This is a genomic window from Paraburkholderia graminis C4D1M (genome assembly GCF_000172415.1).
Lineage (GTDB): Bacteria > Pseudomonadota > Gammaproteobacteria > Burkholderiales > Burkholderiaceae > Paraburkholderia > Paraburkholderia graminis.
Map to the genome: position 1 here is coordinate 1 of NZ_ABLD01000018.1, position 113,417 is coordinate 113,417.

The following is a 113,417-nucleotide window of genomic DNA, read 5'->3' on the forward strand; positions in this document are numbered from 1 at the left end:
GCTTGGTTTGCGTTCTCATGGCTTTTCTATCCTTCAACGACGATCCCATCCCGCCGCTGTCAGGTCGCGCGGCAAAGGAGCGGCGCGCACGCAGCGCGATGGATCTCAAGTTCGTTCGGCATACCAGCGGACGCCCATCACGTAGCTCGCGATAGAGTACCGCCGGTGTCGATAGAAAGATGGTGAGCCCGGCTCTCGTTTTATTGGTTTTGCTTTATGCGAAGAGCCGGGCAGGAGAAAGTGCTGAGTTATCCACGCAGCTGACGCGGCTCTGTGTGCGCTTGAAGGTATTGGTTTTCCAATGCCCGTGAGTACGCTCCTTCGATTGTGCAGGAGTGCAAAACAAGGAGAGGCGAGAACGCGGGTTGGAAAACACGACTGTACCTCGAAGCAGTGGCCCAGCTAATAATCAACAATTGGCAGTCGTCCTATTAGAGCGCATATGTAAGCTTTTTGCAAGGCATCTAGGTGCTATCACCGTGCGGCATGGGGACGCAAACGCACTTCCTGTTATATCAAGCGAAACTCGGGCTGCTCAAGGAGGTGGCGCCGCAAATCGCCGCGGCGCGAGGTGGTCGAAGCTCTTTTCTCGGGCGGACGGTCCAGTTGCCGGGCTGACAGCAGCGACTGCGTGGCCGGCGCGGATGTGAAGTCGCGGGCGAGTCAGCCGGGTTTTTGCCGTCAGTTGGCTGTCCCGGGGCCTGCCACGGGCAGGCCTTCATCGGCGGCAGGACTTCAGTTCAAGCTACCTGATAATTGCGGAAGGGCGTCACAAGTCGCGTGCGTAAGTCCGCCGGTACGTCGCTGAGGCCCGCTTCGTCAAACGTGTCAGCACTCATTTTGAAGAATGCGCGCTCAACGCTGCGCAATGAAGCGATGGCGTCCGGGTGGAGCTTGATGAGTCGTTCTACAGCGCTAACGTTAAGATTCGAGAAATCAGGACACCTATGGGACTTTACATAAGTAAAGATTGGTTTTTTTTGTTGTAGTAGCTTTATAGTCGGAATGGTCGCCTCCCGCCTTAACGGTCTTCTGAACGCTACTGTCTGACGCAGATACGGCCCGGTGCCGGCACTGTGCCAGAGTGTGGTTTGCGCATGCACACGCGGTAACGAGAATCCAGATGGAACCCACGACCATCGCCATCGACCTGGCCAACGCGTCTTCCAGGTTCATTTCATCGAACCGGATACCGGCACGATTCACCGCAAGGTGCTGAAGCGCGCCCAGCTCAAACCGTTCTTCGCCAATCGTGCCCGATGCCGGGTTGTCATGGAAGCCTGCGGAAGCGCCCATTACTGGGCCCGACGGCCCGCAGCTCGCGCCTCATTGGCGAGCCGGGTCAGGTAGTCCATCAGGAGATCGACGCGATTCCGGTCCGATACGAATCGCTTTGATTGCAACGACGCTTGCCTAAACAACGGCAGGCACGGCGAACGCCGCAGGATGCCCGAAGGGTGCTGTCGTCGGCGGGGTCACCGGACACTACGCATGGCCACCATGCCGTCGTCGGTGCAGTCGGGGGTTGCATGGTCTGCAGGCACCTCGCCAAGCAGCACGCTCAAGAGCGGCTCAACAGCAAGCCGCACACCCTCAGGCAGCACAGGCGCAATAAAAGTCGCCGGCTTGATGTCCCCGGTGGAATCAGGAAATCGCTGGTCCACCGGGCACCTGACAACTACGATTAGGTCGTCAACTCGGCGCCTGACTCCACTGTGGCCATTGGAGCGGCTGCGGTCACGCTCTTCTGCGGTGCCGCTTTCGCCGAAGCTTTCTTGACCTGCGGTTCCTTTGCCGACACCTTTGCGCTCGCCGGCTTCTTGGCAACAGTTCTCTTCGCCGCCGGAGCCTTCTTGCCAGCAACTTTGGTGACGACCGGTCTTTTGCCGGCCGCGATCGGGCCATCGATTAGAAACTTGCTGCGGTCCTTTGCGTTAGCAATCCAAGCCGGCGGCCGTGCACGCCCACTCCAGGTCGCGCCGGTCTTGGGGTCACGATAGAGGGCCGGCTGCGGGCCTCTAACGTAGTTTCCCGCCTTCGCTGATTTTCTGGCAGCAGGAGCGGAAGACACGGCGTTACCTTTAACCAAAAACTTCGAGCGGTCCTTAGCGCTGGCAATCCAGCCCGGCGCCCGGCCATGACCCGACCATGTCGCGCCTGTCTTCGGGTCACGGTACTTTGCGGCGGAAGCAGACGGCTTGGCAACGGCCTTAGTGCCCGGCTTGGGTCCGCGCTTCTTGCCGCCAACATGCGCGTCAATGTCAGCAGTCGTTAGACCGTGCTCTGCCATCAAGCTCTTAATCTTCTCGATAACAGCACTCGACTTTTTCGCGCGGAGCGCATCGGCTTGCGCCTGCAGTCTCGCGATTTTCGCTTGCAATGATTCCAATGTCGCCATTTGTCGCTTCTCCCATTGAACTGCCAGCACTATGCCATGCGGATGAGCGCGTTCGCTAGTTAGACACGAGGCCGGGCAGGAAGAGTCGGCTGGTCCGCGTCGCTCTTAAAGTACTCAGACTCATCGGGCACCAGACCGTCACGATACCGGATGTCCTTCCACAGCAGACGCCAATGCACTGGCTCACACCAAAGCCAGTGTTTCGCGCCACTGCTGTAAGCCACAGGGTTCGGCGCCTTGGTCTTGCTCACCAAATAATTGAAACAACCGCCGTTGTGCAACTTCCTCTTGCTCACGGGAAAAAGAAAAAAACGCGTCGTTTTGCTCTACAGCTACGGGCTCCCATATTCCATGGGCCTGAACGGTTTGCCCTGACCGGATAGTCCGATGGCAGCCCGGCGGCACCAGTTCCAGGCTCGCAGGAAAGACGGGGTATTGCGACGTGTAGAAATCGTGCTTGTGGGCGTCTGGATTAGGCAACGTTTCCAGGCCCTTCCAGTGAGCCTTTCGCTATACCGGGCAACTCCTCGACATGCATCTGCTCCGGCTGCTCCTTTGGCCACATATTGACCGCGTGCTCATATGCATTGGCAAAGGCTCGCCACGCATCCCGCTTTCTGTTCCCAAGCGCATAGCTGGCCAACCAGGTTGACCTTAACGAACTTGAAGGTAAGCGCACGCAGGCTGGACTCACTCCCTTGATGTACGACCGAAGTTGGCGGTGCGGATTTGGGCCATGTCAGTCCGCGAAGTAGCTCACGTTTCAGTGCTGTGTGTCACCTAACAATGCAACTAACCGTCTGGCGCGGGCTCCTGGCCGACAAACTTCGAACACCGTCTATAAAGAACGTGGGCTGCCGATCCCATCAGGAGTAGGCGGATTGGCGTGCAATCCATCGTCGGGCGAGACCCGGTGGTGGGTGCAAAGGTGCTCAGGAGAGCGAAGAGGCGGGGAGGGGACGAGTGTTTCCTCGCGACCAGTGCGGACGCTCTCGGCCGCACAGTCTGGCGGCCACAACCTGTTCCCGCAACGTCGGCATCTGTGTCTTCTGCGCCAACCGAATCGGGAGTCCCCGTTGCCAGAACCCGTCGACCAAGATGTCCGAGTTGCGGATGAATCGCGCGTCGGCAAGCGAACAGTTCCTCGCGAACCACCTTGCGCTGGTTGCGTGCCGCCGCGGTCATGCAAACGCACAACTCATTGGGCTGGTTCCTGCAGCGTGCCATTTACGGCGCTTGTCCCGGAGAGTATTCGGGATTGTCGAATACGTTGCTGAAGCGACGCAGGCACATGCTGTCGAAAGTAGGGATTTGCAACAACCGGACTACTCGTCACGCGGTGGCATATCCTCGTTCCCGAAAAAGCTCACCATAGAAAAGAATGTTGGCTTCCTGTGTGCAACTCCGTCTGCACCCGTTACCGCGTCGCAAAGCCCAACGCCGCCTGAAACGCGCGGGGGGCTTCGAAAGTTAGCCAAACGAACGTTGCCGCTCAGCTTAGCGATCGGGGTAACGGTTAGGCTGCACGGTCGCGAAATAGCCGATCGCGCTGCTTTCAACTTCTGGTAGATTGATTGCTGAGCGGCGCTGTACAAATGAAAAGACCGCGAATTATATAGTCGAGGTACGTCATGGAAGTTCTAGATCGGGCGCCCGCCGTCTCGCCGGACGGACGCGCCGTGGTTTTCATGCTGTCGATTCGCGGCCGCGAGGTCGAAGGCGCAATTGCGCGTGATGCACTCGAAGATTATTTCTGGTTACCGCATAGCGCTGACCCGGTGCGTACCCTCAAAGCATTTGAAAACGGTCGCAACCGCATCGTCGCAGTTGCAGAAAGAAAATTACTGGCGCGACCTGACGAGCCGCTGTGGCTGACCGCGAACGACTTTGTGGCCAGGTAACCGACGGTTGCCCGGCGGTTGATCGAGGGGAGGGGGCGCTGAAAGATCCTAGGTGCCTGAGTCAGGAAGATCGGGCCGTAATTCCGCCTCAATCTGGTCAATGGTCGGCAAATCCGTCTCCAGTGATTCGGGCACTTCGCGCATAAACTGGTACTCGGCGACGCCCATCGGCTTGGCTACGCCGCGCAACGCATATTCCGCCACAAGCCGGTTCTTTTCCTTGCACAGCAGCAGACCGATGGTCGGCTGGTCCTCCTTTGCCTTCACCTGCGCGTCGATCGCCGAAAGATAGAAGTTCAACTGGCCGGCGTACTCCGGTTTGAACGGCGTCGTTTTCAGTTCGACAACGACGTAGCAACGCAGCTTGAGGTGGTAGAAAAGTAGATCGATAAAAAACTCGTCACCACCTACCTGGCCGCGCGGCGAGAGGTACTTCGCTAGTCTGCTTGCAAGTAATCGTCCATCCATGCGATGAACTGCATCTGCGCACCGCTCGCATGTTATCAGAGACCGCCAGTAAGATCGGCTTTCACGCCGCGCCAGCCTCGCTCTCGTTCGGCGCCAGCAACTGGCTGTCGGGCAGGCGAAAGGGCACGAGACTGTCGGCGTTATTCGCTTCCACCAGCCGGATCATTTGCAGCATGAACACATCGCGTTCGACGGGCGACAGGTGCTCGATGGTGCGATCGTGCGCGCGCTGCACGGCTTTTGCCATCTTCCTGACAAGGCGCTTGCCGGCGGGCGTCAGCTTGACGAGCCGCAAACGCTTGTCGTGTTCCGCCTGCGTACGGCTCACCAGTCCGCGCGCGTTAAGGCGTGGAATCACTTCCGCGACGCTGGAACGCTCCAGCCCCACTTCGATCGCGAGCGAGTTCTGATCGATTTCGCCAAGCGTCTCCAGCGTGGTGAGCAGGCTGTATTGCACCGGCGTAATGTTGAACTCGCTGGTTTCCTGCGCGAACAGGGAAGTATGGATCTGATGCATGCGGCGAATCAGAAATCCTGGGCGCGAGAACAGCGGCGAGCGCGCCTGCCGTTCGGCGAGCTCTGCACGCACGCTTTGGATGTCGAGGTGGTCGGTGGTCGTGGATCGCATGAGAGGCATTGGATGGAGAGGGGCACGCACGAGGCGCTCTGTCGCGCATTCTAGGCTGAAACCGGCATGCGTCGCAAATCGGGGGTACACCAACGGATCACCATAAAAAGGCATTGCGCATGCGCATGGTGCGCACCCACGCCGGGGCCGTCCGAGTTGGTGCGAAGCTTGTGCGCGCAGATCCGTGGTACGGCACGGATAACACAGGAGGCGATTTTGTTAAGTCGTTGTCGTGCAAGGAGAAATCCGATGCTGAAGTTCACCGTTGCCAACCGGCATGCAACTTGCGGTACACCACGCATCTCTTCACTCGGCTATCGCACCGCACATGTCACAAGTCCTGCTCAAAGGGGGCCGCGTCATCGACCCCGCCCAGAACATCGACGCCACGCTGGACGTCCTGGTGGACAACGGCGTTATTGCCGCCATCGGCACCGACCTCGCGCGCGAGGCGCCGCTGGCGGAGGCGGTCGATTGCAGCGGCAAGCTGGTGCTGCCTGGTCTCATCGATACGCACGGCCACGTCTTTCAGTATGTCACCGGCCGCTTCGGGCTCAACGCCGATCAGTGTGGCGTGCAGTCGGGCGTGACGACGATCGTGGACCAGGGCGGACCAAGCTGCATCACGATTCCCGGTTTCCGGCATTACGTGGCGGAGCGCTCGTCCACGCGCGTGCTGGCATTTATCTCCGCCTATCTGGTCGGCGGCCTCGAAGGCCATTATTACCCGGACCTCTATCGACCCGATTGTCTCGATGCCGATGCGACCATCAAGTCCATTCGCGCGAATCCCGATCTTGTGAAGGGTATCAAGGCTCATGCGGAAATCGGCGGCTTCGCGCGCTGGGGTCTTGATGTAATGAAGATCGCCGCGAAGATCGGCCGCGGCGCGCAACTGCCCTTATACATCCACTTCGGGCAGCTTTGGCCGAAGCCCGATAGCGGCGGCTTGCCCGTGCAGCCGAATTCGATCTTCAATCAGGTTGTCGAAACGTTAAAGCCGGGTGACATCCTCGCGCATCCGTTCAGCCGTCATCCGGGCGGTTTTGTCGAAGAAAACGGGCGACTGCATCCGCTCGTGCATGAGGCCGTCGCACGCGGGCTCAAGATCGACGTGGGCCACGGCTCGCATTTCAGCTTCAAGACCGCGCGCATCGTGCTGGACGAGGGCGTCGTTCCCGACACGCTCGGCGCCGACATGCACGGCTACAACACCCACGTGCCCGCGCCCGCCGGCACGCCTGACAGCCATCCCGACGAGGAGCATTCGTTCCTTGGCCGCACGCAGTTCAGCCTCGTGAGCGCGATGACCAGCATGCTCGCGCTCGGGCTGCCGCTGCAACATGTTGTGGCCATGGCCACCTGCAATGCCGCGAGGATGATCGGAATGGAAGACGTGATCGGCTCGCTGCAGGTGGGGCGCGGCGCGGACATCAGCGTGCTCGACGATCGTCGCGGCCGCTGGGTGCTCGAGGACAACGAGGGCACCCAGGTCATCACCGAACGCATGCTGTCGCCGCTCTTTTGCCTGCGCGACGGCGAGCGTCACGATGCCGTCTCGCCGACCCTGCCGCTCGCGCGCGCTGCCTGACCACGCAAGGCTTATTCATGATCAAACGTTCGCAACCACGTGCCGGCGATCAGCGCCCGCAAGGCATCGGCGCATCGCTCGCACGCAAGGAAGACGACCGCTTCATGCACGGACGCGGCGAATACGTGCCCAACATCCGCATGGTCGGCATGGTCGACGTCGCGTTCGTGCGCAGCCCGATCGCACACGGCCATATCGTCGGCATCGAAAAGCCGCAGGCGTTCACACAGGCCGTCTATACGCTCGCCGACCTGGACGGCGTGAAGCCGATCGTCGCTGATTCGGGGTTGCCGGGATTCAAAAGCTCGCGGCAGCACGTGCTCGCAAGCGGCAAGGTGCGTCAGGTCGGCGAACCCATTGCCATGTGCGTGGCCGCGAGCCGCGCGCAAGCCGAGGATATCGCCGCGCAGGTCTTCGTCGATTTCGAGGAACTGCCTGCCGTGGTCGACATGCTTGACGCTTGCCGGGAAGGCTCGCCGCTCGTGCATGAACATTGGGGCGACAACGTCTTTCTGGAGACTTTCGTCGACGCGAAGCCGGATGTCGATCTCGAAGCGATCCGCCGCGACGCGCCGATTCGCGTTCATCGCACGCTACGCACTGCGCGTCAGAGCATGGCGCCCATGGAGGGGCGCGGCGTCGTCGCGCATTGGGATCGCCGCCTCTCGCAGTTGATCGTGCATACGTCCGCGCAGATGCCGCACATCACGCGTACCGGGCTCGCCGAATGTCTCGGGCTCGACGAAGGGCAAGTGCGCGTAATCGCGCCGGATGTCGGCGGCGGCTTCGGCTACAAGGGCATTCTGTTGCCGGAGGAAGTCTGCTGCGGCTGGCTCGCGATGCAACTGGACCGACCCGTGCGCTGGATCGAGGACCGTCGCGAGCAACTTACGGCCAACGCGAACTGCCGCGAGCACCACTACGATATCACCGGTTACGCGGATCGCGACGGCCGCCTGCTTGCACTCGAATGCGATGCCCACGTGGATTCGGGCGCGTATTCATCGTATCCGTTCTCCGCGTGCCTGGAAGCGGCGCAGGTTGGCAGCATCCTGCCCGGCCCATACAAGATGGAGCGCTTTCGCTGCCGCACCTGGTCGGTGGCGACCAACAAGCCGCCGATCCTGCCGTATCGCGGCGTCGCGCGCACGGGCGTGTGTTACGCGATCGAAACCGTCATGGATGCGATCGCGCTCGAAGCGGGCATCGAGCCTTACGAGGTACGGCTGCGCAATCTCGTCGAGGCGCACGAAATGCCGTACGACAACATCACCGGCAAGCATTTCGATAGCGGCGATTATCCCGAGGCGGTGCGCCGCGCGGTGGCGGCCATAAATCTGGGCGCAGTGCGCGCGCGGCAACGGCGCGGCGAACCGGACGGCAGGCGCATTGGCGTGGGCATCTCGGTGTTTTGCGAGCAGGGCGCGCACGGCACGTCGGTGTATCACGGCTGGGGCATTCCAATGGTGCCGGGCCACGAGCCCGCGGTGATTCGCCTGACGCCCGACGGCGTGCTGGAAGTGCGCGCCGGCGTGCATTCGCACGGGCAGAGCATGGAGACCACGCTCGCGCAGATCGCTCACGAGGTGCTGGGCATCGATACGGACCGCGTGCGCATCGTGCTCGGCGATACCGGCGTCACGCCGTATTCCACCGGCACCTGGGGCTCGCGTTCGATCGTGATGGCGGGCGGCGCGGTCGGCCGTGCGTCTAAGGAACTCAAGGAACGCCTGATGAAAATCGGCGCGCATCTGCTTGGCGAGCCATTGGGCGATTTGCGCTGGGAAAGCGGATCGGTAGTCGGCAAGCATGGCTCGCGCAGTTTGCGGGAACTGGCCCGCACCTGGTATCTCGCACCGCAACTTCTGCCGCCGGATGTCGATCCGCGCGGCCTCGAAGTGTCAACCTCGTATCAGGCGAAGCGCGATTCGGGCACGTTCAGCTACGCATGTCATGCGGTGGTGGTCGCAGTGGACCCGGCGCTCGGCAAGACCGAGATTCTCGATTATGCGATCGTGGAGGACGGCGGCGTGCTGATCAACCCGATGGTGGTCGACGGACAAGTGTACGGCGGCGCGGCCCAGGGTATCGGCACCGCGCTCTATGAGGCGATGCCCTATAGCGAAGACGGGCAGCCGCTCGCCTCGACGCTCGCTGACTACATTCTGCCGGGCGCGACAGAGGTGCCTGCGATTCGCATCGAACACATGGAAACGCCCGCCCCGTACACGGAGTTCGGGCAGAAGGGCATTGGCGAAAGCGGGGCGATCGGGCCGCCCGCCGCGCTCGCGAACGCCGTCAACGATGCACTGCGCGGCCTCGGTGTGCGCATCGACCAGTTGCCGATCACGCCACGCCTGATCGTCGAAGCGCTCGCAAGACAGCGCAAACAGCAGGCCAACGCGCCGAAGGAAATGCCCGCATGAAAGCCGCAGCCTACGACTACGCCCGTCCGCTCGCCTGCGACGAGGCCATCGCGCTCGTCGCGCCGACCGGCGGAATGGGCAAGTTCGTCTCCGGCAGTCAGTCGCTCGGACCAATGATGAACCTGCGCCTCGCGCAGCCGGAAATGCTCGTCGATCTGCGCGGCATCGCTGCCTTGCGTGCCTGCCGAACAGAAGGTGAAGCCGTCGAGCTAGGCGCGTGCATCACGCATGCGGAGATCGAAGACGGCAAGCTAGAAACCGGCACGCGCGGTCTGATGGAGTATGTCGCTCAAGGCATCGCCTATCGCGCGGTGCGCAATCGCGGCACGCTCGGCGGCAGTCTCGCGCATGCCGATCCCGCCGCCGACTGGATCAACACCATGTGCGCGCTGAATGCGCAATACCTGGTCAGGGGACCGACCGGCGCGCGGGTGATCGAAAGCGGTGAGTGGATGGCCGGCGCGTTCACGACCGCGCTCGAACCCGATGAAATTCTCACTGGCGTGCGCTTCACCCGTCTGTCACCGACAGCCCGCTGGAGCTATTACAAGTTCAACCGCAAGCCGGGCGAGTTCGCGGAAGCCATCGCCGTTTTTATCGACGACGCGGCTCGCGGCGTGTGCCGTGCAGTCATCGGCGCGATCGACGCGCCGCCTTACGCAATCGACGATGCCCGCGGCTTGCTGCACGACGCCGATCCGCGGACTTCGTGCTTCGATGCTCATCTCGAAGCGGCGGGCATCGAGGCGGGAAGCTATGAACATGAGGTGCATCGCGTCGCGCTCGTGCGCGCGGCGGGGATCATCCGCAATCAGAACGGGAACGCACCATGAGCGACGCATTCATCAGGACGATCGAACTGGTCGTCAATCAGGCGACGGTCGCGGAGCGCGTCGAACCGCGCACGAGTCTCGCGGATTTTCTGCGCGAACAGCGGATGTTGTGCGGCACGAACATCGGTTGCGAACAGGGTGTATGCGGCGCATGCACGATCGAGGTGGACGGCGTGCCGACGCGCTCGTGCATCACGCCGGCAATCAGTTGTGCTGGCAGCGCGGTGCGCACTATCGAAGGCTTCGACGACGACGCCACCATGAACGAGCTGCGCGCGGCCTTCACCGCCGAGCACGCGCTGCAATGCGGCTACTGCACGCCGGGCATGCTGATGACCGCCCGCGACATCGTCACGCGCCTGCCCAATGCCGACGACGCGCGCGTGCGCGTCGAACTCTCCGGCAATCTGTGCCGCTGCACCGGCTACGTCGGCATCGTCCGCGCGATCCGTCGCGTGCTCGATGCGCGCCGTGCGCGCGCGGCCGTGCCGCTAGCGGCGGACGCGGCAACGGCCTGAACCATCGGATACGGACTGATACGCAATGGAAATCGAACAAAGTTTTACCGTGCCGTATCCACGCGAACTCGTGTGGGCACGCTTTCACGATACGCCCGGCATCGTCGGGTGCCTGCCGGGGGCGTCGCTCGCCGCGCCCGTCGAGAACGGCATGCTCAAGCTCACGATGACCGTCAAGCTCGGGCCGATCGTCGCCTCGTTCGCAGGCGACGGCGAGATCGCTTTCGACGACGCGCATTACACCGGCAGCATCACCGGAGCGGGCGTGGACCGCAAGAGTTCGTCGCGCGTGAAGGGTGTGGCTTCGTTCGCGCTCGAAGAGGCGGGGGCCGGCGAGACACGCGTCGACGTGAAGGTCGATTACACGATAGGCGGCACTCTCGCGCAGTTCTCGCGCGGCGGCATCGTAAAGGAACTGGCGACGCGCATGACTGAAGCGTTTGCGTCCAACCTGAAGGCGAAGCTCGATCAGGCGGGAGCATCGGCGAGCGTCGACGATACGGCAGAGGCGACGCATACGGCGCGGGAGGCACGGGAGGCACGGGAGGCGCAGATCGTGCAGCAGGCTGCTGTAGCGCAAGCGTCGATGCCCGAAGCGCAGGCATCCGCGCGCGAAGCGCGAGCCCACGTGCCAGCGGACAAGCAACCGAAAGCGCAACCGGAAGCGCAAGCCCGGCCCCAAAACCCGCCGCGTGCCGTCGTGCGCCCCCAGCCGGCGAACGCGCCGCTCGATGTCGGCAATCTGTTCTGGAAGATGCTGTGGTCGCGCTTGCGCAGCCTCTTTAGCTTCGCGGGCCGCTGATCATGCTCAGCGACGATGCCAACTCGCTCGCCCTGGGCCGTGTCCATGCGGTACGGCCGCACTGGCGCAATGTGGTCGCCGCGCGCGACGCCGTGGGACTGCCGGACTTTACGATGCTGCATGCTGGGCCGCCGTTCGACGATGCCCGTGCGCCTTCCGCACCCGTGGCCTCGTCGGCGGTCTTGTGCTGTCTGTACGAGGGCTGGGCGCAGGACGAGGCGCACGCTGAGCGGCTGATCGCGCAAGGCGAAGTGCGCCTGGAATGCGCGCAGTCGTACGGGGTGGTAACGCCGCTCGCGGCGGTCGTCTCGCCGCGCACGATGCTGGTCGAAGTCACGGACGCCAACGATCCCGCCGCGTGCGCGTGGTCGTTGCTGGGCAGCGGCGCAGGTCCGCAGATTCGCTTCGGCAGCCGCGACCGGCGCGTCCTCGACCGCATGAAATGGCGCGACGAAGTGCTCGCGCCCGCGCTTGGAGAGGTGCTCGTATCGGGCTCGCTCGATCTTTTCCCGCTGGCGCAGGCCGGCATCGAGAGCGGCGACGATCTGCATGCCCGCGCGACGGGAGCGACGGCCGCGCTGCGCGCGCTGCTTGCTCCGCGTATCGAAGATACCGGCATCGATACGATGCTCGCGCAAACACCGCTCTTTTTCCTCACGCTATGGATGGCCGCGTGCGCCCTGATGCTGTCGGCGGCGGGCGCGGATCGGTCCGGGTCGACGCTTGTCGTGGCGCTGGCTGGCAACGGCGAGCGGGTGGGCATCCGTCTCGCTGGCGCGCCTGAGCGCTGGATCACAGCGCAGGCAGGCGCGCCCGAAGGTCCGCGTATCGATCCGCAGCAGCAGGCCGTCGCGGCGCCGCTTACCGGCGACAGCGGCGTGATCGACGCCGCCGGCTTCGGCGCGCAGGCGCTTCTTTTCGCGCCCGAATCGGCGCACGCGTTCGAAGCCTTTTTGCCCACCGGCTGGCGCGGGCGGCAGGCGCGCATCCATACGGCTGCCCATCCCGCATTCGGGCGGTTGCCCGGCGTGCTCGATGCCGCGCGCGTGGTTCGCGAAGGCATTGTGCCGCTTGCCGCCATCGCGATGATCGGCGCCGACGGACGCGCGGGCCTGCTAGGACGCGGGCTGTATACGGCGCCGCTCGAACTCTTCGCGCGGGCCTTGTCCGATCTGCCGGATCTGCACGCATGAGCGCCCAGCCGATCGACGATCCCGCGACTCTCTCAGCCGTGAATGCTGCGTTCGACGAATACGAGCGCGCGCTCACGACCAACGACGTTGCCGTTCTCGATGCGCTCTTCTGGCAGAGCCCGCACACACTGCGCTATGGCGCGACGGAAAACCTGCAAGGTTACGACGCGATCCGCGCTTTCCGCGCCGCGCGTCCGGGCAAGGGGCTGATGCGCACCGTGATCGATCGCTCGATAACGACTTTTGGCGAGGACTTCGCCGTCGCCAATATCACGTTCTCGCGCGCAGGCGAGCCGCGCATCGGACGGCAATCGCAGACGTGGGCCCGCTTCGACGGGCAATGGCGTGTCGTCGCGGCCCATGTCAGCTGGATGGACCCTGCATGATGCAGAACGATTTGCTGCAAGCGGGCCTGCATGGCTCGTTCGTCGCCGATGGCTTCGACTCGCTGCCCGCCGCCGCCTTGCCGCTTCGCACCGGCGGCAAGCTGGTGGGCGAGCGGCTGGCAGTAAAAGACGTGTTCGATGTCGCCGGGCTTCGCACGGGTAGCGGCAATCTGGCGTGGCGCGACGAACAGCCTGTCGCCACGCGGACCGCGCTCGCCGTTCGCGCGCTGCTCGAAGAGGGCGCGCAATGGCTCGGCAAGACCGTCACCGATGAGCTGACCTACAGTCTCGCCGGCGTCAACGCGCACTACGGCACGCCCGTGAATCCCTCGGACCCGGCGCGCATTCCGGGCGGTTCGTCGTCGGGGTCCGTCGTCGCGGTGGCGGCGGGCCACGCCGATATCGCGCTCGGCACCGATTGCGGCGGTTCGGTGCGCCTGCCTGCGAGCTACTGCGGCGTATGGGGCATGCGGCCCACGCATGGCCGCATTGCGGCAGACGGCTGCCTCACGCTCGCGCACAGCTTCGATACGGTCGGCTGGTTCGCGCGCGACGCGCGCCTGCTCGCGGACACGTTTGAAGTGCTGGCGCGCAGCCTCGTCCCAGCGGATCAGGCGGCGTTCGCGCTGCACGTGCCGCGCAACCTGCTTGCCTGCGTGGATCCGGACGTCGCGGCACGCTTCGAGGCGTCGCTGCCGGCGCTCGGCGAACGCGCGAGGTTCGTCGCGCCTGAAGCATCGCTTGCCGATTGGGCGCAGGCTTTCCGCGTGTTGCAGGCCGCGGAGATTGCGCAACGCTACGGGCAATGGGCGCGTGAACATGCCGCGAGCTTCGGTGCCGATGTGGGCGCGCGCTTCGCCATGAGCCTCGGCATTACGCGCGAACAGATCGCCGATGCACAGCGTATTCGCGCGGAAGCAATTCGTGCGATGGCCCACGCGCTGCCCGAACGCACATATTGGCTGGTGCCGACTGTGCCGGGCGTCGCGCCTCGCGCGGACGCATCGGCGCAAACGCTCGACCACGTGCGCGCGCGGTCGCAACAGATGCTGTGCGCGGCGGGCCTGGCGGGTCTGCCGCAGGTGAGCATGCCTTGGACTCGCTTTGACGGCGTGCCCGTGGGCCTTTCGGTCATCGGCGCGCGCGGCGCTGACGAGGGCGTGCTGGCCGCCGCGCGCGCGGTGCACGACGTGATGCGGGATGCCGGCGTCTAGCCTTATGCCAGGACGGCGCCTCGCGTTTTTGATGAGCAGTAAGCGTCTTTCCCATCGAAGCACACTCAAAGGAGCGTCCATGACAAAGCACTTGACCGAAGCGCAGGTCGAGCATTTCAGGCAGCACGGCTACGTGTATCCCATGCGCGCGCTCGACGCGCAGCAAGCGGCGGACTATCGTCGCATCATCGAACAGTACGAGGCGATGACCGGCGAGGACGTCAACAGGACCCTGAAAATCAAGGGTCATCTGGCCTTGCCGGCGATCGTCGAACTCGGACGTCACCCCGCTATCCTCGACGCGGTGGAGGATATCATCGGGCCTGACATCATGCTTTTCGGCGCGTCGATCTTCGCGAAGAATGGCCGCGATCCGCGCTATGTGTCGTGGCATCAGGACTCCACTTACTTCGGCCTCACGCCGCACGAGGAGGTGACCGTCTGGGTCGCGCTCACGCCCGCGAACTCGCTCAACGGTGTTCTGCGCGTGTTGCCGGGCTCGCACCGCGGCCCCGACCTGAAGCATGTCGAAACCTATGCAAAAGACAACATGCTTGCAAAGGGGCAGACGCTCGTCGGCATCGACGAAAACCTTGCTGTCGAAATGCCGCTTCAGCCCGGTGAGTTCTCGATGCATCACGAACGCACCGCGCACAGTTCGCTCCCCAACCGCTCGGATGACAGGCGCATCGGCTTCGCATTCTTCTATGTGCCGGCGCACGTGCGCTCGGCTACGGGCCGCCGTCGCGCGACGCTGGTGCGCGGCGCCGACCGCTTCGGTCACTGGGATGCCGACACGCTGCCGGAGTACGATTGCGATCCGCGCTCGATGAGCGAGCTTGCGCAAACCTGGGGCAAGTACAAGGATGGGGAAGTCAGGCAGGCCGCCGACATGATCGCCCCGCAGTAAATGGCGAAGCACCCGTCGCGGCATGCACAATGCCGCGACGGGTGCTGCGCTTACAGGAGTTTCGGAGCGTCGCCAGCGGTGTCGTCGAAAGGCTGATGCGGAGAACGGAAACGCGCGAGGAACTGCCGCGCGCGCGGCGTCTGCGGCGCGCCGAAGAACTGTTCGGGCGGCGCGCTTTCGATCACCTGGCCTGCGTCCATGAAGACAATGCGGCTGGCGACTTGCCGCGCGAATTCCATCTCGTGCGTGACGATTACCATGGTCGCGCCTTCCTGCGCGAGCGAGTGCATCACGTTCAGGACTTCGCCGACGAGCATCGGATCGAGCGCGCTGGTCGGCTCGTCGAACAGCAGAATGTCGGGCTTCATGGCAAGCGCGCGCGCGATGCCGACGCGCTGCTTCTGTCCCCCCGAGAGGCGCGACGGAAATGCCTCCATTTTGCCCGCAAGGCCGACGCGTTCGAGCAGGCGTTCCGCATCCGCGCGTGCTTCGTCGCGTGGGCGGCCGAGCACGTGCAGCGGCGCTTCCATCACGTTTTGCAGCACGGTCAGATGCGGCCAGAGCGCGAAGTGCTGGAAGACCATGCCGATGCGTGCGCGTGAACGCGCGAGCTCGGCATCGCTCATTTTGATGGACGAGCCTTCGCGCACACCCATTCGCCGGTTCGACACATGGACCGTGCCCGCGTCGGGAATTTCCAGCCAGTTCACGCAGCGCAACAGCGTGGACTTGCCGCAACCGGAGGGCCCCAGCAGGCAGACCGTTTCTCCCTTGTGGACGGTCAGCGAGACATCGCGCAGCACATGGTTTTCGCCGAAGGACTTGGAAATACCGTTGAGGTGCAGGACGGTATCCGTCGCCGGACGGGCAGTGTTGCCGGATGCCGCGGCTGCCGCGGACGGCGCGGATGCAGTCCCGTCTGCGGCGACCTCGCGCAGCATCGTGAGCGCGGCGTCGTTGGAAGTGTTCATGCTCTGCGTTCCTCGGCGAATCTGGACAATAACCCGCTGCCGCCTTCGATCACGAGACAGATGGCCCAGTACAGCACCACCGCCGTGATGAAGGCCGCGAACGGAATGAAGTAAGTAGCCTGAATGCCGTTCATCTGATGCGTTAGTTCGCCTACGGCGATCACCGTGAGAAACGCGCTGTCCTTGACGATCTGCACAAGCTGGTTGCCGATCATCGGCAAGGAAACCGTGAAGACCTGCGGCAGAATGATGCGGCGAACCAGGCTGAAGCCGTGGAAGCCATATGCGCGCGCGGCTTCGATCATCGGCGCGGGCAGACCGGCCCAGGCGCCTCGCAGCAGTTCGGCCATGTAGGCCGTGTTGTAGAGAATCAGCGCGATCGCGCCCGCCCACCAGTTCGACAACCGGATTCCGGCCGTCGGCAGGCCGAAATAGATCAGATAGACGAACAGCAGAAAAGGCGCGCAGCGCATTGCGTCGACATAAAGCGTCGCGAGCCGCGCGATGGCCGCACGCCTCGACATCAGCGCGGACGTCAGCAGTGCGCCGAGCACGAGCGAGGCGAGGGACGCGACCGCAAGCAGACCGAGTGTGTCGAGCAGACCCGACAGCACATCCGCGCGCTGCTGCCAGACGATCAGGAAGTGCTCCATCATGCGCGGGCCTCGACGGGTTGACGGCGCTCGATCACGCGCTGCGCCCTGATGAGGACGAACACGATCAGACCGTATAGCACGAGCGCAAAAACGAAGGGAGGCAGCGGCTCATAGGTGCGCGCGCCGACCCGCAATGCCGCGCGCGTGATCTCGACGATGCCGATGACGGCGACCGCGGGCGTCGACTTGATCTGCAACGTCATTTCGCTGACTAGACCCGGCAAAGCCGCACGCCAGATCTGCGGCATCACGATGCGGCGAAACCGCAGCCTTCGCGGCATGGCGAAGGCGAGGGCGGCGTCGTACTGATCGCGTGGAAAGTTGATCAGGGCAGCGCGCCAGATTTCGCAGTTGAACGCGGCGGTGCTGAGCGTGAGCGCGAGGATCGCAGCGGGCGTCGGATCGAGCGAGATGCCGAACTGCGGCAGCGCGAAGAAGATGAGCAATGTGAGCGTCACGGCGGGACACGAGCGGATCAGACTCACGTAAGCCACGACGATGCGGTGGAAAAAGGGCACGCGCGCCCAGCGGATCAGCGCGAGGCCCAGACCCAACGGTATGCCGAGGGCGATGCTCGCGACCGAGAGAACCACGGTCGCGAGCGCGCCCTGCACGATACTCCAGTAATCGAAGGCGTTCATCGATGCGGGATCATAGAGTCTGACAGACGGTATGGCGTCAATTGACGGACTGCGGCATGTCCTTGTAGCTCGCGCCTAGCCACTTCTGCTGAAGCTGATACATCTCACCGCTCTTGCGCAATTCAAGCAGCGCGGCATCGACCATCTTCAGCACGTCGGTGTTGCCCTTCTTCACGGCCCACGCAATGTAGGTGGGCTTGCCGATCGGCTGGCCGATCAGAAACGTATCGGGACGCGTCTTGACGAGCGAGTTCAGGCTGATCTGCGTATTCGCCACCGCGTCGACGCGTCCCAAGGCCAGGTCCTGATAGGCTTCCGGATACGACTGGTATTCGACGATCTGCTTGATTCCGCTGCCGCCGTGCTTCTTCTTCAGCTCCTCGTTGAAGAGCTTCAGGTCCGTGAGCATCGCGCTGCCGGTTTCCGCGCCGACCACCTTGCCGACGAGATCGTCCGGCCCCTTGATCGATGAGCCCTTTTTGGTCGCATAGAATGTGATGGCCTCGCAGGTCGGCGACGCGAAGTCGAAGGTCTTGCGGCGTTCGTCGGTGACGAGCACGGCGCTCAGCGCCATGTCGTACTTGCCCGTCGTCACGCCGGGCAGGATGCCGGACCAGGGCATCACCTGCTGCTTCACTTCGACGCCGATCTTCTTGCGCATCAGCGCGAGAAGGTCGTTGTCGTAGCCCGTGTTCTTGCCGTCGGCGACGAACTCGAACGGAGTGTAGTCATCTTCTGTTGCGACGGTGATATAGCCCCGTGCCTTGATTTCCTCGGCGCTCGCGGCGTGCGCCGCATGACTGATGCCGAACGTGGCGATGAGCGCGAGGGCGCACGTGCGAAAGAGTGTGACGGCCGTGCGCTGTTTCGAGTGAACCGGATCGCGGCGGATAATGCGAACTGACATGGAGAGGCCCCTTTGGTGGCGGCGAGCGCATACAACGCTTGAGCGAGCATGCGCTCACCGGATGATGACCGGCAAAGCGATCATTCGTGTGGGTACGGACGAATCGCTGAGCATCAATGCAAGTGGTATGCCAACGATCTGTTTTCGGTTGCCTGCCCGTTGCTCGCGGGATCGGCGCCCGATCAGCACTCACGAATTGCGGTCGCCGCAATCCGTGGTGCACCACGGAAGTCTTTTGGCCTTGTGTTCGTGCATTTGCGCACCGACTTGCAACATGCGGCGCGCGCACTGGCGCCCGCCCAGTTGCGCCAGCCGCGTTGTGTGCTGCAAAGTGGCCGCAAGCCAGTTTCTTTCCGTCGTTTCCGCTTTCGGGGACGAGGCGAGGATGCGATGGATAAAAATATGGCCGTTGATGCGCTCACGGTTTCTTCAATTCGATGATAGTGAGCGTGCCGTTGACTTACTCGGCCACGAAGTCGATCTGGTCGCCGGCCTTGACTTGCGAAAGCATCTCCGGGCCTTGACCTTGAACACCATCGTCATCGCGTCCATACCGAGGTTTTCGAGCGCGCCATGCTTGATGGTCAGCTTGCCGGCGGCGAAATCGACTTTCTTCACTTCGCCATGCGACATACCGTACTTTGCCTCGGTGCCCGGCGCGGGATCGCCGCTTGTCTCCATGCTGCCCATGTCGGCGGCGGCATATGACATAGCCGGGAAGGCAACGGCGCAGCCCATCGCAATCGAGATCAGTGTTTGTTTCATCTGCTTTTTCCATAGTCATGTTGGTGAAACCGGTGGCCGGGTCACAGCCGACGCTCGCGTACTCAGCTATCCGGCGAGTCCCCGGTGCATTCGATCGCCACGGTCCCTTTCGGGTGCCTGAACCAGCCTGGATCGCGGTAGTCGTTGCGCCCGAGTCCTTCCCGAACCTTCACGACGGTGAACATGCCGCCTATCTCCAGCGCGCCGAACGGACCGTTGCCGGTCATCATCGGCAAAGTGTTTTCCGGGAGCGGCATTTCCATCGCGCCCATCGAGCCTCCGGTGCTGCCCATTGCCGTGTAGTCAGGAACCAGCTTGTTGATGCGCTTCGCGAGGTCTTTCTGCGGTACGCCGATCAGATTCGGCACCTGATGGCCCATCGCATTCATCGTGTGGTGCGACTTGTGGCAGTGAAACGCCCAGTCGCCGGGACGGTTCGCGGTGAACTCGATGGCGCGCATCTGACCGGCAGCGACGTCTACCGTCACCTCGGGCCAGCGCGCTGAAGAGGGTATCCATCCGCCGTCGGTGCCGGCTACCTCGAAGCTGTAACCGTGCAGATAAATCGGGCGATTCGTCATAGTCAGGTTACCGAAACGAATACGAACCCGATCCCCGGCGCGCAGAGGGAGCGGGTCGATGCCGGGGAACACACGCGCATTCCACGTCCACATGTTGAAGTCCATCATTTCGTTGACGCGCGGTGTGAAGCTGCCAGGGTCGATGTCGTAGGCCGCTTCCAACGCTTTGTCTCTCCGCGAAATAGCTCATCTTTCAGTGCTTGTGTCACCTAAAAACGCAACTAACCGTCCGGCGCGGCCTACTCGCCGCCAACTTCGAGCACCGTCAATAAACAAGTGGGCTGCCAATCCCGCTCAGGAGTAGGCAGACTGGCCTGCAATCCATCGTCGGGCGAAATCTGGTGGCTGGATTAAAGATGCTCAGGAGAGCGAAGAGGCTGGGAGGGTGCAAGTGTTTCCTCGCGACGGGAGCCCACGCTCTCCGCCACATAGTCTGGCTGGCCACAATCTGTTCCCGCAACGTCGGCATCTGTGTCTTCTGGACCAACCCATTCGGGACTCCCCGTCGCCAGAACCCGCCGACCAAGACGCGCCAGTTGCCGATGAATCGGGCGTCGGCAAGCGAACGGTACTTCAAATCACGTTGCACCAGTTGTTGACGTTCACAATTGCCACTAGCCATGTTCACAGGAATGTTAGCGGCCAAAACGCCGGGATGGCTTGCTGCGCATTGCGTTGCGTGCGATCAGCGCCATTTGACGCCTGTTGCGACGGTACAACATTCGTGATGATGCCTGTTCAGTAACTCTGCTAGCGTCGCGTCGGTGCTGGATATCAAGTCTCACGGACGATGCGATCCAAAAGACACTTTTCATGGGTGGAGTTCAGGATCGTTATCGGCCGCATTCAATCAAAAAGCGCTTTTTAATTTTCTGATTTGGTTTAAGGGACGGTAGCTTTAGCTCTTGTGCAAAGAGCTATTTTGATTGGCACGTATGGTAGTGTTCGACGGCGGCCATATTCCGCGAGACGCTTCCTCCGCGAAGAGCGGTGCTGTGTCTGCAAGTTTAAGCGCCATGCTCGAATGATTCATCAGCATATGCAAGGCACGCTAGCATAGTTAATGGACATGCTAGCGGTGCTATGAACGCCGGCTAGCACCAATTCGCTCCAACATCGGCAACGAAGAAGTCGGCATGACGACCGCCTCACCCTCCAATACGACGCGGCCATTCACTTCGCAGATGGTGGCCAGCGTCGCGCGGCCGCGATCCGCATGTATCGCTTTTACCGTCACCGTCGCACGAACTGTTTCGCCGATTTTCACCGGACGCCGAAACATCAAGGTCTGCGATATGTAGATTGAACCCGGTCCTGGAAGACGCATGGCGATCGCAGCGGAGATGATCGAGGCGGAGAGCATTCCGTGCGCAATGCGTTCGCCGAACTGCGTTTGCCTGGCGTATTCTTCGTCGAGGTGGACCGGGTTGTGGTCACCGGAAGCGCTCGCGAATTGAAGAACGTCGCGCTCGGAAAGCGTTTTCATGAATTGCGCGCTTAGACCGACCGTCAGGTCTTCAAGATGGTATCCACCCGTCTCGTTCATCGTTTATCTCCTGGTTGATCCGTACCGTTGGCTGAGAAGCCGTCATGCTGCGGAGCGCAATAAGCGGCATGCGCTGCGTGCGTGAAAAGACCGTTCCCTCTTCCAGGCGAGCGCTCACAGTCATTAGCGTCCTCAACGCGGACACGCGGCGCCGTCCGGTGGGCGTAGCAAAGAGTGAACGTCGACAACTTCCTTCACTACCCGGTTCACCACGAGCAAGCCCGATTGAACCGACAGCAGACCAGCATGCGGCAACGCCCTCATCATCGCGTCTGCGATTTCGCGCTCAGATACGCCGAGCGTAAGAGCTCGTCTCACGTGCATGGACAGAATCTCAGTATCGGTACTGCGCGAAAGACAGGTCAGGCAGGCGATGTCCGTCAAGCACTGCCGTCTGGCCCGTTCAGGCGGCTCCACCTGTGCCTTTGGCGCGCCGATATCGGCAAGATACCGACCAACCAGCGGCGACATGTCCGCGACGTACTCGGGCACTGCAAACACAGACAGTTCCGGCGATTCTCCGGGCATATGCCGGCCGACTGACTCGATCAGGGACGACTCACAGGAAGAATCGTCTTCTGTCGGCTGCGCAAACACATCCAATGCGATTCGCGTGAGAGGAAGGACGAGAGGCCAGCCAATGTAGCCGGTGAGTTGAATGAGAACTTCGGTCAACTCCTTACGCGTCCAGCCAAGGCGCCTGCAGACCTTCAGGTGCTGTCTGACCGCCGGATGCTGGTTTGGCAGAGCCATGACGATAGCCAATGTCGCAAGCTCGCGGTCCCTGACAGTCAGCGCAGATTCGCTCAAGGCCGTGCCATATGCGACGTCGGCGATCAACGCCTGCATCTCTTCCGGCAATGATTCAAGGTACTGGTGTTCCCGAAGAAGCAGCCGCGAGACATCGGTCCGCGAGCCACTGGCGACGCGGTCGGCATATGCAACCGTGATGCCCCGCTCGGCGAAGAGCTCAAGGGCAACTCCAATGCCTGCTATTGCGACGGGTACCCCGCCATAGAGCAGGGTTTGCCACATCGTACCGAGCAATGCTTCGGGCGACCAGCCCGTGTTGAGCATGCCGCCCGCATGATATTTGAGCGCGGACTTCGCATTGCCCATGGTGGTCAAAACTGCAACCGTGACCAGTTCGCGACGTTTAAGCGAAAGGTTGGGCCGACCGATGATTTCTGCATACGCGCCTTCCACGAGCAGGCGCTTGAAGTCCGGGTCCAGACTGTCCAGGGCAGAAGAGAGGCTGTCGAAGCCCTCATTCCCAATTTCGCTGATGACTGCCATTCCCAGTTCGTGCAGTGAGCTTCGTTGTTCATGCATACGGTGTGGGTCCAGAACGAACATCGATTGAGGTTTCGATCGCATGATATTTCGCGCCGGATGCGCCGAATCTGAACTTTTGTGAACTTCGATCGACGGCGTTATTTCGCGCAATAGAATCCACTGCGACGCACGTCCGCGTTGAATCTTTCTTGACGCACTAGCTTCGACGCTCGTTTCGAACAACGCAACCGGGAGAGTAATTTGCGCAAGCTACAGGAGAAGACGGCACTGGTGACAGGCGGAAGTTCAGGTATCGGTCGGACCACCGCACTGCTTTTTGCAAAAGAAGGCGCACAAGTCGCCATTGCTTCCCGGCGCCAGCAAGAAGGCATGGACGTCGTGGAAGAGATTCGCCAGGCAGGCGGAGAAGCCATCTTCGTGAAAACGGATGTTTCCATCGCGGACGACTGTGCGAACGCAGTCGCGCAAACAGTCAGGGCCTTTGGCAAGCTGGATGTCGCGTTCAACAATGCGGGCGTCGAGGTCTTCGGCAAGCCTGTAGCAGAGATGGACGAAGCCACGTGGGATTTCGTCGTGGACATTAACCTGAAAGGTATTTTTCTGTCGATGAAGCATGAGTTGCCCGAGATGCTCAAGGCCGGCGGCGGCTCGATCGTCAACATGTCGTCGACTTACGGGCTCGTCGCCTCTTCATTCGGCGGGTGTGGCTACCACGCGTCCAAGGCGGGAATCATCGGACTGACGAAAGCGGCTGCGCTCGAATACGCAAGCCAAGGCATCCGGGTCAACTCCGTCTGCCCCGCGTTTGTCGCGACTGCCATGGTCGAAAAGTTTCTGCAGGAAACCGACATGACGGAGCAGATCAAGCGCTTCCATCCCATTGGCCGTCTCGGCACGGAGAGCGAGATTGCACAGGCGGTACTGTTCCTCGCAAGCAGCGACGCTTCTTTCATGACGGGAGCCGCACTTTCCGTGGACGGCGGCATGGCGGCGGCCTGATCCGTGGCGAGAGGCGCAGTCCAGGCATTTCATTGACGATAAGAATCAACGAAACCGACAGACAATCCCATCATGGTTAATATGGATACCTTACTGCTAGACAGACCAGTCGACTTGCGCGCAGACCAGCCAGATTTGTTCGACGTTGGACAGCCCATCCCGCTTGGCCAAGTGCCGAAACAGATGCACGCCTGGACGATCCGTCGCGAGAATCACGGCGAGCCCGCCACCGCATTTTCGAAGGAAATCGTTGCCGTGCCGCATATCGGCGCCAACGACGTACTGATTCTCGTGATGGCGGCCGGGGTGAACTACAACGGTGTTTGGGCCGCGCTTGGCCAGCCGTTCTCGGTACTTGACCTGCATGACGACCCCTATCACATCACCGGTTCGGACGCTTCTGGCATCGTCTGGGCGGTCGGCTCCAACGTTACCAAGTGGCGGGTCGGCGACGAGGTCGTCGCGCACTGCTCACAGGTGGACGGCGACGACGAGGAATGCAACGGCGGCGATCCGATGCTCTCTCCCTCGCAGCGCATCTGGGGATATGAGACCACGTATGGCTCATTTGCGCAGTTCGCGCGAGTGCGGGCCACCCAGTTGATGCCGCGTCCCAGACATCTCACATGGGCGGCGAGCGCCTGCTACACGCTCACGCTCGCGACCGCCTATCGGATGCTGTTTGGTCACAAGCCGCATGCGTTGTCGCCGGGGCAATCGGTCCTGGTGTGGGGTGCGGCGGGGGGCCTCGGAACCATGGCCATTCAGCTCGCCGCGTTGGCGGGCGCGCGGGCCGTTGCCGTGGTCTCGGACGAATCGAAAGCGAGCTTCGTCAAAAGTCTCGGCGCGGTCGGCGTCATCAACCGGTCAGACTTCTCCTGTTGGGGTGCGCCACCGTCCGTCGATTCCGCACTGGACTACGCGCTTTACATCGATTCTGTGAAGAAGTTCGGCAAGGCCATCTGGGATGCGCTCGGAGAGAAGCGCGACGTCGACATGGTGTTCGAGCATCCCGGTCGGAACACGTTCGCTGCCTCCTGCTATGTGGTGAAGCGTGGCGGCATGGTGGTCTTTTGCGCGGCGACGAGCGGATACGACCTGACCTGTGACGCGCGCTATGTCTGGATGCGCCAGAAGCGCATCCAAGGCAGCCATTTCGCGAGTCTGAAGGAAGCCGCTCAGGCCAACAGGCTTGTCATGAGCGGCCGCATCGACCCATGCCTTTCCGAAGTCTTTCCGTGGGAGCGGTTGCCCGAGGCTCACGCGAAGATTCGCGCCAACCAGCATCTGCCCGGCAACATGGCCGTGCTGGTGCAGGCGAGCAGCAGCGACGATCTCGACGCGGCACGCCGCCGCGAGTAATGCACGCCTCTTCCTCTGGTGACAACGGTATGGACAACTCAAACGTTTTCGCGGGCCGGATCGCCATCGTCGGCATGTCGTGCCGGTTCCCGGGCGGTGCGTCTTGTGCATCGACGTACTGGGACTTTCTGAACTCGGGGCAATCGGCCATTCGCGAAACGCCCCCTGAGCGGTTCGACATCGACGCCTTTTACTCACCGGACCCCGACGAGCCGGGGACCACGTACTCGCGCGTTGCCGGCTACGTCGACGATCCGTTTTTCTTCGATCGAAGATTTTTTCGCACGTCCGCCGCCGAGGCGATGGAAATGGACCCGCAGCAACGCTGGATGCTGGAGCTGACATGGGCCGCGCTCGAGAATGCAGGCCTCGTGCCAAGCCAGTTGCGAGGGACGAGCGCCGGCGTTTTCATGACTACGGGCGAAGCGGACTATGGTCGCAGAACGGTGTGGTCCGGCGATCCGCGCGGCATCACGACTTATTCCAAGCTCGGCAATCTGCGCGCAATGGCCCCCGGGCGCGTAGCGCACATATTGGGTCTCGGCGGACCTGCGATATTCGTCGACACTACCTGTTCTTCCTCGCTTGTCGCGATTCATCTTGCTGCACAGAGTCTGCGGGAAGGCGACTGCGACGTAGCGATCGCCGGCGGTGTGAACCTGATCCTCGGTCCCGAAGAAACGATTGGCGTCGCGCGGCTGAAAGCGATGTCGCCGTCGGGCCAATGCCGCCCTTTCGACGCGAACGCCGATGGCTACATACGTGGCGAAGGCGGCGGTGTCATCGTCATGAAGCGGTTAGAGGATGCGCTCGCGCACGGCGACCGCATCGATGCAGTGTTGGCCGGATCGGCGGTAAACAGCGACGGTGCAAGCAATGGCTTGACCGCACCTAACGGCGCGGCACAGGAAGCAGTGATTCGCCGCGCACTGGCTCGCGCCCGCGCGAGACCGCAAGACGTCGCCTACATCGAAGCGCATGGCACTGGAACATCGCTTGGTGATCCTATCGAACTGTCCGCGCTGCGCAATGTGTACGCGCGATCGGTCGCGCGGCCGAAGCCGATTCTCGTGGGTTCCGTCAAGTCACAGGTCGGCCACCTCGAGGGCGCTGCCGGCATGGCCGGCATCATCAAGGCAATTCTGATTCTGCGTCACCGTCATGTGCCGGCTCAGGTCAACTTTTCAACGCCGAACCCTCGATTCCGCTGGAGCGATGAGCAACTCGATGTCGCTCGCTGCCGCGCCCCGCTCGACGACCCTCGCGCGCTCGTCGGCGTTAGCGGTTTTGGCATTACAGGCACCAATGTGCATTTGATCCTAGCGCCGAGGCCAACTCGCGAGGTCGCCGCGAACGATGCCGATCGGCAGCGAGTGCTGACACTTTCGGGCCGTTCAGCCGAGGCAAGGCAGCGACTCGCCCGCGAGTTCCGCACGAAGCTCGCGGCCTCCCCGGTGTCCCTGCGGGATGTTTGCTACACAGCGAGCGTGCGGCGGGAGAAACTTCGACCATCGCGTCGCGTTCGTAGGTACGACGAGAGCGGATTTCATCCAGGCAATCGACGATTTTCTGCAAGCCGATGCGTCGGGCACCTGGCACGCCGGCAGCAGCCCGAAAAAGCCGCGCCTTGCCTTTGTCTTCCCTGGGCAGGGCTCATGGCATCCCGGCGTTGGGGCGGAGTTGTATAACGGCAACTGGATCTTCCGCAAGTTCGCTGACATCTCTCTTGCGCAACTTGGCGACGGCGCGGCCCGTGACGTGCTTCAGGCAATCCTCGGGGAAAACGCGGACGCAGTGCGCCACCATCCCGGTCAACTCGCGCATTTCGTCGTGTGCTTTTCGCTCGCACGGACCTGGATGGAACTTGGCCTGCAGCCAGATCTTCTGATCGGTCATTCGCTCGGCGAACATGTGGCAGCCGTTATCGGCGGCGTCATGACACTAGCCGACGGAATCAAGGCAGTCGAGGCGCGAGGGCGGCTCTTCGATTCCGAAACACCGCGCGGCGCCATGCTTGCGGTCGCCGCCAGCATCGACGAACTCCGGCAACAGTTTGTGTTCGGCACGAACCTGTTCGTCGCCGGGGTGAATGGGCGCGGTCAAACCGTTGTCAGCGGTACGGAGGAAGCGGTGAGCCAGGTGCAGGAAGCGATGGCGGCGGCGGGGAAACGCTTTTCGCTTCTGAAGACCTACGATACGCCCGGGCATTCGCCGCTGCTGCGATCCATGCGCGAGTCGTTCCGTCGCGAACTGGAGCGATTGACCTTCTCGGTGCCGACCATTCCCATCGTTTCGACGCTCACGGGCAAGCTTGCGACTGACGCGATAGCCCGCGTCGAGCATTGGCTGGATCTCGTCGAAGAGCCGGTAATGTTCGACGACGCGCTGCATGCCGCCCTCGACGGCCACACGGCTTTCCTTGAAGTCGGCCCCGGGGCCGCGCTCGCCAAACTCGCGCGTGCCGCGGCGGGCGGCGACTGGCAGTGCGCGGTCTCCTCGCTTTCCGACGGGCCGGACGGCGACGACGAAACGGAAACTACCGGCTTCGCGCATGCATGTGCGCACCTGTACAGCGCGGGACACGCGATCGCGTGGAGCAAGATGTATGGCAATGCGCCAGAGCCGGCAGAGCTGCCTACCTACGCGTTTGACCGGGAGCGGTTCGAACTGCCGCCGGCTACCCGTAGTCCGGTCGCGCCCGCTTTGTACAAGGATCCATCACGGCGCGGCACGTCGGAAGCCGAAGCCTTCGCCACAGAAGCGACTCTCGCGGCGCAAACGGCGCAACATTTGGCACCGGCGCCTGCGTCGCAGGACGGCACGCAGGTGCTCATCGCGTTGCGCGAGATCGCCGCGTCTGTCGCACCGGATACGGCCGACTTCGCGGACGATCTACCGCTTGTCAGTCAAGGCATGGACTCTCTCGCATTGACGGAACTGCGAGTACGTCTGCACCAGAAGTTTGGGAAGATGGCGCCCATGTCGATGCTCGCTCGCGGTGCATCGCTGATCGCGCTGGCCGGCTGGCTCGGGGCATCGAGTCATGGCTCCCGGATGCCGGACGGTCCAGGCCCATTGAGCGACGCCCCGCCTGAAGTCCGCCACGACGTGGACGAAAGCGCGCTCGTCGTGGTGTTGCGTGAAGGCAGCGGACCGGTCATTGCGCTAGTGCATCCAGTGGGCGGCGACGTGCTGTGTTACGAGGCGCTCGCCGCGGCGTGGCCGGGCGACCCCTCGATTATCGCGGTTCGCCATCCGTATTCGGATCCGGGTCGAGAGGTGAAGTATCTCTCCATCGGGCAACTGGCGTCGCTCTATCGCTCTGCATTCGTCAGAGCCGCAGGCCGGATTCCCGACCTGCTCGGCGGCTGGTCTTTCGGCGGTCTCGTCGCCCAGGAAATGGCCGTGCAATGGGAAGCGAAAGACATTGATGCACCGCCGCTTCTCATCGTCGACAGTCCACTTCACGGCGAATCGTTCGTGACGCGACTCGAGCGGATAGTCAGTGAATTCGATGGCGAAGAAGGTTCCCGGCTTGCCGCCACGCTGCTCGCCGACGCACGCTTTGATGCAATGCTCGACAACGACTTCTTTCTCGCCGAGGCAAGGCGCCGCGCTCACCCGGACACGTTCGCTCACCTCGCGCGGCTTCATGCGGCGTGCGCCGCGGCCCTCGCACGGCATAGGGTCAGGCAGGTGCGTGCCAGCATCCACTATGCGCTCGCCGGGCGCGGAAAAACGGAGGCCTCGAACGACAAGGTCACTGCCAGTCTGCGTCCGCTGACCGATGGGAACATCATCGTCACCGTCTTCGATGACGACCATAACTCCATCGTTCGCGCTCCTTCTGCCGGGCGTCTCGCCCGTTTGCTCAACGTTGTGGCAAGCGACGACGCACAGGTTCGGCGGATGACGCAGGCGGATGTCTCGTGACTCATGTTGTTGTTACGCCTCGCACCACCGGGGTTTTCTCTTCTTAACCTGATTTCGGGGAATCGACGCAATGAGCAATCCACTCGAAGCGATATCTATGAACGGTGTCAACGTGACCAAAGAAACGATCCTGAGCTGGATTCAGGAATGGAGCGAGGCGAACAATCTGAAGATCCCGCCGGATCTGGATCAGACCTTCGCCGAGGCGGGTTTCGACTCTATGCACTCCGTCGAACTCGCGTTCCACCTGGAGGACAAGCTCAAGATCAAGATCGACGAGACGGTGCTTTACGACTACCCGACCTTCGCATCGCTCGCGGAGTATCTCGTCTCGCAGGTCAAGCCTGACGACGGGCCGGACCCGCAACTCGGCGCGGTATCGGGAAATGCGGCCGGCGGCGCCGGCAGCTGGTAGTCGAGACGCATAGGGCGCTGCGGCAAGGCCGTAGCTTGCACGGCGCCAACAGACATTTATCGGAGCGAAAAAGATGGCCGAAGTAAACCGTGCTGAGAGTCAGAGGTCCGCCGATCACGCGACGATGGGTTGGAGTTCCCGAATCGTGGGGTGCGGGTCGGCGTTGCCCGAACGCCGAATGAGCAATCAGGAACTCGCCACGATGGTCGACACGTCGGAGGAATGGATCACGCAGCGTACTGGCATCAAGGAACGACGCATAGCGGCCAACGGCGAATGCACTTCTGACCTTGCGATCCGGGCTGCGGTGTCGGCACTCGAACAGGCGGGCATGCGCGGCTCCGAAATCGATGTCGTGGTCCTGGCCACTTGCACGCCGGACCGGACCATGCCTGCAACGGCAGTGCGCGTGCAAGAAGCCCTCGGCATGACAGGAGGCGTTGCATTCGACGTGCAGGCGGTTTGCTCGGGATTCGTCTTCGCGCTCTCGGTAGCCGACAACATGATCCGGTTGGGGCAGGCGCGCAATGCCGTGGTAATCGGAGCGGAAACAATGTCGCGAATTATCGACTGGAACGACCGCAATAGCTGTGTGCTGTTCGGCGACGGCGCGGGCGCGGTCGTCTTGCGCGGCGAGCGACATGCGGGAGGAAGCCGACGGGGCATCTTGTCCACTCATCTGCATTCGGACGGGAGGCACCACGACAAGATCCACACCGACGGTGGGACATCTTCCACGCAGACTGCCGGCAAAATGCATCTGGCGGGACGCGAAGTGTTTCTCCACGCTGTCGTGAACCTTTCCGATGCATCGCAGGAAGCATTGGCCGCACACGGTCTTAGCAATGACGACCTCGACTGGGTCGTCCCCCACCAGGCCAATCAGCGAATCGTGCAGACCTTAGCGGAAAAACTGCATCTGCCGATGGAGAAAGTCGTGCTGACCGTCGACCATCACGGCAACACCTCGGCCGCGTCCATTCCGCTCGCGCTTAGCGAGGCCGTCGCCGACGGACGCATCAAGGAAAACGACCTTGTGCTGACCCCGACCATGGGTTCCGGCTTTACCTGGGGCGCCGCACTGATCCGGTGGTAGCCGCTCTCATTGGGTCGTGCGATTCACGTGCACAGTGGCACCTTCGTGATGCGTGTGACGATGGTGCCTGTCACTGTCCATAACGCCGTGCTCCTTCGGGCCTGTTCGATCAGCAACCAGAGCTATCCATAACGATGAAGCACATCGTCAATGCGAGCTTCTTCGTGTTGCCTATCGATGTACCCCCCGCACTCGTACCCTCAACGCGCGGAGCGCACGTATCTCTTCCGCGAGAAAGTCGAGCTGGTCCGCTCGCAGCGCACCCGTAAGGCCGATCCGATTCATTGATTCGGTCGGAACTAACCTCTATTCAGGTACCCGGCGAGGTAACAGCCGCGACGCTGCTTAACGCTTTTTCATGCCGATCAATATTATTATGCTTATTGATTGAAGGCGGAAAAAACGTAACATATTGTTCAAAAAAGCAAAGTTATACTGGTCGAACTTTGGCATCCCTACTTCGCGGTTCGGCTCAACATTTTCATTGTAGTTTAGGACCGTCTAATAGCGGTTTTCTTGCGTCGACAATCCGGTCAATACGGCTCCCGGTCTTCGCTTTCACAACTATCTGGACGCGGTTTGCACATCCGTCACTTATTAAACGTACGTAAATTCCACAACTTTTTATTCGAGATGAATTGCAGATACAACGTCCATTTAGACAAGCGATTTGCCACTATTTTTTATGTATATCCTTTCGCCATCCATCGCCGCCCATCTTTCTGTTATTGGTTTGGAACGAGGTCGCTGTTGGCGGCAAAGCTGAATAGCCGCCGTATGTCGGTGCTTCACGTCGAGCGGCAATGAAAGACATGAGTTCCGGCTGCAGTGAGCGGCGCTCGTTTACCGAAACGTCGGTTCTTGCCGGGCCGTCGACGGATGTTGCACGTGCATGGCTCCGGCTGATGGCGGTGCTCATGTCGTGCTGCCTGATCTTGTGCAGCATTCCCTTGCTGCACCGCCTGGACCTTGTGCTTCTGGACGCCGCCTCGCACTCCGCGGAGGGAATCGAGGCCTCCGCGCTGCCTCTCCCTTTCGGCTTCTTGATCACATTCCTTTTCAATGAAAGTGTCGTGCCGCTCGTGTGCGTCGCCCTGTACCTGCTGGGCCCGCGCGACAGTCTTATCGTATCGGCCTGCCTCGCATGTGCACTGATTGCAATTGCCTATGCCGTCCTGCGATGGGGACATGCATTCCTCTCACCCACGGCCGGCGTACTCACGTGCATGACGGCATGGCCCCTATGGGCGTTGCGGCGTCAGGAGGCATTGCTTTACTATTTGTCGCGGGACATGGATGCGGTAATGCGCCAACTGTCCCTGACCCAGGGTCTTGCGCGTGCGAGCCGGTTCAGCGATCCAGTCCAGCGTCAGCTCGACGCTATGACGTCGTTATCGGAGCGCGTGCATCGTTATCGGGAGTTTCTGGCGCATTGGATCGACACGCTGCCAGAAGCCACGCTGGTAACATCGCGAGACGGTGTCGTGCTGCGCGCGAACGAAAGGGTCCTGTCGCTAATGCGGGAATCAGATGCCAGGTGCGGCGCAAGCGGTTCTCCCTCTGGCCGACAGGTAGCCGACGTGCTGTTCGATATTACCGCGTCGCAGCGTGCGATCGAATTCGCCGCCCGGGCACTGTCCTCGATAAAGCCGCTGAACGCGGATGACACGTTACCGCCAGACGTAACGATGCTACTCGGTCAAGGTACAGAGATCGCCAGTGCACGCGGAGCACGCTCGTTACTCGTCAAATGCGCGCCAATCTTTGCCTCTGACGGGCACGATACTTCACTCATTTTCCATATCGCCGACGTGTCATCGATCCGCAAAGCCGAGCGGCAACGCGACACGGCGCTGCGTTTCCTCTCGCATGACATGCGGTCTCCCCAAGCAGCCCTGCTTGCTCTCGTCGAGCAGATGCGACATCAGCCGCCGCGTTTCACACAGCAACGCTTCACCGAACTCGTAGCGCACTATGCGAGCGCGGCGCTTCGGCTCTCGGATGACTTTCTGTTTCTCGCGCGCGCTGAAGGCGTGGCGCCAAAACTGACCCGCGTGGATCCCGCACTCGCGCTGGGCGATGCAGTCGATGACTTCTGGCCGCAGGCGAGTCTCAAATCCACCATGGTCGATCTGATCGCCGAACCTGGAACCAGCCTGATCGCCGATGCGCAGTTGCTGCGCCGGGCCTTCGGCAATCTGATCGGCAATGCAATCAAATATAGCCCGCCCGCATCCACCGTGAGAGTGCGGCTGTCTGAAACGCCGCGGCACCTGCGTATCTCCGTCGTGGATCAGGGCATTGGTATTTCCGTACCAGACAAACAGCAGTTATTTACACAGTTCCGTCAGTTCGATGAGCGTTTCGCGGGCTTAGGTCACGGATTGGGACTTGCATTTGTGAAGACGGTTGTGGATTCGCTCGACGGACGTCTATTCGTGCGCTCAAAGGCTGGGAAAGGCACCGTTTTCACGGTTCGGCTTCCGAGGGCCGACGCTGCGCTAACGCGCGAGTAGATTCCAGGGCGGTGATTCCTGCTGACGTTCGATGCTGTGTTGGGACATCGAGGCGGTTCACGGTTGCGCGACTGATTGAAGGCAAACGTTTGCGGGATGCTGACGAACGGGAATACGGCGCATGTTGCAGAGACAACGGCGCGATTTGAACCATGCACGGGGTAGAGAATGCGCATACTGATTGTCGAGGATGATCCTGTTCAGGCCGACGCGGTATCGGACGTGCTGTCACGGCATCGCCATACCGTGAGCATCGTGAGCGACGGCGAGAAGGCAGTGCAGGCACTGCGCACTGCGTCGGTGGATGCGGTCGTGCTTGACTGGCAGCTACCGAAGATGAGCGGAATTGAAGTGCTCAACTGGATTCGTGACGGTCTCGGAGCCGGGTTCGGCGTTTTGTTTCTGACGAGCCGCGTGCAGGAGTCCGACGTGGTTCGCGCGCTCGAAGCAGGTGCCGACGACTATCTCATCAAGCCGTTCCGGGCGGATGAACTGGCCGCGCGCGTTAACGCGCTTCTACGCCGGAGTGCTCGACATGTGGTATTCGACGGCCCAATTCGCGCAGGCGACTACGTTCTTGACCCGAAGGAGCGCTCCATCATGCTGCGCGATCAGCCGATCGAGTTGACAACCAAGGAATTCCAGCTAGCCGCAGCGCTGTTTAGCAATCTGGGCAAGATCATGTCGCGGGAGCTTCTTGCAAGGGCCGCGTGGGGTCGAGAACTCGGCGTGGAGTCGAGGTCACTCGACACCCACATCTATCGGATCCGCCAGAAATTGAATTTGCGACCGGAGAACAGCTTGCGCCTGACCTCTATTTACACAGCCGGATATCGCCTCGATGCAGTCAAGCCGCGAGTTTTGGACGCAGTAAATGAGTTGACCAGTGGCAGTGCATTCGCCCCCCGCGAAGCCGCCGACATCGCTGCTGCTTCTTGAGAGAGGCCAATCGCGGCAAAAGGCAAAAGCGCGAGCCCCCGTCCGGGCATTGCAGACAACGGGGTGCCTGATGGACGCGCCCTCACGCCGTATGACTGAAGCGCAATTGAGTCTTCAGGTAATGCAGGAACGCTCGCACCTTCGGCGACGGCGCTCGTTCCTTGCGGAACAACGCATTGAGATGCGATGCGGACGCGGCGTCGGTAATCTTGGTCGACCATCCGGCACGCCTTATGCGCTGGGTTTTCAGGGCGGGATCGATCAGAAATGTACCCTTTCGTCAGTAAGAGTGACGGGTATGAAAGTAGGAGCTTTCATAGCCTTCATTTCTGGACAGATGCTCTTTAAGAGGCAGCACCGTGTAGGCCTTCGCGCAAGGGGCAGCTAAGCGCGTCGGAACTGTGTTGCTCGCTGGTTCTGCCGGATGCCCGTCGCTGGGTTAGAGGGCGGTCAGTTATCGTCCGACCGGGGCGGAAGGTGCTCGTGCGGAGCGGGCTCGGCGGGCGTCGGCGTCGTGAACGTGGTCGTCAGAAGAGACGGGTGCCGTGCTGGGTGGCGCTTCGCCCGTCGCGCCGGGCGATGGCCGTGCGGGATCGGGGACGGTATCGGAACGATCGGTAGACATACTGGGCTCCTAAGGTGACGGATGGCGTCTTTAGCAATATAGGCGGCTCAGCGAGACAAGGGAGCAGAACTGGTCGGCAGTGAAGGAGCGGATAGTTGTGGCTATCCGACCCTTCGTTTCACTGCGTTGGGGAGGAGGGCGGAAAAATGCCCGCTCACACAACTAATTTCGGCACTAGTCGTCAAGTAAATCTGTGACCACGACGCGCGGGTGGTCGTCGCTTGCGCACGACGCTCAGCCGACCTTGTGGTTGCGGCGTGTCCGCTTCACTCAAGAAACAGTGAGGGGCCTCCGCAGTCGATAAACTGTATTAGGCTGGACTGCACCTGACAGGTAGTCGGGGAAGCAAAGGGAGAAACTGATTTAGTGAGGGATCAGTTTCTCCCTGGCGAGTTCGAGAGAATCGAGGTAGGTGCGCATGGGCGTCTTGCCGTAGCACCATCGTCCCTGATGTTCGCGCTCATTGTTGTACTGGTCAAGCCATTCATCCAGATCGGTCTGCAACGCCTGGATCGAGTCGTAGATCTTCCTGCGGAATGCGATGCGATAGAACTCATTGAGCATGGTCTTGTGAAGCCGCTCGACGATGCCGTTGGTCTGGGGCGAACGCGCTTTGGTACGGGTGTGATCAATGTTCTCGACGGCCAGGTAGAGTTCGTATTCGTGATGCTCGGGGTTGCCGCAATACTCAGTGCCACGGTCAGTGAGCACGCGTATGAGCGGGATGCAGTAGCTGTCAAAGAACGGTACGACGCGATCGTTGAGCAAATCGGCCGCCGGCAGCGGCGTCTTGCGGTCGCAGAGTTTGGCGAACGCCACCTTCGAGTAGGTGTCGACGAAGGTCTGCTGGTAGACGCGGCCCACGCCCTTGAGCGTGCCGACATAGAAGGTGTCCTGGGCGCCGCAATAGCCGGGGCATTCCGATTCGAATTCGCCGTGCGTTTCCTTTTCCAGTTTGGCGCGTTCAAGCGCAGTGACCTGCGATTCGGTCAGCACCAGTCCTTCCTGGGCGGACTTCGCCTCCAGCGCCTTCAGGCGCTTGTTCATGGTCTCGAGATCGTGACGTAGCCAGATGCTGCGCACACCCTGCGGCGAGACGCTCAGGGCATGGCGCTTGAGGACCTCGTTGGCAATACGGATCTGGCCGTGGGCAGGCAGTTCCAGAGCCAGTTCGACCACCGCTGCCTCGACCTGCGGATCCACGCGGTTCTTCGGTAACGGACGATGGTGGGAGATTTCCTGCAGCGCGGCTTCGCCACCCTTATCGTACAGTTCCTTAAAGCGGTAGAAGCTGTCGCGGGAATATCCCATTACGCGGCAGGCCTGGCTGACATTGCCTAGCTGCCGGGCCAATTCGAGCATCCCGATCTTGGCGCGGATGACTTTCTGTTCCTGAGTCATGGCGGACTCCTTGCGGTTCGCCGTGCGCGTCACCGCTTCGGGCTACGCCCTCCGCGCCAACGCGCATCAGCACGAGAAACCGACCACTGTCAGATTTAGTCTAGTCCATTGCACATACAGACGCCACCGGCATGGCTCGCTGACCGTCGCTGCATGCCGTACTGCTTCAGATGCCTCGTGCTAAATGACGCGGACGTGTCAGCTCCACGCTGGAAACGTGAGTGGCTTGATCCGACAGCGGAATTCTGTAGCGTGCACCACAGGCCCCTTGAAACGGTGCCGGCGTCCGTGTTCCGGCTATCAAATCACTTCGACGCCGCGCTTCGGGCGATCAGCCACTACCGCGAAAAATGCTTGTTTCGGGCCACCGGCCGCCTGCGCTAGCAGAATTAATGGACAGCATTAGCGCTCGAATGGACACCGCTAGCAAGATTAACGATCTCCAACACCCGCACGCTTCAAGAGCGACACGCCCGGCGGGACGCTGAGCCAGAAATGCGATCAGATCGTCACGGCCAACCTCCGATTCGCGATCTCGCCGGTTTGGGCGTCGACCCAGTACAACTGGAACACCCGCTTTGCAACATCCAGTCCGTATGTCGTAGCATTCATTTGGGGCTATATGAGCACCTCCCGTTTGCACAAGATTCGCATGTTCCAACGTTGACAGGATGGGTTGCAGCTCTATATCCGGGCTTATTGCAGCCGATGTTGCCGCTGCGGCCCCCTATGAAATCCGCTGACTCGCACCTCATTCCTCCGGCGAGCTCGAAGCTCTGCCCCAAATCCAGGTTTAGCAAGTCCCGGTCCGACCTGTCTTGTCATCACATACGTTGCCCGCGCAACCTTCAGCGTTCACCCTGTGTTAAACGTTACCTTCTGTGCCGGGCTAACCGGTCATGCCGGTTTCGCGCTCACGTATCCTTTCTGGTACGGTCGATCGTGAGCCAGTACTGCCCAGATCGTTCGCGCCATCTTGTTGGCCAACGCGACAATCACCACGTTCAACGGTCGCCGCTTCTTCATTTGCTCGATCCACGGGCCGGGCTCCTTTGCATTCGTCAACACGCTGCGCGCACCGTGAATCAGCAGCGTGCGCAGATATGTATCGCCGAGCTTACTGATCCCGTGCAGGTTTACCTTGCCGCCCGACCCGGTTTGCTTCGGTACCAACCCGACCCACGCAGCGAACTCGCGACCGGATCTAAATGCCTTCACGTCGCCCATCATCGCGACTGCCGCCGTCGCCGTCAGCAATCCCACGCCTGGAATCTCGCTGATCGCCTTCACCGCGCGATCGTCTTTCTTCCATTCCCGCATTCGCCGCTCGATACGGGCAATCTGTTCGTCCAACTCCGCGACCCGGTTCCACTGCTCGCGCAAGGTATCGATGAGTACCGCGGGCAACCGATCTGCGACCCGTGCAAGTACTTCCGGTATCGCCTTCGTTATAGCGGCCCGGCCCTTGCCCATCACTTCGCCGTATTCGGTCAGCATTCCGCGCAGCCCGTTAATCTGCATCGTGCGGAACGCCACCATTCGTTCTCGCGTCCGGTGGAGCGCCAGCATCGCCTGCTGCATCTCTGTCTTTACCGCGACAGGCTTGCTTGGTTGCTGCACCGCCAGCCAGATCGCCCGCGCGTCCGCTGCATCGTTCTTATTGCGAATGTTGAACGCTTTCACGAATTGCGCCGGCATCAGCTTCACCTGATGGCCCATCTTCGTGAGTTGCCGTGCCCAGTGATGCGCACCGCCGCAAGCCTCCATCCCGATCAGGCACGGCGCGCGATTCGCGAAATACTCGAGGAACTGCGCACGTTTGATCGGCTTGTTCACAACCTCCCCGGTCCCTTCATCCACGTAGTGCATCTGCATGACGTTCTTTGCAATGTCGATCCCAACGGGCGTAAGCTTCATGAGGGTCTATATGAGCACCTCCCGTTTGCACAAGATTCGCATGTTCCAACGTTGACAGGATGGGTTGCAGCTCTATATCCGGGCTTATTGCAGCCGATGTTGCCGCTGCGGCCCCCTATGAAATCCGCTGACTCGCACCTCATTCCTCCGGCGAGCTCGAAGCTCTGCCCCAAATCCAGGTTTAGCAAGTCCCGGTCCGACCTGTCTTGTCATCACATACGTTGCCCGCGCAACCTTCAGCGTTCACCCTGTGTTAAACGTTACCTTCTGTGCCGGGCTAACCGGTCATGCCGGTTTCGCGCTCACGTATCCTTTCTGGTACGGTCGATCGTGAGCCAGTACTGCCCAGATCGTTCGCGCCATCTTGTTGGCCAACGCGACAATCACCACGTTCAACGGTCGCCGCTTCTTCATTTGCTCGATCCACGGGCCGGGCTCCTTTGCATTCGTCAACACGCTGCGCGCACCGTGAATCAGCAGCGTGCGCAGATATGTATCGCCGAGCTTACTGATCCCGTGCAGGTTTACCTTGCCGCCCGACCCGGTTTGCTTCGGTACCAACCCGACCCACGCAGCGAACTCGCGACCGGATCTAAATGCCTTCACGTCGCCCATCATCGCGACTGCCGCCGTCGCCGTCAGCAATCCCACGCCTGGAATCTCGCTGATCGCCTTCACCGCGCGATCGTCTTTCTTCCATTCCCGCATTCGCCGCTCGATACGGGCAATCTGTTCGTCCAACTCCGCGACCCGGTTCCACTGCTCGCGCAAGGTATCGATGAGTACCGCGGGCAACCGATCTGCGACCCGTGCAAGTACTTCCGGTATCGCCTTCGTTATAGCGGCCCGGCCCTTGCCCATCACTTCGCCGTATTCGGTCAGCATTCCGCGCAGCCCGTTAATCTGCATCGTGCGGAACGCCACCATTCGTTCTCGCGTCCGGTGGAGCGCCAGCATCGCCTGCTGCATCTCTGTCTTTACCGCGACAGGCTTGCTTGGTTGCTGCACCGCCAGCCAGATCGCCCGCGCGTCCGCTGCATCGTTCTTATTGCGAATGTTGAACGCTTTCACGAATTGCGCCGGCATCAGCTTCACCTGATGGCCCATCTTCGTGAGTTGCCGTGCCCAGTGATGCGCACCGCCGCAAGCCTCCATCCCGATCAGGCACGGCGCGCGATTCGCGAAATACTCGAGGAACTGCGCACGTTTGATCGGCTTGTTCACAACCTCCCCGGTCCCTTCATCCACGTAGTGCATCTGCATGACGTTCTTTGCAATGTCGATCCCAACGGGCGTAAGCTTCATGAGGGTCCTCCGGCTTGGCTCTGGAAAATCTCTATGATCTTCCGTTTTGGGCACTTTGATGCCGTCGCCCCGTGAGGGCCCACCTTTCTGCCTTCAACTCCTACCTCTCACGGGTGGGAGGCGCTCATTCCATTCCTCCGGCTTGGCTCTGGAAAATCTCTATGATCTTCCGTTTTGGGCACTTTGATGCCGTCGCCCCGTGAGGGCCCACCTTTCTGCCTTCAACTCCTACCTCTCACGGGTGGGAGGCGCTCATTCCATTCCTCCGTTCCTTCAAGTGGTTGTGTTGCAACTCCACTTTGGCACATTGATGCCGTTCGGTTCTGGAGGCCCTCAATCATGGCCACTTCCCCGAAGGGAGGGCGGTGTCCATTCCATCTCGGCCAATCCCGGACGGTCGCCGTAGTTGCAAAGCTGACATTCGACCGTCTGCTTCGCTCAGGCATCAGCCGTATTAGGGCGCGCCGCGCGTAGACAAGCACGATGCACAGAGCGGCTTCAGTTGCCGGTCGCCGGCCCCCCCCGGCGGACGCTCCTGCGCGGGGCATCTGCGGGCACGCCAAACGTTCCGAGGAACGCGCGGCGCCTACATTCCCGATCCGCAAAACCCGTTTCCTGCACCGCCGGGTTAACTGTGTGGCGGCCCTGCTCGATCATGAATCTGGCTGCTTTTAGGCGAAGCCGTTCCACCGCTTTGGCTGGCGACTGACCGGTCTCGGCTACGAAGGCACGGCGAACTGACGAGGACTGCACCGCGGCCCGTGTCGAACCGCAGGCGATGCCGGCTTCATCAGTCGAAGACTGACCTTGCTTCAGCTCAAGAAGGCGCAGGCGCCCGCTAAAGCGTCTCCTCATAGCGGCAATTAACCAGCAGTTCCGCCACGCTCGTCGTATTCGGCAATTCGATGGTATTCACCATCAGAAGTGCCAGGTCTTGCGGCTGCGTCATCGCCATCGGTTCGATATCGGCGATGCCGGCGGCCATGTCGGTATTCACGAAGCCGGGGCATACCGCGGTCGCCCGCACGCCATCGTCCCAACCCGCGCGGCGCACCGCATGGGTGAGCGCCAACATCGCGTGCTTCGACATCTGATAGCCGACGTTCAGGTTCTTCACCCGTTTGCCGGAGAGCGACGCAAGCTGCACGAAACGTCCGCTTCCCGCGCGGCGCAAATGCGGCAGCGCCGCCTGCACCAGCCGGAAGGGTGCATTTACATTGATCTCGAAGGTCTCGGTCAAGAGCGCATCCGTGCCCGTATCGAAGTCGATCATGCGGCAGATGCCCGCGTTACTCACCAGCACGTCGATGCGCCCGAAGCGCGCGATCGTCGCATCCACCCAGGCGCGGGCGGCGTAGGGATCGCGGGCCTCGTAGGGATGCAGGAACGCATCGGGCACGCCATCGTAAGCGTGCATATTGCGCAGACCGAGCGACAGCCTATAACCGCGCCGCGCCAGTTCCAGCGCAATCTCGCGTCCGATGCCGCGGCTCGCGCCCGACACCATCGCCACTTTGTCCAGGTGCAATTCCATGTGCATTCGGTCCTCGCTCATCAGAATCCCGCGTCGATCGTGATCTTCGAGCCGTCGCTGAAGCGCCCAAGACGGAACGCGTGCGGGTCGACGAGCGGTGCGTCGCCGTTGACGAGGTCGGCCATCAGCCGGCCCGCGCCCGGCCCGATTCCGAAGCCGTGTCCCGAGAAACCGGTGCCGATGAACATGCCCGGCACGCGTGCGACTTCGGAGATGACGGGGATCGCGTCCGGCGTCACGTCGATGTAGCCGGCCCACCGCTGCGCGATGCGCGCGCCCGACAACTGCGGAAACGCTTCGGTGAACGCCTTGAGACCCTTGTCGACGTATGGCACCACGGGGTCAGGATCGAGCGTACGAACATGTTCGAAAACCGTCGATTCGTTGAGCGCCCAGCGGCGCGGCCGCTTGAGTTCGTCGAAAAAACGCTTGCCGATCTGAATCTGCAGCGCGCCCATCTGGCTCTTCAATGCTTCAATGTATTTAAAGAAGAGGCGGAATGAATCGGGCGTCAGATCAGCGTGCGTGCGCAAGCCGTATGCGACCGTGTAGCCGCCGTCCGCGCGCTTGCGAAACGCAAATTCCTCGTTGTTGGCGCTGCACGTGGGGCCGCCTTCGAGCGGTTCGGTGCGCAGCACGGACGCACGCGTGAGCAGTTGCGGCAACTCGACGCCCAGGTTGCCGCAGAAATAGCGCGTCCATGCGCCGCCCGCTACGACAACCGCATCGCAGCGAATCGTCCCATGTTCGGTGACGACGGCGCTCGCGCGCCCGCCGCTCGTCTCGATGCCGCGCACCGCGCACGGCGTGAGAATGCTGACGCCCTTGCGCCGCAGCGCATTGGCGATGGCGGGCGCGGCCTTTTGCGGTTCTGCGCGGGCATCGCCCGGCGTGAAGATGCCGCCCTTGAATGTCTGCGTCGCGCCGGGCAGCAGGTGTGAGACTTCATGCGTGGCCACTTCGCGCGTGTCGAAGGCATCGTCGCCGGCGATCTCGCGGGCGCGCCTCAGCCAGTCGCGGTGACGTTCGAGCACGGCGTCATCGTTCGATACATACAGGATGCCGCACTGGTTGAAGCCGGTGTCGATGCCGAGCGTTCTGTCGAGCGTGCGCCAGATCTTGAGGCTTTCGATGCTGAGCAGAAACTCGCGGGGATCGCGCCTTGTCACGCGCACCCAGCCCCAGTTGCGGCTCGACTGCTCGCCCGCGATGTGCCCCTTCTCGCACAGTGCGACGGACAGCCCTTTTTGGTGCAGCGCAAGCGCCGTTGATACACCGATGATGCCGCCGCCGATCACGACCACATCGGCGCGTTCTGGCAGCTTGATATCGTCGGCGACGGTGTCGACTTTAGGACCCATGGTTTCTTTCAACGAAGTGAGAGTTACAGACGACGCTCGGCCACGGCCGCCGTTTGCGATTGCAGCGCTTCTTCAGCGCGCACGTTGCGCCCGGCGCGCGATGCCTTTTGCTGGCGCGCGGCGGGGTTGATGAAGCGATTGGTCCAGCGGTCCAGATGATTGATCGCGTGCGTGAGCGGCACGGTGATGAGCAGATACACGGCGCCTGCCGCGACGAGCGGCGACAGGTTGGCCGTATTGACCGCCGCGTTTTGCCCGATAGTGAACAGATCACGCTGCGAAGTGAGCAGCCCGAGGAAGTACACGAGGCTCGAATCCTTGACGATCGAGATGAACTGATTGGCAAGCGCGGGCAGAATGCGCCGCACGCCCTGCGGCACGATGACATGGCGCATGCCGCTCCAGTACGTCATACCGAGCGCCTGACACGCGGACATCTGCCGGCGTCCGACGCTCTGGATGCCCGAGCGGAATATCTCCGCGATATACGCGGACGACACCAGCGCCAGCGCCACGATCGCAAGCGGATACGGATTTGGCCCGAACAACGAGAGTCCGACCGGCGCCAGCCCTTGCCCGACCACGAGAATGACCAGCGCGGCGGGCAGGCCGCGGAAGACATCCACGAAAACGCGCACGGGCCAGGTCAGCCAGCGCGTGTGCGACACGGCGCAGAGCGCCAGCGCCATTCCTGCGACGATGCCGAGCGCAGTCGAGATCACCGACAGAATCAGCGTGTTCACGAGACCCGTGCCGATCAACGCCGGCAGCGATTCGACGAGCAGCGGCCAATCCAGGAAGTTCTGCAGGAATGCATTCATGAGGACTCTCTCCTTGCGCTTGACGGTGCGTGACGAAGCAACAACGGCGCGCGCTTACTTCATCGCATACGGCGGCATCGGGTCAGGCTTCGGATAGCCGGGATTGAACTGCTGATAGAGCTTGAGCCACGTCCCGTCGGCCACCAGCTCGCCGATGGCCTTGTTGACCGCCGCTTCGAGCTTCGCGTTGCCCTTGCGGATCGGGAACCCGGCAGGAAGATTCGAAGCTGATATGTCGAGCTTGTCGGCGAGTTTCAGGTCCGGATATTTGCCTTGCAGCCCTTCGAGCAAGGTCTTGTCGATGAAGTAGCCGTCGATGTACTTGTTGCGCAGTGCGAGAAAGCCCGCGTTGATATTCGGAAAGCGGACGATCTGCGCGCCCGGCAGATAGCTCTGCGAATACGTGTCCTCGATGGTCCCTTGCACGACCCCGATGCGCTTGTCCTTCACCGATGCAACGTCCGCGCCGATGGTGCTATCCGGCAGCGTGCCGACGCTCAGAAGACCCGTCAGATAGCCTTCCGAGAAATCGACCATCTTGAGGCGTTCTTTGGTGATCGAGATCGAGCCCGCGGCAAGATCGACCTGCTGATTGGCCACGCTCGGCAGCAAGCCCGCAAAGTCCTGCGCGCGAAAGTCTGCCGTGAGCCCGAGTTTCGCAGCGATAGCGCGCACCAGCTCGACGTCGAAGCCCGTCATCTTGCCGTTGTCGATGTACGAGTACGGCTTGTTGTTCGCGTCGACGCCGGCGACGATCTTGCCCGGCGTCAATGTGCCGACGTCATCGGCGGCGTGGGCGGCGGTCGTCACGCCGACCAGGAAAGATGCGGCCACGGCGAGATGGCGTGCGAGACGAAGTAATCGCATGGTGAGGCTCCCTTCGATTGGACAGCGGTTGGATCAATGGAGGATGCGCGAAAGAAAGTCTCGCGCGCGTTCGGAGCGCGGACGCTCGAAGAAGGCTTCGCGCGTGTCGTCTTCCACGATGACGCCGCGGTCCATGAACAACACGCGGTCGGCCACGCGCTTGGCGAAACCCATTTCGTGCGTGACGCACAGCATGGTCATTCCGTCCTGCGCGAGCGTGGTCATCACGTCGAGCACTTCGTTGACCATCTCGGGATCGAGCGCGGAAGTCGGCTCATCGAACAGCATGGCAACAGGGTCCATCGAAAGCGCCCGTGCAATTGCCACGCGCTGCTGCTGACCGCCAGACAATTGCGCCGGATACTTGTCCTCATGACCGCTCAGACCCACACGGCGCAACAGCGAACGGGCGCGCTCGGCGGCTTCGCCGCGCGTGCGGCCGAGCACGTTCATCTGCGCGAGCATCAGGTTGCGCTGCACCGGGAGGTGAGGGAAGAGTTCGAAATGCTGAAACACCATACCGACGCGCGCCCGTAGCCGTGAAAGATTCGCGCGCTTCGCCGTCACGTCGATGCCGTCCACGACGATCTGCCCGCTTTGCACCGCTTCAAGCCCATTGACGGATTTGATAAGGGTGGACTTGCCGGACCCGGACGGCCCGCAGATCACGACCACTTCACCGCGCGCAACGCTCGCCGTGCAGTCGTTCAATACGCGATTGCCGCCATACCACTTCGAAACGTTGTTCAGCTCGATCATTGTACTTCCTTTCAATGATTCGTCTTCCTGATTGAATCTGCTTGTATTCGCTTCAAGAGAGCGCTTCCCGCACGCGGCCGTGCCACATATCGCCGATCCGGTACAGCGCACTGCCGGCGGGTACCGCCAGCGTGCTGGCCATTCCCGCAACCGAGAGGGGAAATGTGCCTTCGCCAAACGCGCCGACATCCTGCTCGACGCCCGCCATATGTTTGCCGATGCGATGCCCGAGATAGCTCATCAGCGCTACGCCGTTGCCGTTGCAACCGAGCGCGTAGTGCACGCCGTCATGCTGGCCGATGTGCGCGAGCCTGTCCCCGGTCATCGCGACGAAGCCTTTCCACGCATGCGTGACGCGCACGTCGCGCAGGGCGGGCCACAATTGCACCAGCTTCGCGTACAGCCGCCGCGCGGCCTCGCGTTCGTCGATCTCGCGGATGCCGGGTCGCGACCCGAAGATCATTCGCGTGCCGTCCGGCGACGGGCGCGTGTAGAAGAGATTGCGCTTCGAATCGCTGATCATGCGGCGGCCCGGATTGAGCACGTTCATGAGGCCTTCGGGCAGCGGCTCGGTGGCGATCTGATAACTCGCGACCGGCAACACGCGGCGCGAAAAGAACGGCAGCAGTGGACCCGTATAGCCGTTGGTCGCCATCAGCACCTGTTGCGCATCCAGTACGCCGCGCGCGGTGTGCACTTGAAAGCGCGTATTTCCGGTTCGTTCGATTCGCTGCACCGCTGCGTGCGAATGCAGCGTCGCGCCGCGCCGGCGCGCGAGGTGACGCAGCGCACGATGATATTTCGCGGTATGCAGGCCGCCGTATTCGTCGACGAGAATGCCGCCGTAGTAATAGTCGGAGCCGATGATGCCGCGCTGCGCATCGCGCTCGATCACATGCACCGTGACGCCGGTCTTATCGCGCAACAGCTGGCCTTGGCGACGCAGGACGTTGAAATGCGCCGGCGTATAGGCGCCGAAGAAGCGGCCGGTGATGCGCAGATCCGCGTCGAGCGATTCGTCCTGGATGATTCCCTTGAGATAGTCGAAGCTCGCCATCGACTCCTGCATCAGACGCATCAGGCGTTCGGCGGACACGCCGCGAATGGCGTTGGTCAGCGCGAGCTTCTGGCCGCTCGACACCATGCCCCCGCTGCGCGTGCTGCCGCCCGCGCCGATCTCGGCGGCATCTAGCACAGCGACGCGCGCGCCGTGCTTCGCGGCCTCCGCCGCGGCCGAGAGCCCACAATATCCGCTGCCGACGATCACCAGGTCCACGGTCGCCGGCAAAGGCTCCGGCGCCACCTCGGGCGGTGCGGCGTCCCACCAGTACGGCGTGCAGCGGAAGGTTTCGTGAAACAGCAAGTCGTCGGGACGCATGAACTCAACCCTGTTCGTTGATTCGAGTCCAGTGTCGCCCTCGTAAATCATCCGGTCAAATAGCGCCAAAAACGGCTTCCATTCATTTCTGATATGGCAAGCTGACGGCTTAGGCCGATGTTTGCGCGGCCCACGCCCGGAGAAAACCATGAATCTCAGGCAGGTTGAGGCGTTTCGGCTGGTCATGCTGCGCGGTTCGATGACGGCCGCTGCCGAGGAACTCGGGACATCACAACCGAGCATCAGCCGGTTGATCGCGGAACTGGAAGCTGCCACGGGATTGACGCTGTTCGTGCGCAATGGCGGCCGCATTCATGCCACCGATGCGGGCAGTGCGTTCTATCGCGAAGTGGATCGCAGCTTCGTCGGTCTGGAGAAACTGCAGCATTCGGCGCGAGAGATTCTTGAGCTCGGCAGCGGACGGCTGCGCATCGTGGCAGCGCCGGTTCTCGCGCTCTCGTTTCTGCCTGCCGTGATCGCGTGCTTCGCGGACGCGCATCCGCGCGTCGCGGTGTCGCTCGAAATGCGCAGCGAGAGCACGATTCAACGCTGGGTGTCGTCGGGACACTGCGACGTAGGCTTCGCGACCACCACGCCGGATGCGTTCGGCGTGATGAGCGTGGAGCTCTATGAACTGGCGGGACTATGCGCGTTGCCGGCGAGTCATGCTCTAGCGGCGCGCAGGCGGATTCGCGCGGCCGACTTGCAAGGCGAACGGCTCATCCTGCCTTCCTATGCGGACGACACGCGTGCCGCGCTCGATCGCGCGCTGCGTCCGGCGGGCGCCGATCAGGTGCCCGCCATCGAGACGCCTTACGGCGCGACCATCTGCGCGCTCGTGACGCGCGGCGCGGGCGTGGGCATCGTCAATCCGCTCGCGACCGTGGATGCCGATCCGACGCGCATCGTGTTCCGGCCGTTCATGCCGGAGATCTGGTTTCGCGGCTTCACGCTTTACCCGCAGACCCCACGAGGCAATCCTGTGGTCGGCGCGTTTCTTGAACTCGTAGATCAGCAGATGGCAGCGTTGAGGCGGGGCACGCATATCTGAGTCCACGCCGACGAAGCATGCGGGCGACGTCGAATCGTCGTTCACGAAGACGGTCGACAAGCAATTGCATCGGTATGGGAATCACCGATGACCGTAGTCGTGTAATCGATGGCTGCCGCTCCAGTTCCCACGCTCGGGGCTTCAACGATCGAGACTATTTCATTGCGCATCGCGAGTTGTCCCCGCTTACTCCGCATGATGTGCGATTCCGAGTTGTCCCCGCTTACTCCGCATGATGTGCGATTCCGAGTTGCCGCCACAACGTCTTTTGTCCGCTGTTTTCGATAACCACGGCGAAGTCGCATGCGAGGCTGCGGTTCGGATTCTCGCTTTGATGCTTACGCGGCAGCAGATTTTCGTCCGCAGTTGACAATTAAAAATATGGCGTTTTAGACTCAAGTCACTCCCTCGCGGCCTGACAAAGTTGTCCGCCCGAGGATCCGGCACAGAAGCCCCCTGACGAACCCGCCGTTCGTCAGGGGGCTTTTTTTGTCCGCGTTTTTTCGCTGCTCTAGCGCTCACGTCTGTCGCCCCTTTCTGGAGAACCCGCATGTTGCTGAAGCCGTCGGGCTGGATGCGTCTCGCCCTTACCGCAGGACTCGCACTAACTTCGCTCGCGTCGAGCGCCGCCGATCCCGTCAAGATCGGGCTGCTCGAAGACGCGTCGGGGAACTTCGCACTGGCTACGATCCCGAAGATTCACGCGACGGAACTCGCGGTCGATGAGATCAACGCGAAGGGAGGCATTCTCGGCCGCCCCATCAAGCTGATCGCGTACGACACGCAGTCGGACAACACGAAGTTTCAGGAACTCGCCCGACGGCTGGTGCAGACTGACAAGCCGGATGTGATTTTCGGCGCGTTCTCCAGCGCATCGCGCGAAGCGATCCGGCCGATCATGGACCGCGCGCATCAGCTCTACTGGTACGACAATCAGTACGAAGGCGGCGTGTGCGACACGACTACCTTCGTCACCGGCGCGGTGCCCGAGCAGCAGTTTTCGACGCTGATTCCGTGGATGATGCAGAAGTACGGCAAGAAGGTGTACACCATCGCGGCCGACTACAACTTCGGGCAGATTTCCGCCGAGTGGGTGCGCAATATCGTCAAGGAAAACGGCGGCACGATGGCTGGCGAGGAATTCATTCCGCTGTCGGTATCGCAATTCGGCCAGACCATTCAGAACATCCAGAAGGCAAAGCCCGACTTTGTCGTTACGTTGCTGGTCGGCGCGAATCAGTCGTCGTATTACGAGCAGCAGGCGTCGGCGCATCTGAATCTGCCGATGGCGAGTTCGGTGAACGTCGGTCAGGCGTATGAACACAAGCGCTTCAAACCGCCTGCATTGAAGGACATGTACGTGACGGCGAACTACGTCGAAGAAGTCGATTCGCCCGCGAGCAACGACTTCAAGAAACGCTTCCACGCGAAGTTTCCGAACGAGCCGTACATCAACCAGGAAGCTGCAAACGCGTACGACGCGATATATCTGTACAAGGCCGCGGTCGAGAAAGCCAAGTCGACGAATCAGGACGCGGTGCGTAAAGCGCTCGAAAGCGGCGACATCTGCACGACCGGCGAGCAAGGCAAGGTCTGCATGGATCCGAAGAGCCATCACGCGAGCCACACCATTTATCTGGTGCACGTGAAGGAGGATCACTCGGTCGAGATTCCGAAGGTCTGGGACGACGTGCAGCCCTACTGGCTCGGCAAAGTCGGCTGCGATCTGCCGAACAGGCCGGATCATCGTCAGTACACACCGTCGAACCTGCCCAAGAAGTCCTGATGCGAAGCCGGCGCGGGGCGTTGCAGTATGAGCGCCCGCGCCGGTTTCCTGAACGTGGAGCACGCATGGCCACTCTCTCGGTTCTCTATTCGCTCATCTATCAGTTCGGCGACAACTTCGCGTATCTGGTGCTCGCCGCTCTCGGTCTCGCGGTGATCTTCGGCATGATGGGCGTCATCAATCTCGCGCATGGCGAGTTCATCATGTGCGGCGCCTACGTGACCATCATCACGGCCAAGCACGGTGCGCCGCTGCCGCTCGCGATGCTGTTCGGCGCGCTCGCCGCAGCGCTCGCAGGCGTGATTGTCGAACGGCTGGTGATTCGCCATCTTTACGACCGTCTGTTCGATTCCGTCGTCGCGACGTGGGCAATCAGCCTGATCGTGCAGCAGACCATGTTGCTCGTGGCGGGGCCGTCGATCGAAGGAATCGGTACGCCGTTCGGTTCGTTCTCGCTCGGCGAGTATTCGTTCTCGACGTATCGCGCGGTGCTGCCCGGTATCGCACTTGCGATTCTCTTCGGGCTCTACCTGCTGTTCTTCAAAACCAATTACGGCGTCTGCGCACGCGCCACGATCCAGAACGCGAGCATCGCGCAATGCCTCGGCTTGCGCACCGACCGGCTCTATACGCTGACGTTCGCGTTGGGCGCGGGACTTGCGGGCCTCACTGGCGCGCTCTACGCGCCGACCATGACGGCGGTACCGACGATGGGCAGCAATTTCATCGTGCAGGCGTTCGTGTCCGTGGTGGTTGGCGGGGCCAACGTGATTGCGGGCACGACGCCGGCGGCCGGTGTGCTGGCGATCATCCAGACCGCGCTTACGGCTTCCTACGGGCAACTGTTCGGACAGATCGGCCTGCTCGTCACCGTCATTGTCGTGATCCGCCTGATGCCGCAAGGTCTCGGCAATCTCTTCACCCGCTTGCGCTAGGAGGCAGACGTGAAGTCAATGAAAGGGCCTTCGACCCACGCAATGCGCGCGCTGCATACGGTGCCGTGGCTCGTGGCGCTGTGTTTGCCGCTTGTGGTCGATGCGAACGCCAGCGGCAATCTCGCCTACTGTCTGCTGTGGGCGTTCAGCGCGCTCGGGCTCGCGGCAATGTGGGGCTACGGCGGCATCCTGTCATTCGGACAGACCGCTTTCTTCGGACTGTCGGGCTACACCTACGGCATCTTCACGCTGAACTATGGCGACACGTGGTTCGAGTCGTGGCTCGGGCTCGGCGCGGGCATCGCGGTAAGCATCGTCGCCGCGGCACTGATCGGCTACATGATCTTCTATGGGCGCATCAAGGGCGTGTTCATCGGTATCGTCACGTTGTCGGTGACGCTCGTGCTCGAAACCTTCATGTCGCAGACGGCGGGGCCGCAGTGGGCGATCGGAGAGGCACGGCTGAACGGCTACAACGGAATGGGCGGCATGCCGCAATTGACCATTCCATGGCCGGGCGGCACGCTTACACTGGAGAACGTGAGCTTTTACTACCTCGTGCTGCTTCTTCTGATCGCGGTCTACGCGATCATGCGAAAGCTGCTCGACGGCACCTTCGGTTTAACCCTTATCGCTATCCGGGAGAATCCGCAACGGGCGGAGATGCTCGGCGTCGACATCCGCCGTCATCAACTGATGGTGTTCGTGCTCGGCTGCACGCTGGGCGGTTTGTCGGGTGCGTTGTACACGATCTGGGGCTCCTACATCACGCCGTCGACAATGGGTCTCACCGCCGCCGCGATGCCGGTAATCTGGGTCGCGACGTCGGGGAGAAAGAGCATCGGCGGAACGATCATCGGCACCGCCTTGCTCGTGTGGCTTTCACAGAATCTCGCGGTATACGGCAGCCAGTACGCGCTGATCCTGCTCGGTGCGATTCTGCTGATTGTGGTGCTGGCCGCACCCGAAGGTCTGCTGCCGTTCGTCACGCGGCATCTGCGGCGTCTTTCGAACCGCACGGCCGGCGCTTCACGCGGCGCCGGCGCGTCTCTCAAGCGGGAGGAGGGCAAGTCATGACCGCACTGCTAGAAACGCGCGGCCTCAAGAAACATTTTGGCGGCGCGCATGTGATCAACGGCATCGACTTCAGTATCGAGGCCAACGAGATTCGCTGCGTGATCGGGCCGAACGGCGCGGGCAAGAGCACGTTCTTCAAGCTCATCACGGGCGAGCATCGTCCGTCCGAAGGCAGCGTGATGTTTCTCGGCAAGGACATGAGCCATGTGCTTCCGCACGAGCGCATACGCATGGGCATGAGTATCAAGTTCCAGATTCCCGGCGTGTTTCCCGATCTGAGCGTGCGTCAGCATCTGCAACTGTCGCTGCACCGTGCGAAGGATGACCGGCCCGAAAGTCTCGACGAACTGCTGCGGCGCTTCATGCTGGAAAACGAAGAGCACGTGCTCGCGCGCAACCTGTCGCATGGCAAGAAACAATGGCTGGAAATCGCGATGGCCGTGTCGTTGCGCCCTAAGCTGCTGTTTCTCGATGAACCGGTAGCCGGTATGTCGGTGGAGGAGACGCATGCGACAGGCGAACTCATCAAGCGCCTGTCGGCAGACGGCCTCACGATGATGGTGGTCGAACACGACATGACCTTTGTCAAGCAGATTGCCTCGCGCGTCACGGTGCTGCACGGCGGCAGTCTGCTCGCCGACGGGCCACTCGATGAGATCCTCGCGCGCGACGACGTCGCGGAAGTCTATCTGGGGAAGAAGAAATGAGCGCGTTGCTGGAGGTGTCGAACGTTGAAGCGGGATATGGCGGCGGCCGCGTGCTGAACGGTGTGTCGTTCGGCGTCGGACGCGGCGAGGTGCTGGCCCTCATCGGGCGCAACGGGGTCGGCAAGACGACGTTGATGCGTGCGCTGATCGGACTTGTCAGGCTCGATGCCGGCGAAATCAGACTGGAAGGCAATGCGATCGGCCAGCACAAGCCGTATGCCCGGGCGCAGAGCGGTATCGGCTATGTGCCGCAAGGGCGCGAGATCTTCGGCGCGCTGACCGTTGCCGAGAATCTGCAGGTCGGCGCGCAGGCGAATCGGACGCACGCCGCAAGCATGAAAGAAAAGGTCGTCGGCTATTTTCCGATTCTCAGGAAACGCTATACGCAGAAGGCGGGAACCATGAGCGGGGGAGAGCAGCAGCAGCTGGCGATTGCCCGCGCGCTGATCAGCGCGCCCAAGGTCCTGCTGCTCGACGAGCCTTCCGAAGGCATTCAACCGTCTATCGTCGATCTGATCGGCGACACGCTGCAGCATATTGCGCACGACACAGGGATCGGTGTCGTGCTGGTCGAGCAGGATATGGGCATGGTCGAGCGCATCGCGAATCGCTGCTGCGTGATGGACAAGGGCCGTATCGTCGAGACATTGAGCCGCGAGCAACTCGGCGACGAACAACTGATTCGCCAGTATCTGGCACTGTGACGGAGAGCGGAACATGAAATGGCTTGAAGATTCGATCATGATGAAGCGCGGTGTCGGCGCCGATCGCGAGCCGGTGGAGCACCATCTTACCGAGGAGATGCAGAAGACTTATCACTACACGATCGGTCCATATTCGCAGCCTGTTCTGCACGTCAAGCCTGGGGATCGCGTGGTGGTGGAAACGCGCGACGCCTTCGAAGGCAAGATCAGGGAAGAAACCGACAAGCCCTCGCAGGTGCTGCAGGTGCCTTTTCTCAATCCGCAGAATGGCCCGATCATGATCGAGGGCGCGGAGAAGGGCGATGTGGTCGCCGTGTACATCGAGAAGATGGCGCCGCGCGGCGACGATCCGCACGGTTTCTGCTGCATGATTCCGAACTTCGGCGGACTGACCGGCACGGACTACACCGCGCTGCTCAACGAGCCGTTGCCGGAAATCGTGCGCAAGATAAAGATCGACGAAGAGAACGTGTACTGGAGCAAACGCAATACGCTGCCGTACAAGCCGCATATCGGCACGCTGAGTCTTTCTCCCGAAATTGATTCGATCAACTCGCTCACTCCCGACAATCACGGCGGCAATATGGACGTGCCCGACATGGGGCCGGGCAGCATCACGTACCTGCCGGTGCGCTCTCCGGGCGGGCGGCTTTTCATCGGCGACGCACATGCCTGTCAAGGCGACGGTGAAGTGTGCGGAACGGCCGTCGAGTATCAGAGCACGACGACCGTGCGCGTAGATCTGATCAAGAAGTGGCAGATCGACTGGCCGCGTCTGGAGAACGAGGGTGCGCTGATGAGCATCGGCAGCGCGCGGCCGCTGGAGGACGCGACGCGCATCGCCTATCGCGAGCTCGTGCTGTGGATGGCTGCGGAGTACGGCTTCGACAAATGGGATGCATACATGATGCTGAGCCAGGTCGGAAAGGTGCGTCTCGGCAATTTTGTCGATCCAAAATATACGGTCGGCGCGATGGTCGCCAAGCACTACCTGAAGTAACGCATCAGCCGCGAGAAGCGAACCAGTACGACCAAAGCGCGGAGGCCAAGGCTCCGCGCGTATCCCGAGAGCGCGTCAAGAAATGGCATTAACCGATCCCATCCGTGTGGGCCTGCTTAGCTCGACGACCGGCTCGACCGCGTTGCTCGAACGGTCTCAACGGCGCGGCGCTTGCCTCGCCGTCGAGGAAATCAACGCGCGCGGCGGCATAGGCGGACGCGAACTCGTCGCGCTTCACTACGACCCCGGCTCCGATCCGGCCGCGTTTCGTGAGCTGGCGGAGCGGCTTATCGTCAAGGACGGCGTCAATACCATTTTCGGCGGCTATACGTCCACCAGTCGCAAGGCGATGCTGCCGGTCGTCGAGAAGCACAACCGGCTGCTGATTTATACGCAGATGTACGAGGGCTTCGAGTATTCGGACAACATCATCTACAGCGGCGCGTCGCCGAACCAGAACGGTGTGCAACTCGCCGACTTCATGACGCAGACGTTCGGCGCGCGCGTGTACTTTGTCGGATCGAGCTACGTCTATCCGTATGAATGCAACCGCACGATGCAGGAACTATTGCTACAGCATCCTGAAGGCGCGATTCTGGGCGAGCGCTATCTGTCGCTCGATGCCACGCGCGAGCAGTTCGACCAGGTGGTCGCGGATATCGGGCGCAAGTCGCCGGACTGGATCTTCTGCACGGTGATAGGAGAGACGGTGCCTTATCTTTACGAGGCCTATGCACGCGCGGAGCTCGATCCGGCCAGCATGCCGATCGGGAGCCTCAACACCTCGGAGACTGAGATTCGCGCCATGGAACGCGGTATCGCGACCGGGCATTTCACGGCCGCGCCGTACTTTCAGAGCATCGATACGCCGGAGAATCACCGCGCCGTCCGCCATCATCAGGCGCGTTTCGGCGCGCAGACGCCAACCGACATGAACTGGGAAGCCGCCTACTATCAGATGCATATGTTCGCGGAAGCGGTCGCGCGTGCCGGTTCGGATGAAATCGGCACCATCATGCCGCATCTGCTCGGCTCGGAGTTCAGCGCGCCGCAAGGCCGGGTTCGCCTCGATCCGGTCAACCATCACATGGCGCTCTATCCGCGCATTGGCCGCGTGAATGCCGACGGCCAGTTCACCATTCTGCGGGAATCGAAGTTCGCCGTCGGCCCGGATCCGTACATGACGCGTCAGACGCTCGGTGACTGGGTCACAAAGTTGAGCACGCGGGACTACTGACGTGAGCGCGCGCCCGGACAGAGGCCAGCGGAGCCTCACCAGTTCGATTCTCGAGCGCAACGCGCGCGTGGTCGTATTCCATCCCGACGACGATGACGGCGTGACGCTCACGAATCACCTCAGGCGCATGGGCTTTGAGGTCGAGCGATGCTGGCCGCCGATGGAGGAGTTGCCAGAGCGCGTCGACCTCGTTTTTCGCGCATTGCGGCCTGAGGAGCGCGCGCCGAAGGGCGAGTGGTCGGGGCCGGATGCGCCGCCCGTGATCTGCGTGGTGGCCTATGAGAACCCTACCTTCATCGATCAGGCCATCAAGCTCGGGGCGGACGGCATCGTCACGACACCGGTGCGTGCATCGGGTTTGCTGTCGACAGTGGTGATGGCGTTGTATCACGCGAAACGCTCGCGCCAGAACGCGCAACGTATCGCGAAACTGGAGCAGAAGCTGCTGGACAGCCGGCATTTGCAGGAAGCGAAAAGAATTCTGATGACCATGCATAGCGTGAGCGAACGCGAGGCGTACGACATGCTGCGCGCGCAGGCGATGGAAAAGCGCGTGACCATCGACGACATCTGTCACTCCGTCATTCAGGCGGGCGAAGTGCTGCAGATTTCTCGCGGCATGATCTCAGGCGAGGGGCAGGATAAACAGTGAGCGCGACGTCGCTCTATCAGCTAACGGACATGCAAATACCTGCGCAGGAGCTTTGAACATGGATCTGCAACTGAAGGGTTTGAAGGCGATCGTGACCGGCGGCACCAAGGGTATTGGGCTCGCCATTGCGCGGACGCTTGCAGCGGAAGGTGCCGAGGTCGCCATTTGCGCGCGCGATCCGGCTGCTGTCGAGGCGACCGCCAACGCGCTCACCGAACTGAGCGGCGCGCGCGCATCGGGCGCGGCAGTCGATGTGTCGGACGGCGCCGCGCTGAAAGCGTGGGTCGAGCGTATCGGCTCGGAGTGGGGCGGCCTCGACATAATCGTGGCGAATGTCAGCGCGCTCGCAATTGGCAACGACATTGAATCGTGGCGGAAGGAATTCGAAACTGATCTACTCGGCACCGTCAATCTCGTCGATGCGGCGATGCCGTATCTCGAAGCGAGCCGGGCTGCGTCGATCGTCGGGATATCTAGCGTGTCGGGACGTGAGATCGATTTCGCCGCGGGTCCTTATGGCGTGTTCAAGGCCGCACTCGTTCATTACATGCAGGGGCTCGCAAATCAGCTTGCGTCGAAGGGCATTCGCGCGAATACGGTGTCGCCGGGGAATGTGTATTTCGAGGGCGGCGTGTGGGACTGGATCGAGCATAACGATGCGCCGTTATTCGAACGCGCGCTCGCATTGAATCCGACTGGGCGCATGGCACGCCCGCAGGAAATCGCTAACGCGGTGGCGTTCATCGCAAGTCCGGCGGCGAGCTTCGTGAGTGGAACGAATTTCGTCGTCGATGGAGCACTCACACGCGGCGTGCAGCTCTGACATTGGGTCAGATCAACAGGAGCATGGAATGGAACGAGGCAGTGCGATGGATATCGATCTGAACGCCCTGACGGTTGAGGCCGTGCAGGCGGGTTTCAAGGCCGGCACATTCACGGCCGAGCAGCTGGCGCGCGCCTGTTTCGCCAGGATCGAGCGCGACAACGAGAAGTACAACGCAGTGATCTTCCTGAATCCGGCGGCAATAGACGACGCGCGCCGGATCGACGAACGGCGCGCGGCCGGCGAAGTGCTGGGTCCGCTTGCGGGGGTGCCGGTCGTCATCAAGGACCCTATGGACATGGTCGGCTTTCCCACTACCGCGGGATGGTCGAAGTTGTACAGCAAGAAAGGCGGTGTCGACCTCATGCCCGAGCGTGATGCGCCGGTCGTCGCGCGGATGCGCCGCGCGGGTGCGATCCTGCTAGGCAAGACGAACGTGCCGATCCTGAGCCATACCGGCTCGCATGCGAACGATAGCTGGGCTGGCCCCACGATCAATGTAGTGATGCCCGATAGGGTGCCAGGCGGCAGCAGTGCGGGGACGGCGTCGGCTGTCGCTTCAGGTATGGCGGTACTCGGCCTCGCGGAAGAGACCGGCGGATCGATCCAGAACCCGGCGTCGGCGCAGAATCTGGTCGGCATCAAACCGACCATCGGACTCGTGCCGAACGCGGGCGTGGTGCCGCTGTCGGGCAATCGCGATGTGGTGGGTCCGATTGCGCGAAACGTGAGGGATGCCGCGCTGTGCCTCGACGTGCTGGCGGGTTATTCGAGCGAAGACCCGAAGACGCTCGCGAGCGTCGGGCGACAACCGGAAGGCGGCTACACCGCTGCGTTGGACTGGAATGCGTTGAATGGAAAACGAATTGGTTTGTACGGTCCGGGTTGGCGCGATGAGCCGTTATCCGAAGAAGCCGCCGCGTTGTATGAGCGGTTCAAGCGTCAACTGGTGGGCTTGGGCGCGATTCTGGTCGACGATCCGTTCGCGGGCTCCGGCTTCGCCGACCTGAGGAAGCCGACGCCGCCGCTCGCGCATTTCGATGCACGCGGTATGGAATCTATTCCATACGATCTTGAGAAGTATCTGCAGCGGCTCGGCAAGGGTGCGTCGTTGACGACCTTCGCGGAATTCGCGGCGGCGACGAAAGACGAGGATGCGTTTGGGGCGGATGGGGTGCTGCGCTATCTGCATAGCCTCGCGGATTTTCGCGCCGCGTTGGCGGATCCGTCGGTGCCGCCGGAGATGCCGGAATTCGTCGAAGTGAAGGCGCAGTATCTGCAGATTTTCAATGCAGTGATGGATGCGCAACGGCTCGATGCGCTGGTGTTTCCACAGATGCGAGGTGAGTTGCCTGCGCTTCATGGTCAGGACGTCATTCAGGAGACGACGGTAGGCGAGATCAATATTGCAGGCCTACCGGGGGTTGCGGTGCCGGCGGGGTTTTACGCGTCGGGGGCGCCGTTTGGGTTGATTTTTGTCGGGAGGCAATGGGACGAGGGGGCTTTGTTAGGGTTTGCGTATGCTTATGAGGTGGGGGCAGGGAGCGGACGCTAGAAGAGGTCTTTTGAGCGTGGGTGCCGGACCGCTCGGATCGAGTCATTGCTTCGAGCGCGGTCCGCTGCATAGCGATATTTACGATGGCGAACGCAATTCCGCACGCGAGCCACCGCATTTGGAGAAATCGCATTTTTGTAGACTTCCAGAATGCCTGCGCTGTCGGTGCCGGTAGTCCTGCCGGCTCGCTGGCTGAACAGCGTCTGTCCGCGCAGCACTATTCGTGACTTTCAATCCATGCACGTGCCCATTCCTGAATTGATGCATCGCATTCGCAAGGGGCAGTTCGACTTCTCGATGCTCGAGTTCAATGACGCCACTGCGTCCGGCGTCTGGAATGCAGTGCTTTTCAATAACTAAGGAGACCTTACTTATTGGATAACTTGCAATGGACTAGACTAAATCTGACAGTGGTCGGTTTCTCGTGCTGATGCGCGTTGGCGCGGAGGGCGTAGCCCGAAGCGGTGACGCGCACGGCGAACCGCAAGGAGTCCGCCATGACTCAGGAACAGAAAGTCATCCGCGCCAAGATCGGGATGCTCGAATTGGCCCGGCAGCTAGGCAATGTCAGCCAGGCCTGCCGCGTAATGGGATATTCCCGCGACAGCTTCTACCGCTTTAAGGAACTGTACGATAAGGGTGGCGAAGCCGCGCTGCAGGAAATCTCCCACCATCGTCCGTTACCGAAGAACCGCGTGGATCCGCAGGTCGAGGCAGCGGTGGTCGAACTGGCTCTGGAACTGCCTGCCCACGGCCAGATCCGTATTGCCAACGAGGTCCTCAAGCGCCATGCCCTGAGCGTCTCGCCGCAGGGTGTGCGCAGCATCTGGCTACGTCACGATCTCGAGACCATGAACAAGCGCCTGAAGGCGCTGGAGGCGAAGTCCGCCCAGGAAGGACTGGTGCTGACCGAATCGCAGGTCACTGCGCTTGAACGCGCCAAACTGGAAAAGGAAACGCACGGCGAATTCGAATCGGAATGCCCCGGCTATTGCGGCGCCCAGGACACCTTCTATGTCGGCACGCTCAAGGGCGTGGGCCGCGTCTACCAGCAGACCTTCGTCGACACCTACTCGAAGGTGGCGTTCGCCAAACTCTGCGACCGCAAGACGCCGCTGCCGGCGGCCGATTTGCTCAACGATCGCGTCGTACCGTTCTTTGACAGCTACTGCATCCCGCTCATACGCGTGCTCACTGACCGTGGCACTGAGTATTGCGGCAACCCCGAGCATCACGAATACGAACTCTACCTGGCCGTCGAGAACATTGATCACACCCGTACCAAAGCGCGTTCGCCCCAGACCAACGGCATCGTCGAGCGGCTTCACAAGACCATGCTCAATGAGTTCTATCGCATCGCATTCCGCAGGAAGATCTACGACTCGATCCAGGCGTTGCAGACCGATCTGGATGAATGGCTTGACCAGTACAACAATGAGCGCGAACATCAGGGACGATGGTGCTACGGCAAGACGCCCATGCGCACCTACCTCGATTCTCTCGAACTCGCCAGGGAGAAACTGATCCCTCACTAAATCAGTTTCTCCCTTTGCTTCCCCGACTACCTGTCAGGTGCAGTCCAGCCTAATACAGATAACTATCCGTCACAGCGGCTATTTGCACCAGTGCCCTTTGCACTTCGCACCATGCAACACCTCCTCGATTAAAGGTGTTGCGAGGACCGGTTGAATCCGCCCTGGCTGCCCCTGTCCGAATGCAGGACCAGCCCCCGCGCTGGCCGACGCTGCTGCAGCGCCATGGTCAGTGCTGACATGACTAGTCCGGTCGGCATGGTGGGAGCCATAGACCAGCCGACTACCTTGCGCGAGAACAGGTCCAGCACGACCGCCAGATACAGCCAGCCCTGCGCCGTGCGGATATACGTGATATCAGAAACCCATGCACGATTAGGCTCGTCCACGTCAAACTGCCGGTCGAGCACGTTTGCGGCCACAGGTAGCGTATGCCTGCTGTCGGTCGTGGAGACGAACTTGCGCTTCCAGCTCGTGCGCAGGCCTGCTTCACGCATCAGCGTACGCACCCGGTAACGGCCAATACGTAGCCCTTTCTCCCGCACTGCATGCATCACACGCCGGCTGCGATAGCTCGCGCCGCTGGCGGTGAAAGCTGCCTTGACGTGGGTCCGTTCATGCACACTCTTTGCACTCGGCTTCGCTCGCCGGTGCGCATAGTAGCCAGAGCGGCTCACCTGCAAAACGCGGCAGGCGTGACTGACCGATATGGCCTCCTGTTGCAAGTGCGTTACCACGCGGTAAGTCACTTCAGTTCCCGGGCAAAGAAGGCCGACGCTTTTTTTAGCAGCGCGTTGTCCTCTCGCAATTGCCGGTTCTCAGCTTCAAGTTGCCGGATGCGCTGCTGTTCAACAGTCAGCGGCTTGCCCTCGCCGGGGCCGCCAGCACGTTCCGCATCGTACTGCGCCACCCAGCGCCGCACGGCTGTCTCAACAAGGCCCATCGAACGGCTGACTTCGCTGACCGATAACCCCTGGTCTCGTACCATCCGTACCACTTCCAGCTTGAAGCTGGCGTCAAACTGTCGGCGCCTTCTTGTCATCTATTGGTTTTCCTCGTCGATTCAGGATTGTCCCCCTATCGACCTGTCCGAGGAAATTAGACCACCACAGCCTTCTGCATTGCCCGATAGATGACCGATCTGGCACCGTGGATCAACATGGTTCGCAAGTATGCATCTCCGCGCTTGCTCATGCCTAACAAGTTCTGCTTGCCACCGCTTGAATGTTGTCGAGGAACGAGTCCCAGCCACGCGGCAAGCTCCCGACCATTGGCGAAGTTTCTCGCGTCACCGACAGTCGCCACAAGGCGGTTGCAGTGAGAGGACCGATTCCCGGGACCTTCTCAAGGCGCTGGCTCGCCTCATTGTCGCGGTGCCACGCCTTGATCACCGCTTCGATCTCGTCGATCCGGCGATGCAGCATCCTCAGATGCTCAAGCAGCCGGTCGATCAGCAGGCGGAACGAGCCGGGCAGCGCATTGCTTGCATCGTCGATAAGCTCGGGCACTCGCTGGGTGATATAGGCAATGCCCTGCGGCACAACAATCCCGAATTCGCTCAGCAGTCCACGAATTTGGTTCGCTTGTGCTGTGCGAGCCTTGACGAAACCTTGGCGAACACGGGGCAGCGAAAGCACCGACTGCTGCTCGATGTTCTTGATCGGAACAAATCGCATCGACGGCCGGCCTACCGCCTCACAAATCGCCTCGGCATCGGCCGCGTCGTTCTTATTACTCTTGACGTACGGTTTTACGAACTGAGGTGCCATCAATTTGACCGTATGTCCGAGTGCTTGCAGTTTGCGCGCCCAATGATGGGCGCTACCGCATGCTTCCATGCCGATCAGGCACGGCTGAAAGTTGGCGAAGAACGTCGCGACCTGCTCCCGACGAAGCTGCTTGCGAAGGAGAACCTTGCCGTTCCGGCTTACCCCGTGGACCTGGAACACATTCTTGGCCAAGTCAATGCCGATCGTTGCAATCTCCATGATGGGCGCTCTCGCTACTCGAGTGGTTGTTGACACTTCCACTCTGGCACATCGATGCCGTTATAGGTGGGGGCGTCCATCCCATTGCTTACCGTTGTTCTATACACGTGAGAGAGAAGCGGTATCGGTGCCCAAAACCGGCGCAAGCCTATCCTGCAGTACCGTGTTTTTAGTGCGCATTTTGTCGCCCCGCGTAAACGTTTTGCGTTGACGTTTCCGTCGCCGCGCAAACGTCCGTTCAGGCCCTGCGCCATCATGTGCGAATGGGTGAGCAAGGGCGTTGCGTAGCGGTCTTTCTTCCAGAGTAAACGGCACGCGTATGCCTGTGCGTTGAAGGATGCGTAACCCGTGCGTGATGCTTCGGCGTTCAGGTGTCAATCACGTGAGTAAAGCGTGCGTGCCGTTGTGTACATGTCTCGCGAATGGACACGCGTGTGACGTGCTCGGGGGCGGCACGGCTGCGTGCGTATCAGCTCCGCTGACGGTGTCGCTGGCTGTGCGCGTGACTGACGCATTGATGTTCGATTCGCTACGCCTGTGCGCATCCGGAGTTCGTGCCTTCGTTCGATGTGCATACGCTGCGTACTGCTGGTCGACGTCCATGTGTAACCGGGGAGGATGCCGGTCGAACAGCATGCGTGTCAGGAGCAAACCGGGATGCGTAACGGAGGACGTGTCGCACGCGCACGACAGTGCCCCAAAAAGTGCGGTGTTCTTACGGGTTCACGTCGCGTCCCAAGTGTTCCCATGTGCGCTTGCCCTGCAAAAAAAGGTTGTTGACGCGTGCGCGCGCTGTGCGCAGGATGGGATGAACGTTGTGCTTGATCTCGTGTGCGATGGTGTGCGCAGGAGGATGACTCATGCCTGTCGCGAAGGTCTATACAAAGTCGCAATGGGAAGCGTTCGCCCGCGCACTCGATGCACTACCTGAGAAGCCTGAGGCCGAACATGGCGTCACGGTGCGCGATGCGATGAAAGACATGCGCGCACGTGTACACGCGGCGCAGGCCAAGGGCTACACACTGGAGCAGATCGCGCAGCAGGCGAAGCCGCGGCGGCGAACTCTCGAAGACTGATCCCGACGCTCGCCCCTGGCGACGAGCGGCAAAGGCTCGGGAATGGTGGGCAACAACGTGCAGGTGGCCGTTGACGCCAAACACCACCTCGTCGTGGCTTACGCGGTCACAAACTCTGACAGTGATCGTGCAGCTTAGCCCCATGGCAAAAGCTGCGCGCGACGCAATGGGTAAGGCCAGACTACCGTATCTATTCCGCCGATACGGGGGCCGTCCGCGGACGGTCGTATGGTTGCCTTCGTATTCGTTTTTGAGTATATTGAATACGATAATGTACTGGGAGTGCACTGTGTCTCGGACGACCCCTACCACGATGACGGTTCGCCTTAGCGGCCCGCTCAGCGACTTTGTTTCCGCGAACGTCGGTGAACATGGCGACTACGAGAACGTCAGCGAGTACGTTCGGGATCTAATTCGTCGCGATAAGGAACAGAGGGAGGCGAAGGAATTCGAGCGGCTCAAGGCTGAACTGGCCCATGCCTACGCCGCTCCTGAATCGTCGTATAAGCCATTGACGGCGGCCGATGTGATCGCGCGCAATCGGACCTGACAGGAATGCCAAGGGTACAGGTCCGCATACAGGAAGCGGCGTCTTTCAGAATCGACGAAATCTATCGCTATACGCGGGATCGGTGGGGCGGGCAGCAGGCCGATCGCTACATTGCTGGTTTGTTCGATGCTTTTGACGGCATAGCTGATCACCGAACACCTTCACGTCCCGTTCCGGCGGAATTCGGCATTCAGGGCTATTTTTTCCGTTACGAACATCATTTCGTCTATTGGCGCCTTCTATCCGACGGTAACGTAGGCATCGTCACAATCCTGCACGAGCGGATGCATCAAATCGATCGTTTCCGGGATGATTTTGGTCTGTGACTTGATCGCCGGGCGCGGCGACGGAAAACCGTGTTTCGGCCCGGTGAAATCACGAACGGGACCGCTCCAAAAATCGGAAAAACGGGTCTTTTGGAGTATGGGTAAAAGTATGGGTAGTGGAAGGGCGTTTTATAAAAGCCTTGCCTGTAAAGGCTTTCCGGGCGATTCGGCATCCCTCCGTCTCCGCCAGGAGCACCTTCCGGGACATTTCACCATGTCCCGGACTAAACCCCGGAAGGCCGCCACAAGCGCCTTCCGGGGTTTTTTCTTTGCTGCTTCCGGCTCGTACCGACAGAATCGACCCATCAAGTTGGGGTGAAAGTAGGGGTGGGAAATGGCGGAATCTCAATCCAGGCAACCTCATTGGCTCTCGCCAGCTTCGCATAGCGAAGCTGGTTGATCGCGGTTACTACGCCGATGGTGGCGGCCTTTATTTCCAGATTTCTGGCTCGGGTTCGCGCTCCTGGATCTATCAGTTCAACTATTCGGGCGTTCGCGCGAGATGGGGCTTGGGCCGATGACGACTGTCTCGTTGGCAGAAGCGCGTACCGAGGCGGCTCGATGCAGGGCACTCGTGAAGGACAAGATTGACCCGATCGAGGCGCGTAAAGAGGCGCGGCGCATCGTGACGGTGACAACCCTGCACGCTGGCGTGGTCACCTGGATAAGGTGCTAGCAAAGCGCAGGCGCGCCCTGAAGCATTTTCCAGCGTTGCCGTGGGCCGACATCCCTGAATTCATACCAAAGCTTAAGCTGAAGGAAGACCAAGGTTCTCGCTCAGCCGCGATGTTGCACCTGGTGATCCTGACCGTCTGTAGAACGAATGAGATCCGGAGAGCGCGGCCCGAAGAGTTCGACTTACTCCACAAGATTTGGACGATCCCCAGCAAGCGGATGAAGATGGGCCTTCCGCACCGCGTACCGTTGTGTGATACGGCCTGCGATCTCGCGAAGAGGGCTATGCAGACGGCCAGGTATGGCTATCTCTTTCCGGGCGACAAAAAGGGCGCTCCGCTTTCGAATATGGCGATGCTCGAGTTGCCTGATGGTATGGGATATTCAGAGATCACGGTGCACGGGTTTCGTTCGACATTTCAGGACTGGGCGGAGGAGTATGGTGAGTATCCCGAAGTGCTAGCCGACAAGGCGATTGCCCACAAGACGAGCAACAAGGCCCGCCGTGCGTATCAGCGAGGTGACATGCTCGAGAGGCGCCGAAAGATGATGGACCACTGGTCGCAGTACTGCGCGGGGATGTCTGCGAGCGTCGTGTCAATTACGCCCCCGAAGGAGAATCCGGCAAAGCAACGTTTGATTCGCCTTCGCGAGGTGCGTCTGCGTGTTGGCCTGGGCACAAGTACTGTCTATCGGTATCTGGCCGGAGGTAAGTTTCCACGGCCAGTGCAAATCGGTGGTGGTAGGGTTGCATGGCTAGAGACCGACGTTGATGCATGGATTGTCGACCGCGTTGAGGCCAGTGGGCCCGGAGCAACCTAGCTTGATTCCATTCTGTCGCGGCGGTTTGCGTGACATCAGAAGCCATCGGAGCGCGACAGAACACGGACTTGCGGGACCTTGAGTTGCTCGGTCGTACTGCGGGAGTGAATGCTTCGTTTTCCTTTTTAATTCGCCCTCCGCCCTCGGCAGAAGTGCTTCCCGTAGCAGTCATATTGTCCCGACACGGAGCCCGGGAGAGTGCCTGATATGGCGGCCTTCGGCTCACCGACCCACCGGCCAGTCACGCTTGCGCCCAATGGCTTCGCCGATGGCGTGGTTTTCCATGGCCGCTTCCGTATCCTGATCCGCTTTTCGGCGCACACGTTCCCAGTCAGTGCAGCTTTCGCCGCGAGCGAACATCGTGCATTTCCGCGCTAGTCATCGAAGTGATTTTCGAGCCACTCGCGATAGGCGCACTGTTCATCTCGTTTGGCCGGCGGAAACTCACGATTCGCAGCGGTCCTCACCCGGAACGAACGCCACCGACAATACGGTCAGAACCTCGGATACGTAGCCAAAAGCCCGCTGGCGCCGTCCGCCATGATGAGGGCAATCTACGAACAGCGTATGTTCACTTTCCCGCACCCGATCGGCATCGCAAAGTCACAGCGCCTGCGCTGTTTACGCAAAAAGGCCGGTACTTCGATATGCCTGGACCGTAGCGTCGAAGACCGACACGTCGCCGCGTCCACGAGCGACCAGTTGCGCGCCTTCAATAGCCGCGAAAATTGCTAGCGCGTGGCGCTTAATAGACTCGGCATCTCTTCCGTCCTCTCTGAGAGACAGAACCTTAAAAAGCCAGTCGACGTTTACCTCGGTGAAGTGATCGACTTCTACCCGGACTTCGGCGGGAAGGTCATGATGCTCTGCCGCCATGATGCCGCAAAGACACATTCGATTGTCTTGCACGAGTGCCGAACGAAAGATGCTCGCATAGCGCTCCAGCGTCAGCTGCTCGTTATCGAACCGTTCGAGAAGGTCATGCAGCAAAGTGACCGCTTCCTCCGTGTACTGGCGCGCCAACGCCGCGCCTAGATCACCCTTTGTAGGAAAGTGGTGATGCACGCCTGCACTCTTGATGCCGACCTCTTTGGCGATTTCGCGGAAACTCAGCGCGTTGTATCCACGCGCCTGAACCATGCGTCGGGCAGAGCCCAGAATGCGCTGTTTGGTGTCCGTTGTCATGTGGGAGACTCTAACACGATACCTATCGATAAGTAAGTGTTGACACGGGGAGGACGCCTCGATAAAGTGCGCTTCACTTACCTATCGATAGGTAATTAACTTTTGAGACCGACCATGAAAATTTTCGACATTCCAGGTTTTCCCAACCCGCTTCGCATCCGGATCGTGCTGGCGGAGAAAAATCTTGCTTCCCAGATTGAGTTCATCAAAGTTGATCTTCCCGCTGCGGAACACAAGCAAGCCGCCTTCCTCGCCATCAACCCCACCGGGACTGTGCCCGTTCTGCAGTTGGATGACGGAACGTACATCTCGGAGTGCACGGCCATCACTGAGTATCTTGACAATCTTGACGGCAATCCGGTGCTGACGGGCAAGTCGCCAAAAGAGAAAGCGCTGGTTCATATGATGCAGAAGCGGGCTGAGTCAGAACTGATCGATGCGGTAGGGATCTACTTTCACCATGCGACGCCCGGTCTTGGACCGGCGCTTCAGGCGTACAAGAGCCCCGATTGGGAGGGCCGCCGAGAATGGGGTGAACGCTCACGCGACAAGGCTGTTGCCGGGATGCGCTACTTTGACAAGGTGCTCACGGCACAACCGTACGTTGCGGGCGAATCCTTCTCAATGGCGGATATCACGGTTTGGGCGGGACTTGTGTTCGCTGGTTTTGCAAACATTCGGGTCCCCGAGGAATGCACCGCGCTGCTCAATTGGCGGCAGACGATTGACGAGCGCTCTTCCGTCAAGAATCCGGCGTAAGCAGCGTTCGTCCCCAACACCACGCCAGTTCTCGGAGCGCAGTAAGAATATTTTTGAATGTGTTGAATTCAGGAGTACTGAAGTGAGAAAACCGATAAAAATCGCGACGGTCAAGGCGGGGGTGCTAGTACTTGCTACAGCTGCCGCTTTCGCAACTACGCCATCCAATGCGGCAGGGGAAGGGCAGAACCTGCGCGCCGTCTACACGCATCAGACAGCGCCGACGAGGTTTATCGATGTAAACGGTACGAAGCTCGCCTATCGCCGTTTCGGAAAACCCGGCAATGTGCCGCTGGTCTTTTTCCAGCACTTTGTGGGCAACATGGACAACTGGGACCCTGCGGTCATTGACGGCTTTGCTAAAAATCGAGAGGTAATTCTGTTCGACAACGCCGGCGTCGCCAGTTCAGAAGGAGAAGTTCCCAGCACCGTCGAGGGGATGGCACGGCATGCTATCGACCTGCTTCACGCACTCAACGTCAAAAGGGCTGATCTTCTCGGATTTTCTCTGGGAAGTCTCGTAGCACAGGAAGTTGCCGTTGAGCGCCCTGAAGTTGTTCGACATCTGGTGTTGGTTGGGAGCGGACCTCGCGGCGGGGCTGGAATGGCCACGCTTACGCCAGAGTTCCAGGAAATGATCAAGAAGGACAGCGGAAACAACGATCAACTGCTGCTTGATGTGTTCTTCACGCAATCAGACGCGAGTCGCGCTGCGGGACGTGAATTCCTCAATCGCCTTCATGCTCGTTCGCGCGATCGTGACCCGGACGTGAATGATAAGGTCGCACCGGCGCAGGTAGCGGCGTTCGCGGCATGGGGCGCGCCTCACGCTGATGCGGATGCATACCTGAAAAACATCAAGCAGCCTGTGCTCATCGTGGGCGGCAATCACGACATCGTTCATTATCCGGTGAATTCGTTCACCCTGGAGGAGAAGCTGCCGAACGCTCAGCTGATTCTGTACCCTGACTCGAGTCATGGGGCGCAGTATCAGTATCCCAAGCGCTTCGTGGCCGATGTCACGGCCTTTCTCGATCGCGAAGACTAGAACCTTCATGCAGCAGCCGGTGCTCGCTTATGTTCATCGTCTCATAGCTGCTAGCCACGGAGAAACCTCGCAGCGACAAGAGACGAGTTTTTCAACTCTCAGGCGCGGGGTTCCGTGGTCATAGGCGGTACACGGATGCCCTTTGCGACTCTGAAAGCCGGTTGACCACGCAATAAGCAGGCAGCCGCGCTTAACTTGAACTGTCGATAAATTATGGGAGGAAATCCGATGCGCAACGTGGGAACCATGGTCAGCTTTTGCCGTCCGGACGGTCAAGCCGTTGAGGGCTATCTTGCTAATCCGGCGAAGCTGGAAGGCGCGCCGGCAATCGTTGTGATCCAGGAGTGGTGGGGGCTTAACGCTCAGATCCGGGGCGTGGCGGACCGTCTGTCTCACGCGGGCTACATCGCGCTGGTGCCCGACCTCTACAGAGGAAAGTCTACAGTCGAGGAAGAAGAGGCTCACCACTACATGGATAGTCTGGACTTTGCTGACGCAATCTCTCAGGACGTTCGCGGCGCGGTTCAATACCTGAGTACGTACACGAGAAATATCGGTGTGACCGGGTTTTGCATGGGCGGCGCATTGACGCTTCTTGCCCTCAGCGCTGTCCCTGAATTTGCGGCTGGCGTTATATGGTATGGATTCCCGCCGCTGGATCGCCTGGACGCTTCTGGCATCAAAGCGCCCATCCAGGCGCACTGGGCCACACAGGATGCATTCTTTCCTGCCGCGGGTGTGGATGTGCTTGAGGAGAGGTTCGCCCGCAGTGAGGTCTCGGCGGAATTCCATCGCTATCTTGCACATCATGCGTTCGCCAATGAAACCGCCGTGGGCGATGGGCGCATATCAGGCACGCAATACGATCCGGTTTGGGCGCAACTCGCGTGGGACCGCACACTGACGTTTTTTGGCCGCACCCTTTGGAAGGAGCCAGTCGTAGTGAGACGTACGTCATAACCCACTGCGGTATTTCATGGCGCGATGCGACGCAGCGGCGAAAGGCGCAACACGCGGTCCATGGGCGGGGGTGGGGGTCTCGCTATGCTGCACGCCGTGGAGATTGGCAGGACGAAGACGTCGCTGCCCCTTCCTAAAATCTCTGCTTGGGGGTACATCACCCCGTCACCAGATCGCAACGCATTACGCTCGCTGTGACCGTCATTCCTTGTCGGCTAGAAACCGCGGACAAAGCGAAGAATCTCGAGGTTATGCTTTTCCGCGTCGCCGGCATGTTGATCCTGCTGGCCATCTACGTCGCTCCTGCTCACGCCAGTTTCATTAGGCGAAGCGCTGACGGGTGAGATCCGTTGCGTAGCTGATTGGCCGGATGTGGTTGCCATGCAAGCGGAAAATAGCAATGACGACAGAAGCGTCGCAGCTACCACGAATATTTTGCGTGTGATCATTTTAAGGTCGTCAGGAAAATGATATCTCTGTCACTGCGTGAGCTATTGCGCAAGAGGGCGGGCGCGGCGGGCGTTAGTCCCCGCCGCGCTGATGCTTTCGAGACCGGTCAGAGCACGCCGGTGGCTCGTGCCGCGTCGAGAACTACCGCGGCCACTGCGGCAGGTTGAGACATCAGTGCTACATGGCTCGCGCCAGCAATCGACGTAATCTTCGCGCCGATCTGTTTAGCCTCGGCCTGCTGGAGCGCCGCGGGAATGATCTGGTCCTGGTCGCCATAGACCCACCACGACGGTTTGGACTTCCAGGCGGCCACAGACACCTTATCGGTAAGACAGCGCGCATTGAGCGGCCCCTGAGCCGTGGCGAGCACACTGGATGTGTCTTTCGGAAGGTCCGGTGCGAAACTGCTCAGGTAAGTGTCAGTGTTGAGCGTAAGGAATCCAGCTTCGTCGGATACCAGACCTGCCTGCCAGGCCGGCTTCGGAAAGGGACTCGTCAGATCGGAGATCGACTGATTGTCTGCGGGCGCGAATGCTGACACATAAACGAGACCTGCAACCTTGTTAATGCTGCCGGCTTGCGTAATGACGGCGCCTCCGTAGGAATGTCCGACCAGAAGGACTGGGCCCTGCTGGGCATCGATGGCACGGGTGACGGTTGCGGCATCGTCGGCTAGCGACGTGCGGGGAAGCTGAACAGTCACTACTTTCAGGCCACGCGCCTGCAGTACGCGCGTGACTGATGACCAGCTAGACCCATCGGCCCACGCCCCGTGTACGAGTACGACCGTGCCCGTGGTGCTTGCGGAAGAGCTGCCGCATGCCGCAACGGATGCGAGAGTGACGAGACCGAGCGATACGACAAGAGCAGCAAAGAGCCGCAGAATGTAAGACTTCATGATAGGAAGGTTAAGACGCCAAATGAGATTCCAATATCGCGCCCGTCTAGCGACAGGAAGTATCAGGACGAGCGCGACGCCAACACGAACGGTAACCGGGCTAAGGGGCGCCGCCTATTGCACGTCGTCCGGTTTCAATGACATTGCGTCCGAAAGATAAGAGAGAAGATTTCCGTGGCCCATAAGACTGTATGCGCCAGCCTGTTGCAGTGTCCGCCGGCGAAGCGTGGGCGACGGAAAAGTCGGCCGATCTCTGAGGCGGCCCCTCACAAAAGCACCTCTTTGGCTGAATAGTGAGCCGCTATCCCGAAGCATTGACAAATGTGTAATAGCACATGAGAATAAGAAACATGAAACCGCTCACTGGTCCCGATCTTTGTCACTGTCTGGCTGCACGTCGCGCTGCCAGGTACGTGTCGCGTATTTACGATAGCCACTTGTCAGGCGTAGGTATTTCGATCTCGCAATTTTCGATACTTGCGCTCGTTGAAGAGCATCCAGGAATTGCGGTTGCCGATCTGGCGGACCTGATGGTGATGGAGCGGACCACGTTGGTACGTGCACTCAGACCCCTGAGGGACGCAAAGTGGTTGACGAGCGATGCGGAAGGTCCGAAAGCGGCACTGACGTTCACGCTGTCCGCTGCGGGCAAGGCGAAGCTGTCGGAGGCTGAGCCCTGCTGGCGAGCAGCGCAGGCGGAGTTCGAAGCTGGCGTCAGTCGCAAACAGGCGGCTGCACTGCGGGCAGGTCTGTTGACCGTTGTCTTTGCAGGCTGAAAATTTTTCGTTCATATGTGTAATTGCACATATTATCTGTCTCATTCCGATCAACGTCTTCTTTCAAGGACTTTGCATGACAGCCTTTCCTTCCGTCCCGCATGTGAGCACAGTCAGCGCCGAAGACCGGGCGAGCGCCGTCGACTTCGTCAATCGCGTCAACTGGTTCTTCGAGACATGGGACGTCGAAGCCATGATCGAGGCATTCCTGCCCGACGCCGTGGCGTACCACTTTCACGGAACGATTAATGGACACACCGAAATCCGGCGCTTCTTCGAGCATGACTATCCGTATCTGATACCTGGCGTGGGGCGTCATGCCACAAACCATATCGTCGATGAGGACGAAGACGGCGTGGTCGTGCGATATCAAAACCTGCTGATCCGCTATGCCTCGCCCGAGGATGCGTCGAAACTCGGTGCGGGCCAGGTGATGCACAGCGATGCCGGGCTGCCCGCGATCTGGCTGTATTCGCCGATGCGTGACCGGCTGCGCAAGACGGCGGCGGGGTGGAGGATCTATGAGCGCTATATCGGCGGTTCGACCACCAGTCGTGTCCTCACGCCTGCCGACACATCAGCAGCTGCCGTGGCGCCGTATCTCCCGAAGCTTCAAGGGGTGTAATCGTGCGATATCGTGTCTTCGGTAAACATACGGGCCTGCGCGTGTCTGAGCTGGTTCTTGGTACAGCCAACTTCGGCGGCCGGTGGGGGTACGGGTCAGATCTTGACGCCGCACGCGAGATCGTCGACCGATATGCGGACGCGGGCGGTAACTTTGTGGATTGCGCCGACGTGTATCAGTTCGGAGAATCCGAGGAGTTTCTCGGTAAGCTCCTCTCGGGCCGTCGCGATAACTTCGTGGTTGCGACCAAGTACACTCAGGCATCGGCACCCAACGCGGGCGCTTTGGCGACGGGCAATAGCCGGCTCGCGATGCGCCTGTCCGTTGAGGCGAGCCTCAAGCGTCTCAAGACCGATCGCATTGACCTCTACTGGGTGCACTTTTCCGATGGCATCACGCCAACGGACGAGATCATGCGAGGCCTGGACGACCTGGTGTGCAGCGGCAAGGTGCTCTATATCGGACTGTCCGACTTCCCTGCGTGGCGCGTTGCGCGGGCGGCAACGATCGCCGAGTTGCGCGGCTGGGCGCGAGTCGCCGGCTTGCAGTTCGAGCACAGCCTGGTGGAGCGCACAGCCGAGCACGAACTGATACCGGCAGGCCAGGCACTTGGACTGGGGATGGTGGCGTGGTCGCCGCTCGGTGGTGGACTGCTTTCGGGCAAGTACCGTCGGGGCGAGAAAGGGCGCCTTGAAGCACTGGGCGGTGCCGTATTCCAGCAGGAAAATTCCGGCCAGCGTACGGCGATCGTCGATGCCACCCTTGCGGTTGCAACCGAGCTTGGGGTCACGCCATCCGAGGTGGCAGTAGCGTGGGTCTTGCTAAAGGGTTCGCTGCCGATCATTGGACCTCGGACGAGCGAACAGTTATCGGCATACCTTGGCGCTGCAAAGCTCACGCTTGCGCAGCATCACGTCGAGCGGCTGGATGATGCCAGTGCATTGGCTCCGATCTTTCCGCAGTCAATGATTGACGCGCCTGCGTACCGGCAAGCTGCGGCCGGAGGCCAGTACGAGCGCATCGTCATGCCTGAAACGCCGGCTCCCTGACAATGCCCGCCGACGTTACCCTGTATGGCGCGAAGACGGGTAACTGTCTTCGTGTGGCGATTGCGCTGGAGGAACTCGCGATCGCCCACCAGGTCGTGAAGCTCGATCTTCGGGCGGGGGAGCAGCGCACACCAGACTTCCTTTCACTGAATCCGAGTGGAAAAGTGCCGGTGCTGCGAGTTCGCTCGTCGGCGGCGCCTCCGCTTGTCCTCGCGCAGTCCAATGCGATTCTTCTTTACCTTGCGCGACGAGCGGGAGGCAGGTTGTTACCGCCCGAAACGGATGCATCGGCGCCCTTTGCACTCGAGCGATTCTTCTTTTTCGTGACTGACGTGATCGCGCCCAGCCACGCGGCCTTCTTTCTGAAGAACAAAGGGTGCGAGGAGGGACAAAGATTGATGGAACGGCGCAGCCTTGAGATGCTCCTTGCAAGCGAGAGGTTTCTGCAAAACGCACCGTTCATGGCAGGGCAGTCATTCACGCTCGCAGACATCGCTGCTGTCAGCATAGTGGCCGCGCAGTCGCCGTCGATCGACTGGGCGCGGTATCCGCAACTTCAGCGATGGTTCGCTGCCGTGATGGCGAGGCCCAGCATAGAGCGTGGCATGATCGCTTTCGACTGAAGCTCAGCGTGACGGCATGCCCTGATCCGGATCTGCACCATGACGTATGGCACCGGGCGAATATCCGAAATGTGCCTTGAAGGCCCGCGAGAACGAGGAGTCCGACTGGTAACCGGCGACAGACGCTGCCTCGCTGATTCGCACACGACCGTTGCGCAGCAGGTCGGCGGCAAGGCTCAGGCGCCACCGTGCGAGATACCTGAGCGGCGGCTCGCCGACAATCTCCGTGAATCGGTCCGCAAAGTGCGACCGGGACATGGTCGCAATCTTCGCAAGCGCACCCAGTTTCCATTCATGCGCGGGATCCTCATGCATGGCCGCCAGTGCACGCCCAAGTCGTGCGTCGCCGAGGCCCCGGAGCCATCCGCTATGAGCGGGACTCTTCGCCACCCACTCGCGCAAGCTCCGTATCACCAGCAGATCGATCAGGCGCGAGATCATGAGCGCAGCGCCTGGCGACGGCTCGCTCGCTTCCAGCCGCACGAACCGCAGGATCGCGTGTTGCCATTCCGGTGTACCCGATGCGTCGGCCCGGAGATGAATGACATCCGGGAGACCCGCGATCAATGAGCCGGCGGACGCGGATTCGAATACGAACGAGCCCGTCAGGACGCGAAAGGGCTTTTCGGCGAAGCTGCGACATTCATCGGGTCGCGAGGGTGATCCGGGCAGAGAGTCACGCGCATGGATTGCGGAGAGAACATGCGCACATCCCTTAGGTAGCAAAACAAGATCACCGGCGACTAACGTGGTCGTATCGATAGCGATCGCGTCGAGCCGGAAGGCGCCGTCCTGAATAAAGTGAAAGCGGGCGCGTCCAGCATCAAAGGGCTTGCGTTGCGCCTCGACCGTCTCGTATATCTCGATTGATTCGCCTCGTAGCCGTATCAGATCGAGAACGTCGGAAAGCACATCTTGCCGGGACAGCCTGTGTGCACGCGATTCGCGCTCATGAATGGATCGCCTCATCGCGTCGTCGCCGATCATGTCTTGCGCCTCAAAAAAAAGCGCACTTCAGGGAACGTGCGCCGCGACAAAAGAAGGACCGGTATGGAGGAGCGCTCCTTCATGCCGCAAAAAGAACAAACGCAATCACCTGCCATGGCACGCGAAAGCGATTCCACGCGCACAGTAGTTAAAAGCGTGCACAGCATAGCGGATCCAGTTGTTCGCATAAATCCGTCGATGATGAATACACATGCTGCCAGGCGCGAACAATCGGGCGAAGCGTTGCTGGTTCTGAGATGCATCGGTTGAGGGCCGGTAGAGCTACTGGTTAGCGCCTTGAAAAGTCTTGACGTTTTAGATTTCACATGTAATCTAACGCCAGTTAGAAGTTGTTCAAAATCTAAATAGCCGCGTTGTCCGGTCCGCGCAATCAGTTGGTGCGCCGATTGGTCGAGACGCCGTTTCGCGACGAGGCGAACGACAACACTTTTCGAGGTGATCGAAGTTGGATACGAAAATAAGGCTGGAAGACGGCAGAACAGTTCGTCGTGCGCGATATGGCACGGTGGGCCGACGCGCCAGAACCTGGGCTGCCGCAGCCGCTGTGATCATGGCAAGCGGGGGCGCGTGGTTTCTCTACTCGCATGATGGCGGTGATAGCGTCGCCAATGCTCGACCCGTGCCGCCCCATGAGGTAACGATCAGCCGGCCGCTGGTACGCGACCTCGACACCCGACTTGGATTTCTTGGGCAGTTCTCGGCCGTCGATCAGGTGGAACTGCGCGCACAGGTAGGCGGTACGCTCACAGGTGTTCACTTCAGGGACGGCGACATCGTTCACAAGGGCGATCTGCTGTTCACCATCGATCCCGTGCCGTATGAGATTCGGCTCGCGCAGGCGACTGCCTTGCGGCGCACCGCTGAGGCGCGCCTCGTTCTGGCAAAGCAGGAGTTGGCGCGCGCACGGGAGCTTGAGCGCAATGATGCTGGCACGACGCAGAACGTCGAGCAGCGCACGTCCGAACTGAATGCTGCGCAAGCCGCACTCGACGATGCTGCGGCGCAGATCCGCGACGCCCGCTTCGATCTGGATCGCTGCCGCATCACGGCGCCGTTTACCGGCCGCATTGGCAGGCATCTTGTTTCCACCGGTAACCTTATTGCAGGCAGCCGTGGCGCAACGAGTCCGACGACGTTGCTCGCGACGCTCGTCTCGCTCGATCCGGTCTACCTCGACTTCGATATGAGCGAGGCGGACTTCCAGTCGTTTTCGCAGTATCGCGGCGACGCCAAAGGGCCGATTGCAAATCGCGTCGAACTGGCGGCGGGCAATTCGACGACCTACACACGGCAAGGCACGCTTGATTTCGTCGACAACGTGCTGGACCGTTCCAGCGGCACAATCCACGCCCGAGCGACGGTGTCCAATGCCGACCTGCGCTTTACACCTGGCGAGTTCTCGCGCGTGCGTCTCGCGGTGGCGCACCCCGCACCGACGCTGCTCGTGCCGGACGCATCCGTTTTACCCGACCAGTCCGAGTACCTCGTGATGACGGTTAGCACCGACGGAACGGTTGTGGCAAAGCATGTCGAGGTCGGTGAGATACGCGGGGGATTGCGTGTGATCCGCTCGGGCCTGTCTCGGGACGATCGCGTGATCGTCGACGGTTTGCCCTTTGCGGCGCCCGGAACGAAAGTGGCGACGCGCGATGGTGCGATCCGCTATGAGCCTAAACAGAACTAGCGGACAGTGAAGCCATGCGTATTGCCCATTTCTTTATCGACAGGCCGCGCTTCGCGACGGTGGTCAGTGCCTTTCTGACGCTAATTGGCCTGGGCGCGATGTTCGTGCTTCCCGTCGCCCAGTACCCGGAAATCGTTCCACCGACTGTGCAGGTGACGACATCCTATCCGGGTGCGTCGGCCGAAACGATTGCGCGAACAGTGGCCACGCCGCTGGAGCAGCAGATCAACGGCGTCGAGAACATGCTCTACATGAGCAGCCAGTCCACGGGAGACGGCCGGTTGACGGTCACGGTTACGTTTCGTATCGGCACCGACCTGAACGTCGCGCAGATGCTCACACAGAATCGGGTTCAGGATGCACTACCGCGCCTGCCCGAAGACGTCCGGCGCCTTGGCGTTCAGGTGAGGAAGTCCACACCTAGCATATTGCTGGCTGTTCACCTGTACTCTCCTGACAGAACGCGCGACACACTTTATCTCTCGAACTACGCGACGTTGCACGTGAAGGACACGCTAGCGCGTCTGCAAGGCGTCGGCGACGTGCAGTTCCAGGGTGCCCGTGAGTACGCAATGCGTATCTGGATCGACCCCGACAAGGTCGCAGCCAACAATCTGAACGCGAGTGAAGTGCTCACAGCACTACGCGCACAGAACCTGCAGGTATCGGCTGGTGTCCTGAACCAGCCGCCCACGGCGGGCAGCGACGCGTACCAGATAAACGTAGAGGCGCTCGGCCGGCTGTCCACGCCACAGCAATTTTCCGACGTCGTCGTCAAGTCCGACGCACAGGGTCGCGTGACGCGGATACGCGATATTGGCCTGGTCGAAGTCGGCGCCGCAGACTACGGCTCGACCGCTTTCATGGACCGTGACAACGCTTCGACGTTGCTCATCTACGCGGAGCCCGGTGCGAACTCGCTTGCAGTCGAGCAGCAGGTTTTGTCCGCGATGCGCGGGCTAAAGAATGAGTTCCCCGCAGGAATGGACTACAAGATCATCTACGACCCGACCATCTTTATCGGCAAATCGGTCGACGAGGTGATTGTCACCATATTCGTCGCAATCCTGCTGGTTGTTGGCGTCGTCTTTCTTTTCCTGCAGAACTGGAGGGCCACGATTATCCCCGTCGTTGCAATTCCGGTCTCCCTGCTTGGGTCGTTCATCGTACTCGCCACGTTCGGAATATCGCTAAACAACCTGTCTTTGTTTGGCCTCGTGCTGGCGGTCGGCATTGTCGTTGATGATGCGATCGTCGTAGTCGAGAACGTCGAGCGCAACATGCGCTCTGGCATGTCGCCGGTAGAGGCGGCCCACCGGACGATGGACGAAGTGGGCGGGGCACTGCTGTCGATTGCGTTGACGCTATGTGCGGTCTTCATCCCGTCCGCCTTCCTTAGCGGGATTTCGGGGCTGTTCTTTCGCCAGTTTGCGGTGACGATCGCAGCATCGACTGTCATATCCTGCTTTGTGTCGCTTACGCTGAGTCCCGCCCTCTGCGCGGTGCTCTTCAAGTCGCATGAGCCGCATATCGCGTCGCATGGGGGCCTCGCGCAGCGTCTGCTACATGCGGGCTTTGATCGCTTTAACAGGGGCTTTGACAGACTGTCGTTCGGGTACGGAAACGTCACCCGTCGTATCGTTCGTGGACTCACCGTCGTTCTCGCAATATACGTCGTGCTGATTGGCATTACGGGTCTTGAGTTCTCGCGTACGCCAACCGGCTTTATTCCGGAGCAGGATCAGGGTTATCTGATTACCGTGGTTCAACTTCCGCCGGGCGCGGCACTCGACCGTACCGAGAAAGTGGTCCGAAATGCCATTGACATTATCCTGACGACGCGCGGAATTGAACACGTTGCCCCGTTCGTTGGGCTTGACGCAACAACGTTGACCGTGGCGTCGAACTCGGGAACGATTTTTTCGGGGTTGCCGTCGCTGTACAACCACGAGATTCCGGGAGTGACCGCGAACACGGTACTGGCCGACCTGCGCAAACGCCTTTCCGTCATCAAGGACGCTTATGTGCTGACCATTCCGCCGCCTCCTGTGCAGGGTCTTGGCAATTCGGGCGGGTTCAAGATGATGCTGGAGGACCGCGCGGGACTTGGGTCAGAGGCGCTCGTGCATGCGGCGAATGCCCTTGTTGCTGCGGCCAACAGGGATCCCAGTTTTGCCGGCGTCTTCACCCTGTTCAATGCGGGGTCGCCATCGGTTTTCGCGAATATTGATCGTGTAAAGGCCGAAAAGGTCGGGCTCACACCCACGGATGTGTTTTCCGCACTGCAGGTCTATCTGGGTTCACAGTACGTGAACGACTTCAACTATCTTGGCAGAACTTATCAGGTCATTGTTCAGGCTGACGGGCAATTCCGGCATACGCCTCAGGACATCACCCGTCTAAAAGCGCGAAACCAGTTCGGTGAGATGGTGCCGGTCGGCACAGTGGCGCAAATGGAGAACCGTACGATTCCCTATCGGGTGCCTCGCTACAACTTGTATCCTGCCGCGGAAGTTCAGGGCGTCGCAGCGCCAGGCATCGCCACCGGTACAGCACTCCATCGCATGGAAGAGCTTGCCCATCAGGTGCTGCCGCAGGGTATCAGCTTCGAATGGACGGACCTGGCTTACCAGCAGCAGCAACACGGCACGCCGACGCTCCTGGTATTCGGAGCAGCTGCGCTCTTCGTGTTTCTCGTTCTCGTCGCGCAGTATGAGAGCTGGAAGCTACCGCTTGCGATCGTCCTGATCGTACCGATGTGTATTCTCGCGTCGGTCACTGGCCTGATCGCTCGCGGCATGCCCATCGATATCCTGGCGCAGATCGGCTTCGTCGTTCTCGTCGGACTGGCTGCGAAGAATGCCATCCTGATAGTCGAATTTGCGCGTCAGAAGGAGGACGAGGGGACCGCACCGGTTGACGCCGCGGTGCACGCTGCACGCACACGCCTGCGTCCTATCCTGATGACGTCTTTTGCCTTCATCCTCGGAGTGGCGCCGCTCGCGGTCGCCACAGGAGCAGGCGCTGAAATGCGCCAGTCGCTGGGAACGGCGGTGCTGTTCGGCATGCTGGGTGTGACTTGCTTCGGACTTCTGTTCACTCCTGCCTTTTATGTTTTCATCCGCAAATTTGGCCGTAAGGAGCGCACATGATCTTCACTACTGCCGTTGCTCGCAGACTAATGTGTGTTTCAGGTTCGCATAGTGAAGCTGGCAATCTTCGACACGAGCCGCATGACGGCGCCCCATATCTGCCCGAGATCAGCGGAGCGAAACCGGCGTGCCGGCGGCAGGCGGCTGAAGACGGACGTCACACGGTCATGCGCCGGCCTTCAACGAGCCTGCTCCGTGTTATATGCGTGGGCGTAGCAATCGCGACGGGCCTGGGGGCTTGTGCGGTGGGGCCGGATTATGCGGCGCCCACTACGCAGCTTGTGCCGTTCCATAACCGGGTTGAGACAAGCACCCAGCAAGCGGCAAGACCGTCTCCGCACCTCGACACCTGGTGGACCGGATTTGATGATCCAATGCTCGTAACCGTCGTTCAGCGTGCTCTTGCGCAGAACCTGGACCTTGCGGCGGCGTTTGCCCGCGTTCAGCAGGCGCGGGCGGTCGCAGCGGGGGCGGGCGCGCAGCTTCTGCCAACGCTCGATTTCGACGCGACGGGAACCGCCGAGCATCAGAGCCTGTTAAGTCCGGTCGGCACCATCGCGAAAACGTTTCCTGGCTACAGTCGCGACCAGCGCGAATACAACGTTGGGGCTACCGCGAGCTGGGAAATCGATCTGGCCGGCGGACTGCGCCGCAGCGCCGCTGCGGCGCGTGACGAAGTGCAGGCGGCCGAGGCTGAGCAACTCGGCACGCGGATTACGGTGGCCGCCGACGCCGCCGATGCATACCTGCAGGTCAGAGGGTTCCAGACGCGGCTTGCGGTGGCGCAGGATCAGATTGACACCGACGGACGCCTTCTTGAGCTTGTCCGGGTGCGGCGTCGCGCTGGCGCGGCGGACGAGAGGGAGATTGCCCAGGCCGAGGCGCTGCTAAAACAGGCAAGGTCCACTGTACCTATCCTGCGCACGTCGCTTGAGGCGCAACTAAACCGCCTGGATGTGCTGATGGGTGCGCAGCCGGGAACGTACGCGCATGAACTGTCCGTCTCCTCCACCATCCCCGCGATCCCGAAGATTGACGATAACGACCAGCCACTGGACGTCTTGAGGCGTAGACCTGACATCATCGCGGCGGAGCGGCGAGTGGCCGCTTCAAGTGAGCGGATCGGCGCGGCAATCTCGGGCTATTACCCGAAGATCTCCCTGTCTGGCGCGCTTGGCTTTGACAGCGTGAGCACCAATCACCTCTTTACCGCGGCAGCGTTTCAGCCGGTCGGTACGGGGGCGCTTCGGTGGCGTCTGTTTGACTTCGGGAAGGTGGATGCGGAGGTTAAGCAGGCGCGAGGCGCGAACGCAGAGGCGCTTGCACTGTATCGCCAGGCGGTGCTCAAGGCCGCTGAGGATGTTGAGAACGCGTTCACAGCGCTTTCCCAGACAGAGGCTCGACGGCAGGAGTTGCAGGATGAAGTGGCATCACTGACGCGCGCCCGCAACTTGTCCGAACGCGCCTACAGAGCAGGGGCCATAACCCTCACAGATGTGCTGGACGCGGACCGTCAACTCCTCGTCGCGCGTGACGATCTGGACAGCTCACGCGCGGACGCGGCGCGCGCCGCGGTCGGGGCATTTCGTGCGCTGGGCGGCGGCTGGGACATCTCCCCGGACGCCCGCGTGGCAACGAATAGTTCTCCACCGGCGGTTCCGGTCAGGTGAGATGCCTGGGCCGTTGCCTTGTCTCCTTCGTGAGCCGGGTGGTTGTCTGATACGGCGTCGACTTGGAGACGATATGGACCGGTTTCAGTCAATGCAGGTGTTCGCCAGGGTGGTCGAGCTGAACAGCTTTTCCCGTGCGGCGGACGCGCTCCGTCTTCCGCGTTCGACGGTGTCTGTTGTGGTCAGGAAGCTGGAAGCGCACCTGCGGGTTCGTCTGATGCAGCGGACGACCCGACACCTTAGCCTTACTCCGGAAGGAGCGGAGTACTACAGGCATTGCATACGGATCCTGGCCGAGATCAGGGAGTCGGAAGAGATGCTTGCTAGCGCTCGGAACGGACCGCGAGGTCGGCTTTCCGTGCAGATCGCGACGGCGCTTGGAAGAATTGTCGTCTTGCCAGCCATCGACGACTTTCACAAACGGTTCCCCGATCTCGAACTGATGATCGGGCTGGATGATCGGCCCATTCACCCGAGCGATGAGAACCTCGACTGTACAATCCGTATGGGGGAGCCTGAAGACCCAGGCGTCATTCAGCGCCGGCTGTGTGATCTGGAGATAGTGACCGCTGGCAGCCCCGACTACCTTGTCCGTTACGGCGAACCTCAACGCGTGGAGGATATTCCGCAACATCTTGCAGTGCACTGCCTCTCACACGCTACCGGAAGAGTCGCGAACTTCATGTTTGACATCAACGGTGATGCGGTCGAGGTCGGCTTGCCGGCTGCGCTTTCAATCAGCGACGCGGAGAGCTGTGCAATATGCAGCGCTAACGGCATGGGACTAATTCAGGCTCCCCGGTTCATACTTGCGCCATACCTGAACTCGGGCGCACTCGTCGAAGTGCTGTCTCAGTGGCAGCCAGGGCCGATGCCGGTTGCAGCCGTGTTTCCGCACCGCCGGCAGATCGCCCTTAAGGCACGCGTCTTTGTGGAGTGGGCGGCGGAGCTATTGGAAAAAAGCCCTTTATTTCTGGGTAACCTCGATCTTGGTAATCCGTCTTCGAGTGGCTATCGCGTCGACGCAGAGGCGCCTTTGATCGACTGATGGCCCCGCCGGTGGTGGACCCGAAAGGCGCGACGATTCGCGTCACTCCCTACGCAATGAGTGCATCTCCGACTTGCACCGGCAAGCTGGATGTTATATCAAATCTAAATTAACGAAAGATCATCGAGGTCATGAGAAAATCCAGACAGGAGGCGGCCGAGACCCGCCAACGCATCGTCGAGGCGGCGTCCAGCCGGTTTCGGGAAAACGGCATAGACGGGACTGCCGTCGCCGATCTTATGTCGCAGGCGGGCCTGACGCACGGCGGATTCTACAAACATTTCACATCGAAGGAACACGTAGTACTGGAGTCGCTACAACTCGCCGCTGGGTCGCTGCGCGAATCGATGGAAGCGTCGCTGTCGCGTTCGACCGACGTCCGAGGTCTGAATGCGGCAATCAACGACTATCTTTCTCTGGAGCATCGGGACGATCCTGGCAGCGGCTGTCCCTTCGTCGCACTTGCAGGCGAGTTGGCACGCTCCAGCGACGAGGTGCGCGACGCGGCCACGGAGGGCGTCGTGAACCTTGTCAACCTCATCGCAAGCCGTCTCACCGAACTGCCACCCGCTGCGGCAAGGAAGAAGGCGCTTGTCATGCTATCAACCATGATGGGCGCACTTACGATGGCGCGTATGGTGAACGACGAGCAACTGTCGTCGTCCATCCTCCGGGAGGCCAAGAAAGCGCTGCTGCCATGACTTTCGCGGCACCAGCCATGTTTATGACAGGCGGCGGCCAACTTGATCGGCAATGAGGACCTGGATCAGCGGTGAGTTGTGCTATTTCGCGAGTTCGGACTAAATCGCGGCGGGTCAGGGCGACGGCACTGGCAAGATGATTTCCGACGCGATTTTCCATTGACCATCCAGATTCAGCCATTGAATGATCATGATAAACGGACGCGGAGATGGATCCTGGCCGCCGTAGCTGACGGCGATTTTCATCGGCGCATACGTCTGTGCGACTGTTGAAGAAATACCCACCACCTTTAGTTTTGCCCAGTCGGGAAACAGTGTGAGTGTGCCGGCAGCGTAGATATCCTGAAGCTTGTGCGCCACTGATTCAGATCCCCAAAAGCCGGCCCAACTTCCCTCTGCGGGATCGACGCTTTTTGCGACCAGCAGCGCTGACGGTGAGTCCCAGAACATCTTCTCTATGGCTGCAGCGTCGTGACGGTTTGCCGCCAATGTCAATTGCCGGAAGCGGTTCTTCACATCTTCAAGCGATCCATCGGGCAAAGGGTGCGCGGAGTCAAGATTCACAGGAGCCACATCCGTTTGTGCGCCTTGCGTTGCACCTGCAGACATCAACGCACCGGCGAGCGCGGCCGCGGCGAGGTATATTTTTTTCATAAATAATCCTGGGGATTGCGATCTTCAAGGAGAGCGTTCAGCGAGCGGGACCATGACTGATCTGCGCGAACGCGTTGGAGCAGGGCCATTGATCAGTACCTCGGATCGAGGACGATGACGCCCTGGGCTTCCCGGCGTTCGAGCATGGCGTGCGCATCGGCCGCGCGGCTGAGCGGGAGCGTAGCCGCAACCCGCGGTCGAATCAGTCCTTGTCCAATGCCGTCTTTCAGGAAGCGCAGACCACGTTGGATAAGATCCGGGCGCTGAAAAAACGAGGGCAGATAGACTCCGGTCAGCGTTTGCGCTTTTGCCATCAACTGACGCGGCGCGAGAGGTTTGCCGGGGCCGCGCGTCGAACCGATGACAACGCATCGGCCAAGCATGCCAAGGCAGGCGAAGTTCTCGTCGAAGACGTCGCCGCCGACTGTTTCGAGGATCACGTCAACGCCTTTGCCGTTGGTGATGCTCAGGACCGATTCCGGCCAGTGCGGCGAGTCATAAGCAATCGCATGGTCGGCGCCACGGCTCAATACAAAGGCTCGGCGGGTGTCTGAACTCGCGGTCCCGATTACCGTGGCCGCACCGAGTACTTTCGCAATCTGGACCGCGAGGTTGCCGACGCCGCCGGCTGCGCCATGAACCAGCACGCTTTCGCCCGGGCGCAGCACTGTGCAAACCTGAAGAGCGAGAAATGCAGTCACGCCCTGACACGGCACGCTCGCCATGACGACGTCATCGGTATCGTCTTCGAGTTCAACGAGCATGTCAGCGCGAGCCACTGCGCGTTGCGCGTAAGCGCCCTTCGACATCAGGGCCATCACCTTGCGCCCAACCAGGTGGTCGTGCGCCTCGGTGCCGGCATTCAGCACACGGCCGACCACTTGCAGCCCGCCGACCTGAGGTAGCGTCACGCCGCCGACCTGCGTCTCTGCCCGGTTGTAGACACCCATGCGCTCCCGAACATCCGGAAAATTGACACCGATAGCAGTGGTCTCGATCAACACTTCGCCCGCTCGCGGCTCGGGGTCGGGCAACCCGACGTACTCGAGGACTTCGGGGCCTCCGAATTTTCGATACTGAATGGCTTTCATTGAGGACTTCCTGTTTGATGGGATCATGCCTCGCCTGGGTGAGAGCGGATCGAGTCCGACTTCGCCCAGAGGGCAATGCCGAGTTGCCCTGACAGGGCGATGACGACCAGTGCCGTAGATAACATCGGCAACTGCGTAAGGCGGATGCCCGCGGCAAGGGCGAGCCCGCCCAGCGCAGCGCCGGCAGCACTGCCGAGATAGTGCGCGGAGCTCTGTAATGCGACGACGACGCTTGCTTTATCCGGATGCAAAGTCAGCAATCTGTGTTGTTGTGGCGCCTGCGAGGACCACGCCGCGGCACCCCACACACCAAACAGGGCGAGAGCCGCTGCGGGATAGGGCAGCGCTGGCCCCAGGGTTCCGAAAACCGCGAGCATCAGAATCTGTACGACCGACATCACCCATTCCGGGTGGCCTGTGGCGTCGATCAGCGCGCCGCAGAAGTAGATGCCGAGAACCCCGCCTACACTCCAGGCCCACAGATAAGGCAACGGATCAGTGATGCCGCCGCTCGCGCGCAGCAGCGGTGCCACGAAGGTGTAGAGCCCGATTGATGCGGCAGATGTGACGAATGAAACAGCAATGGTTGCAGCGACACGAGGGTCGACCAGTACTGCAACGCGTTGGCGAAGCGAAGGTGGTGTCGAGGCGGCGATTTCAGGCATGCGCGAAACGACGCCCGTGAATGCGATTCCACCTAGCGCCACTATCAGCCACATCGCGCTTCTCCAGCCGAAACCGTGAGCGACGATGAGACCGCACGGTACGCCGACGGCGGTGCCCAGTGCGAGGCCGCCCACGACGACACCGAGTGCGCGGCCTCGTCGTTCCTGAGAAACCATGCTTGCAGCAGCACTGAAGGCGCTGGGACCATATAGGCCTGCGCCGACTCCGGCCGCTGCGCGCGACAGGAGCAGGACGGGGAAGCTCGTTGCGAGTGCGCTAAGCGTGTTCGCGAGCGTGAAAAGGATCAGCGCTGCGCCTAGCACGCGCCGCACGGGCTTGCCTGCCGTCAGTGCGCCAAACACCGGCGCTGCAACGGCATAACACGCGGTGAACATTGTGACTGTTTGACCTGCCACGGAGGCGGAGACCGCGAAGGTGTTGGCGATGCCGGGCAGCAAGCCCGCCATGATGTACGCGTCGATGCCAAGCGCAAACGTGCCGAGGCATAAGGGAAGAATCCTGATCAACCTGGCTCCTCGGGAATCGTTAATTTCCATCGCCATCAATAGATGCCACGCGATGCGACGCATGCACTCGGCGCCGGCATCACGATAAGATGTCAAGCATCATGCAAAATAGCACTGGTACCGGAAGTCGGAAACCCGGAAAGCATTCACATCGCTTGTGAGAATTTGCACCAATGTTCGACTGGAATGACATGAGACATTTCATCGCCCTGGCGGAGGCGGGCACTCTGTCGGGTGCGGCGCGCAAGCTGAAGGTGGATCACGCCACAGTTGCGCGGCGTATCGCAGCGCTCGAGCACGCGTTGGGAGAAACGTTGGTGGACCGCCTTGCGAGACGTTGGCGGTTAACCGAGGCAGGCCTCGACGTTGCGCGCGTCGCCGAGGGCATGCAGACGCAGGCTCATGCATTGGAAATGGCGGTGCGAAGCCGTAACACGGGAGCGCGGGCGAGAGTCGTTGTCAGTGCTCCGCCTGCTTTCGCGAGCGTCTTCCTCGCGCCTCGTTTTGCCGAACTTGCTTCACGGCATCCCGAAATCGAACTGACGCTCCTGGGCACTCAGCCGATGATCTCGCTCAGTCGTCAGGAGGCGGATATTGCCGTTCGCCTGACTCAACCTACAGAACCAAGCTATGTTTCCCGCAGGATCGGAAGCGTGAGTTATGGGTTGTATGCGGCGCAGGGCTACATCAGCCGGGCATCCGGCGAGTGGCAGTTCATTGCGTACCATGCGGCACTCGATCACGTACCGGAGCAGGTATGGCTGCTTGACTTCGCGGGTGGCCGCCGCATCGGGTTCAGGAGCAACGATCTGGTGAGCCAGCTTGCCGCGGCGCGCGAAGGTCTGGGCATTGCTGCGTTTCCCCACTTTTTTGCGGCAGACGATGAACGCGTAATCGCGCTGCCTGTGGACGCAGAAAAACTCTCGCGTGATATTTATCTGATCGCCCACGTTGACATGCGACGGCAGGCGGCCGTGCGTCTCGTGATGGATTTCATTGCGGAGAAGTTCGTCAATGACTTTGACAACGGGGAGCGGTAGAACGAACAGTGCACAACAACATCAAGAAACAGAAGAGGTTCAGGGCACTTGAGAACGACATGAGGGGCTTCACCCAATTTCTCAGCGTGGAACGTGAAAGGCTTGCGGATAACATGACGGGCCTACGCAAGGGCATCGATGAATGGAAGGCCCGGCAGAATCGCTAGCTAGAAGCGGGGTCCTATTACGATAGCTCTTCTGCTGATGGATGAAGCCGCCAGTAGATTGCTGGGTTTGGGCTGAAAAAAGCGACCCCTTGGTCGCCTGACGCCTGTTATAGACACCATCTAACCACTGCTGGAAGCGCTGGCGGCCGCGGCGCCGGCAGCCTTGGGATGTGTACTATATCGCTTGATGGCGGCACCGATATCGGCGTCCGGATACTCGCCGTTTGCAAAGAAACAGCGTGCTTTAGCCGCATCGTCGCGAACTTTGTTAAGGCTGGATACGAGCGCTGTTTCGTCACCTTCCAATTCCTCGATAGCCGCCCCTGCGTCCGCAATTGCCAACGACGCTTTGACGGCTTGCGCCACGACACCTGCGGCTTTCAGTTCGCGGGTAGCTATTTCATTGAAGCGCAGCGTCGGACTCATTCGCGCAGCATGCCGATCCTGATCCAGAAAGCCGCTTGGGCGTTGATCGACCGGCAGGACACTGTGCTTGCCTTACGTATCTGCTGAATGGCAACGAGTGGCCAGCTGGAGCCCCTATCGCGGGACCGGCGCAACGTTACATGACGTGTTGGTCAGCGCGGATCGATGCGCCGGAGGCCTGGTCAGTGCCATCCGCGAAAGAACGCGCGGAACTCGGCAGCAGGAAGCGGGCGACTGATGAGATAGCCTTGGACTACATCGCAGCCCTCCCTGGCGACCGTCCCCGCTGCTGCTCTGTTTCGACGCCTTTGGCAACGGTGGCCATGCCTGCAGCATGCGCCAGCGTAATCACTGCCCGTATGATGCTACCGCATTGGGTTCATTGCCAGGCGCCCACGCGAGTGCTTTATCGATCTTCAGCGTGTTGATAGGCAAGCGCATCAGATGGCCTGGCGCAAAACCGCGAGTATTGTCGAGGCCGACCCTCGACATGCATTGTGCGGCGGCGTGAACACCGGGCGAGCCTCTAACTGGTGATAATCGCGACGCCGCTTTCTGGAACAAAAAATGCGCACGCCCGTTCATACCATGAGGAAAAGCGGATGAATCGGAGATACACCGACATCTGGAGGACGGGAGTCTGATGGCCAATGCGCAGAAAGGCCAAGCTCTAACTCTTTTGGTCGACCTGACTACCCATCTAGCCCGATGATGGAGCACTCGCGGTTTTAAACGGTTTGCTCAACCAAGTCGCGTAATTAGGGGATCGATTCAGACGTCGGGGCAATCTCAATGAGGGAATGGGATGGCAAACCGTAATATCGTGGCTATTGGCGTCTACTGGTGGACTCGATGCACTATCTACTCTCGTGTCGGGTTTGGCACAAGATTTCCCAGCGGCCCTGTTGATTGTATTGCATACGGCACCGTCCAGCCCCCGCCTGCTTGCCGCGATCGTCAGCCGCTCTACTTCTCTGCCAGTCAGGTACGCCGAGGACGGCGATACACTTGAGAACGGGTGCATCTTCATTGCGCCACCCGATTGCCACATGATCGTCCGCGACCCATGCCACCTGGGATCTGACTGCGGTCCCAAGGTGCAATTTGTACGTCCGTCTATCGACAAGCTGTTTGAGTCGGTCGCCCAAGTTTTTGGCACTGGCGCGATCGGGGTCGTGTTGAGCGGCCGCGCTCACGACGGCTCGAATGGGCTTAGTGCAATCACCGCGGCCGGAGGCGTTGGTGTTGTTCAGGATCCTTTGGATGCACGGGCGGCCGAGATGCCCGCCAGTGCTATCGCGGGCGGCCACCCGAAATTCGTGCTGCCGGTAGTGCAGATAGCGGCGCTACTCTCGCGCCTCGTTCAAGAAGAGATTGATTCCTGAGATCGGGATCCCTTCGTTAAGAGGCGTTGGCCCTTACAAGCCCTTGACGGGCCGTACTGAGCCGACAGCATCATGCAGAGATCGGCCATGAAGAGTCTTTCGCGCCGTTGGATGTGCGGACGCTCAATCGTCTCCATCTCACGGCAAAGCCGCCCTGTGCCCGACGGCAATTGACGCGGTTCAGGCCGTTGGCATTGTTATCGTGCATTCCGGCGCGAGGCATTCGAATGTGAACCGATCTTCCATTTCCTCCGGCGTCAGAGAGTGTCGCGCCGGGTTGCACGCGCAGATGTAACCCGCGAGTCGGACACGCGGGAGCACGGAAAATGGCTGCTGATTCCGAACTGAGCCGTCGCTCGTCGGACTTTGTCCGGGCCAAGATGGGAGAGCAGCCGGTGAAGTGGCCGACAGTATCTTTACAAAACCACCGCATGTTCCATGGTGAAGCCCGGCTCGGCGCAACGCCCCGCCAACCACGCTTTTCGCCCGACTCCTATGATCTGGTCTACCGCGCGGCAAACAAGCGCCAACGGCCGGAGAAGGTTCGATGCCACACCGATCCGGCAAATGTCGCGGAGGAGAATAGAGCGGCGTTGACGGCTAACGTTTGTGAGTGTGAAGCATGTGCTGCGACGACACGCTCGAGAGGTCGGATATCGATGAACTCGTCATCGCTCCGATCCAACGTTTGGCTGCGCAGTTCCATAACTAGAAGATCGGGAGAAGATGCAAAGATGAACCCTTTCGATACGGCAATCCAGGATTTTCTGACGCACACTGCGATGACTTGCGGTGTATTGAACCACCCGATAAGAGTCATCGCGGACCTCTACACATTCAAAGGCCTGGTGCTCGTACCCGTATTGTGGTGGATATGGTTCAAACCCAGCCAGCGGGGCGAATGGGAGCGTGAAATGGTTGTCGCGACGATCGCGAGCGGTCTTCTCGCACTCGCGGTGTTCAGGGTTATCGCCCGATATTTGCCATTCCGGATGCGGCCCATGTTCAATCCCGACCTGCACTTCAATTTTCCGTCAGGTGGCCTCGACCCGGCCGTACTGCCCGCGTGGAGTTCGTTTCCGAGTGACCACGCGATGTTGTGGATTTCGGTTGCGATGGGAATTTTCCTGGTTCGACGCGGCGTCGGCGTGCTCGCACTTTTATACACCGCGATCGTCATATTACTGCCGCGCGTTTATCTCGGCTGGCACTATCCGACCGACATACTCGCGGGGGCGGCGATTGGGGTGATCATCACCTGGAGCATGACTCGGGACCCCATTAGGACCCGCTTTTCAGCTCCGATCCTCGGATGGATGCAAAGATTCCCCGGGCCTTTCTATGCCGTGATGTTTGCTTTGTGTTTTGAACTGGTGACCCAGTTCAACGAGCTACTGGTTCTCGGCCGGTCCCTGGTGCAAGGCTGACGGTCGCGCGATCGAGCAGTGCCAATTCGACGCGCAACGCGTCATGACGATGTTCCGGAAGGCTCTGAACGAGATTCTCAATGGCCGCGGGCAGACGTCGCGCGATCTAAACGCTGCCCGCGCCGTACTGTCGTATCTCGCGAAAACTGATATGCACGAAGTCTTCCCAATTGGGCGTCCGCAAGATCATGCGCACCTGCCCCGACTTATCCACCATCTCTTCGATGTGCGGAGACCGTTTGCCCACCACGCGCAATAGTCGGTGCAAACTGGTCGATGGCAAGCACGGCCGTCGTCGGATCGTTGATCGCCGCCGACAGCGCTTTCAGCGCAATATCGACCAGGATGCGAAACGCGAGCATAGGGTCCTGCTCGATGCTGCGTTCCGTCCCGAAAGCGACCAGGGTGCGGAGCCTCCTTTCATCGATTGCGCCACAATTCCGTACAGATAGAACAGGGGTTCTTCCACCGCGACGAAATCACCCACTTGCGGTACGAATTCAATGATTGAGTCAGTGCGCCGCGCCTTGGCCACCAGCCATTCCAGATTCACCGCCAGAACGATGCCAGATTTGCCGCGATGATGAACAATCCGATCCGGTACGCCTCTGTCCTCCTCGCGTTCCGGCGGGGTAAGAAGCATTCGAAAATCTCTTGCAATGCTGAGGATGCCGGATCATCAATCCCCATAGCTACGATGCATCCGACATCCGGCGAAAGGGGCGGCGGCACAAGCCGTGCGATCGCCGCCGCGCAAGCGGGAAAAAGTGTAATGGCGCAGAATTGGATGGTGAGCACCTTCAAACGCGCGTGAGAGGAAGCGGTGCCAGACTTCGGTCATCAGGGCTTTCCGTTACCGAGCAACTTTGCTGTAGAGGAACCAATGAAGAAAGGAAAGACAAAACTCACCCGCCATGATGCTGAGCGCCTTTTCGAGGGGCTGCCCGTCAGTAAGACGACAGGATCGAGCCGGCCGGAGAACCCATTCGAAGCAGGGGTGTTCGACGTGGTCGAGCGCGTCGACGACGAAACCAAACTCTGGAAAGACAGCCTCATTACTCTTCCGATGTCGATCGAGTTGCCGACCGGCTACGAGTCGGTCTCTCGCCTGCGCGAGGCGATGGCGCGGGCCTGGCGCGTGAAGTGGGTGAGGGAGGGCAAAAACGAGGTTGTCGCGGAGTTTCCGGAAGGGTGGACCGCCGTTCGCCCCGAGACCGGCCCCATAGAGTTGCGAGATCCGTCCGGCGTGGTCCGTGCCTTATACGGGTGGGCCACGGATGCGGAACTCAGGATTCTTCCACGGTACGTTGTTGAGTCGCAGGCGAACAGATCGAGCGGACTGGGCAGCTTGCTTGTCCGTGATCGCGGGACCGGTCAAATTCTCGAGAGGTCGTCAACATGGTCGGCTCGAACCGGTACCAACCATCCAGATTGGGCCAGGCTGTCGGCGTGGCTCAGCTTACGCTATCCACAACACCACGACCCGCTGAGGTACTGGGAAGATTGCGAGGAAAACACACAAAACTGAGTAGCGGTGCAAAGTAGCTACCGACGGGCAACGAGACAGAGCGCGGCGATATCGTCGCGAGTCCCCTTAGTCGGTCCACCCTATCGCTACGTTCGGACAGGGCGTTTGCTCCGATGGCATCGTGCATGCATGGCATGCGCCGGTAAATCCAGACGATCCGGCGATCGTCGAGTTGGCCGGCTGTCGGGAACGCATCTACACGGTACTCGAAAAAATATAAATCGCGACAGCGTCACCAGATGCGTTCACACTGGGCGACATGGCCGTTGCTTTCGCGACGGGCAAAACCGGGGAACCATATTGGCGAAGAGCACGATGCGCGGTAATCGCGAAGTTAAAAAGCCCAAACAACCCAAAAAGGTAGTGTCTCCTGCGGTAGGCGTGTCCCCAGCGCTTGCCTCGAAGACCGCCGCAGGCGGCGCACCGGCCAGGAAGAAATAGCAGGCGCTGGGACACGGATCCGTGTCCTTTCTGCTCCATGGTTTCCGTATGTTCAGCCGCAAGCTGCGTCGACGGGGCTGTGCATACGTGCTCCCGCCCGTCGCCGATTGCCGCACGGTCACATCGAAGCTTATCTGCCAAATTTAGTGTGCCCCTCGACGGCAGCTACCGTTTTGCGCGGGAGCGAGTCATTGCCGACCGCTTCCGCAGAAGCCGCATAGCTGCTTGGTTGTCCTGACGGTTCCTCGCATGTCCGCCCACACCGTGAATCAAGCCACATCCCGCAGGCGTGCATGCATGCGAAGGTGGGGTGTGGCCTCGCCGAAGGAAAGTCCCGATCATGTTCCAACTCGATGAGCCGTCGGTCGCTACTACGATGGCAAACCCGACGGCAAGCGCTGTGCGCGCCGCTAACATGACACGCCACCGCGACCGGTTCACCCGGCCGAACTCATCGGCGCCGCAGGAACTGCGCCTGTGAAAACGATCCTCCGGTATGTCGCGAGACATCGTTCGCCGTCGGCGCCGTGGACCGACACCGCGCCGGTGCGCGAAGAACTGTTCGGCGTCGAACGGCTCGAGCAACATGCGGAAAGCCTCGCTGCCGCGCAACCGGTCACGAAGACACCGCCTGCCGTTTTATCGCTGCACACGAGACTGAACGATAATGCCGCGGTCCTGCTCGCGGCCTACCGCGCGAGCGCCGAAGAACTGGAGCGCGGCCGGGGCGTGGTGCCCGCCGCGGAATGGCTGCTCGACAACTATCACCTCGTCGAGGAGCAGATCCGCGAGATTCGCGACGACTTGCCGCCCGGCTACTACCGTCAGTTGCCCAAGCTTGCCGCAGGTCCGTTCGCCGGGTATCCGCGCGTGTTCGGTATCGCGTGGGCGTTCGTTGCGCATACCGACAGCCACGTCGACCCGCAGATCCTGCGGCGTTTTATCAGCGCGTATCAACGGATTCAGCCGCTGACAATCGGCGAATTGTGGGCCGTGGCGATCACGCTGCGCATCGTGCTGATCGAGAACCTGCGACGCCTGACTGACCAGATTACTGCTGGCCGCAGCGCACGCGCCGACGCCGATGCACTCACCGACCGTCTGCTCGAATCGGGGAGTGCCCGTTCGGCGCTCGAAGCGGACATTTCCACGCGCTCCTCAGGCCTGTTGTCGGAGCTGTTCGCCGCACAGCTCGCAAAACGGCTGCGTGACCAGGATCCGCGCATCACGCCGGCACTTGGCTGGCTGGAAGAGCGGCTCAAGCTTCAGGGCGTCTCTGTCGATGAAGTCGTGCAACACGCACAGCAGCGGCAGGGCGCGTCGAACGTCACCGTGCGCAATGTGATCACCAGCATGCGGCTGATTTCCGACATCGACTGGACCGAACTGTTCGAGAGCGTGAGTCTTGTCGACGCGCGGTTGCGCGCGGACAGCGGCTTTGCGACGATGGATTTCCCGACGCGCAACCTGTATCGCAGCGCGATCGAGCAACTGGCGCGCGGCTCTTCTTTCACCGAACTCGAAGTCGCCGGACTAGCGCTGGAATCGGCCCGGGTGGCGGCGCTGGAAGCAGGCGATGGCGCACATGCACAACGCGCCGGCGACCCCGGCTATCACCTGATCGCCGAGGGCCGGCGAGCACTGGAGCGGGCGATCGGATTCCGGGCGCCTGCGCGTCTGCGGATCACGCGCCTCAACGTCCGCCTCGGCATCCACGGCTATGTCGCCACAATCCTGACGCTCGCCCTGGCGTTACTCGCGCTCGCGTTGTGGGCACTATCCACACTGGCGCCGCCCGGTACCGAAGCCTGGGTACTCGCGCTGTTTGCCGTATGCGCATTCCTGCCTGTCACCGAGGTCACGACCGCGCTAATCAATCGCGCGGTGACATGGAGTTTCGGCGCAATCACGTTGCCCGCTCTCGAACTGACTGCCGGCGTGCCGTCGTCATTGCGCACACTGGTTGCCGTGCCGACGCTTCTGACGAGCGAAGCCGATCTCCGCGAGCAGGTCGAACGCCTCGAAGTGCATCACCTCGCGGGAGCCGGTGGCGACCTGTCCTTCGCGTTGCTCGCGGACGGGCTCGATGCGGATCAGGAAGTGCTGCCGGACGACGCACACCTGCTCGCCGTGGCCGCCGACGCGATCGACGAGCTGAACCGCCGTTACGAGCCAGGCCCCGGTGGAAGCCGTTTCCTGCTGCTACATCGCCGCCGCGTGTTCAATGCGAGCGAGAACAAATGGATGGGCTGGGAACGCAAGCGCGGCAAGCTGCACGAACTCAACCGCCTGCTGCGCGGTGCGACGGATACGACCTTTGTGTCGATCGCCGGCCGTGCACCGCAGGTGCCGCCCGAGGTGCGCTACGTCATCACACTCGACGCCGATACGCGTCTGCCACGCGACGCCGCGCTACGGCTGATCGGCAAGATGGCGCATCCGCTGAACCGGCCGACGTTCAGCGACGCCGATCAACGCGTGGTCAACGGATACGCGATCCTGCAACCGCGTGTCACGCCATCGCTGCCCGTCGGGCAGGAAGGGTCGCTGCATCAGCGCGTCTTCTCCGGCCCCGGCGGGATGGACCCGTACGCGGCGGCGGTGTCCGATGTCTATCAGGACCTGTTCGGCGAAGGGTCGTATACCGGCAAGGGCATTTACGACGTCGATGCGTTTGAGGCGGCTTTGCGTGGACGCGTGCCCGAAAACGCGCTGCTCAGTCACGATTTGTTCGAAGGGATTTTTGCGCGCGCCGGACTCGCGTCGGATGTCGAGGTGGTCGAGGAAGTGCCGTCGCGTTACGACGTGATCGGCAAGCGCCAGCATCGCTGGACGCGTGGCGACTGGCAATTGCTGCCGTGGATCGTCGGCTATCGCGGCCGGGACCGACACGCGATGCCGTCGATCGGCCGCTTCAAGATGCTCGACAATTTGCGCCGCTCGCTGCTCGCTCCCTTCATGGTCGCCGCGCTCGGCCTATGCTGGCTGATGCCGATCGACGCCGGAATGGCAAGCTCGCTGCTGGTGCTAAGCGCGCTCGCGATTCCCGCATTCCTGCCGACGCTGTTCGCGATCCTGCCGCGCCGCAGCGGCATCCATCTGCGCAATCATCTGGACGTGCTGGCCGCCGATGTGCGGCTCGCAACCTTGCAAACAGTTCTGTCGACCGCGTTCCTCGCTGACCAGGCGTGGCGCATGGGCGATGCGATTATCCGCACGCTGATACGGCTGTTCGTGACGCATCGCCGGCTGCTCGAATGGACCACCGCCGCCCAGTCGAAGGGCAGCCCCCGACTCGACTTGCGCGGCTTTTATCGGCAGATGAAAGGCGGTGTCGCGCTCGGCCTTGTGCTGCCGGCTGGTGCGATCGCGTTTGCACCCTCGCACTGGCCGCTCGTGCTGCCGTTTGCGCTGTTATGGCTCGCCGCGCCGGCGCTCGCGCTGTGGTCGAGCCGGTCGCCGACCGTCGCGCGGCGTTTCGCGATGGCGGACGCGGACGCACGCAGCCTTCGCCTGATCGCGCGACGCACGTGGCGTTTCTTCGAGACCTTCGTTACGCCCGCAGAGAACATGCTGCCGCCCGATAATTTTCAGGAAGATCCGAAGCCGGTCGTCGCACACCGCACCTCGCCGACCAACCTCGGGCTCTATCTGCTGTCGGCGGTTGCTGCGCGGGATTTTGGCTGGGCGGGGACGACGGAAACCGTCGAACGGCTTGAAGCGGCGTTCGCTTCGATGCACAAGCTCACGCGTTTCAAGGGGCATTTCTATAACTGGTACGGGACGCTCGATCTCCAGGTGCTGGCACCGGCGTATGTTTCGTCGGTCGATAGCGGCAATCTGGCCGGTCATCTGATCGTTCTCGCCAACGCGTGCGAAGAGTGGCCGCATGAATTGCTCGCGCCGGCCGCGCGGCCCGGATTGATGGATAACCTGCAACTCGCGCGTGAAGCCATCGACACGCTGCCCGCCGCAGGCGGTGAACATGGCAGGCAACTGGTTGCGATCCTCGAAGAGATCAGCAAGCAGTTGCACGGTCCGCAGGCGTTCGAAGCGCTGTCGCCATCGCTCACGCGGCTGACCGAAAAGGCCGCGAAGGCAGCGCGTGAACTCGTGCCCGCCGGCGGCGGCGATAGTTCTGCCGACCTGATGTTCTGGATCGATGCGTTGAGTAAAAGCCTGGTCGAACATGCCCGCGACCGGCAACAACTCATCGCGGCACCAGAGCTTCTGCAGGCACGCCTGAAGTCGCTCGCCGATACGTCGCGGGCGATGGCGCTCGAGATGGACTTCGCATTCCTGCTCGATCCGGAACGCAAGCTGCTGTCGATCGGCTATTCCCAATCCGACAACAGCCTGGACGTGAACTGCTATGACCTGCTGGCGTCCGAAGCGCGTCTCGCAAGCCTGTTCGCCATCGCGAAAGGCGACGTGACGACGCGCCACTGGTTCCGCCTCGGTCGCGCTGCAACGCCGGTCGGTGACGGCTCGGCGCTGATCTCGTGGTCGGGGTCGATGTTCGAATACCTGATGCCCTCGCTGGTGATGCGTGCACCGGTCGGCAGCCTGCTTGAGCAGACAAGCCGCCTGGTGGTGGAACGGCAAGCCGCGTATGGGCGTTCGCTTGGCATCCCGTGGGGCATTTCGGAATCGGCGTACAACGCACGCGACATCGAATTTACCTACCAGTATTCGAATTTCGGCGTGCCCGGCCTTGGCCTCAAGCGAGGGCTTTCGGAGAACCGGGTGATCGCACCGTATGCAACGGGGCTAGCCGCGATGGTCGACCCACTAGCCGCGCGAGAGAACTACGCACGACTCGCCGCGCTCGCCGCGCTCGGCGCGCTGGGGCGCTATGGTTTCTACGAAGCACTCGATTTCACCCGCTCGCGGCTACCTGAGAACGAGGATGTTGCGATCGTGCGCAATTTCATGGCCCATCATCAGGGCATGACGATCGTGTCGATCGCGAACACGTTGCTCGACGCGCAGATGCGGGCACGTTTTCATCGCGAACCCATGATCCAGGCCAGCGAACTGTTGCTGCAGGAGCGTATGCCGCGCAATGTCGCCGTCGCGCATCCCCGTGCCGAAGAAGTGAAAACGTCAGCAACGGTCGCCGGCGTCGTGCCGCCGACCGTACGGCGCCTCACAGCGTCGGCCGTTGCCGGCGCGGCGCCCGTGACACACCTGCTGTCGAATGGACGCTACGCCGTCATGCTGACTGCGACCGGCGCCGGCTACAGCCGTTGGCGCGATCTCGCCGTGACGCGCTGGCGCGAAGACGCAACCCGCGACGATTGGGGTTCTTTCATCTTCCTGCGCGACACGCAGAGCGGCCACGTGTGGTCGGCCGGCGCAAAGCCGGCTGATAGCGCTGCCGATTACGAAGAGGTTGTGTTCGGCGAGGACCATGCTGAATTCATCCGCCGCGACGGCTCGTTGACAACGACGATGGACGTACTGGTTTCCGGTGAAGCAGACGGTGAAGTGCGCCGCGTCTCGTTGGCCAACAGTGGACGCCGTGCGCGCGAGATCGAACTGACATCCTATGCGGAAATCGTGCTCGCGACGCCCGCTGCCGACAACGCGCATCCCGCCTTCTCACGGATGTTTGTCCAGACCGAGCACCTTGCGGAGTTCGGCGCGCTGGTGGCCACGCGCCGTCTGCGTTCGCACGACGAAAGACAACTGTGGGCTGCGCATTTCGCGGTTGTCGACGGCGAGATCGTTGCCGAGCCGCAATACGAATCGGATCGCGCGCGCTTTCTGGGACGCGGGCGCAACGCCGGCACGGCGGCAGCGATCTTCGACGATCAGCCGCTGAGCAATACTGCCGGGACCGTACTCGATCCGGTCCTTGCGCTCAGATATCGCGTGCTGGTGCCGCCGGGCAAGGTCGCACGCGTGACGTTCTGGACAGTAGTGGCCGAGTCGCGAGCGCTGTTGCTCGATCTGGTCGACAAACACCATGACCGCAACGCGTTCGACCGCGCCAAAACGCTAGCCTGGACGCAGGCTCAGGTGCAGTTGCGTCATCTCGATGTCGAAGCCGACGAGGCTGCGGATTTTCAGCGCCTCGCCGCGCCGGTTATTTACGCCGATGCGCGTTTCAGGGCGCCGTCGGACACGATCGTTCGAGGAGCTGGTCCTCAGTCCGGAGTCTGGCCGCACGCGATCTCCGGCGACCTGCCGATCGTGCTGCTGCGTATCGATGACGTCGAGGACATCGCGCAAGTCCGGCAATTATTGAGGGCGCACGAGTACTGGCGGATGAAGCGGCTGGACGTCGATCTCGTCATCGTCAACGAACGGGCTTCGTCTTATATCCAGGAGTTGCAGGGTGCGATCGAGACAGCCGTGCGCAGCAGCCAGTTGCGGCCGCGTATCGGCGAAGAGCTCGCGCAAGGAGCGGTCTTTACGCTGCGCGCCGATTTGATGAGCGTGGAGGCGCGGGCGCTGCTGCAATCGGTCGCGCGTGTCGCGTTGATCGCGCGCCGCGGTTCGATCGCCGACCAGCTCGCGCGCTTGCCGCAGTCGCTGGGACAGCCATTGGCGCTACGCCGGCAGAAGTCGCCGATGTCGTCGCCATGGCCTGCGGCGCCTCATCTGCCTCGCGCCCTTTCGCCGGTTGCGTCGAGGCTCGAGTTCTTCAACGGTCTGGGCGGCTTCGATAAAGACGGCCGGGAATACGTGAGCGTCCTCGTGGCGGGCGCGACCACGCCCGCGCCGTGGATCAACGTGATCGCCAACTCCGGCTTCGGCTTTCAGGTCGCGGCGGAAGGCAGCGGCTACACCTGGGCCGAAAACAGCCGCGAGAATCAACTCACGCCGTGGTCGAACGACCCCGTCGAAGACCCGGCCGGCGAAGCCATCTATGTGCGCGACGAAGTCACTGGCGATGTATGGGGCGCCACCGCGTTGCCAATCCGCGACGGCGGGACGTATGTGGCGCGTCACGGGCATGGCTATAGCCGCTTTGAACACGAGGCGAATGGCATCGCGCTCGACTTGCTGCAATACGTGCCGCTCGCCGACCCGCTGAAGATTTCGAGGCTGACGTTGCGCAATCTGTCCGGCATGCCGCGCCGTCTGTCCGTGACGGCGTGGATGGAATGGGTGCTTGGCACATCGCGCGGCGCATCGGGACCCTTCATCGTGACGGAAATCGACTCCACTACCGGCGCGATGCTGGCGCGCAATCCGTGGAGCATGGGGTTCGCCGGGCGAGTCGCGTTCGCCGACCTGAGCGGCCGGCAGACCTCGTGGACGGCAGACCGCACCGAATTTCTCGGACGCAACGGACGGACTGCGGCACCCGCCGCGCTGACCGGCAACGCGCCGCTGTCTGGCGCAACCGGCGCGGGCCTCGATCCATGCGCGGCGTTGCAGCGCGTGATTGAGCTGGGCGTGGGTGAGACCGTCGAAGTCGTGTCGTTCGTGGGGCAATGCGCGTGCGTCGAAGACGCACGCGCATTGATCGAGCGTTATCGCAAGGCCGACCTCGACGCCGTCCTCGCCGAGGTGACGACCCAGTGGCAGAACGTGCTCGGCACCGTCCAGGTGAAGACCCCCGACCGCGCGATGGATCTGATGCTAAACGGCTGGCTGCTGTATCAGACGCTCGCATGTCGTGTCTGGGCACGCTCGGCGTTCTATCAGGCGAGCGGCGCGTATGGCTTTCGCGATCAGTTGCAGGACGGCATGGCGTTGACGCTGGCGCAGCCGGACGAGGCCCGGCGACATTTGTTGCGCACTGCGGCGCGGCAGTTCATCGAAGGCGATTTCCAGCACTGGTGGTTGCCTCAGTCGGGGCAAGGCGTGCGCACGCGGATTTCCGATGACCGCGTCTGGCTCGCGTTCGCGACGGCGACGTACATTGGCTGCGCGGGTGACGTCGCGATTCTCGACGAGATCGTGCCGTTTCTCGATGGGCCGCCACTGCGACCTGGCGAGCACGATGCGTTCTTCCAGCCGATGGTCGCGGATGAATCAGCGTCGTTGTTCGAGCATTGTGCGCGGGGCCTGGATCAATGTATGGAACTGACCGGCGAGCACGGTTTGCCTCTGATCGGCACGGGTGACTGGAACGACGGCATGAACCGCGTCGGTGCGCACGGCAAGGGAGAAAGCGTTTGGCTTGGCTGGCTCTTATTGCGGACGATCGAATTGTTTGCCCCGCTGGCTGAATCGCGCGATGCGGTTTCCGTTGCGCATGCTGCGCGCTGGCGTGCGCATGCGGCCTCGGTGCGCGAGGCGCTGGAGCGTGAAGCATGGGACGGCGAATGGTATCGCCGGGCGACGTTCGACGATGGCACGTGGCTTGGCTCAAAAGACAGTGACGAGTGCCAGATCGATTCGATCGCGCAGTCGTGGGCGGTGCTGTCCGGCGCGGCAGATCCCGCCCGCGCGGCGCTGGCGATGACCTCGCTGGAAAAGCACCTGATCCGTCCGGACGACGGGCTTGCTTTGCTGTTCACGCCGCCATTCGATAAAACGTCGCACGATCCAGGCTATATCAAGGGCTATCCGCCGGGGCTGCGTGAAAACGGCGGGCAGTATAGCCACGCAGCGATGTGGGCGATCCTCGCGTTCACCAAAATGCGCGAGGGCAACAAGGCCGCCGCGCTGTTTTCACTGCTTAACCCCGTCAATCATGCGCGTACGCCGACAGAAGTCGACCGCTACAGGGTCGAGCCCTATGTCGTCGCCGCCGATGTGTATTCCGTGCCGCCGCACGCCGGGCGCGGTGGCTGGACCTGGTACACGGGGTCCGCTGGATGGATGTACCGGGCGGGTGTCGAGGGCATTCTCGGGATTTGTCGCGAGGGCGGTTTTCTTGTGATCGATCCGTGTATTCCGGACACGTGGCCGGGGTTTGAAGCAACGGTGACGATGGATTCGACGCGGTATGAGATTCACGTCGAAGCCGCTGACGAGCTCGATGTGACGCGCGCGGTGCTCGACGGCGCGAGTCTCGAATGTCGTGATGGTCGGGTGCGCGTGCCGCTCGATGTCGGCTCGCACAAGCTCCTGATTTCGCTTTGTCTCCGCGTAAGGGAAGACGTGAACTCGGGCGCGCAGGTCGCGTGACGAAGCACGCATCGTGCTCCGAAAGGAAAACAGGAGACGAATAGTGGTAATGACAGGCAAATCCGACCGGAGCAAACGATGTTGGCATGGCACTACACCACGGGACAAAAGTTCCGGCAGATCAGCGCAAGCGGGATGCTCATCCCTGGCGGCATCGGGGCCGAGCCCACCGGGACGCCTGTACTGTGGTTTTCGCGTAATCAGCATTGGGAGCAAACCGCCGGCGACGAGTGCCATGAGACTGGGCAATCGGTGCGCCGTCTGACGATGCGTGAAACTTACGTGGCGAGCGGCGGACTCGCGCGGTATGGATGCGATGTAAAACGCCTGTACGCCGGCGAAGTGCTGCGGCGAAAAGCACAGATGACCCACGAGGTCTGGGCGGCCTTGTATGCCGTTGGGAAATTGCAGCAGGCGTATCCTGCCGCGTGGTGCGGCTCGGTTGACTCAATGCCGGTTGATGGCATGGTAGTGCACGTGTTGAGCGAATCATTCAAATGGCAGCGCTTCGAAGCATGCCAGCCGATTGTCCGTCATTGATAATCGGGCTTTCTGGACCTGCATGAGCAGGTCGTCCCGGCGATGCAGGCGCGACGCACGCTTTCCTTTCACACTGTCACGATTTAGTTTGCTTTTCGACGGCCATGAGCGCATGGTGAAGATCCAGATGTACCTGACGGCCCTTTTTCGCATCCGGACAGGTATCGGTTCATGACGGTCAGTATCGCTTAAGGAGCGCGCGATCATGACCATCTCCACTATCGAATACAGAGAGTACGAGCTATGTACGTACTCTCACCACGCATTCCTTCTGCATCGTGATCCGTATGCCAAAGGACCCAGGCAGTTCTCATCGTTCGTACGCTATGACGTACCGCATGCGAGTCAGCACGCAGCTGAGTGGAGCAGGTCATGCAATATCCGCTTTATGTGCACCGTGATGGAACTGCCGGCTTTCGCGCCAGTTTTCCCGATCTTCCCCGAGCAGTTGCGAGCGGCGATTCGTTCGATAAGCTGAAACGCAACGCGCAAGAGGTTGTCGAACTGATGTATGACCGCAGCGAGCAACTCATACCCGCTCCAACCTGCAGTACATCCGAATTGCAATCGCTCGACATGGACGATGGGCAAGGGATCTGGATGTTCGTCGAGATCAACCTGACGCGGGTTACCTCGAAAGCTGTGAGCGTTCAATTCAGTCTGCCCGAGAGTCTGCTGCAGCGAGTGGATGCTGCAGCAAAAGAGCGACACTCGACGCGCTCCATGTTCTTTACGCTGGCTGCCGTGCACGAACTTGGAAACCGGGGCGAAGGGCAATTGTCCTAAATGCCGGTTTTACGGTGGGTGTTCGCGGACGGCTTCCATCGCGCGCCACGACCGCGTCAGCATTCAAAACCCGACCTTGCGATGGGTCGCATCGTCCCGCTATCGGGGCGACGCCGACCACCTGATGGCGAACCAGTTTTTTCCATAGCAGGAGTGCATCATGATCGATGACCAGGTAAATGCCGAAGAACTGGCAGAAAGCAGGAAACAGAGAGAGGCCGCGGCGAATGCGACGGATGATGGTATGCCAGTGGCCCCCGAAGATGAAAAGCGGGTTGTCGACGGCACTCAATACAGAGGGCCGAAGCAGTGGATCCGGCACGCAAGGAAATTGCTGGGTGCTGGAGGCGGCTTTATGCGACCTTGATTTCGACTTGAAGCCATGCGCGTAAAGCCATCAATGGCTCGTGTGAGACGTTCCGGACGCCTCACACGCTGGTACGGGAGCGCGCAGAGCGCGCGGCCCATAAAGATCTGATCCGCGACACCGAATCACCTTTGCAAGGATCCTGATGTCGCGCTACCAATTCGAAGGAGATCTGGCGCATCTCGAACGGATCATTCCGTTACTTGTGCACGGAAATCCCCTGGCGCTAGCGTACTGGCAGCGTCGAGTCTCGTCGCTATCGCAGCAGCAGAGTCTGCTTCCTGACGGCACCAGGCGCGTAACCCGACTGCTTAACGTATTCAATGAAGTCGAGCGCGCATTGATATCAGGCAAGGCCACCGCCCGACGGTCGCCGGGATGAGCCGCTATGCGTCAGAAATAAATCGGAGAGGGGGCGAGCCGGCACATGCCCGGGCGCTGCAGTTCCGGCCGGCGCATATCTTGGTACGGGTCTTATTCCAGGCGGGACGTGGGCGAACTATGGCGTCGAAACCATGCGCGCTTCCTGCACGAAGCCGGTGTTCACAGATGAGGAAACATTCTCGCGACAGGGCTGTAGATCATGAAATCGAATACCGGTTCTGCGGGCCGCCGACATACTGCCTGTTTGCGATTTCGAGAACCTTTTCACGAAACTCGTCAAAGGCACCAAGCAGCGAACGCTCGTCGGACCCAACGCCAGGTTGCAGATTTCTGAGCATTGCGTCGTCGATCATGAAGGTGATCTCGCGCGAATCGTCGTACCCCCAGAAACACACGCAATGTCGGGCGGCATCGTAGCTACGGCTGGGGTTGGGAAATTTAAGCACCGCGATCAGTCTTTCTCGTACACGGCCGAGTAGCGCCACTTAGTGGCGTTGGAGTCGATCGTGGCGTAACTGGCGCGTCTTTTCTCTGCTCTCAGAGCATCCGCTGCGTCGAGTATATGAGCACGCGTCCTGCATTCGGCGGCGTACTCGTTCTCCCTGCCAATTGCAGCAGAAGCGGGCTTGAATTGCGATCGCATGATGGGGCTCCTAAGCTGGAGGTCGCTCATGGACGACCGGTCTACCCACTGTATACCCTTTGGCTGGCATCGACGTCTTTATTTACCTGCATCCCTGGAGTTCAGTTTTCCGAAACGTTATGCAGGTCCGCATAGAAAAATTCGCTCGGACTGAGAGCGCCAGTCGATACCGTTCGTATTGACCGGCTGCTCAGCGGTTGGTAGCGCGGTCATGCTCCCAAAAAAACGAAAAGTGCAGGCTGATGATTTCACTGGCAGCATCGCCCGTGAAGCGTTGGCGCCGGCATTCCACGTTCTGATGAAACCGTCCGGGTCCAGCACGAAAATTGCGCACTTCCTGTTACCTGCGACGAGAAGCTGAAAAGGCTGTTCTTCAGAAACTTCCCCGGTCCGTGTGCAATTTGTCATAGCGTTTGAATGCAGCGCGCTGATGGCGGTTCGTCCCAATGGCCTTGTGCGGGCCTACCTCCAGGCATGGTACGCGTTCAAGTTGTGCGGGCCGCTATTGGCGTCCCAAGCGGTGCAGGTCCGGGGCCAGCAGTGGGCTGGCCCCTCCATCCCAACGAAAACACCTGGAAGACGATCATGATCGAGCGACTGGTTGACGTAATAGACCGCAGCGGCACTGTGCTGCACACATACCCGATTACGCTGGGCGAGTCGGGCAACGCCGACGACTCCGAATACCTGGCCAAGGCGCTGGAAGCAGCAGCGCACAGCCGGCTTGTGCCGGACGCTGAACTCGGTACCCTGACGGCCAGGATGCACACGAGCCGGGGCGGTCAGATGGCTCCCTACGGCGATGACTTCTTGAGGGACTCGGAAACGAAATCGGGCCTGGAGCAGGCTGTTCGGGAACGCGCCTATCTGCTCTGGGAGAAAGACGGGCGCCCTGAAGGGCGTGCGGAAGAATACTGGCATCGCGCTCTCGACCAGCATCTTCGGGAGCGCGCCTACGTTCTGTGGCAGCAGGAAGGAAGTCCCGAGGGGCGACAGGATGAGTATTGGCGTCGGCTTGTGGATTTCCAGGCTCAGTGATTCCGATCACCTTGGACCGTCCGGTGCGTAGCGAAAAGGAGAACCGAGGCGGCATGCGCAGACATCCCCTTCGATCAGGTCGGGCGGATCGGTCTTCTTGCATCGCCGAACCATTGATATCGATCGCCACGGCGGCCTCTCGCTGCGGGTGCGTGTGAGCGCCGCGGCGACAACGGGGAAAGGCTGACATAAGAGTCGAGGCCGCTAACAGTGGCCGACACTCGAACGGCTGCAACGACCCCGATGACCCGCCGACCAAAATGACCGTCAGAATGGCCGTTATAGCTTGAAAGCGCCCTTCGGGTAAGCACGGGCCCGACGACCGCTTCGGGTCCGAAAGCACGCGTTCGCTGACATCCGGACCCTGCATTGGGCCAATTGATACACGAACGGCAGGGGCCCGATCTACAACTGCCTCACGGACATCGTCACCTGAGTTCCGGCAATGGCCGAACTGATGTCCCCGAAAAGTTCGCCTCGACGATCGGACCGCTCCATTACGTGCCTTTGATCTCGTGACCGCGCGATAGGCGGCAGCCCGTCGGGGGCGCCTGCGAAATTGCGCCCTGACACCATTGTCCGGCATGGGTCTGCCCGGTCCGGGCTATACCTGATTACCTGATGGAACTGTCGGTATCGGAAACGGTACTGACATGTCCTCCTGAGCCGCTCGCCGTTTCGCTACACTGCGCATTTTCGCCGACAAACTTGCCAGGAGGATGCGCATGGACCGCATGGTGACGATGGAAACCTTTGTGACGGTTGTCGATGCGGGTTCATTCTCTGCCGCCGCCCGTCGGTTGAAGCTAGGTCAGCCAGCTGTCTCAAAGGCGGTCGCCCAACTGGAGGAACGTCTGGGCGCCCGTTTGCTATTACGATCGACTCGTGGCTTGGCGCCGACGGCGGCCGGGCAGCGGTTCTATGAGCACGCGCTCAGGGCCATCCATGAGGCAGATCAAGCCGAACAGGCCGTGCGCGAGTCTTCCGATGGTCTGTCGGGGCAACTGCGCATAGGCGCGGCCGTCACCTTCGCCCGGCTGCACGTTTTGCCGGCGTTAAAGTCTTTCCTCCATCAACACCCCAATCTGAGCATCGACATCGTGCTTGACGACCGGTCCGTCGATTTACTCGAAGAGGGCGTCGATGTCGCTTTGCGTATGGGCACGCTGGACGACTCGTCCATGACTGCGCGTCGCATCGCGAGCGGGCGGAGAGTCGTAGTCGGCACGCCGTCATATTTCGCGGAAGCCGGAGTTCCGCAAACACCTGTCGACCTCGGCCGGCATCAGGCGGTCGTCTATTCCGTGCGAGGCGGCGGTGAATCATGGTTGTTCAGCCGCGATGATGGATCTGACTCAACCGTGACCCTGTCCGGCCGAATCAGCGTGAACGCGGCTGAAGGCATGCGCACGGCAGTGCTCGCTCACATGGGCCTTGCTGTCGCATCGGAATGGATGTTCGCGCCTGAACTCGCGGACGGCACGGTGCAGGCCGTCCTGACTGACTGGACCTTGCCCACCATCGACCTGTGGGCAGTTTTTCCCGCCGGGCGTATGACGACAGCGAAAGCGCGCGCGTTCGTCGCGTTCGTCGAGCACATTCTCAATGAGCACAAATCCAGCGACGACCCGATCGCCTAGCCGCAGTGCAGCCGGGTTCGATTCGCCCCGACCTGTTCCCTTGCCGCAGGAATAGGAGCTATTCCTCGGCCACGACTACCGTACGACGCCGCCTGAGCGGAGGATACGCATCAACCAATGCATCACAGATTGGCTCTGATGCAGCGGTCTCTCCTGCAGTTCATGCCGGAGAACCGATTCAAAACCTACCCGTTGAGGAAAACCATGACTCAAGCTCTGAAAGGCAAACTCGCCCTCGTTACCGGCGCTTCGCGCGGAATCGGTGCAGCCATTGCGGCACGTCTTGCGCGCGATGGTGCATCCGTCATCGTTCACTATGCGTCGAGTGCGGAGCGCGCCCAAGCAGTCGTCAACGAGATTCGCGATGCCGGCGGCGAGGCTGAAGCTGTGGGCGCCGACCTGTCGAAACCGGAAGGCGTCAGGAGCCTCGTCGACTCGCTGAACGGCGCGTTCGGCGGCCGTTTCGAGGGGCGGCTCGACATCCTTGTCAACAACGCGGGCACAGTCGAGTACGGACCATTTCTCGATTCTTCGGATAGCTCGTACGACACGCACTTCAACTTGAATGTTCGTGCGCCGATCGAACTGGCAAAAGACGCGGCGGCGCGCATGGTCGCGGCTGGCTGGGGGCGCATCATCAACGTAGGCTCGGCCTTTGGCGAAGCCGCGCCACTGCCTGGCGTGACGCTCTACATCGCGTCGAAGTTCGCTCTCAGAGGCTTCACGCGCGGGCTGTCGCGTGAACTCGGCAAATACGGCGTGACCGTGAATGCTGTCCAGCCCGGCCCGATCGATACAGAACTTGCTCCGCAGCCCGGCACGGAAGATCACGCGACGATGGTAAAGCTCGCGAGCGTCGGCCGTTTCGGCAAACCCGCAGAAATCGCGGCGGCCGTCGCATATCTCGCCAGCCCCGAAGCAGGCTACACGACCGGCGAAAGCCTGACAGTCGACGGCGGATGGATTGCCTGACGCGGGCGGCCCTGTTGAACGCTATTCGAATGGCGCGTGCATTTCGATTTCGAATAGCGTTAACTGAGCGCAGCTAACTGCCGACGGTCATTTTCCGACGGCATTGCGCCCGGTCCGAGCCGTCAGGTGTGTAGCGGCAAGTATCGACGCCCTGCGGTATGCAGGGCTCCCGCATTCACACAACTGCCAAGCGACAGCAGCAGAACGCCGGCCGCAAGCGGCAGAAGCGGGGCGACTTGCAGCGGTAGTCCATAGTTGTGCCGCAAGTCGAAATACCTCCCGACCGCGACCGGTCCAGACACTGCGCCAAAGGCGTAGCCCGAAAACGCGATCCCATAGAACAGGCCGAAGCGCTTCAAGCCGATATACGAGCGGACGAGATACGATAGAAGGTCGCCTTCGCCAATTGCAAGCCCGACGAGCGCCGAGGCGAATAGCGCGCTGGGGTAGCTGTCGAGTTGCGCTAGCAGGACAAACCCGGCCGCGCCGGCCGTTAAGAAAAGGCAGGCCACGATCGGTGCGTGCACGCGATCCGCGAGTATGCCGGAGGCGAGCCGGCCAATGAGAATGCCGAATCCTGCGAACGAAGCAGTGCGCGCTGCGTCGTGAGCCGATATGCTGGGGCCACTGCATGTCGTCTCGCTAGCCGATGCACGCGAGCTCGCAGCGCGCTGCCGCACGACGCTGTTCGAAAGTGTTCATCCGATCGAGGCACGGCGTGAGCGAATTGCACGAAGTGCAGTCACGGCGATCGTGGATACATCACATTTCGGCGCCTGTCTGCGACAAAGCAGCGTTGATGTGCGGCAGATATGCAGGAACTCGACCACTAGCGCTCGCAATTCAGGCGGGCAGCTAGTCTGCATAGGGTGCAGGTGGTCGAAGGCTTTCAGGCCACTCCAGTACCGAGACCGCGATGGAAGTCCTGGGTACTCAGCCGAATCGGCTGCGTCATGAAGACGTCGCAGAACGTATCGCAATCGTTGGGGCTCGACCCGTGGCCCGGATGAAACTCGCCGCGACAATTCCCGCCACCACACAGAACGCGATGAAAAACCAGCCGTTGGTATACGTCTTGTGGCCCGATGCGTCGACGACCACGAGCGCTGCAAAGATCTTCGCGGAGAAAGCCGCGACGAAGTAGCCCGCGCCATTGACAAAGCCCATCGCCTTGCCATAGACCTCGGGGGAGAAGATTTCGGCGGGCAGCGCGAGGAACGGGCCCCATGCCATGTTCCCGAAGAATCCCATGCCGCAGAGCGCGACCGCGAGCAGAACCTGATTCGCCTGTTGCAACGTGCCGAGCAGAACCACGAACGGCGCGAGCCCGATGAAGCACACGAGGATCATGATCTTGCGGTTACCCTTGAAGACTTTGTCCGACATGTACGATGAGATGAAGCTGCCGATTGCGCCTGCCGCGAAGTAGAGGCCGCTCCACCAGCCCATCGTCTGCATTTTGAAGCCGAAGGTGTCGGACAGGTATAGCGGAATCCACGTGAGCGCGCCGTAGAGCGTAATCTGCATCACGATATCGACGAAAACGACTGCGACATACGTGCGATTCTTGAACAGATCGAGAAAGCGCACGCCGGCGCCCTTGAGAATGGTCTTTTGCGCCGATGCATATTGTCCGCGTGTGATCGTGCCTGCTTCGAGCTCGTCGCGGTACGCGTATTCGAGATCGGCTTCGGTCGCATGGCGATAGTGCTCCGGCCGGTCGAACACGAACACCGCGATCAGGGCGAGCGGCACGACCCCGAGCGCGCCCGTGACAAAAAACACGATGCGCCAGCTGTCCGCGTGTGCCGCGAATTGCGTAGCAAGGACGCTCGCCCATGCGGGCGTGATAATCCACGCCCACGCCAGAACGGTTTGCGCACGCGCGCGGCCTTCCTTGTTGAACCAGCGCATGAGCACTCGCGCCGAAGGAACGTATTCGGTGCCCACCAGCATACCGAAGATCGCCATCCGCCAGAGGTATTCTTCGCGCGTCTGGATGAGCCCCATATACATCGTCATTGCGGACCAGACGATGACCGAGAAGATCAGCATTTTCCTGGCGCCGAAACGGTCCGTCAGCAAGCCAGATACGTATTGCGCTGGCCCGTAGAAGAGCAGCATCAGGAAGGCGCCGGTGCCGATATCCGCGGTCGTCAATCCGATGTCGTGAGCGATCGCTGGATTGAGCACGCTGCTCTTCACGCGATCGAGATACTGGATGCTGTACGCGATGAACAGCACGAACGCGATGATCCATCGGTAAGCTACGCGAGGCCGCATTTTTGTCTCCTTGGCTAGTCGTATGTGTTTATCGCGTCGACGTCGCGATTTCGAGTGTGAGGCTCTGGTCGGCCGGTGCGCGTGGCGCGCGTACAAAGACCGCGACTGCCAGTGCACCGAGCAGGGCGATGGCGCCACTCAGCATGAATGCGCTTGCGAACACAGAGGTCGCCTGCACCAGAAAGCCTGTCGCTGCGGGCGCGAGAATGCCCGCCGTGTTCGCGATCAGATGCATGAAGCCGCCGACGCTGCCCATGCGCGTGTGCGGGACGGTGTCGAGAATGATTCCCCAATACGCGCCGAGCGTGAGGTTCATGAAGAACACGGTGACGGCCATCAGCGCGACGGCGAGCGGAAGGGTCGCGACGCGGCCCGCCAGTGCAACGCACACGGCGGACACGACCAGGCTCGTCACGATGACGATCTTGCGGGAGAGCACGGCTCTCCCCGTAGCGCGGTAGATGAGGTCTGATATCACACCGCCGAGTGCAATACCGACGGCCCCGCACGCCCATGGAATGACGTTCACGAAGCTCATTGACTGCAGGCTGAGATGGCGTTCCATCGTCAGATAGCTCGGGAACCACGAGAGAAAGAAGTACAGGATGTAGGCGTAGCCGAAGAAGGCGAAGGCAGTCGCAAGAATCGATGGACTGCGCAGCCACGCGCCGAGCGGCCGGCCGTCGTCTTCGGTGACCGATGCGGATTCAACGGGCGTGTCGTCGCGATGATGCGCGGGCTTTGCGTCAAGCCAGCGGTTCTCTTGCGGACGGTCGGTGACCAGCAGTGCCCACAGCGCGACCCAGACGAGCCCGAGCGCCGCTATCACGACAAACGACACGCGCCAGCCGACGGAAAGCGCCAGCATGCCGACGATCGGCCCGGCGATCGCGCCGCCGAATTGCTGTCCCGCGTTCGCATAGCCGACGGCGCTTGCCTGTTTGTTGCGCTCGAACCAGCCGCTAATCATCTTGTTCGTGCACGTCGCATACGGTCCTTCGCCTGCACCGAAGATCACACGCACGACGATCAGCGAACCCATGCCAACGACGCCCGCCGTGAGTCCGCAGAACACGGACCACAGCGACATGCTCGCAACGAGCACGCGCTTCGCGCCGAACCTGTCGGCCGCATAGCCACCGACGAAGCAGAACAGCGAATACCCGACGAAGAACACGCTGAACACGATGCCCAGTTCCGCGGGCGTAAGTTGGAGATCTTTCGCGATAAGCGGCGCAGCAACCGACAGCGCAGCGCGGTCGAGGTAGCTGATCGCGCCGGCGAGAAACAGCATGAGTACGATGAACCAGCGTAGTGAGCGGAGCTGCATGAGTGTCTCCTGCATGCGATAGGGATTGGGTCGCCGCCGCGCAACCGATGGACGCGCGTCGCCGGAAGAAGTGCCTTGCGGGCGCTTCTCCTGACGCGTGTCTATTGGATTGGGAGCGCCCGGGTGGCGCTTACGAAACTTCGTGTTCGCCGAGCGCGGTTTCGTCGAGATCGGCGCCTGCCTGCACGCCGGGTTGGAGGAGCGCCGCGTCCATGAGCGGCAGCGGATCGAGGATGAGCGCGGGTGCGAACGCCATGTGGTCGAGCACATCGCGCCGCACGTCGATACCCGGTGCGATCTCGCGCAGCACGAGCCCGTCGTTCGTGGCTTCGAAGACTGCGCGCTCTGTGACGATCAGCGCGCTCTGGCCGCGCGCGACGCCGTTGCGAACGGAATACGTGATGCTCTGGGCGTCGCGCACGAATTTGCTGACCTTCCCCTCGCGGCGAATGTTCATCCGGCCGTTTGCATAGTCGACGTCGAGCCCGCCGGTTGTGAACGTGCCGGTGAACACGAGCCGCTTCGCGTTGGCCGCGATATCGGTGAAGCCGCCCGCGCCGGGATTCGCGCGTCCGAACTTGCTGACGTTCACGCTTCCATGCGAGTCGTATTCGGCGAATGCGAGCGCGGCGAATTCGCACAAGCCGCCGTCGATGACGTCGAACTGCTGAAGGCCGTCGAGCAGCGCGCTCGGATGCAGGTTCGCGGAGAACTGCCAGCCGTTCATCACGATGCCGCCGTAAGAGCCGTGCTCGGTGGTGAACCAGTAATCCTCGGAACCGGTCTGCGGATCGATCAGACCTTGCTCCGCAAGAATGAGCGGAATGTCGGCCGCTGCGCCGAAGCCGAAGATGCCGAGCTCGCGCTTCCTGACCTCGAGCGCCGCGCGCCGCGCGATGACCTTGTCCGGCCCGAACGGAATCGAAGGAAACACGTGGCGATCGCCCGCCGAGACAAGGTAGTTGCGATCGTAGGGCGTGCCGGTCGTCATCATCATTTCCGCATCGACGACGATCGAATCGACGAAGATGCCCGGCAGGCGCACTTGTGTCGCGGGCCGCTCGCCTCGTCCGACGATGCGTCGCACCTGCGCGATTACGCGTCCGCCGCTGGCCTTCGCCGCGAGCGCAAGTGCGAGACCGGACGAGACAAGCGGCTCGTCTTCGAAGGACAGGTTGCCGAATTCGTCGGCGCTGCTTGCGCGGATGATTGCAACATCGATCGGCCAGGTTGGATAGAAGAGGCATTCCTCACCGTTTAGCGTGATCTTCTGGATAAGATCGTCCGTGCAGCGCGCGGTGAACTTGCCGCCGCCCTGAGCGGGGTCCGCATACGTGCCCACGCCGATGCGCGTCACATAGCCGGGGCTCTTTCGTGCGACTTCGCGCAGCCAGTGCATCGACGCACCGATCGGCCACGAATACGCCTCGATGCGGTTCTCCTGGATGAGTTGCATCAGCGCGGGCCGCTTGCCCGTGCGCGGATCGATGGGATTGATATAGGAACCTGCGACGATGCGCTTCATCAGGCCCTCACGCGCGACATGGTCCATACCCTTGATGCCGACGGCGTCGCCCGTTCCGCACGGGAAATAGAACGTCAGGTTGCGCGGCGTACCGGTGTCCTCGAAGCGCTTGCCGAGTGCCGCGAGCGTGGCGTCCGGCACGACCCAGCCGATGACGCCGACGGATGCGACGGTCTGGCCGTCCCTGATTGATTCCACGGCCTGCCTGGCCGTCACGACCTTGCTCATATTCATGATTTCACCGCGAATTTTGCGAAGATTTGTTGGGCCGCATCGGACTTGCAGTCGTCGGCAAAAATGCGGGTTGCTTCTCGGTCCAGACGCTCGCCATCGAGCGCGATGAACGGCTCGAAAAAGCGCTTGGCCGACGCGACAGCACCGCGTGGGAGTCTGGCGAGGCGTTGCGCGAGCGCGATTGCCCGCGCGTCGACATGACCTGCTTCGGCCAAATGATCAGCGACGCCCAACCGGTGTGCTTCCACGCCGTCGATGGGTTCGTCGCCCCACACGAGCATGCGCGCCCGGACCGCGCCGACCCGCGCGATGAGCGCCTGCAGGCCCCACGGCGGCAGCCAGCCGTTCGGCACCTCGGGAAGATGCCAGCGTGCGTTGACAGCGCTCACGACGAGATCGCACGACACCGCGAGAATGAAGCCGCCGCCGAGCGCGAAGCCCTCCACCGCGGCAATCACCGGCTTCGATAGTCCCGCTATGCCGCGCGCGATCCGCGCCGTTTCGAGTTCGTGTTCGCACATGTGATCGATCGAGAGGCCGCCGAGCTCCTTCAGGTCGCTGCCCGCGCAAAAGGCCGGTGGGGCGCCCGACAGCACGATCGCGGCGACCGAAGCGTCGCTTTCCGCCCTCCGCAATTCCTGTTCGAGTTGCTCCATCAGCGCCTGACTGAGCGCGTTGCGCCGCTGCGGACGGTCGAGCACGAGTTGCCGCACGCCGCCGATGTCTTCGATTTGCATTTGTATTCTCCTTAGCTCAGTTGTGCGCCGTCGCGGTCGAGCGCGCGGCGGATCGCCGACGGCTCCACCTGACGGGGCTCCAATCTTTCGTTGATGGCGATGGCCGCCGCATGTCCGATCGCGTGCCCGTACGAGAAGCACTGCGCGGTGACGCGCGCCGATGCGACCGCCTCGTGTTCCGCCGACAGGCAGCGGCCGGCCACGAGCAGGCCATCTCCCGACTGCGGCACGAAGCAGCCATACGGCACCGTGTAAAAGTCGTCGAGAATCCACTCGACCTTCGGCTTTGCACCCGCATGCAGTTCGATTGGCCACGGCGATACGGCGATGCCGTCGTCGAACTTGCGAGCCGCGAGCACGTCGTCGTTCAACAGGCGCGTGACTCCGCTGACCTGCCGGCTCTGGCGTATGCCCACCTGCATGCCCGTGTCGTTGACGAAGGCGTTTTCGCATCCCGCGAGGTTCTTCCGGAAGAACTGTGCGTACGCATGCACCTGCTTGC

96 protein-coding genes and 10 pseudogenes (1 of these 106 running past the window's edge) are annotated in these 113,417 nt (G+C 61.1%); 62 read left to right on the forward strand and 44 right to left on the reverse strand.

The genetic code is table 11. The annotated features are described in order from the left end of the window. Positions 1 to 1,123 precede the first annotated feature (1,123 nt). Positions 1,124 to 1,308 (forward strand): annotated as a pseudogene (locus BGRAMDRAFT_RS36245) (IS110 family transposase); the annotation flags it as partial. Positions 1,309 to 1,684: 376 nt separating this feature from the next. On the opposite strand, the gene BGRAMDRAFT_RS23435 reads toward BGRAMDRAFT_RS36245, so the two are convergent. Continuing rightward, positions 1,685 to 2,398 (reverse strand): H-NS family nucleoid-associated regulatory protein, encoded by a 714-nt coding sequence (locus tag BGRAMDRAFT_RS23435; protein ID WP_006051331.1) that lies wholly within the window; start codon positions 2,396 to 2,398, stop codon positions 1,685 to 1,687. Between the two features lie 59 nt (positions 2,399 to 2,457). Continuing rightward, a complete protein-coding gene (locus BGRAMDRAFT_RS36165) occupies positions 2,458 to 2,694 on the reverse strand; it encodes an Imm72 family immunity protein (RefSeq protein ID WP_083803845.1) in 237 nt (78 codons plus the stop codon). A gap of 1,335 nt (positions 2,695 to 4,029) precedes the next feature. Between BGRAMDRAFT_RS36165 and BGRAMDRAFT_RS23440 the strand changes: the two genes are divergently transcribed. Beyond that, the gene (locus tag BGRAMDRAFT_RS23440; RefSeq protein WP_006051333.1) at positions 4,030 to 4,299 is read left to right on the forward strand and encodes a DUF1488 family protein; all 270 of its coding nucleotides are present in this window, start codon (positions 4,030 to 4,032) and stop codon (positions 4,297 to 4,299) included. Positions 4,300 to 4,347: 48 nt separating this feature from the next. Here the strand turns inward: BGRAMDRAFT_RS23440 and BGRAMDRAFT_RS23445 are convergent. Together BGRAMDRAFT_RS23445 and BGRAMDRAFT_RS23450 are read right to left on the reverse strand one after the other, a co-directional pair. Beyond that, positions 4,348 to 4,719, reverse strand: a pseudogene (locus BGRAMDRAFT_RS23445) (PDDEXK nuclease domain-containing protein); the annotation flags it as partial. A 109-nt stretch (positions 4,720 to 4,828) separates the two neighbouring features. Further along, positions 4,829 to 5,395, reverse strand: a complete 567-nt coding sequence (locus BGRAMDRAFT_RS23450; protein ID WP_044021775.1) for a MarR family winged helix-turn-helix transcriptional regulator — start codon at positions 5,393 to 5,395, stop codon at positions 4,829 to 4,831. Positions 5,396 to 5,723: 328 nt separating this feature from the next. Between BGRAMDRAFT_RS23450 and BGRAMDRAFT_RS23455 the strand changes: the two genes are divergently transcribed. From BGRAMDRAFT_RS23455 to BGRAMDRAFT_RS23495, 9 genes are all read left to right on the forward strand, one after another. Further along, a complete protein-coding gene (locus tag BGRAMDRAFT_RS23455; protein WP_006051336.1) occupies positions 5,724 to 6,986 on the forward strand; it encodes an amidohydrolase/deacetylase family metallohydrolase in 1,263 nt (420 codons plus the stop codon). 17 nt (positions 6,987 to 7,003) lie between these two features. Further along, a complete protein-coding gene (locus BGRAMDRAFT_RS23460; protein ID WP_006051337.1) occupies positions 7,004 to 9,412 on the forward strand; it encodes a xanthine dehydrogenase family protein molybdopterin-binding subunit in 2,409 nt (802 codons plus the stop codon). Further along, positions 9,409 to 10,245, forward strand: coding sequence for an FAD binding domain-containing protein (locus tag BGRAMDRAFT_RS23465; RefSeq protein WP_006051338.1), 837 nt, complete (start codon positions 9,409 to 9,411; stop codon positions 10,243 to 10,245). Before BGRAMDRAFT_RS23460 ends, BGRAMDRAFT_RS23465 begins: the two co-directional genes overlap by 4 nt. Beyond that, entirely contained in the window at positions 10,242 to 10,763 is a 522-nt protein-coding gene (locus BGRAMDRAFT_RS23470; protein ID WP_006051339.1) for a (2Fe-2S)-binding protein, read from the forward strand. The genes BGRAMDRAFT_RS23465 and BGRAMDRAFT_RS23470 overlap by 4 nt, the downstream gene beginning before the upstream one ends. A gap of 25 nt (positions 10,764 to 10,788) precedes the next feature. Next, entirely contained in the window at positions 10,789 to 11,565 is a 777-nt protein-coding gene (locus BGRAMDRAFT_RS23475) for an SRPBCC family protein (protein ID WP_006051340.1), read from the forward strand. Positions 11,566 to 11,567: 2 nt separating this feature from the next. Beyond that, positions 11,568 to 12,758: a YlbE family protein gene (locus tag BGRAMDRAFT_RS23480; protein WP_006051341.1), complete on the forward strand. Its 1,191-nt coding sequence runs from the start codon at positions 11,568 to 11,570 to the stop codon at positions 12,756 to 12,758. Continuing rightward, entirely contained in the window at positions 12,755 to 13,144 is a 390-nt protein-coding gene (hpxZ, locus tag BGRAMDRAFT_RS23485) for an oxalurate catabolism protein HpxZ (RefSeq protein ID WP_006051342.1), read from the forward strand. Before BGRAMDRAFT_RS23480 ends, hpxZ begins: the two co-directional genes overlap by 4 nt. After that, on the forward strand, positions 13,141 to 14,358 hold the full coding sequence (locus BGRAMDRAFT_RS23490; protein WP_006051343.1) for an amidase: 1,218 nt from the start codon (positions 13,141 to 13,143) through the stop codon (positions 14,356 to 14,358). Before hpxZ ends, BGRAMDRAFT_RS23490 begins: the two co-directional genes overlap by 4 nt. Positions 14,359 to 14,437: 79 nt before the next feature. Continuing rightward, positions 14,438 to 15,268, forward strand: coding sequence for a phytanoyl-CoA dioxygenase family protein (locus BGRAMDRAFT_RS23495; protein ID WP_006051344.1), 831 nt, complete (start codon positions 14,438 to 14,440; stop codon positions 15,266 to 15,268). A 50-nt stretch (positions 15,269 to 15,318) separates the two neighbouring features. On the opposite strand, the gene BGRAMDRAFT_RS23500 is transcribed toward BGRAMDRAFT_RS23495, so the two are convergent. The 4 genes from BGRAMDRAFT_RS23500 to BGRAMDRAFT_RS23515 are packed head-to-tail and all read right to left on the reverse strand — an operon-like array spanning position 15,319 to position 18,443. Then, a complete protein-coding gene (locus BGRAMDRAFT_RS23500; protein ID WP_006051345.1) occupies positions 15,319 to 16,239 on the reverse strand; it encodes an amino acid ABC transporter ATP-binding protein in 921 nt (306 codons plus the stop codon). Beyond that, the gene (locus BGRAMDRAFT_RS23505) at positions 16,236 to 16,895 is read right to left on the reverse strand and encodes an amino acid ABC transporter permease (protein ID WP_006051346.1); all 660 of its coding nucleotides are present in this window, start codon (positions 16,893 to 16,895) and stop codon (positions 16,236 to 16,238) included. Before BGRAMDRAFT_RS23505 ends, BGRAMDRAFT_RS23500 begins: the two co-directional genes overlap by 4 nt. After that, positions 16,892 to 17,536, reverse strand: a complete 645-nt coding sequence (locus BGRAMDRAFT_RS23510; RefSeq protein ID WP_006051347.1) for an amino acid ABC transporter permease — start codon at positions 17,534 to 17,536, stop codon at positions 16,892 to 16,894. Before BGRAMDRAFT_RS23510 ends, BGRAMDRAFT_RS23505 begins: the two co-directional genes overlap by 4 nt. 37 nt (positions 17,537 to 17,573) lie before the next feature. Continuing rightward, a complete protein-coding gene (locus BGRAMDRAFT_RS23515) occupies positions 17,574 to 18,443 on the reverse strand; it encodes a transporter substrate-binding domain-containing protein (RefSeq protein WP_006051348.1) in 870 nt (289 codons plus the stop codon). Between the two features lie 48 nt (positions 18,444 to 18,491). Here BGRAMDRAFT_RS23515 and BGRAMDRAFT_RS34650 point away from each other — a divergent pair, with 48 nt between their 5' ends. Continuing rightward, positions 18,492 to 18,884, forward strand: a complete 393-nt coding sequence (locus BGRAMDRAFT_RS34650) for a hypothetical protein (RefSeq protein ID WP_157140651.1) — start codon at positions 18,492 to 18,494, stop codon at positions 18,882 to 18,884. A gap of 19 nt (positions 18,885 to 18,903) precedes the next feature. Here BGRAMDRAFT_RS34650 and BGRAMDRAFT_RS23520 read toward each other — a convergent pair. From BGRAMDRAFT_RS23520 to BGRAMDRAFT_RS23535, 4 genes and pseudogenes are all read right to left on the reverse strand, one after another. Next, a pseudogene (locus BGRAMDRAFT_RS23520) lies at positions 18,904 to 19,208 on the reverse strand (copper-binding protein). 62 nt (positions 19,209 to 19,270) lie between these two features. Continuing rightward, positions 19,271 to 19,951 (reverse strand): annotated as a pseudogene (locus BGRAMDRAFT_RS23525) (multicopper oxidase domain-containing protein); the annotation flags it as partial. A 919-nt stretch (positions 19,952 to 20,870) separates the two neighbouring features. After that, entirely contained in the window at positions 20,871 to 21,335 is a 465-nt protein-coding gene (locus tag BGRAMDRAFT_RS23530; RefSeq protein WP_006051352.1) for a MaoC family dehydratase, read from the reverse strand. 132 nt (positions 21,336 to 21,467) lie between these two features. Continuing rightward, positions 21,468 to 22,631: a carboxymuconolactone decarboxylase family protein gene (locus BGRAMDRAFT_RS23535; RefSeq protein WP_157140652.1), complete on the reverse strand. Its 1,164-nt coding sequence runs from the start codon at positions 22,629 to 22,631 to the stop codon at positions 21,468 to 21,470. 240 nt (positions 22,632 to 22,871) lie between these two features. On the opposite strand from BGRAMDRAFT_RS23535, the gene BGRAMDRAFT_RS23540 reads away from it, so the two are divergent. From BGRAMDRAFT_RS23540 to BGRAMDRAFT_RS23570, 8 genes are all read left to right on the forward strand, one after another. After that, complete coding sequence (locus BGRAMDRAFT_RS23540; protein WP_006051354.1) at positions 22,872 to 23,630, forward strand: SDR family NAD(P)-dependent oxidoreductase; 759 nt, start codon at positions 22,872 to 22,874, stop codon at positions 23,628 to 23,630. Positions 23,631 to 23,765: 135 nt separating this feature from the next. Then, the gene (gene ccrA / locus BGRAMDRAFT_RS23545; protein ID WP_232292343.1) at positions 23,766 to 24,992 is read left to right on the forward strand and encodes a crotonyl-CoA carboxylase/reductase; all 1,227 of its coding nucleotides are present in this window, start codon (positions 23,766 to 23,768) and stop codon (positions 24,990 to 24,992) included. 29 nt (positions 24,993 to 25,021) lie between these two features. Continuing rightward, the gene (locus tag BGRAMDRAFT_RS35510) at positions 25,022 to 26,680 is read left to right on the forward strand and encodes a beta-ketoacyl synthase N-terminal-like domain-containing protein (protein ID WP_232292344.1); all 1,659 of its coding nucleotides are present in this window, start codon (positions 25,022 to 25,024) and stop codon (positions 26,678 to 26,680) included. Further along, positions 26,673 to 28,925, forward strand: coding sequence for an acyltransferase domain-containing protein (locus BGRAMDRAFT_RS35515; RefSeq protein ID WP_006051357.1), 2,253 nt, complete (start codon positions 26,673 to 26,675; stop codon positions 28,923 to 28,925). The genes BGRAMDRAFT_RS35510 and BGRAMDRAFT_RS35515 overlap by 8 nt, the downstream gene beginning before the upstream one ends. A 70-nt stretch (positions 28,926 to 28,995) precedes the next feature. Beyond that, positions 28,996 to 29,340 (forward strand): acyl carrier protein, encoded by a 345-nt coding sequence (locus BGRAMDRAFT_RS23555; RefSeq protein ID WP_006051358.1) that lies wholly within the window; start codon positions 28,996 to 28,998, stop codon positions 29,338 to 29,340. A gap of 124 nt (positions 29,341 to 29,464) precedes the next feature. Then, positions 29,465 to 30,436, forward strand: a complete 972-nt coding sequence (locus BGRAMDRAFT_RS23560) for a beta-ketoacyl-ACP synthase III (RefSeq protein ID WP_044021785.1) — start codon at positions 29,465 to 29,467, stop codon at positions 30,434 to 30,436. Positions 30,437 to 31,239: 803 nt separating this feature from the next. Further along, positions 31,240 to 32,952 (forward strand): sensor histidine kinase, encoded by a 1,713-nt coding sequence (locus BGRAMDRAFT_RS23565; protein ID WP_006051361.1) that lies wholly within the window; start codon positions 31,240 to 31,242, stop codon positions 32,950 to 32,952. Positions 32,953 to 33,120: 168 nt separating this feature from the next. Continuing rightward, complete coding sequence (locus tag BGRAMDRAFT_RS23570) at positions 33,121 to 33,891, forward strand: response regulator transcription factor (protein ID WP_006051362.1); 771 nt, start codon at positions 33,121 to 33,123, stop codon at positions 33,889 to 33,891. Between the two features lie 988 nt (positions 33,892 to 34,879). Here BGRAMDRAFT_RS23570 and BGRAMDRAFT_RS23575 read toward each other — a convergent pair. The 11 genes and pseudogenes from BGRAMDRAFT_RS23575 to BGRAMDRAFT_RS23615 form a co-directional block, all read right to left on the reverse strand. Continuing rightward, positions 34,880 to 35,917, reverse strand: coding sequence for an IS481 family transposase (locus BGRAMDRAFT_RS23575; protein WP_006051363.1), 1,038 nt, complete (start codon positions 35,915 to 35,917; stop codon positions 34,880 to 34,882). A 448-nt stretch (positions 35,918 to 36,365) separates the two neighbouring features. Then, positions 36,366 to 36,529 (reverse strand): annotated as a pseudogene (locus tag BGRAMDRAFT_RS34655) (IS110 family transposase); the annotation flags it as partial. Between the two features lie 285 nt (positions 36,530 to 36,814). Continuing rightward, positions 36,815 to 37,834, reverse strand: coding sequence for an IS110 family RNA-guided transposase (locus tag BGRAMDRAFT_RS23580; RefSeq protein WP_006051364.1), 1,020 nt, complete (start codon positions 37,832 to 37,834; stop codon positions 36,815 to 36,817). A 285-nt stretch (positions 37,835 to 38,119) separates the two neighbouring features. Beyond that, positions 38,120 to 39,139 carry an IS110 family RNA-guided transposase gene (locus BGRAMDRAFT_RS23585; RefSeq protein ID WP_006051364.1) on the reverse strand — a complete coding sequence of 340 codons (1,020 nt, stop codon included), beginning with the start codon at positions 39,137 to 39,139 and terminating at the stop codon, positions 38,120 to 38,122. 498 nt (positions 39,140 to 39,637) lie between these two features. Next, a pseudogene (locus tag BGRAMDRAFT_RS33890) lies at positions 39,638 to 39,888 on the reverse strand (helix-turn-helix domain-containing protein); the annotation flags it as partial. A gap of 89 nt (positions 39,889 to 39,977) precedes the next feature. Continuing rightward, positions 39,978 to 40,673, reverse strand: coding sequence for an SDR family NAD(P)-dependent oxidoreductase (locus BGRAMDRAFT_RS23590; protein ID WP_175130977.1), 696 nt, complete (start codon positions 40,671 to 40,673; stop codon positions 39,978 to 39,980). A gap of 20 nt (positions 40,674 to 40,693) precedes the next feature. Beyond that, positions 40,694 to 42,034: an NAD(P)/FAD-dependent oxidoreductase gene (locus tag BGRAMDRAFT_RS23595; protein WP_006051366.1), complete on the reverse strand. Its 1,341-nt coding sequence runs from the start codon at positions 42,032 to 42,034 to the stop codon at positions 40,694 to 40,696. A gap of 23 nt (positions 42,035 to 42,057) precedes the next feature. Further along, positions 42,058 to 42,855 (reverse strand): amino acid ABC transporter permease, encoded by a 798-nt coding sequence (locus BGRAMDRAFT_RS23600; RefSeq protein WP_006051367.1) that lies wholly within the window; start codon positions 42,853 to 42,855, stop codon positions 42,058 to 42,060. A gap of 54 nt (positions 42,856 to 42,909) precedes the next feature. Continuing rightward, positions 42,910 to 43,722, reverse strand: a complete 813-nt coding sequence (locus BGRAMDRAFT_RS23605; RefSeq protein WP_006051368.1) for a substrate-binding periplasmic protein — start codon at positions 43,720 to 43,722, stop codon at positions 42,910 to 42,912. Positions 43,723 to 43,755: 33 nt separating this feature from the next. Then, complete coding sequence (locus tag BGRAMDRAFT_RS23610; RefSeq protein WP_006051369.1) at positions 43,756 to 44,481, reverse strand: amino acid ABC transporter ATP-binding protein; 726 nt, start codon at positions 44,479 to 44,481, stop codon at positions 43,756 to 43,758. Positions 44,482 to 44,533: 52 nt separating this feature from the next. Beyond that, on the reverse strand, positions 44,534 to 45,859 hold the full coding sequence (locus BGRAMDRAFT_RS23615; RefSeq protein WP_044021813.1) for an NAD(P)/FAD-dependent oxidoreductase: 1,326 nt from the start codon (positions 45,857 to 45,859) through the stop codon (positions 44,534 to 44,536). 148 nt (positions 45,860 to 46,007) lie between these two features. Here BGRAMDRAFT_RS23615 and BGRAMDRAFT_RS23620 point away from each other — a divergent pair, with 148 nt between their 5' ends. The 13 genes and pseudogenes from BGRAMDRAFT_RS23620 to BGRAMDRAFT_RS23680 all read left to right on the forward strand — a co-directional run bounded on the left by BGRAMDRAFT_RS23620 (position 46,008) and on the right by BGRAMDRAFT_RS23680 (position 58,921). After that, on the forward strand, positions 46,008 to 46,910 hold the full coding sequence (locus BGRAMDRAFT_RS23620) for a LysR substrate-binding domain-containing protein (protein ID WP_006051371.1): 903 nt from the start codon (positions 46,008 to 46,010) through the stop codon (positions 46,908 to 46,910). Between the two features lie 550 nt (positions 46,911 to 47,460). Next, positions 47,461 to 48,696 carry an urea ABC transporter substrate-binding protein gene (locus BGRAMDRAFT_RS23625; protein ID WP_006051372.1) on the forward strand — a complete coding sequence of 412 codons (1,236 nt, stop codon included), beginning with the start codon at positions 47,461 to 47,463 and terminating at the stop codon, positions 48,694 to 48,696. Positions 48,697 to 48,761: 65 nt separating this feature from the next. Continuing rightward, positions 48,762 to 49,631 carry an ABC transporter permease subunit gene (locus BGRAMDRAFT_RS23630; RefSeq protein ID WP_006051373.1) on the forward strand — a complete coding sequence of 290 codons (870 nt, stop codon included), beginning with the start codon at positions 48,762 to 48,764 and terminating at the stop codon, positions 49,629 to 49,631. 18 nt (positions 49,632 to 49,649) lie between these two features. Then, on the forward strand, positions 49,650 to 50,708 hold the full coding sequence (locus tag BGRAMDRAFT_RS23635; protein ID WP_044021787.1) for an ABC transporter permease subunit: 1,059 nt from the start codon (positions 49,650 to 49,652) through the stop codon (positions 50,706 to 50,708). Next, positions 50,705 to 51,415: an ABC transporter ATP-binding protein gene (locus BGRAMDRAFT_RS23640; RefSeq protein WP_006051375.1), complete on the forward strand. Its 711-nt coding sequence runs from the start codon at positions 50,705 to 50,707 to the stop codon at positions 51,413 to 51,415. The genes BGRAMDRAFT_RS23635 and BGRAMDRAFT_RS23640 overlap by 4 nt, the downstream gene beginning before the upstream one ends. Beyond that, positions 51,412 to 52,119, forward strand: coding sequence for an ABC transporter ATP-binding protein (locus BGRAMDRAFT_RS23645; RefSeq protein WP_006051376.1), 708 nt, complete (start codon positions 51,412 to 51,414; stop codon positions 52,117 to 52,119). The genes BGRAMDRAFT_RS23640 and BGRAMDRAFT_RS23645 overlap by 4 nt, the downstream gene beginning before the upstream one ends. 13 nt (positions 52,120 to 52,132) lie before the next feature. Continuing rightward, a complete protein-coding gene (locus BGRAMDRAFT_RS23650) occupies positions 52,133 to 53,119 on the forward strand; it encodes an acetamidase/formamidase family protein (protein WP_006051377.1) in 987 nt (328 codons plus the stop codon). An 82-nt stretch (positions 53,120 to 53,201) separates the two neighbouring features. Then, positions 53,202 to 54,356 carry a transporter substrate-binding domain-containing protein gene (locus BGRAMDRAFT_RS23655; RefSeq protein ID WP_006051378.1) on the forward strand — a complete coding sequence of 385 codons (1,155 nt, stop codon included), beginning with the start codon at positions 53,202 to 53,204 and terminating at the stop codon, positions 54,354 to 54,356. A 1-nt stretch (position 54,357) separates the two neighbouring features. Further along, entirely contained in the window at positions 54,358 to 55,008 is a 651-nt protein-coding gene (locus tag BGRAMDRAFT_RS23660) for an ANTAR domain-containing response regulator (RefSeq protein WP_006051379.1), read from the forward strand. A 58-nt stretch (positions 55,009 to 55,066) separates the two neighbouring features. After that, positions 55,067 to 55,831 carry an SDR family NAD(P)-dependent oxidoreductase gene (locus BGRAMDRAFT_RS23665; protein WP_006051380.1) on the forward strand — a complete coding sequence of 255 codons (765 nt, stop codon included), beginning with the start codon at positions 55,067 to 55,069 and terminating at the stop codon, positions 55,829 to 55,831. A 28-nt stretch (positions 55,832 to 55,859) separates the two neighbouring features. Then, positions 55,860 to 57,386 carry an amidase gene (locus BGRAMDRAFT_RS23670; protein ID WP_006051381.1) on the forward strand — a complete coding sequence of 509 codons (1,527 nt, stop codon included), beginning with the start codon at positions 55,860 to 55,862 and terminating at the stop codon, positions 57,384 to 57,386. A gap of 255 nt (positions 57,387 to 57,641) precedes the next feature. Next, positions 57,642 to 57,746 (forward strand): annotated as a pseudogene (locus tag BGRAMDRAFT_RS36250) (IS6 family transposase); the annotation flags it as partial. Positions 57,747 to 57,883: 137 nt separating this feature from the next. After that, positions 57,884 to 58,921 (forward strand): IS481 family transposase, encoded by a 1,038-nt coding sequence (locus BGRAMDRAFT_RS23680; RefSeq protein WP_006051363.1) that lies wholly within the window; start codon positions 57,884 to 57,886, stop codon positions 58,919 to 58,921. A gap of 128 nt (positions 58,922 to 59,049) precedes the next feature. On the opposite strand, the gene BGRAMDRAFT_RS23685 is transcribed toward BGRAMDRAFT_RS23680, so the two are convergent. The 3 genes and pseudogenes from BGRAMDRAFT_RS23685 to BGRAMDRAFT_RS23695 all read right to left on the reverse strand — a co-directional run. Continuing rightward, positions 59,050 to 59,667 (reverse strand): IS3 family transposase, encoded by a 618-nt coding sequence (locus BGRAMDRAFT_RS23685; protein ID WP_006051383.1) that lies wholly within the window; start codon positions 59,665 to 59,667, stop codon positions 59,050 to 59,052. Beyond that, positions 59,664 to 59,960 (reverse strand): IS3 family transposase, encoded by a 297-nt coding sequence (locus BGRAMDRAFT_RS23690; RefSeq protein ID WP_006051384.1) that lies wholly within the window; start codon positions 59,958 to 59,960, stop codon positions 59,664 to 59,666. Before BGRAMDRAFT_RS23690 ends, BGRAMDRAFT_RS23685 begins: the two co-directional genes overlap by 4 nt. A 71-nt stretch (positions 59,961 to 60,031) precedes the next feature. Continuing rightward, positions 60,032 to 60,906, reverse strand: a pseudogene (locus tag BGRAMDRAFT_RS23695) (IS110 family RNA-guided transposase); the annotation flags it as partial. A gap of 860 nt (positions 60,907 to 61,766) precedes the next feature. Between BGRAMDRAFT_RS23695 and BGRAMDRAFT_RS34660 the strand changes: the two are divergent. The 6 genes and pseudogenes from BGRAMDRAFT_RS34660 (at position 61,767) to BGRAMDRAFT_RS35995 (ending at position 64,355) form a co-directional block, all read left to right on the forward strand. Beyond that, positions 61,767 to 61,982: a hypothetical protein gene (locus tag BGRAMDRAFT_RS34660; protein ID WP_006051386.1), complete on the forward strand. Its 216-nt coding sequence runs from the start codon at positions 61,767 to 61,769 to the stop codon at positions 61,980 to 61,982. After that, a pseudogene (locus BGRAMDRAFT_RS35520) lies at positions 61,966 to 62,166 on the forward strand (IS5/IS1182 family transposase); the annotation flags it as partial. The gene BGRAMDRAFT_RS34660 and the pseudogene BGRAMDRAFT_RS35520, both read left to right, overlap by 17 nt. A 129-nt stretch (positions 62,167 to 62,295) precedes the next feature. After that, complete coding sequence (locus BGRAMDRAFT_RS23705; RefSeq protein WP_006051389.1) at positions 62,296 to 62,532, forward strand: ribbon-helix-helix domain-containing protein; 237 nt, start codon at positions 62,296 to 62,298, stop codon at positions 62,530 to 62,532. A gap of 5 nt (positions 62,533 to 62,537) precedes the next feature. After that, the gene (locus BGRAMDRAFT_RS23710; RefSeq protein WP_006051390.1) at positions 62,538 to 62,858 is read left to right on the forward strand and encodes a type II toxin-antitoxin system RelE/ParE family toxin; all 321 of its coding nucleotides are present in this window, start codon (positions 62,538 to 62,540) and stop codon (positions 62,856 to 62,858) included. Positions 62,859 to 63,375: 517 nt separating this feature from the next. Further along, entirely contained in the window at positions 63,376 to 63,534 is a 159-nt protein-coding gene (locus BGRAMDRAFT_RS35990) for an integrase arm-type DNA-binding domain-containing protein (protein WP_332309991.1), read from the forward strand. 35 nt (positions 63,535 to 63,569) lie between these two features. Then, positions 63,570 to 64,355, forward strand: coding sequence for an AlpA family phage regulatory protein (locus BGRAMDRAFT_RS35995; protein ID WP_322789601.1), 786 nt, complete (start codon positions 63,570 to 63,572; stop codon positions 64,353 to 64,355). 222 nt (positions 64,356 to 64,577) lie between these two features. On the opposite strand, the gene BGRAMDRAFT_RS35525 is transcribed toward BGRAMDRAFT_RS35995, so the two are convergent. Next, entirely contained in the window at positions 64,578 to 64,715 is a 138-nt protein-coding gene (locus tag BGRAMDRAFT_RS35525) for a hypothetical protein (protein WP_232292345.1), read from the reverse strand. A gap of 261 nt (positions 64,716 to 64,976) precedes the next feature. After that, positions 64,977 to 65,540: a TetR/AcrR family transcriptional regulator gene (locus BGRAMDRAFT_RS23720; RefSeq protein ID WP_006051394.1), complete on the reverse strand. Its 564-nt coding sequence runs from the start codon at positions 65,538 to 65,540 to the stop codon at positions 64,977 to 64,979. A 114-nt stretch (positions 65,541 to 65,654) separates the two neighbouring features. Here BGRAMDRAFT_RS23720 and BGRAMDRAFT_RS23725 point away from each other — a divergent pair, with 114 nt between their 5' ends. From BGRAMDRAFT_RS23725 to BGRAMDRAFT_RS23735, 3 genes are all read left to right on the forward strand, one after another. Further along, positions 65,655 to 66,299, forward strand: coding sequence for a glutathione S-transferase (locus tag BGRAMDRAFT_RS23725; RefSeq protein WP_006051396.1), 645 nt, complete (start codon positions 65,655 to 65,657; stop codon positions 66,297 to 66,299). 82 nt (positions 66,300 to 66,381) lie between these two features. Beyond that, the gene (locus BGRAMDRAFT_RS23730; RefSeq protein WP_006051397.1) at positions 66,382 to 67,347 is read left to right on the forward strand and encodes an alpha/beta fold hydrolase; all 966 of its coding nucleotides are present in this window, start codon (positions 66,382 to 66,384) and stop codon (positions 67,345 to 67,347) included. A gap of 228 nt (positions 67,348 to 67,575) precedes the next feature. After that, complete coding sequence (locus BGRAMDRAFT_RS23735; RefSeq protein WP_006051398.1) at positions 67,576 to 68,307, forward strand: dienelactone hydrolase family protein; 732 nt, start codon at positions 67,576 to 67,578, stop codon at positions 68,305 to 68,307. A 556-nt stretch (positions 68,308 to 68,863) separates the two neighbouring features. Here the strand turns inward: BGRAMDRAFT_RS23735 and BGRAMDRAFT_RS23740 are convergent. Then, the gene (locus tag BGRAMDRAFT_RS23740; protein WP_006051399.1) at positions 68,864 to 69,655 is read right to left on the reverse strand and encodes an alpha/beta fold hydrolase; all 792 of its coding nucleotides are present in this window, start codon (positions 69,653 to 69,655) and stop codon (positions 68,864 to 68,866) included. A gap of 350 nt (positions 69,656 to 70,005) precedes the next feature. On the opposite strand from BGRAMDRAFT_RS23740, the gene BGRAMDRAFT_RS23745 reads away from it, so the two are divergent. The 4 genes from BGRAMDRAFT_RS23745 to BGRAMDRAFT_RS23760 all read left to right on the forward strand — a co-directional run bounded on the left by BGRAMDRAFT_RS23745 (position 70,006) and on the right by BGRAMDRAFT_RS23760 (position 72,728). Beyond that, positions 70,006 to 70,431 (forward strand): MarR family winged helix-turn-helix transcriptional regulator, encoded by a 426-nt coding sequence (locus BGRAMDRAFT_RS23745; RefSeq protein WP_006051400.1) that lies wholly within the window; start codon positions 70,006 to 70,008, stop codon positions 70,429 to 70,431. A 76-nt stretch (positions 70,432 to 70,507) separates the two neighbouring features. After that, on the forward strand, positions 70,508 to 71,056 hold the full coding sequence (locus BGRAMDRAFT_RS23750; protein WP_006051401.1) for a nuclear transport factor 2 family protein: 549 nt from the start codon (positions 70,508 to 70,510) through the stop codon (positions 71,054 to 71,056). 2 nt (positions 71,057 to 71,058) lie between these two features. Then, positions 71,059 to 72,105, forward strand: coding sequence for an aldo/keto reductase (locus BGRAMDRAFT_RS23755; protein ID WP_006051402.1), 1,047 nt, complete (start codon positions 71,059 to 71,061; stop codon positions 72,103 to 72,105). Between the two features lie 2 nt (positions 72,106 to 72,107). Then, on the forward strand, positions 72,108 to 72,728 hold the full coding sequence (locus BGRAMDRAFT_RS23760; protein ID WP_006051403.1) for a glutathione S-transferase family protein: 621 nt from the start codon (positions 72,108 to 72,110) through the stop codon (positions 72,726 to 72,728). A gap of 3 nt (positions 72,729 to 72,731) precedes the next feature. On the opposite strand, the gene BGRAMDRAFT_RS23765 is transcribed toward BGRAMDRAFT_RS23760, so the two are convergent. Beyond that, entirely contained in the window at positions 72,732 to 73,715 is a 984-nt protein-coding gene (locus BGRAMDRAFT_RS23765; RefSeq protein WP_006051404.1) for an AraC family transcriptional regulator, read from the reverse strand. A 571-nt stretch (positions 73,716 to 74,286) separates the two neighbouring features. Between BGRAMDRAFT_RS23765 and BGRAMDRAFT_RS23770 the strand changes: the two genes are divergently transcribed. The 5 genes from BGRAMDRAFT_RS23770 to BGRAMDRAFT_RS23790 all read left to right on the forward strand — a co-directional run bounded on the left by BGRAMDRAFT_RS23770 (position 74,287) and on the right by BGRAMDRAFT_RS23790 (position 81,991). Beyond that, positions 74,287 to 75,420 carry an efflux RND transporter periplasmic adaptor subunit gene (locus tag BGRAMDRAFT_RS23770; RefSeq protein ID WP_006051405.1) on the forward strand — a complete coding sequence of 378 codons (1,134 nt, stop codon included), beginning with the start codon at positions 74,287 to 74,289 and terminating at the stop codon, positions 75,418 to 75,420. A 14-nt stretch (positions 75,421 to 75,434) separates the two neighbouring features. After that, positions 75,435 to 78,572, forward strand: a complete 3,138-nt coding sequence (locus tag BGRAMDRAFT_RS23775; RefSeq protein ID WP_006051406.1) for an efflux RND transporter permease subunit — start codon at positions 75,435 to 75,437, stop codon at positions 78,570 to 78,572. Between the two features lie 167 nt (positions 78,573 to 78,739). After that, the gene (locus BGRAMDRAFT_RS23780; RefSeq protein WP_044021792.1) at positions 78,740 to 80,242 is read left to right on the forward strand and encodes an efflux transporter outer membrane subunit; all 1,503 of its coding nucleotides are present in this window, start codon (positions 78,740 to 78,742) and stop codon (positions 80,240 to 80,242) included. 73 nt (positions 80,243 to 80,315) lie between these two features. Further along, positions 80,316 to 81,290 carry a LysR family transcriptional regulator gene (locus tag BGRAMDRAFT_RS23785; RefSeq protein WP_006051408.1) on the forward strand — a complete coding sequence of 325 codons (975 nt, stop codon included), beginning with the start codon at positions 80,316 to 80,318 and terminating at the stop codon, positions 81,288 to 81,290. A 131-nt stretch (positions 81,291 to 81,421) separates the two neighbouring features. Beyond that, positions 81,422 to 81,991, forward strand: a complete 570-nt coding sequence (locus BGRAMDRAFT_RS23790) for a TetR/AcrR family transcriptional regulator (protein ID WP_006051409.1) — start codon at positions 81,422 to 81,424, stop codon at positions 81,989 to 81,991. 114 nt (positions 81,992 to 82,105) lie between these two features. Here BGRAMDRAFT_RS23790 and BGRAMDRAFT_RS23795 read toward each other — a convergent pair whose 3' ends face one another. From BGRAMDRAFT_RS23795 to BGRAMDRAFT_RS23805, 3 genes are all read right to left on the reverse strand, one after another. After that, a complete protein-coding gene (locus tag BGRAMDRAFT_RS23795) occupies positions 82,106 to 82,645 on the reverse strand; it encodes a hypothetical protein (RefSeq protein ID WP_006051410.1) in 540 nt (179 codons plus the stop codon). Positions 82,646 to 82,737: 92 nt separating this feature from the next. After that, positions 82,738 to 83,679 (reverse strand): quinone oxidoreductase family protein, encoded by a 942-nt coding sequence (locus BGRAMDRAFT_RS23800; RefSeq protein WP_198143935.1) that lies wholly within the window; start codon positions 83,677 to 83,679, stop codon positions 82,738 to 82,740. Between the two features lie 80 nt (positions 83,680 to 83,759). Next, positions 83,760 to 84,992 (reverse strand): MFS transporter, encoded by a 1,233-nt coding sequence (locus tag BGRAMDRAFT_RS23805; RefSeq protein WP_198143936.1) that lies wholly within the window; start codon positions 84,990 to 84,992, stop codon positions 83,760 to 83,762. 110 nt (positions 84,993 to 85,102) lie between these two features. Here BGRAMDRAFT_RS23805 and BGRAMDRAFT_RS23810 point away from each other — a divergent pair, with 110 nt between their 5' ends. After that, the gene (locus BGRAMDRAFT_RS23810; RefSeq protein ID WP_006051413.1) at positions 85,103 to 85,969 is read left to right on the forward strand and encodes a LysR family transcriptional regulator; all 867 of its coding nucleotides are present in this window, start codon (positions 85,103 to 85,105) and stop codon (positions 85,967 to 85,969) included. 506 nt (positions 85,970 to 86,475) lie between these two features. On the opposite strand, the pseudogene BGRAMDRAFT_RS36170 reads toward BGRAMDRAFT_RS23810, so the two are convergent. Beyond that, positions 86,476 to 86,651: pseudogene (locus BGRAMDRAFT_RS36170) on the reverse strand (TA system antitoxin ParD family protein); the annotation flags it as partial. 711 nt (positions 86,652 to 87,362) lie between these two features. On the opposite strand from BGRAMDRAFT_RS36170, the gene BGRAMDRAFT_RS23820 reads away from it, so the two are divergent. Together BGRAMDRAFT_RS23820 and BGRAMDRAFT_RS23825 are read left to right on the forward strand one after the other, a co-directional pair. After that, the gene (locus tag BGRAMDRAFT_RS23820; protein ID WP_006051416.1) at positions 87,363 to 87,947 is read left to right on the forward strand and encodes a chemotaxis protein CheB; all 585 of its coding nucleotides are present in this window, start codon (positions 87,363 to 87,365) and stop codon (positions 87,945 to 87,947) included. A gap of 734 nt (positions 87,948 to 88,681) precedes the next feature. Next, entirely contained in the window at positions 88,682 to 89,374 is a 693-nt protein-coding gene (locus tag BGRAMDRAFT_RS23825) for a phosphatase PAP2 family protein (protein ID WP_044021794.1), read from the forward strand. A 106-nt stretch (positions 89,375 to 89,480) separates the two neighbouring features. On the opposite strand, the gene BGRAMDRAFT_RS35530 is transcribed toward BGRAMDRAFT_RS23825, so the two are convergent. The 3 genes from BGRAMDRAFT_RS35530 to BGRAMDRAFT_RS35540 are packed head-to-tail and all read right to left on the reverse strand — an operon-like array spanning position 89,481 to position 90,017. Continuing rightward, entirely contained in the window at positions 89,481 to 89,624 is a 144-nt protein-coding gene (locus BGRAMDRAFT_RS35530) for a DUF2254 family protein (protein WP_408283652.1), read from the reverse strand. After that, the gene (locus BGRAMDRAFT_RS35535; protein WP_322789603.1) at positions 89,581 to 89,802 is read right to left on the reverse strand and encodes a DUF2254 family protein; all 222 of its coding nucleotides are present in this window, start codon (positions 89,800 to 89,802) and stop codon (positions 89,581 to 89,583) included. The genes BGRAMDRAFT_RS35530 and BGRAMDRAFT_RS35535 overlap by 44 nt, the downstream gene beginning before the upstream one ends. Next, positions 89,700 to 90,017, reverse strand: a complete 318-nt coding sequence (locus BGRAMDRAFT_RS35540) for a DUF2254 family protein (RefSeq protein WP_006051420.1) — start codon at positions 90,015 to 90,017, stop codon at positions 89,700 to 89,702. Before BGRAMDRAFT_RS35540 ends, BGRAMDRAFT_RS35535 begins: the two co-directional genes overlap by 103 nt. A 240-nt stretch (positions 90,018 to 90,257) precedes the next feature. Between BGRAMDRAFT_RS35540 and BGRAMDRAFT_RS23835 the strand changes: the two genes are divergently transcribed. From BGRAMDRAFT_RS23835 to BGRAMDRAFT_RS23855, 5 genes are all read left to right on the forward strand, one after another. Continuing rightward, positions 90,258 to 90,902 carry a hypothetical protein gene (locus BGRAMDRAFT_RS23835; protein WP_006051421.1) on the forward strand — a complete coding sequence of 215 codons (645 nt, stop codon included), beginning with the start codon at positions 90,258 to 90,260 and terminating at the stop codon, positions 90,900 to 90,902. Positions 90,903 to 91,820: 918 nt separating this feature from the next. Beyond that, the gene (locus BGRAMDRAFT_RS23840) at positions 91,821 to 100,436 is read left to right on the forward strand and encodes a GH36-type glycosyl hydrolase domain-containing protein (protein ID WP_006051422.1); all 8,616 of its coding nucleotides are present in this window, start codon (positions 91,821 to 91,823) and stop codon (positions 100,434 to 100,436) included. Between the two features lie 78 nt (positions 100,437 to 100,514). Beyond that, complete coding sequence (locus BGRAMDRAFT_RS23845) at positions 100,515 to 100,976, forward strand: hypothetical protein (protein ID WP_006051423.1); 462 nt, start codon at positions 100,515 to 100,517, stop codon at positions 100,974 to 100,976. A 372-nt stretch (positions 100,977 to 101,348) separates the two neighbouring features. Further along, positions 101,349 to 101,762, forward strand: coding sequence for a type II toxin-antitoxin system HicB family antitoxin (locus BGRAMDRAFT_RS23850; protein WP_006051424.1), 414 nt, complete (start codon positions 101,349 to 101,351; stop codon positions 101,760 to 101,762). 160 nt (positions 101,763 to 101,922) lie between these two features. Then, positions 101,923 to 102,129: a hypothetical protein gene (locus BGRAMDRAFT_RS23855; protein WP_006051425.1), complete on the forward strand. Its 207-nt coding sequence runs from the start codon at positions 101,923 to 101,925 to the stop codon at positions 102,127 to 102,129. A 581-nt stretch (positions 102,130 to 102,710) separates the two neighbouring features. Here the strand turns inward: BGRAMDRAFT_RS23855 and BGRAMDRAFT_RS23860 are convergent. Beyond that, positions 102,711 to 102,968: a DUF1488 family protein gene (locus BGRAMDRAFT_RS23860; protein WP_035570457.1), complete on the reverse strand. Its 258-nt coding sequence runs from the start codon at positions 102,966 to 102,968 to the stop codon at positions 102,711 to 102,713. Positions 102,969 to 103,741: 773 nt separating this feature from the next. Here BGRAMDRAFT_RS23860 and BGRAMDRAFT_RS23865 point away from each other — a divergent pair. The 3 genes from BGRAMDRAFT_RS23865 (at position 103,742) to BGRAMDRAFT_RS23875 (ending at position 106,806) form a co-directional block, all read left to right on the forward strand. After that, positions 103,742 to 104,194 (forward strand): DUF2934 domain-containing protein, encoded by a 453-nt coding sequence (locus BGRAMDRAFT_RS23865; RefSeq protein WP_029970754.1) that lies wholly within the window; start codon positions 103,742 to 103,744, stop codon positions 104,192 to 104,194. Positions 104,195 to 104,919: 725 nt separating this feature from the next. After that, positions 104,920 to 105,834, forward strand: a complete 915-nt coding sequence (locus BGRAMDRAFT_RS23870) for a LysR family transcriptional regulator (protein ID WP_006051430.1) — start codon at positions 104,920 to 104,922, stop codon at positions 105,832 to 105,834. Between the two features lie 204 nt (positions 105,835 to 106,038). After that, positions 106,039 to 106,806 carry an SDR family NAD(P)-dependent oxidoreductase gene (locus BGRAMDRAFT_RS23875; protein WP_006051431.1) on the forward strand — a complete coding sequence of 256 codons (768 nt, stop codon included), beginning with the start codon at positions 106,039 to 106,041 and terminating at the stop codon, positions 106,804 to 106,806. A gap of 122 nt (positions 106,807 to 106,928) precedes the next feature. On the opposite strand, the gene BGRAMDRAFT_RS23880 is transcribed toward BGRAMDRAFT_RS23875, so the two are convergent. The 6 genes from BGRAMDRAFT_RS23880 to BGRAMDRAFT_RS23905 form a co-directional block, all read right to left on the reverse strand. Continuing rightward, positions 106,929 to 107,333 (reverse strand): MFS transporter, encoded by a 405-nt coding sequence (locus BGRAMDRAFT_RS23880; protein WP_157140656.1) that lies wholly within the window; start codon positions 107,331 to 107,333, stop codon positions 106,929 to 106,931. A 424-nt stretch (positions 107,334 to 107,757) separates the two neighbouring features. Beyond that, on the reverse strand, positions 107,758 to 109,089 hold the full coding sequence (locus BGRAMDRAFT_RS23885) for an MFS transporter (RefSeq protein WP_006051433.1): 1,332 nt from the start codon (positions 109,087 to 109,089) through the stop codon (positions 107,758 to 107,760). Between the two features lie 28 nt (positions 109,090 to 109,117). After that, the gene (locus BGRAMDRAFT_RS23890; protein WP_006051434.1) at positions 109,118 to 110,419 is read right to left on the reverse strand and encodes an MFS transporter; all 1,302 of its coding nucleotides are present in this window, start codon (positions 110,417 to 110,419) and stop codon (positions 109,118 to 109,120) included. A gap of 130 nt (positions 110,420 to 110,549) precedes the next feature. Next, complete coding sequence (locus BGRAMDRAFT_RS23895; RefSeq protein WP_006051435.1) at positions 110,550 to 112,178, reverse strand: CoA-transferase; 1,629 nt, start codon at positions 112,176 to 112,178, stop codon at positions 110,550 to 110,552. Then, a complete protein-coding gene (locus BGRAMDRAFT_RS23900; protein WP_006051436.1) occupies positions 112,175 to 112,915 on the reverse strand; it encodes an enoyl-CoA hydratase/isomerase family protein in 741 nt (246 codons plus the stop codon). The genes BGRAMDRAFT_RS23895 and BGRAMDRAFT_RS23900 overlap by 4 nt, the downstream gene beginning before the upstream one ends. An 11-nt stretch (positions 112,916 to 112,926) precedes the next feature. Continuing rightward, on the reverse strand, positions 112,927 to 113,417 hold the 3' portion of the coding sequence (locus BGRAMDRAFT_RS23905) for an FAD-dependent oxidoreductase (RefSeq protein WP_006051437.1). The gene runs 847 nt beyond the window's last position; only the last 491 of its 1,338 coding nucleotides appear in the window; its start codon lies off the right edge, out of view; it ends in the stop codon at positions 112,927 to 112,929.

What these genes read in the sequence shown, in the direction of transcription:
- BGRAMDRAFT_RS23530 (WP_006051352.1), bottom strand. Translation starts at nt 21,335, where the DNA reads ATGAACGAGACGGGTGGATACCATCTTGAAGACCTGACGGTCGGTCTA.
- BGRAMDRAFT_RS23895 (WP_006051435.1), bottom strand. Translation starts at nt 112,178, where the DNA reads ATGAATATGAGCAAGGTCGTGACGGCCAGGCAGGCCGTGGAATCAATC.
- BGRAMDRAFT_RS23740 (WP_006051399.1), bottom strand. Translation starts at nt 69,655, where the DNA reads ATGAAGTCTTACATTCTGCGGCTCTTTGCTGCTCTTGTCGTATCGCTC.
- BGRAMDRAFT_RS23890 (WP_006051434.1), bottom strand. Translation starts at nt 110,419, where the DNA reads ATGCAGCTCCGCTCACTACGCTGGTTCATCGTACTCATGCTGTTTCTC.
- BGRAMDRAFT_RS23490 (WP_006051343.1), top strand. Translation starts at nt 13,141, where the DNA reads ATGATGCAGAACGATTTGCTGCAAGCGGGCCTGCATGGCTCGTTCGTC.
- BGRAMDRAFT_RS23510 (WP_006051347.1), bottom strand. Translation starts at nt 17,536, where the DNA reads ATGAACGCCTTCGATTACTGGAGTATCGTGCAGGGCGCGCTCGCGACC.
- BGRAMDRAFT_RS23885 (WP_006051433.1), bottom strand. Translation starts at nt 109,089, where the DNA reads ATGCGGCCTCGCGTAGCTTACCGATGGATCATCGCGTTCGTGCTGTTC.
- BGRAMDRAFT_RS23900 (WP_006051436.1), bottom strand. Translation starts at nt 112,915, where the DNA reads ATGCAAATCGAAGACATCGGCGGCGTGCGGCAACTCGTGCTCGACCGT.
- BGRAMDRAFT_RS23475 (WP_006051340.1), top strand. Translation starts at nt 10,789, where the DNA reads ATGGAAATCGAACAAAGTTTTACCGTGCCGTATCCACGCGAACTCGTG.
- BGRAMDRAFT_RS23680 (WP_006051363.1), top strand. Translation starts at nt 57,884, where the DNA reads ATGACTCAGGAACAGAAAGTCATCCGCGCCAAGATCGGGATGCTCGAA.
- BGRAMDRAFT_RS23845 (WP_006051423.1), top strand. Translation starts at nt 100,515, where the DNA reads ATGTTGGCATGGCACTACACCACGGGACAAAAGTTCCGGCAGATCAGC.
- BGRAMDRAFT_RS23670 (WP_006051381.1), top strand. Translation starts at nt 55,860, where the DNA reads ATGGAACGAGGCAGTGCGATGGATATCGATCTGAACGCCCTGACGGTT.
- BGRAMDRAFT_RS23825 (WP_044021794.1), top strand. Translation starts at nt 88,682, where the DNA reads ATGAACCCTTTCGATACGGCAATCCAGGATTTTCTGACGCACACTGCG.
- BGRAMDRAFT_RS23785 (WP_006051408.1), top strand. Translation starts at nt 80,316, where the DNA reads ATGGACCGGTTTCAGTCAATGCAGGTGTTCGCCAGGGTGGTCGAGCTG.
- BGRAMDRAFT_RS35525 (WP_232292345.1), bottom strand. Translation starts at nt 64,715, where the DNA reads ATGTTCGCTCGCGGCGAAAGCTGCACTGACTGGGAACGTGTGCGCCGA.
- BGRAMDRAFT_RS23565 (WP_006051361.1), top strand. Translation starts at nt 31,240, where the DNA reads ATGAAAGACATGAGTTCCGGCTGCAGTGAGCGGCGCTCGTTTACCGAA.
- BGRAMDRAFT_RS23775 (WP_006051406.1), top strand. Translation starts at nt 75,435, where the DNA reads ATGCGTATTGCCCATTTCTTTATCGACAGGCCGCGCTTCGCGACGGTG.
- BGRAMDRAFT_RS23470 (WP_006051339.1), top strand. Translation starts at nt 10,242, where the DNA reads ATGAGCGACGCATTCATCAGGACGATCGAACTGGTCGTCAATCAGGCG.
- BGRAMDRAFT_RS34660 (WP_006051386.1), top strand. Translation starts at nt 61,767, where the DNA reads ATGCCTGTCGCGAAGGTCTATACAAAGTCGCAATGGGAAGCGTTCGCC.
- BGRAMDRAFT_RS23735 (WP_006051398.1), top strand. Translation starts at nt 67,576, where the DNA reads ATGCGCAACGTGGGAACCATGGTCAGCTTTTGCCGTCCGGACGGTCAA.
- BGRAMDRAFT_RS23630 (WP_006051373.1), top strand. Translation starts at nt 48,762, where the DNA reads ATGGCCACTCTCTCGGTTCTCTATTCGCTCATCTATCAGTTCGGCGAC.
- BGRAMDRAFT_RS23750 (WP_006051401.1), top strand. Translation starts at nt 70,508, where the DNA reads ATGACAGCCTTTCCTTCCGTCCCGCATGTGAGCACAGTCAGCGCCGAA.
- BGRAMDRAFT_RS23560 (WP_044021785.1), top strand. Translation starts at nt 29,465, where the DNA reads ATGGGTTGGAGTTCCCGAATCGTGGGGTGCGGGTCGGCGTTGCCCGAA.
- BGRAMDRAFT_RS34650 (WP_157140651.1), top strand. Translation starts at nt 18,492, where the DNA reads ATGCGCTCACCGGATGATGACCGGCAAAGCGATCATTCGTGTGGGTAC.
- BGRAMDRAFT_RS35510 (WP_232292344.1), top strand. Translation starts at nt 25,022, where the DNA reads ATGGACAACTCAAACGTTTTCGCGGGCCGGATCGCCATCGTCGGCATG.
- BGRAMDRAFT_RS23645 (WP_006051376.1), top strand. Translation starts at nt 51,412, where the DNA reads ATGAGCGCGTTGCTGGAGGTGTCGAACGTTGAAGCGGGATATGGCGGC.
- BGRAMDRAFT_RS23435 (WP_006051331.1), bottom strand. Translation starts at nt 2,398, where the DNA reads ATGGCGACATTGGAATCATTGCAAGCGAAAATCGCGAGACTGCAGGCG.
- BGRAMDRAFT_RS23710 (WP_006051390.1), top strand. Translation starts at nt 62,538, where the DNA reads ATGCCAAGGGTACAGGTCCGCATACAGGAAGCGGCGTCTTTCAGAATC.
- BGRAMDRAFT_RS23570 (WP_006051362.1), top strand. Translation starts at nt 33,121, where the DNA reads ATGCGCATACTGATTGTCGAGGATGATCCTGTTCAGGCCGACGCGGTA.
- BGRAMDRAFT_RS23855 (WP_006051425.1), top strand. Translation starts at nt 101,923, where the DNA reads ATGATCGATGACCAGGTAAATGCCGAAGAACTGGCAGAAAGCAGGAAA.
- BGRAMDRAFT_RS23765 (WP_006051404.1), bottom strand. Translation starts at nt 73,715, where the DNA reads ATGATCGGCGACGACGCGATGAGGCGATCCATTCATGAGCGCGAATCG.
- BGRAMDRAFT_RS23535 (WP_157140652.1), bottom strand. Translation starts at nt 22,631, where the DNA reads ATGGCAGTCATCAGCGAAATTGGGAATGAGGGCTTCGACAGCCTCTCT.
- BGRAMDRAFT_RS23465 (WP_006051338.1), top strand. Translation starts at nt 9,409, where the DNA reads ATGAAAGCCGCAGCCTACGACTACGCCCGTCCGCTCGCCTGCGACGAG.
- BGRAMDRAFT_RS35990 (WP_332309991.1), top strand. Translation starts at nt 63,376, where the DNA reads ATGACGACTGTCTCGTTGGCAGAAGCGCGTACCGAGGCGGCTCGATGC.
- BGRAMDRAFT_RS23515 (WP_006051348.1), bottom strand. Translation starts at nt 18,443, where the DNA reads ATGTCAGTTCGCATTATCCGCCGCGATCCGGTTCACTCGAAACAGCGC.
- BGRAMDRAFT_RS23835 (WP_006051421.1), top strand. Translation starts at nt 90,258, where the DNA reads ATGAAGAAAGGAAAGACAAAACTCACCCGCCATGATGCTGAGCGCCTT.
- BGRAMDRAFT_RS23655 (WP_006051378.1), top strand. Translation starts at nt 53,202, where the DNA reads ATGGCATTAACCGATCCCATCCGTGTGGGCCTGCTTAGCTCGACGACC.
- BGRAMDRAFT_RS23875 (WP_006051431.1), top strand. Translation starts at nt 106,039, where the DNA reads ATGACTCAAGCTCTGAAAGGCAAACTCGCCCTCGTTACCGGCGCTTCG.
- BGRAMDRAFT_RS23810 (WP_006051413.1), top strand. Translation starts at nt 85,103, where the DNA reads ATGTTCGACTGGAATGACATGAGACATTTCATCGCCCTGGCGGAGGCG.
- BGRAMDRAFT_RS23500 (WP_006051345.1), bottom strand. Translation starts at nt 16,239, where the DNA reads ATGAACACTTCCAACGACGCCGCGCTCACGATGCTGCGCGAGGTCGCC.
- BGRAMDRAFT_RS23450 (WP_044021775.1), bottom strand. Translation starts at nt 5,395, where the DNA reads ATGCGATCCACGACCACCGACCACCTCGACATCCAAAGCGTGCGTGCA.
- BGRAMDRAFT_RS23455 (WP_006051336.1), top strand. Translation starts at nt 5,724, where the DNA reads ATGTCACAAGTCCTGCTCAAAGGGGGCCGCGTCATCGACCCCGCCCAG.
- BGRAMDRAFT_RS23720 (WP_006051394.1), bottom strand. Translation starts at nt 65,540, where the DNA reads ATGACAACGGACACCAAACAGCGCATTCTGGGCTCTGCCCGACGCATG.
- BGRAMDRAFT_RS23610 (WP_006051369.1), bottom strand. Translation starts at nt 44,481, where the DNA reads ATGATCGAGCTGAACAACGTTTCGAAGTGGTATGGCGGCAATCGCGTA.
- BGRAMDRAFT_RS23625 (WP_006051372.1), top strand. Translation starts at nt 47,461, where the DNA reads ATGTTGCTGAAGCCGTCGGGCTGGATGCGTCTCGCCCTTACCGCAGGA.
- BGRAMDRAFT_RS23590 (WP_175130977.1), bottom strand. Translation starts at nt 40,673, where the DNA reads ATGGAATTGCACCTGGACAAAGTGGCGATGGTGTCGGGCGCGAGCCGC.
- BGRAMDRAFT_RS35540 (WP_006051420.1), bottom strand. Translation starts at nt 90,017, where the DNA reads ATGCTTCTTACCCCGCCGGAACGCGAGGAGGACAGAGGCGTACCGGAT.
- BGRAMDRAFT_RS23760 (WP_006051403.1), top strand. Translation starts at nt 72,108, where the DNA reads ATGCCCGCCGACGTTACCCTGTATGGCGCGAAGACGGGTAACTGTCTT.
- BGRAMDRAFT_RS23865 (WP_029970754.1), top strand. Translation starts at nt 103,742, where the DNA reads ATGATCGAGCGACTGGTTGACGTAATAGACCGCAGCGGCACTGTGCTG.
- BGRAMDRAFT_RS23620 (WP_006051371.1), top strand. Translation starts at nt 46,008, where the DNA reads ATGAATCTCAGGCAGGTTGAGGCGTTTCGGCTGGTCATGCTGCGCGGT.
- BGRAMDRAFT_RS23770 (WP_006051405.1), top strand. Translation starts at nt 74,287, where the DNA reads ATGGCAAGCGGGGGCGCGTGGTTTCTCTACTCGCATGATGGCGGTGAT.
- BGRAMDRAFT_RS23690 (WP_006051384.1), bottom strand. Translation starts at nt 59,960, where the DNA reads ATGACAAGAAGGCGCCGACAGTTTGACGCCAGCTTCAAGCTGGAAGTG.
- BGRAMDRAFT_RS23725 (WP_006051396.1), top strand. Translation starts at nt 65,655, where the DNA reads ATGAAAATTTTCGACATTCCAGGTTTTCCCAACCCGCTTCGCATCCGG.
- BGRAMDRAFT_RS23460 (WP_006051337.1), top strand. Translation starts at nt 7,004, where the DNA reads ATGATCAAACGTTCGCAACCACGTGCCGGCGATCAGCGCCCGCAAGGC.
- BGRAMDRAFT_RS23780 (WP_044021792.1), top strand. Translation starts at nt 78,740, where the DNA reads ATGCGCCGGCCTTCAACGAGCCTGCTCCGTGTTATATGCGTGGGCGTA.
- BGRAMDRAFT_RS23850 (WP_006051424.1), top strand. Translation starts at nt 101,349, where the DNA reads ATGCAATATCCGCTTTATGTGCACCGTGATGGAACTGCCGGCTTTCGC.
- BGRAMDRAFT_RS23575 (WP_006051363.1), bottom strand. Translation starts at nt 35,917, where the DNA reads ATGACTCAGGAACAGAAAGTCATCCGCGCCAAGATCGGGATGCTCGAA.
- BGRAMDRAFT_RS23665 (WP_006051380.1), top strand. Translation starts at nt 55,067, where the DNA reads ATGGATCTGCAACTGAAGGGTTTGAAGGCGATCGTGACCGGCGGCACC.
- BGRAMDRAFT_RS23480 (WP_006051341.1), top strand. Translation starts at nt 11,568, where the DNA reads ATGCTCAGCGACGATGCCAACTCGCTCGCCCTGGGCCGTGTCCATGCG.
- BGRAMDRAFT_RS23870 (WP_006051430.1), top strand. Translation starts at nt 104,920, where the DNA reads ATGGACCGCATGGTGACGATGGAAACCTTTGTGACGGTTGTCGATGCG.
- BGRAMDRAFT_RS23745 (WP_006051400.1), top strand. Translation starts at nt 70,006, where the DNA reads ATGAAACCGCTCACTGGTCCCGATCTTTGTCACTGTCTGGCTGCACGT.
- BGRAMDRAFT_RS23585 (WP_006051364.1), bottom strand. Translation starts at nt 39,139, where the DNA reads ATGAAGCTTACGCCCGTTGGGATCGACATTGCAAAGAACGTCATGCAG.
- BGRAMDRAFT_RS23705 (WP_006051389.1), top strand. Translation starts at nt 62,296, where the DNA reads ATGACGGTTCGCCTTAGCGGCCCGCTCAGCGACTTTGTTTCCGCGAAC.
- hpxZ (WP_006051342.1), top strand. Translation starts at nt 12,755, where the DNA reads ATGAGCGCCCAGCCGATCGACGATCCCGCGACTCTCTCAGCCGTGAAT.
- BGRAMDRAFT_RS23440 (WP_006051333.1), top strand. Translation starts at nt 4,030, where the DNA reads ATGGAAGTTCTAGATCGGGCGCCCGCCGTCTCGCCGGACGGACGCGCC.
- BGRAMDRAFT_RS23615 (WP_044021813.1), bottom strand. Translation starts at nt 45,859, where the DNA reads ATGCGTCCCGACGACTTGCTGTTTCACGAAACCTTCCGCTGCACGCCG.
- BGRAMDRAFT_RS23790 (WP_006051409.1), top strand. Translation starts at nt 81,422, where the DNA reads ATGAGAAAATCCAGACAGGAGGCGGCCGAGACCCGCCAACGCATCGTC.
- BGRAMDRAFT_RS23640 (WP_006051375.1), top strand. Translation starts at nt 50,705, where the DNA reads ATGACCGCACTGCTAGAAACGCGCGGCCTCAAGAAACATTTTGGCGGC.
- BGRAMDRAFT_RS23605 (WP_006051368.1), bottom strand. Translation starts at nt 43,722, where the DNA reads ATGCGATTACTTCGTCTCGCACGCCATCTCGCCGTGGCCGCATCTTTC.
- BGRAMDRAFT_RS23650 (WP_006051377.1), top strand. Translation starts at nt 52,133, where the DNA reads ATGAAATGGCTTGAAGATTCGATCATGATGAAGCGCGGTGTCGGCGCC.
- BGRAMDRAFT_RS23505 (WP_006051346.1), bottom strand. Translation starts at nt 16,895, where the DNA reads ATGATGGAGCACTTCCTGATCGTCTGGCAGCAGCGCGCGGATGTGCTG.
- BGRAMDRAFT_RS23805 (WP_198143936.1), bottom strand. Translation starts at nt 84,992, where the DNA reads ATGCGTCGCATCGCGTGGCATCTATTGATGGCGATGGAAATTAACGAT.
- BGRAMDRAFT_RS23820 (WP_006051416.1), top strand. Translation starts at nt 87,363, where the DNA reads ATGGGATGGCAAACCGTAATATCGTGGCTATTGGCGTCTACTGGTGGA.
- BGRAMDRAFT_RS23635 (WP_044021787.1), top strand. Translation starts at nt 49,650, where the DNA reads ATGAAAGGGCCTTCGACCCACGCAATGCGCGCGCTGCATACGGTGCCG.
- BGRAMDRAFT_RS23795 (WP_006051410.1), bottom strand. Translation starts at nt 82,645, where the DNA reads ATGAAAAAAATATACCTCGCCGCGGCCGCGCTCGCCGGTGCGTTGATG.
- BGRAMDRAFT_RS23580 (WP_006051364.1), bottom strand. Translation starts at nt 37,834, where the DNA reads ATGAAGCTTACGCCCGTTGGGATCGACATTGCAAAGAACGTCATGCAG.
- BGRAMDRAFT_RS23600 (WP_006051367.1), bottom strand. Translation starts at nt 42,855, where the DNA reads ATGAATGCATTCCTGCAGAACTTCCTGGATTGGCCGCTGCTCGTCGAA.
- BGRAMDRAFT_RS23495 (WP_006051344.1), top strand. Translation starts at nt 14,438, where the DNA reads ATGACAAAGCACTTGACCGAAGCGCAGGTCGAGCATTTCAGGCAGCAC.
- BGRAMDRAFT_RS23555 (WP_006051358.1), top strand. Translation starts at nt 28,996, where the DNA reads ATGAGCAATCCACTCGAAGCGATATCTATGAACGGTGTCAACGTGACC.
- BGRAMDRAFT_RS23595 (WP_006051366.1), bottom strand. Translation starts at nt 42,034, where the DNA reads ATGGGTCCTAAAGTCGACACCGTCGCCGACGATATCAAGCTGCCAGAA.